Below are 115,343 nucleotides of genomic sequence, written 5' to 3'. Positions count from 1 at the left end.
GTGCCAAGCAATTGGAAAGCCTAATAAAACAAAAAGCCAGCTGATTGGATCTCCAAACCCAGTTACATTTGCGATCATTACTTTTGTTGACATTTCAGCATCAAACTGAACAAAAAAATGGGCTCCTATGAGTGCTCCTCCTATAAGAAATGTTGTGACATAAAGAGTCATTAATGCCTTAATGAAAAAAGAGAAGCGTTTATAACCAAATACGACTAATACCATTACAACCGAAAAAAGCAGCTTTGAAATCGGATGATTGGAATAGGTATGTAAAGGTGTAAATGAAAATAATATGATAAATGAACCAATAAAACCGCCCGCTATTAACCTCCATATCCGAATACGTCTTTTTAGAAAAATAGCTGTTAGATACAGGAGAAGGCTATCAAATAGCAGATTCAGGGCCCAAATAACATCTAAATATATTGACAAGCAACTTCCCCCTTTTAATGTCTCCAGTTACTTAGTAGCTTAATGGATTTTACATTAGGGTGCATTTCCATACTTTTCTATTTCTATTATTCTGTTTACGGAAAAGTATAACCTACTTGAAGGTTTGAAGTGTGTCACTTTCTGTAATCAAAAAAGCAGAAATTTTCACTATAAACAACGTATTTTGTCTAATAAAATTACAACAAAAAAGGCATAGTCCTTTGGGACCATGCCTTTCTAAATTATCTTCTACGGTTTCTGTTACGTAAGAAAGTTGGAATATCTAATGCTTCCTCTTGTGTTACATTGTTGCTGCGAACAGGTTCTTGTGTGACTTCTTCGCGTTTTGGCTCTCTCTTAACTGTACCCATCGTACTCATCTGTGGTTTTGCTTGTCCAAATGCCGGGCGTGTTGATTTAGGCTGCAATACTTCTTCATTAAAGCCTGTTGCAATAACAGTTACAATAATTTCATCTTTATGATTTTCATTAATAACGGAACCAAAAATCATATTTACTTCTGCATCAGACGCTGTTGCGACAATATCAGCTGCTTCCTGAACTTCATATAAACTCAAGTTACTACCGCCTGTGATATTCATTAGAACGCCCTGCGCACCATCAATCGATGTTTCTAACAAAGGAGAACTAATGGCCTTCTTAGCAGCCTCAGTAGCACGATTTTCACCCGTTGCCATACCAATTCCCATTAAAGCAGAACCTTTGTTAGACATAATCGTCTTGACATCTGCAAAGTCTAAGTTAATTAAACCAGGAACAGCAATTAAGTCAGAAATACCCTGAACCCCTTGACGAAGCACATTGTCAGCTTCACGGAATGCTTCAAGCATTGGTGTACTTTTATCTACAATTTCAAGAAGTCTATCGTTTGGAATAACAATTAGAGTGTCCACTGCTTCTTTCATAGCATCAATACCGCCAGCAGCTTGGTTTGAACGTTTTTTCCCTTCGAATGTAAACGGACGAGTTACTACTCCAACTGTTAACGCACCTAGATCCCTTGCAATTTGAGCAATGACTGGAGCAGCACCCGTACCTGTTCCACCACCCATACCAGCCGTTACGAAGACCATGTCGGCGCCGCGTAATGCATCCTCTAATTGCTCTTTACTTTCTTCTGCCGCTTTCTTACCAACCTCGGGGTTAGCTCCGGCTCCGAGACCCCTAGTTAATTTTGACCCAATTTGCATTTTTACTTCTGCTTTTGAAAGGTTCAATGCTTGTGCATCGGTATTAACCGCTATAAATTCAACACCTTGAACTCCATGTTCGATCATTCGATTTACTGCGTTGTTTCCTCCGCCGCCAACCCCTATAACCTTTATTGTTGCAAGAGAATCTAAATTTGTATCAAACTCTAACATGACAAATCCTCCTAATTCGTCGATATTCTTTTTCGTATTTTTCTATTCGAAAAAGAGACCAAGGAATTTTTTTACTTTTGATGACATCTTATCTTCCGGATGTTTTTCTACTTTTGCTTTTGGTTGTTGTTGTTGTTTTTGAACTTTCTTCTCGATTGGTTCAGCTACAGGTGCTGAAGCGACAAAGGTCCCACCTGGTAATCTAGCATTCTTGTAGGCATACTTAATTAAACCAACCGCAGTTGTATACTGAGGCTCTCTTACTCCAATATAATTAGGAACGGCTTTGCGAACTGGGCTTTGGAAAATCGATTGAGCTAGCTCTAATACACCTTGCATATTGGCGGTACCACCTGTAAAGACAAATCCTCCAGGTAAGTCATCGATACCTAATCGTTTTAATTCATGAGCAATTAATTCAAAGATTTCTTCCATACGGGCTTCTATTATTTCGGATACATATAGCTGATTAAATTGTTGATGCTGATCACTTCCGATAATCGGAACACTAAAGAACTCATCTTCTGAAGCATCATCATAAAAAGCATGTCCGTATTTTACTTTAATTTTTTCAGCATCTTCGGTGGAAGTGTGTAACACTTTGGAAAGGTCATTCGTGATTAAATCGCCGCCTACTGGTATTACACTCGTTGCTGCCAAGAATCCTTGTTCAAAATAAGCAATGGTTGTTGATCCACCGCCTAAGTCAACTAAAGCAACACCCAAATTCTTTTCATCTTTTGATAGGGCGTACTCCCCAGCTGCAAGTGGCTGCAGAATAATATCTGTTATTTCCAAACCGGCACGTTCTACACATCGCAATGTATTCGTAATAATCGCATTAGAACCAGTAATAAGTGTCCCTTCTACTTCCAATCGTACACCTATCATTCCACATGGGTTATTTATTTCATCTTTTCCATCTAGGATAAACTGTTTACGGATAACCCCGATAATTTCTCTATCTTGAGGAATTGAAACAACCTGTGCCTCGTCTATAACACGTCTAACATCTTCATTCGTAATTTCACGATTTTGACTAGAAACTCCTACTATTCCACGACAAGGTTCCAAAGCAACCTGATTGCCAGATATTCCAACAATCACTTGTCGTATTTCCATACCAATCATTCTTTCAGCTTCTTCAATTGCACGTTTAATAGAATGAACCGTATCATTGATATCAATGATAGAACCTTTTCGTAAACCCTCCGATTTAACGTTTCCAACACCAATAATATTAATTGAGTCGTTGACAATTTCACCAATGATTACCTTTACACTGGATGTACCGATGTCAAGACTTACATATATTTCATTGCTGTTCATTCTTTGGCACCTCCTTAGCATTCCTTCAGTCGAACAACAATTATTCTTCACAAGATATATAATAAATAGAAAACATACCTATATCTTATAAAATTATTCGTCACAACTAAATAATTCCCTTTAAAAAAATCAATTTTTTTCTAATTTTTCTTTGTTTGTTGACCATTTTGTCAATAATATCCGTCTAATTACTGCAATATTTTGAAATAAACGAACACCAAATGCAAAAACAGCTGCTAGATACAAGTCTACACCAAGATGAACACCTAGAAAAGCTAAACTTGCAGCTAGTAAAATATTAAAAAAGAAACCAGATACGAATACTTTTTCATCATAAATATTTTGCAGATGAGCCCTTATTCCACCAAATAAAGTATCTAGCGCAGCCAAAACTGCAATTGATAGATAATTAGAATATTCGTCAGGAATTCTTATATCTGTTAAAAGACCAAGAAATATTCCCACTATCAACCCTAAAAAAGGGAGCCACATTATGCATTCCCTCCTTCATTCGCTTTTAATGACTCTAAATACCGAATCTGGATAGAATGGTCAAAAGCTGGAATTGTTATTTCAGATTTTGGTTCTGAAATAATAAGCTTTAGGTTTTCGATGAAAAATTCCTCAGTTGCCTTGGAGGCTTTTATCTGATTATATAGTTTTTCAGCTGTTTCTAAATTATCTACGACGACCTTTACATCAATCGGTAAACTGGTTAATGCGTGACCGTCAATTTTTGTTTCATTATTAATATCTCTTATGACAGTTGTATTGATGATACGCTGCTCATCGACAGACACATATTTGGCGTCATACATGTTCAACTCGTTCAATAATCTCTTCAGGAGCTCGGGTGACACTCCACTAAATATAGGTTCCCCAATTTGGATTTCCTCAAGTATTGGTGTAATTCTTAAGGTTAAGCCAGGTCCTTGTATTTCTGTCAGTCCCGCCTCAATCTTCAATTCTTGAATAGTGTCACGTAATGCTTGTTCTTTACTTTGCTTTTGTTTTGACTCATATGCTTGTAACTTTTCTTCAATCGAACGGATTTCACTCAATAACTCAGATTGTAATTCTTTTTCATGAAGTAAAGCTTCACGAAGCTGCCACAAATCACGAGTATCACGTTCAACGGGTTCTTTTACAGTTTGAAATTGAATAGCAATCATAAAACCTATCACGGCTGAGATAACAATAAAGCTAATATTTTTTTTTTGCTTGTCCACTTTTTTCACCCTACCTTATCTATTATCATTACGTGGACATTTTGATTACCTTATGATTTAGCTAAAATTGGATTTAGAATGATTTCGTTCATTTTTTCCAACGAAAAGACAATATTATCGTTAACAAGCTGATCTTTCACACCACCAGTTAGGTTAAGTGCAGAAGTTAATACGTCAGGGTCTCCAATCGCTGTGATGACAAATGGCGCCGGATGTTGAATGCCATCGACAGTGATAACAGGTCCATTACATATTATATATGACTGGCTGGTTAATCTTTGACCATTAATAGCGACCGCAGCCGCACCCGAAATATATAACTCATTAATTACTTTAAAAACATGGAACTCATGAACAAGATAGTTATTAATGTTTTTTTCTTTTGGGTCGTAAGCACCATCTGAAAGCTGAACCTTTACACCTTGCCCCTTTACCTTGACTTTTCCAAGAAACATCCGATATTTTTCAGCGTCTTCAGCAAGAGTGGAATATGCCTCGGCTACTTTTGAAAGGTCCTTTTCATTTTCAAATACCTTATCTTGTTTTTCATTTAATTCCTTCTGCAGCTTTCGGTTTAATTCCTCTGCTTCGATCAGTTGATTTCTAAGATCTAAGGTTTTTTCCCATTGTTTACTTGTCAGATTTGTTTTATTTTGATTAATTTCTTTCTGAGTAAAATGATAGGAAAAAGCAATGATAAACCCAAGAACAAGGCAGACTAGGGATAAAATAACATGCTTACCCTTCACCTTTATCATTCTCAATTTCAGTTTCCTCCGCTTCCAATTCATAGGCCTTAAAATATGAACCTACCTCTAAATCAATAATCCCCTTAATGCTCGGATCTAATTGGCTTATGATCGAAGGATAATGTATCATTTTTTCCGAAAAGCTTCGTAATGTTGCACTAACCTCAAAGCCATCGTTCATAAATAATGAAATATGATATTCATCCGCCTTTTTAGGTGTATGGTGTATTTCTGATATAGCATTTCGAACCTCATCCGGAAGTTCTTCTAATGAAGTGACCATTTCTTTAAGAATTGTACCTTCTTTAAATTTAAAAAGAATGGGTGCATTTACTGGTAATTCAGTAACTTCTCTATCCATTAGAACTTTTCCGTTTTCCATTACTGGATAATAGGATTTATCTGATTTAATATAAGCAATTTTATTACGTTCTTCAATTTCAATGATGACCGAATTAGGCCATTTAATTTTTACATTCGCATTTTTTATGACATTCTTCTGTTCAAGGTCTACAGCAATGATGTTTTTCCTAACACTCCAAATGTTCGTTTCCTTGGAGATTTTTGCGGTTTCAATTACTTCATTTGTTGAAAGCAATTCATTCCCTTTAACGGTTACCTTTTTTACATGACTTAATGGTGACTGTACATAAGCGACAACGGCAATCATGGTAAAGAACAAAAACAGGAGAAAAATAAGCCTTTTGTTGGCTTTGCGCCTTCTTTGCTCTTTTAGTTTCGGAATCCGATCCTCAAGTGCAACAATCTTACCTTTATCCATACACTTCCCTCCATTAAGAATAACGCTTAGCATGTCCTAAAAGAAAACCGTGAATTACCTTTTTGCCTTTACTGCCAAAAAAGCCAAAACAACGGCACGAACAGTCATGCCGTCATTCATTTTCTCAGTTTTTTCCGATATTTATAATGTGTAATTATAACACAAAATTTGTAATTCGTACGACAAATTATTTATTGCCGTCCAACAATTTCTACCTCTGTTTCCATCTTAATCCCATATAAATTTTGAATTGTATCTTTTATATACTGAATTAAATCAAGAACATCCTGAGCTTTTGCATTTCCGGCATTGACAATAAAATTCCCATGCATTTCCGAAATTTTCGCACCGCCAATCTGGTGCCCTTTTAAGCCAGCATCTTCGATCAATCTTCCTGCGTAATTTGGCAGTGGATTTCGGAAGATGCTTCCTGCACAAGGAAAATTCCATGGTTGTGTTTCTTTACGATAATCCTTATTTTTTTGCATTTGCGAAACGATCGCAGACCTATCCCCTTTTGCTAAACTGAATTCTGCTTCCAAAACAATCCCTGGGCGTTTCTTTTGAAGAACAGAGGTTCTGTATGTGAATTCCATTTCGTCCTTGGACAACCACCCAATTTCTCCGTCTTCAAACAAGATGTGGGCTTTTGTTAAAATTTTACTAATATCAGAACCATGTGCACCCGCATTCATATATACTGCGCCGCCCACTGAACCAGGGATTCCACTCGCAAATTCAAGTCCTGATAAACCTTTTTTTGATATTAAGGTAGATAAACTTACTAAGGAATGACCGCCCCCAACCGTAATAGTAGAATCATGAATGGATAGATGGTTCAGCCCAGCGCCTAATTTAATTACCACACCTTCAATTCCCTTATCAGAGACAAGAAGATTTGATCCCCTGCCAATCACCCTCCAAGGAAGTTGATGGTCCTTAATAAAGCTCATAACTTTTTGAATACTTTCTATTGATGATGGTTCAATAAAGATGTCAGCAGGACCGCCAATTTTCATGGTAGTATGATGTGATAATCGTTCATTACTTTTTACTATGCCAATATTTAATTTTTGAATTTCAGTTAATAATTCGTCCATTCCTATCACCCTATCTTTCAAAACAAACGTATAGTTTTAGTTTATGCTAAAAACCTTTATGGGCTACTTTTGTTTTCCTCGTACTAGCTGTTTCATAAGTTTATATAGTCTATCTGCAGAGTCTGGCACGCCCAACTTTTTTGCTTTCATTTTCATAGCATTTAGGTTTTCATCTTCTAACAGAATTTTGTCTATATGCTGAATAAGGCTTTTGCTATTTAAGTCTTTTTCAAGGAGTAATTCTGCTGCACCATGGTCACTAAGGGACCTGGCGTTTTTTTCTTGATGATTATTTGTAACATATGGACTTGGAATGAGTATACTCGGAATACCTAATGAGGTAATCTCAGCCAGTGTTGTAGCACCTGCTCGTGAAACAACTAAATCAATTCCCGCCAAAATCTCAGGCATGTTATGAATAAACGGTTTAATCACTACATTTTCCGGATTCCCAATTAGTTCCACTTCATTCTGGACATCCTTAAAATGGACATCACCAGTGATATAGAGTACTTGATATGGTTTTTCGGCAAATTCGGAAAGTCCTTTAACAACCGCATCATTTATTGGTCTTGCACCCCGGCTGCCACCGAAAATTAGTACCGCTGGCATCGTCGTACTTAAACCTGCGGAAAGTCTTCCTCTAATCCCATCTTTCCCGATGACTTCAGAAGCCCTTGGATTCCCGGTAAACTCCACTTTCCCATTTGGAAAATGTTCTCGAGCCTCCTCGAAACAAATAGCTACCTTGTTTACATATCTGCTTAAGAATTTGTTTGTTAACCCAGGCACACTATTCTGCTCGTGAACAATCGTTGGGATATTTAATTTCGAAGCTGCATAGACAACAGGCCCGCACACATACCCGCCTGTACCGATCACAATATCAGGCTTAAATTCTTTTAACATCTTTTTACTGTCCTTAACACCTTTAAAAAATCTTAAAACCGTTTTAATATTATCCAAGGATAACTTTCTCTTAAAACCGGTAATATGGATTGATTTGAATGGAATCTTCTCCCTTGGTACAATACTGCTTTCCAAGCCGTTCTTTGTCCCTATGTATAGAAATTCTGCGTTTTTATTTTCTTTTTGAATTTCTCTTATTAGTGCAAGAGCTGGATAAATATGTCCGCCAGTCCCCCCGCCGCTTACTACTATTTTCATAATTCCACCCCAAATAAAAACTAAAAGTTCATTTCTTATCCTATCTTACTATAAAATTAACAGAAGGTAATGAATGATAAAAGAATGTTATCTAATTGTAAACTTCAAATGGTAAAAAATAAAAAGAACCCTGCCTCAAAACAGGGTAATTTAGTATCTCGAATAACGGCTAATATTCAAAAGAACACCTATTGCCATTAGCATTAAGGTAAGAGAAGATCCTCCATAACTTAGGAACGGCAATGTAATTCCGGTAACAGGCATTAATCCGGTTACGACACCAATGTTTATCATTACTTGAATGGCAACCATAGAAATTATGCCAACTGCCAGGAAACTTCCATATAAGTCCGGTGCCCCTAAGGCGATGCGGATCCCCCTCCATAATAATAGTGCAAATAAGAGTATGATAAAGGAGCCGCCAATAAACCCAAGTTCTTCAGACAAAATAGCAAAGATAAAATCTGTTTGTGGTTCAGGCAAATAAAAGAACTTCTGCCTGCTTTCACCGAGTCCAAGACCGAATAATCCGCCTGGTCCAATCGCATATAGTGATTGGATGATTTGAAATCCACTTCCTAACGGGTCCTGCCAAGGATCTAAAAATGAGGTTATTCTTTTTATCCTATACGGAGCTGAAGCGACTAAGCCCACAAATCCAGCTAAACCAATTAACCCTAGTAAAGCAAAATGGCCGACTCTTGCACCCGCAATAAAAATCATAACTACACAGGTCCCAATCATAACAGTCCCTGTACCTAAATCCGGTTGGAGCATAATTAAAGCAAATGCGATAAACACTAGACCTAATGAAGGAACCAGCCCTTGCCTAAAGGAGGTTATGAGTTTCTGTCTCTCAGATAGAAACTTAGCTAAAAAGGCAATCATCGCAAGCTTCATGAACTCTGATGGCTGGATGGAAAAAGCACCTACTCCAATCCAGCTTCGTGAGCCATTTCGGACATTTCCCACCCCAGGGATAAGTACAAGTATGAGTAAAACAAAACAAACAATTAATATAACCTTAGACCACTCTCTCCATGTCCAATAATTAATGTTCATAATAAAAAACATTGCTGCTATCCCAACACCAGCAAAAAGGGTTTGTCTCTTAGCAAAGAAGAAGGAGTCATCAAATTTATATTCTGCCCAAATCGCACTGGCACTATAAACCATGATAAGCCCTACTGCCAATAGTGTAAATGTAACTAGTAATAATATGAAATCAGGAGTTGTTCTCTTTGTCGGCACACCTAACACCTCGAGTAGCAAGTTTTAGGGCCTATGCTGCGTAAATTAGGTTTAACCCTAGTTGTACAAGCCCTTACTTAAGCTTATGCACCGCTTCGATAAAAATGTCTCCCCTGACTTCAAAAGTTTTATATTGATCCCAACTTGCACAAGCAGGAGATAACAAAATCACGTCGCCTGGCTCCGAATATTGAAAAGCAACAGGCACGGCCTTTTCAACATTATCGACAGAGGTTATTTGTTTTATTCCTGCCTCTCTTCCTACACGTTGAATTTTAGGCGAGGTTTGGCCAAAGGTTATTAATGCTTTTACATTTTTCAAATATGGCAGTAGTTCATCAAATTCATTTCCACGATCAAGTCCTCCAGCCAGCAGAATGATTGGAGCCTTAAAGGCCTGTAATGCATTAACCGTCGCTAGAATATTTGTTGCCTTTGAATCATTATAAAATTTTCTATCAACCACGTCTGAAACATATTGGAGCCGATGTTTTACACCCGTAAACGTTCTAAGAACAGTCTGAATCGCTTCATTCCTAACTCCGCTTAACTTTGCGGCAGCCATTGCAGATAAGATATTTTCTAAATTATGGACTCCAGGCAGGGCGATTTCGTCCACTGACATTACTTTTTCACCATTAAAACAGATCCAGTCTTCGTTAATATAAGCACCATCACGAAGTACTTGTTTGGTTGAAAATGGAATAAGTGCAGCTTGGGATTGCATTGCAATTTCCAGCACATCCTGCTGATCAGCATTATAAATAAAGTAATCTGCTTCCGTCTGATTTTTGGTAATATTGGCTTTTGCATTAAAATACTCATTCCGGGTTCCGTGATAATCTAAATGGGCATCATAAAGATTTGTAATTACTGCTATTTTAGGTTTAAAGGTGTCAATCCCCATTAATTGAAATGAAGATAATTCAATAACAATATGATTATCTTTAGTCGCCTCTTGGGCTACACCTGAGGCTACAGTCCCAATATTCCCAGCAATTAAAGGATTTTGCTTACCTTCACGCAGCATTTCAAATACAAGTGTTGTCGTGGTTGTTTTGCCGTTTGTCCCTGTTATTCCTATAAAAGGTGCTTCCGAAATTTGATAGGCAAGCTCCACCTCTGTTAATACTGGTATTCCTTTCTTAAGAGCACCTTCAACAATTGGATTTTGATAAGGAATTCCTGGATTTTTAACGATAAGTTCGAAACCTTCATCGAGAAGTTCAACAGGATGTTCGCCACAAATGACCTTTATCCCTTGTTCCAATAACCCTTGAGCTTCAGGATTTTCAGATAATGATTTTTTATCATTTACCGTTACAAATGCACCAAGCTTATGTAATAGTGCTGCTGCTGTTACCCCGCTTTTTGCCAATCCTAGGACTAGAATTTTTTTATGAAGATACGTTTCAATCTGCTTCAATTATAACCACACCTCAATATAGATACCTAGTATCGCTAATAGTAAACCAACGCTCCAAAACGTTACGACAACTTTCCATTCTGACCAGCCAAGTAATTCATAATGGTGATGGAGTGGACTCATTCGAAATATTCTTTTTCCTGTTGTTTTAAACGAAATGACCTGTAATATCACCGACAGTGTTTCTATAACAAAGACTCCACCAATAATCACTAACAATAACTCTAACTTTGTTAGGATGGCAATGGTTGCAATCGCTCCACCAAGAGCTAGTGAGCCGGTATCACCCATAAAAACTTTTGCAGGATGGGCATTGAAAACGAGGAAGCCTAAAACAGCTCCTGCTACAGCAACAGAAAAAATAGCAACTTCCATCTGCGATTGGTTCCAAGCTAAGACTGCATATGCACCAAATGCAATAGCCGCTGTCCCAGAAACTAAACCATCCAGACCATCTGTTAAATTGACTGCATTAGAAAATCCAACCAGCCAAAATACAATAAAAAAGACAAAAAACCAGCCTAATTCTAAAGAGTAACCAGTACCTGGGACTGAAATATCCGTTGGATACCCGTTTTGTTTATAAACAAGATAAAAAATAACCGAAATAATAATCTGCCCTAATAACTTTTGTCTAGATGTTAAACCTAAATTACGTTTTAACGCAACCTTGATGAAATCATCTAAAAAACCAAGTAATCCAAACCCAAAAGTGACAAGAATAAGTAAATATGTTTTAACAGTCGGTTCCGAAAACTTACCTGTCATCACTAGAGTGGTAATAATAATTGAAAATAAAATCATGATTCCGCCCATCGTTGGTGTACCCGTTTTTACTTGATGGGATTTGGGACCTTCCTCCCGAATGCTTTGTCCAAATTTCAACCTTCGCAAGAAGGGAATAAAAAATGGAGAAAGAAGAACCGTGATAAGAAATCCCATTAAAATTGTGAAAAAAATAACTTGCTCCAGCATTTTATCCCCTCCTCTCATCATTGTTATTCGTATTTTTCATTGACAGATTTTCCAACATTACAGCTATATCATATGTTTCTTTATTTTCTTTGAGAAGTTTTTTATTTAAAAATACGAATTTGGTCACATTCATGTCCTTAACTTTATCTCCATCAATTTTTTTAAAGTAAAATCGCAGTAACTCACCTGCTGCATTTAGAGGGGTTTCCGTAAAAAAGATCGGAAAATGATTAGGTGTATACCTAGGTACAGGTTTTTCTTTATCCCAAATAGCTGCAACAGCTCCGTTGGTGATTGCGTCTAATAGTTCACCTGAATCATCACTTAACGGTATAAACAAACCTCGCGGCTGATCTTCAGCCGCACTGTCAGTAACCGTCATATAAAAATGATCCGCCTCTCTTACCCCCTTAAAATCAGAGAGTAATGTTACTAAATCATTAAACATTAAATACATTTCTATCTCCCCTCGATAGCTTCCCGAGCAACCACCCGGTCATCAAAATCATAAACATTATCGCCAATAATCTGGTACGTTTCGTGACCTTTACCTGCAATTAAGATCACATCTCCGGCAGCTGCTTGGTTTATAGCAGTTACAATAGCTTCTTTTCGATCAGGAATGGTAATATAGCTTTTTCCTGCTACGCCGTCTTTCATTTCTTTTAGAATTGCTAATGGATCTTCACTTCTAGGATTATCCGAGGTAAATATTGGATCCGAAGCATACTGGCAAGAAATTGCCGCCATTAAAGGACGTTTGGTTTTATCTCTGTCTCCACCGCAGCCTACAATGACAAAAATCCTTTTAGTAGCAAAACTCTGTATAGTTTTCAATACATTTTCCAAGCTATCTGGTGTGTGGGCGTAATCAACAATTACCGTAAAATCTTGACCAGCATTTACCAATTCAAATCTTCCATCTACTCCTTTAACACTCTCAATAGATTGAATTATTGCTTCCATTGGTATGTTTGAAATAAATGCAGCTGCGACGCTGGCCAACACATTATAAATACTAAACTTTCCGATTAACTGCATATTAATGAAATATCTCTTATCTTTCATTGCTATTTCAAAAGTCGTCCCGGCTGAAGTTATTTGAATATTTCTAGCCTGGAAATCTGCTTCATTGTCAATTCCATAGGTAACAACATGAGCTGCTGTCGATTTCTGATAAAGTTCAGAAGCCGCATCATCAGCATTTAAGACGGCAAACTTAGGTTTATCAGCGTCAAATGTATTTCCTAACTGAGAAAACAATAAGCTTTTTGCATGCCTATAGTCCTCCATGGTTTTATGATAGTCTAAATGATCTTGGGTAAGGTTGGTAAAAACTGCTATATCGTAGTCACAACCATGCACTCTCCCCAAATGCAGAGCATGCGATGAAACCTCCATGATAGCTGTATCAACACCATTTTCAAGCATTTGGTGGAATCTTTTTTGTAGGACCAGGCTCTCTGGAGTTGTATTTTTCGTTTCAATCTTCAAATTGCCGATTTTTGTATACATGGTTCCAATTAACCCTGTAGTTCTGTTTGCATCAGATAATATTTTTTCAATAAGATGACTGGTGGTTGTCTTTCCATTCGTACCGGTTATACCAATTAATTGCAGTTTTTTAGTGGGATGATTATAAAAAGTATTCGCAAGTACTGCCATAGCTCTAGTTGTATCTTTAACGATAATGACTGGCACAGAAAGAGCGAGTGGCTTTTCTGCAAGAACTGCCGCGGCACCATTTTTCACTGCTGAATCAGCAAAATCATGGCCATCAACCGTATATCCTTTTATACAAATAAATAAGCTTCCCACTTGCACCTTACGATTGTCGTTTTCAATCGAAGTAATTTCAGGATTCGCCCCTTGATAAGGAACGAGCAGGTGCAATGGTTGAAGTAATTCCTGTAATTTCATATTCTCAAATCCTCTCTTGCCGTTAAAAAATGACCATTTTTTACATAAAAAAATAACCTCATAAAAGATTCACCTTATTTTACAGCAAATCACAATAGAATGCTATTATCCTTGAAATTCTGCTTCTTTTTTTTTCAAAGAAACAGGCGGCGGAAATTATTCCGGCCGCCTGAATCTAATTCTTTTAACTATTTATTCATCTTTATCAAAATAAAGTCTAATGGTTGAACCTTCTTTTACTTTTGAACCAGCTTCAGGAGACTGTCTTACGACTATATTACCTTCACCACTAGCATCAATTTTAAGATTCAACAGTTGTTCTGTGATTTCTAACTTGGTTAAACCCGTTAAATCAGGCAGTGTAATCAATGGCTTATCAGGCCATTTGATTTCTTTTTCAATTTGATCTTTCCGAGGTTCTACCCCCAATGCCATGAGTCCATCCTTCATAATACTTCCGACAATTGGAGCAGCTACTGTTCCACCGAAAATAAGTCCACCTTTAGGATTATCAACCGCAACATATACTATAATTTGAGGATCATCTGCCGGAGCAAATCCCATAAACGAAACAATAAAGTTATTTTCTAAATATCTGCCGTTTTGAGCTTTTTGAGCTGTTCCTGTTTTTCCCCCGATTCGATAGGAATCAACAAATGCCCTAAACCCTGAACCTTGAGCGACTACAGTCTCAAGCGCATGACGGATTTCTTTCGACGTTTCCTCAGAAATTACTTTTCTTTTTGCAACTGGAGTATTTCTCATCACTACTTCCTTGGTAACTGGGTCAATTAATTCTTGTGCTATATATGGCTTATAAAGTGTCCCGCCATTAACCGCAGCTGCAACTGCTGCAACCTGTTGAATTGGAGTCACTGATACCCCTTGACCAAAAGCAGTGGTTGCTAATTCTACAGGACCAACTCGATCTAAATTAAACAAAATCCCTGAGCCTTCGCCCGCTAAATCAATCCCTGTTTTCTGTCCAAAGCCAAATTCTTTTATATATTTGAACAAGGTATCTTTCCCTAATCTTTGTCCCAATTCCACAAAACCTGGGTTACATGAATTTTGCACGACTTCCAAGAAGGTTTGACTTCCGTGACCGCCTCTTTTCCAGCATTTCAATCTTGCTCCGGCAACTTCTACTGAACCTGAATCATGGAAATGTTCCTTTTCTAAATTAACTTTTCCTTCCTCTAAAGCAGCCGCCAAAGTGATGATTTTAAAAGTCGAACCAGGCTCATAGCTTGACCATACGGGGAGGTTTCTATTGTATACCTCTTGTGGAACGTTTCGAAATTCAGCTGGATCAAAGGTAGGGCGACTGGACATCCCTAATATTTTCCCATTATTCGGATCCATTGCAATTGCTATGATTCCATCAGGATTATAGGTTGCCTGAGCAATATCCAGCTCTCTCTCCATAATGGTTTGAATTCTTGTATCAATCGTAAGCTTTAAATCAAGTCCATCAACTGGATGTTCATAATCGTCAGCCATATCATCCATTCTTTCTCCTTTAGCGTTGGCATAAAACTTAACCGAACCTCTTTCACCGCTCAGTTCTTTATCATAATAAAGTTCTAATCCCATTAAACCCTGGTTGTCTACCCCAGAAAATCCTAGAACATGAGACAGATAGCTGCCGAATGGATAATGCCTTTTTGAGTCTTCGCCGATATATACCCCTTCAAGCCCTAAGGCTCTAATTTCCTTAGCTTTTTCATGAGAAATCTTTCTTCCTTCTTTTATCCTGATAATGGATTGACCTTGGGTAATTTGTCGATAAACATTTTCCTTTGGAGTATTTAATGCCTTAGAAAGTTCCTCGGAAGTTCCAGCAGGATCCTTAATCTGTCTTGGTACAACATATACGGTTGGAGCACTTATATTTGTAGCTAAAGGCACACCATTACGGTCTATTATCTCGCCGCGTTCAGGTTCGAACGGTATATTTCTGCTCCACAAACCCTTAGCTTGACCAGTCAACTTATCACCCAGCACAAACTGTACATAACCAAGTCGGACATCAATAATTAGAAAAACTAAAATTCCAACGAATAGTGCAATCATTAACCTTTTACGGACAGTTACATTTGAAACACGCATAAAATGAACGAGCCTCCTTTATCCTACTCGTTCATTTATATGCTTGTACCTATTTTATTAGAACAGTACAGAGTTAGTTCTAATCCTTACCCACCCAGCGGAACCGTTTCAGTTTCCTCAACAGATTTATCGGTATTTTCTTCGGATTCTATTTGTTCTAATTCCATCTTTCTTCTTTCTTCCGGGGTTTTTAAATCTACAATTAAAAACTTCCCTTTGCTTAAGGCAGATCCTTCTTCAATATTTTGCTTTACAACATAACCACTACCTGTAGAACTTAGTTTGACTCCCGATATTTTTGCCACCTTCATTACGTCTCTTAAGGACCATCCAGTCATATCAGGGGCAATTAAATTACCTTCTGTTTGGATAATTATTTTTTCACCTTCAAGGACATTGGTACCCGCCGCTGGAAGCTGACCCATCACTTTTGATCCATTCCCTAAAACAACTGCCTCTAGTTTTTGCTCCTCAAGTTTTTTTACAGTTTCCGTTACAACTTGATTCGATAAATTAGCTAATTTTGTTGTAGTGGCCTTTTCTTGTTGTGAAGGCTGAATATTTAAATACTGCAGACTATTTTTCATTACAGGATTAAAAACCATTGAAACTGGTATTGACCCCATTGAATAGTGGTCTATCTCTGGCTGTTGAACAGCAACATATACAACTAACTTAGGATCATCTGCAGGAGCCATACCTAAGAATGAGAATATATAATCTTTTTGTCCAACTAAATAACCACCCTTTGGATCAGGAATACTTGCAGTCCCTGTTTTCCCAGCAACACTATATCCATCTATTTGATAGCGGTTCCCTGTGCCCGTTTTTTCGTTAGAGACTACAGTTTCCAGTATATCTAGGACTTGTTTTGCTGTATCCGCTGAAATAGGTGAGGAAACCACCTCTGGTGTAACATCACTAATTACTTCTCCAGTGTCGTGATTGACGATTTTATCGATTACTTGAGGCTTCATCATTTTCCCATTATTTGCAATCGCTGTTGCCGCCTGAATTTGCTGAATGGGTGTTATCGCTGTACCTTGTCCATATGAGGTTGTTGCTTTCTCAATCGGCCAGGTATATTGGATTTTACCAGAGGTTTCATTCGGAAGGTCGATACCGGTCGCTTGATCCAATCCAAATTTTGTTAAATATTCACGGAACTTTTCAAAACCGATTTTTTCATTGGCAAGTTTTGCAAACGCTACGTTGGATGAGCGCTGAACACCCTCAAGATAGGAAATGCTTCCCCAGCCAGATCTATTATGATCATGTATTGCATTATCTTTTGAAGTTACCCTATAGGAGCCAGACTGGAAAAATTCATTGGGGTCAAATTTATTTTCTTCAATCGCTGCTGCAAGGGTAAAAATCTTCATCGTTGAACCAGGTTCAAATGAAGTTTCGATTGCTTCATTATGCCAACTGTTATTTATACCTTCTTTTGTTTTAGGATGAAAGGAAGGTCTTTGACCCATCGCTAATATATCCCCTGTTTTAGGATCAGCCACAATGGCAATGATTTTTTTCGGTTTATATTCCTCAACCACTTTGTTCATGGCGTCTTCTAGGAATGTTTGGATCTTTTTATCTATCGTTAGGTAGACATCATTTCCGTTTTGAGCAGGCGTAACCTTCTGTTCTCCATTCGGAAGCAAATATCCCCATAAATCACTTTCATAATTAATTTTTCCGTCCTTACCTGTCAACTCTTTGTTTAATGTCTTCTCAATTCCCATTTTTCCGACGTAATTATAACTTCCATCCTCCTCATCCACTCTGTCAGCATAACCAACTAGGTGAGAGGCAAAGATTCCATTCGGATAAAATCTTTTTGAATCACGTTTAAACGTAATGCCAGGAAGCTTTAGGGCCTCTATCTCTTTCTTCGTTTGGTGAGATATATCTCTTCCTGCTTTACCGAATTCGACCTGAAACTGATCCTTCGTCAAAATGTCGTAAATCTCGGATTCTTTCATTTCCAGAAACTTTGCTAATTCTTTAGCGGTTTTTTTGATGTCTACCACATGATTAGGCTTTTTGGGATTTGTTGTCATCTTTTTATCAAGGATTGCAATCAGGGTATAAGCGGTTGTATCCTCAGAAATAACTTCCCCTTTTCGGTCATAAATCACACCTCTAGTTGCATCCATCGTCCCTGTCCTGCTATATTTTTGCTCAGCTTTTGCCGCAAGCGGCTGTGATCCGACTTCGCCTGTAATTTGAATTGAAAAGTATCTAAGAAGCAATATAAAAAAGAGCAGGCCGAATACTACAAATAGTCCAGCTGCTCCGAAATTCATATGTGGCTGTTTTTGGCTCATTTCTCGTGCACAACCTTGACGTTATTTTCGTTTATGACAAGCCCCAATTGTTTAGCCTTTTCCCAAATCCGCTCATACGTACTTAGTTCGCTAACTTGTACCTTCAAATCATTGTTTATCTTTTCTTGTTCCTTAATAGTCGTTTGAACTTCCTGTATTTCCTTATTTACCTGGTAAATTTCTGCTTGATTCGAGATGAGGTGGACGGCACCAAAACAAATCAACCCTGTAAATACGATACCTATTATTTTCTCCCCAGGTGTAAGCCAGTGCTTTTTTGTTTTTACAATACTTTGTTCCTGTATTGTCCGTTCTACTTGTTGCTGTTGCTGAAATTTCCTGGCAAGATTGCTCATTCTTTCCCCTCCACATCATTTTTTTGATTTCTATTTATAATTTTTCCGCGATTCTTAGCTTTGCAGACCGAGCACGATTATTATGTTCCAGCTCTTCTTCTGATGGAAGAATAGGCTTTCTAGTAATTAACTTCATAATAGGCTTAAATTCTTCTGGAATAATGGGTAAACCCGGAGGTAAATTTGGTGTTTCACTTGCCTTCTTAAAAGTAGCCTTACATATCCGGTCTTCTAAAGAGTGAAAAGTAATAACGCTAATTCTTCCTTCTGGATTTAGAATATCAATCGCTTTTTGCAATGACTTTTCAAATACTGCTAATTCATCATTCACTGCAATTCTTACCGCTTGAAAGACCCTTTTTGCCGGATGCCCGCCCTTCCTTCTAGCAGGTGCCGGAATTCCTTCTTTGATAAGTTCTACTAGCTCAAATGTTGTTTCAATTGGCTTACTTTCTCTTCTTGCCTCTATTTTGCGTGCAATTTGTTTAGAGAATTTCTCTTCTCCATAGCGAAAAAAGATTCTCACTAAATCTTCGTAGGACCAATGGTTAATAACATCGTAGGCTGAAATATCCGCATCATTGTCCATTCTCATGTCCAGAGGCGCGTCATGATGGTAACTGAAGCCTCTTTCTGGAGTATCTAATTGCGGTGATGAAACACCAAGATCATAAAGGACGCCATCGACTTTTTCGATTCCAAGCTTTTCAAGTTCTTCCTCAAGATATAAGAAATTGCTTTTGATTATTGTAAGTTGCTCACCATAGACGGACAATTTCTCTTTTGCATTGGCAATAGCTATTTCGTCTTGATCGAAGGCAAACAATTTTCCATTTTCAGTAAGTTTTGAAAGTATTAGGGAACTGTGACCAGCACCGCCTAATGTACAATCAACATAAATGCCATCTGGTTTAATATTTAATCCATTAACAGCTTCATCTAATAACACAGTTGTATGTTCAAACATCATTAATCACCTTTTCCAATCGAACGATAAAATATGAGTTATAGTTATAATAGAATAACTTGTCCATTATATATCAAAACCAATCATATTTTCTGCAATTTCAGCAAAAGAATCTTCGGACTCTGAGAAATAGTCTTCCCAAATCTGTTTGCTCCAAATTTCAATTCGATTGGATACTCCTAAAACTACACATTCTTTTTCTAGTTTTGCATACTGAAGTAATGGGGCAGGGATATTGATTCTTCCTTGTTTATCTAGTTCGCTTTCTGTTGCGCCAGAGAAGAAGAATCGGGTAAATGCACGAGCATCTTTTTTTGTCAGAGGAAGACCTTTCAGTTTTTCTTCAATCAGTGCCCACTCTGATAATGGGTAACCAAATAGACATTGATCCAACCCGCGGGTGATGATGAACATCTCTCCAAGATCATCGCGGAATTTGGACGGCACGATCATCCGGCCTTTATTATCAATGCTATGATGGTATTCACCCATAAACATACCCGGTACCCCCACTTTCTATATAAAATGTACCACATTCCCCCACTTTCCTCCACCTATTTTTTAATAATTCTTGTTTACTCCCCCAAATCCTTTTTTATCCAGTAATTTTCTTTTTAAAAAAAGGAAAAACTTCACCCCTGGTGAAGTTCCTCAAAAAAAAAAAAGAAACTTCACCCCTGGTGAAGTTCCTCAAAAAAAAAAAAGAAACTTCACCCCTGGTGAAGTTCCTCAAAAAAAAAAGAAACTTCACCCCTCGTGAAGTTCCTCTATAATTTTATTACTTTGTGTTTGCCATCAAACTCAAATTCAAGTTCCATTAATTCCTTAATAAAACTCGTTCCATACTTATTTAGATAAAGGAAAATATTCCATACGCGTTCTTGTGGAAAACCATCCGGACGTAATGCTAAATCAATACGGTTAAACTTACTTAGAATCACATCAAACCTTGATTGCACGGATAATTCAAGCTTCGTTTCCATGAATCCAATTTGCTTTAGAAGGAAGTTTTCATTTTTCTTCAGAAGTGGCAGTAAACTTCTATCCACTTGATTTGTTTTCACTTCAATATGCTCATATTGATTTTGTATTTGTGACTTAAGTGTAGAAAAAAGCTCAGAAATTTCTCGATCTTTAATAGTTTCAAGATAATGCTCCTTTTCCTTGCCACTTCCCCGGCTCAAAACATCTGAAAGTTCTAATTTCAACTCATTTAGGTCACTATCTATGGCTCTCTCCAACAAGGTTATATTTAATCTCGGTACTATAGGCGGCATTTTAATTTTAAAATGCTCAAACACAAGCTTTAATTCAGCCCAATAAGAAATCTCACCTGGTCCGGCAATAAAAGCAAGTGTCGGGAAAAGCCATTCTTGCATTAATGGCCGAGTCACCACATTGTTACTTAGTTTACCAGGGTCTTGAAAGGCAATTTCAATTAATTCTTCTTTTGAGAAGGAAACAGCTCCACTTTTCCCCACAAAACGATTGCTTTCTAAATCAAATTCAAGCAAAATTCGTTCATTTAACTTTGGATGGTAATAAAACAAGTTTGCTGCCTTCTCATTTGAATCGATTGTAATCGGAAATCCATTCTTCCCTATGACATCTTGCTGTTCTAACAAATAATTCGTAATTTCTTTATGTTGTTCAATTTGATGTGAAAAATTTGCCTTTTGTAAAAGACGGAAATTACGGTCACCTGAATCCACAATTAATAAGCCATAATCTTTGAATAGCTCCATCACCATATGAGCAAAAAAATCAACAAAAGTAGCTGATTTCAAAATTGCATTATCCGCAAAGTTTATTAGCTCTTTGGTATGATTGGTCTCGCCTAAATTTTCAATTAAATTATTCACCCATATCTGACAAACTTCTTTATTAAGGGGAATATCCGACACCATTTTCTTTTGTTTAACCCTTTCTGGGTAAGTCCGTTTGTCAACTTTTTGCTCAATTGGAATAAACACATGATTCACTTCATCATAGTCATGGTCCTCTCCTGCTATCCAAAATACAGGGATGACGGGTACTCCAAGCTGCTTCTCTTTTTCTTCGGCTAATTTAATAATGGATATGATTTTATGTATTGAATAAAGGGGGCCGGTAAGAATACCTGCTTGTTGACCGCCAATGACCACAACACTATTTGATTGCTTTAGCTTAGCTAGTGAATTATGAACTGCTTCTGTTAATGGAAAACGTTCCATATATTTCTCAATATGATCAGCTACTTTTTCACGAGGAAAGTGTCGATTGCTTAATTCATCTAACCTTTTTTGATCTTCGGCAAAGTCATTGAACCGATAATGAAAAAAAGGCAGAATATCTGGAGATTGTTGTAAATAATTTGAAGCAAACCGATTTGTTGCTGATAAAGAGAGATTCAAAATCTCCATTTACGTACTTCCTTTCTAATCAACTTCATTCCATATGAGTATAGCATCAACCCTCCTAATAAAAAAAATCTTTGCTTAAGAAAATGTAAAAGTTAATGCACTTCGAAGTATTCCAAAAATCATCAGCGAAATATAGGTCAAGAAAAAAACTAAGAAATTAAATCTCCAAAATCCTTTAAAAACCTTAGTAAATACAATTTCACCTTTTACTTTCCAATTTATAAGTACAAAAACCATTGCAATGATTATTAATACTAAAAAAATTAACCAAAAAAAAGATTTTTCCCAAATGGTTATCAATAAAAAATGGACAGCAAATATAAATAAAACAGTAGAATAGTCCAGTGCCTTATGAAATGACTTTTTCGTATTCTTTGTAATCAGCTTATATATTATATAAATGATTAAAAAACCGAGTAGAGGAATAGTTAAGAAAATCGTGATGATGGATGAAATAAATGAATTCAATTAACTCTCCTCCTGTGTTCTTTCCCTTTAATCAACAGATAATAAGTTTTAATATTACTCGCATTCTTTTGTTGGATTGCAGCTTCATCTAATAAAAATCCAAGTATTGCATCAATTTCTGTCTTACTTCCTGCCTCAATATCCTTTAGCATCGACGACCGATTAGCAGCTGTTTTTTTACAAATTCTAATCATATCCCTAAACTTTCGAATAGGATTTTGAAGATTAAGTACATAGGAGATTTCAAGAAATAGTTTCTTCACAGCCGCAAAATAATGAGGATTAGAAATTAATTCGCCATTTTCAACTTGCAAGATTGCTGTTAAAGGATTAATGACAGCATTGGCAATTAGTTTATTTATCAACATCTCATAATAATCTTCTTGCATATTTATTTGAAAATTGACGGAAGCACCAGCTTCACTAAACTCTTTTAACCTAAAAGAATCTCCTTTGAATAAGGCTACATTGATAGAGCCTTCACCATTATGACGAACAGTATAAGAATTAATCTTACTGGCTCCATGCTCAACGGAACCAACAAAAATATTGGGTACAGGAATAATATCTAGATATTTTAAGTGTCCCATTCCATTTTGTAAAAATAATAGGTTTTGAGGAAAGGAATCGAATTTATGTAATAGATCCAAAATAGATGGAAGTTGATATTGTTTTACCGCTATTATGGTTAAATCTTCTTTTCCAGTCCACTTTGATATAGGGAATGCCGTAACGTTAACTCTTTTTTCCTTCAATTCTTTTTGGAGAAGAATTCCCTTTTTATTGATCTCTTCTGCTTGTTCAAACGTCCTCGTATAGATCCTTATAGGAAAAGAATTGTTTAAATAAGACGCGAATAATAATCCAACCGATCCGGCTCCGATAATACCAATTTCCATAATATCCACCCATAATTGTCCTTTTTATAGATATTTTAGCAGATACTTTCTCTTGAAAGTTAAATTATTCAAAAAAAATAGAACCCGTTTCACAAATATCGAAACAATAAGTTCTGAGACCCCTCCCAAAATATAAAACGCTTTCTTGCTAATATATAAAGAATTTTTTGTATGTTTGTTATATAATAATATTAATTCATTTTGAATAATTAGAAATTTTTATTCCAATTCATATTATTCAGTATTAAATGAATATATACAGATGATAAGATAATCATTTTTTTAGGGAGGCATATATCGTAATGAAAGTTCAAAGATTAAAAGTAAATTTTAAAACTCTAGAGGAATTTAAAAAATTTAAGGAATATGGAATTCAAGAGCTTTCTATGATTGAGGATTTAGAAGCAAATATGGTTGATAATGATAGTGACTCACCATTTTACGGAATATATTTCGGAGACAAACTAGTAGCACGTATGAGTTTATATCAAACAGAGGCGAAGTTTGATCGTTATTTCTATCCTCCACAGAATTATTTAGAAATATGGAAACTTGAAGTATTACCAGATTACCAAGGCAAAGGATATGGTAAGACGCTTGTGGAATATGCCAAAAGCTTAGGTCTTCCAATTAAAACGAACCCTAGAGTACAATCTAGAAGCTTTTGGGAGAAAATGAACTTTACAAATGTTGAATACGATATGGAACGTGACCGTGGCGAGAACCCGCTTGTTTGGTATCCTGAAGGTGTAGAAGCACAACACAATTAAATCCTGAACAAAGTAAAAGCGGACATAATGTCCGCTTTTTACTATTTCTCTATTCTTTCTAGATTACCGTTTTTATCCATTTGAAATTTTACCTTTTGCTGTCTATCTTCTTCTTGTAAGACAACCATTTTTCGTGCTCTTTCCATAATTTCAATTAAAGAACTGTAATCCTCTTCAATCGCTTTTAAATTTTTTGATAATCTTTCATTTTCTGCTGCAAGCGAATAAGCTTTCTTTTCAAGATCTTTTAATTTTTGAATAGTTTTTTCCTTTGCTTCTTCAATAGCTGTTGCAGCAGAAGCCCTCTGATTAAGGTTTTCTAAAAAGTGAAGAACAGCTTGGAATGTTATTCCTTCACTTGCAGCGGAGTTGACTGCAGGTTCTTCATTTACTAACTCTTCTTTTGGATAATCTCTTTCAGATGGTATACTTTGTTTTTTTAATTCTTTACGCTGTTTTTTGGCCAGATCGATACCTGATTTATATTGCTTCCTAACAAATGAGTTCCAGCGGAATCCGCAGGCCGCAGATGTTCGCGAAAGTTGTTTTCCAACTTCCTCAAATGCTTGCAGCTGTGTCCCACCCTCTCGAATATGTCTTAACACAACTTCAGCAAGCAATAAATCTTCATCTTGGGACCATGCATCTTGGCGAGTTGGCGACATTTACTATCCCTCCTAGTGTTTTTATTCATACATATGCATCTACTAGAAAAGATAGACTGATTACAGTTTGTCTTTTATTCCTTAATCCTGTGTTTTTTTACTAATAAAGCTTTTCACATATTTATGATGTGACTCACTTTCCCATAGTACACTGCAATTCCGGACTTCTTCTTCTATTCTTTCTCTAAGCCGGCTTTCTTCCCACTTTCTAATCCACATCATTTTATATGATTCTAATACCTTTAAATCAATGGTTAATAGCTTCTCCAAATAGTCCTCGCACGCAGCGATTGGGCTGGAGGAATAAATATGATCTATATAACCCACTTCTTGTAAAAATTCAACGGAATGAATTTCAGCTTCCATCAATAGCTTCATGCTGCTTCCAACTGGTAGTTTTTCAGCCAAAATCGTGCCTCCGCCCCAGCCAGTAGTTATAGCCTGTTTCCCTTGTACAAAGCCCGCTTTGATACCTTCTCTTGCCAAACGAAAATCGCAAGCAGCAGCTAGTTCGCACCCACCGCCAACTGTCGTACCATTTATTAGCGCAATGGTGGGTTTCTTTAGTATTAGAAGCGAATAAAGAATTTTTGACATATTGGATAGCATTACATATGCCTCTTCTTTTGTTTCAAGCTGATGAAATACGGTTAAGTCTCCACCCGAACAAAAAGCATTGTCCCCTTCCCCAGTAATTACAAGTGCTTTTACACCAGGGTCCTCTGCCATTGATATAGCCTCCATTAATCCTTCCATTACCTGATAATTAATTGCATTTCTCTTTTCGCTACGAGTTATAGTGAACAATAAATAACCCATATCCTGTTTTTCAATGGTATATGACAAGCGGTTTCCCTCCTATTGGTACTGTATTATGTATTTTTTTTGAAACGACAAAAGCACAAGGGCATGTTGCTCCTTGTGCTTTATCCAAATGGAAATTAGTCGTTAACAACTTCTTTTCCTTTGTAAGTACCGCAAGCTTTACAAACACGGTGGCTAAGTTTCATTTCACCACAGTTTGGGCAACTTACCATACCAGGTACGTTTAGTTTAAAATGTGTACGACGTTTTCTTTTAACAGTTTTAGAAGTCCTTCTAAAAGGTACAGCCATTCTTCCCACCTCCTTAAAGAGTATTAAGAAAGTAATGAAGGCCAGGAATGCTGGGTCTTCACTTTGCTTCTTGTTTTTTGCTGATTATGATTCGGAAGAAGAATTGTTTTTGTCAAAAAACTTTGCAAGACCTGCTAGTCTTGGATCAATCTTCTTAGATTGTTCTTGATCATGAACAACTTCCCAGTCCTTACCGGATTGTGGAGCAGCATCTTCATGATTAACATCATCGCAGAAAACCTGCATTGGAACTTCTAGTAAAAGGATTTCTTTAATGACTGGCATTAAAGAAATTACATCCCCTTTTACTTGATATACTTCCTCGTCAGTTTCATAAACTGAACCTTGTAAAAGGAAAGTTTCAGTTGTTTCGACATTAATCGGAAGTTTTACATCCACTAAAGTACGAGAACAAGGCAGGATTAAATGACCTTCTATTTTCAAATGAAATGTCACTTTCGTTGAATCAATATCTCCCCGACCGGTAATATGCATCGGTGATACGTCACGAATCGTTGGATCCGTTTCTCTAATTTCATCAACTCGAATGGTATCATCTATCAGAAAATCCTTGTTTCGATGTTTTTGTAATTGGCTTAATGTCCATTTCAATTGAATCACCCCAAGGCAACAAAGGTAATTATAGCCTTCGATTAAATTTTTGTCAATGTTTTTTCTTTACACCCAAAATAGTGATTTTTCATTTTGCGATTTTACTAAAAACAGTTTCTTCATGCTAGTTTACCCAGTTAAATCAGATTACAATCGCATTAAAAATGAATCATCAAAATTATCTAATGATGGTAATTTTTGTTATAATACGATTTATTGTAATATTATTCGCTATTCTAACAAATAAGGAGATCGTTTTGATGAAAGCTGTTGGTGTAATTGTCGAATATAACCCTTTCCATAACGGACACGCCTATCATCTACAAGCAGCAAAAGAATCTGCTCAAGCAGATGTAGTTATTGCCGTAATGAGTGGAAATTTCCTGCAACGAGGAGAGCCTGCTCTCGTTTCTAAATGGTATCGAACCAAAATGGCACTCCTAAACGGGGTCGATATTGTTCTTGAACTTCCCTACCAATTTGCTGCACAAAAAGCAGAGACATTTGCAAATGGTGCAGTTGCTATTTTAGAAGCAATTGGGTGTCACTCACTTTGCTTTGGCAGCGAAAGTGGTGATATATCATCCTTCATACAGACCGTTGATTATTTGGATAGGCATAAAGACCGCTTTGACGAAAATATTAAGATGAATATCAAAAAAGGTGTTAGTTTCCCTAAAGCATTATCGTTGTCTTTTGAATCATTGTCAAGTAATGAAAATCTAGTGAGTCTAGATAAACCAAATAATATACTTGGTTTTCATTATGTAAAAGCATTAAAACATCAAAAAAGCCCAATTATTCCTCTAACAGTAAAAAGAAAAAGTGCTGATTATCATGATGAACATTTTGCTGATGAAACGATTGCAAGTGCAACAAGCATTAGAAAAGCAATCTTTGCAGCAGAAGAAAACAATAGCTCTATTGAACAATATATTCCGGATGCCACAAACCGACTCCTTAGAGAGTATCTAGATGTCTATGGGAATTTTCATGAATGGGAAAATTACTGGAGTTATTTGCGTTACAGCCTGCTTCATTGCAGTCCAGAAGAGCTAAGAGAAATTTACGAGGTAGAAGAAGGAATCGAGCACCGTCTGATAGCCGCTGCACTAGATACCTCAAGTTTTAAAGAATTTATGGAAAAAGTTAAAACAAAACGCTATACCTGGACGAGATTGCAAAGAATCTGTGTGCATATCTTGACCAATACAAAAAAAGAGGAAATGATAAGTTCTATCGAAAAGGCCGCATATTTAAGACTGTTAGGGATGACAAAGAGTGGTAAAGAGTACTTAAATAAGTATAAAGCTCAATTTACACTTCCGTTTATTTCCAAACTATCTTCCTATAAGGAAAAAGATATTTTTCTGGATATTAGGGCCTCACGAGTTTATTCTTTTGGTTTAGGAAATCAAACCATGGACAAACTTCTTAAACAAGAATACAACCAACCTCCGATATATATTCAGTAAAAAAGATGATGCCTAGAGGCACCATCTTTTTTTATTTTTCAGGTAATTTCTTTAGATAATTAATTGCATCATCGATACCATCCACTGGAACAATCTTTATTTTTGACTTAATCTCGCGGGCTGTTTTCACAGCAAGGTTATAATTTGAATCTTTGCTGCCTTTTTCATTAGGTGCAAAAAAGATTTCTGCTCCTGCCTTGTCTGCAGCGACAATTTTTTGGTCAATTCCCCCGATGGGGCCAACAGTTCCTTCTGAATCAATGGTACCTGTTCCAGCAATTTTGTACCCTTTAGTAAAATCCTCATCCATTAGCTGATCATAGATTTCTAAAGTAAACATCAAGCCAGCAGATGGTCCCCCGATTTCGTCTGTCTTAACCGTAACTTTCGGGTCAACGGTAATCTCCTTATCATCAACCAAAGAAATCCCGATCCCAACCTTCCTGGGGTCCTCTTTGAAAGGCTGAACAGTTATTTTAACTGATTTGTTTTTCTTATTTCTCTCAACACTTAATTCAATTTGATCTCCCGCCTTTTTCTTGCCAACATAAGCAATAAAGTTTTCTGAGGATGTAAATTTTTGACCATCAACTTTGATAATTCGATCACCTGGCTGAAGTTTTCCCTCTGCTGGCATTTCAGGTACCACCTGGACAACGTAGACGCCTTTGTATTGGTACTCGACTGGATACCCAGCTTTTTTATAAGCTACTTCGATAGCATTCAGCTTTGAGCCTGCCATCATATGAAGCTGTCTGGCATTATATTCATCTTGTGTTTCTGTTTCATGCAGGATTGCCTCCACAGGGTAGAGTTCAACATAATCAAGGAGCTTTGCCTCAACATAGGAATAGATATTTGCCCTTCCCATTCTTACTGTTGTCAACATAAAACTGCCCTTTCCCTCACTGCCATCCTCTACTTGAATGATGGGGCCTAGTTCTTTTGCTATACCTGGCTTCGAAACATAATAAGGTAATGAAAAAAATACTCCCGCGATCATCAATAATGTTATAACAATGGAAGTACCCACAAATATTTTTTTCCTCATCGAACTCTTTACCCCTTCCATCCCTCTATAACATTTTTAATTTGATCTAATTGATTTTTTGCTTCTTCTTCTCCAAGTGCAATAATTTCTTCGATATTTGTGAATGCACGGGAACTATAGACCTCAACATGAGGTCGAATCATGATATCAGAAGCAATTTCACGATTATTAATAATTTCTGTTTGCATGATATCAATACTTTGCATAATAACATCGTATATGGAGGTAATTTCAGCATTTCGTTTTACTCTGGAAACGTCTACTGCGATCACAATATCGGCTCCCATTTCTTTTGCAACAGATACAGGCACCCTATCTGATACGCCGCCATCAACTAAAACTCTCCCATTATATTTTTCAGGTACAAATATCCCTGGAATCGCAATGCTTGCTCTAACAGCCTCAGCAACTGGACCTTGTTTAAAAACAACTTTTTCACCTGTTAGTAAGTCGGTTGCGACGATTCCTAATGGTATGGATAATTCTTCAATATTTTTACCATGAGTAAAAACCCTAATGAAATCCTTCACACGTTTCCCAGCTATAAACCCCATTTTAGGAACAGTAAAGTCCAAAAAATATTTTCTTTTAAAGGCAGTTGATAATTTATATAAACGTTCCATTTCTAGTCCAGCTCCATAAAAACTTCCTACTAGAGCTCCCATACTGCTGCCGGCAATCATATCAATGGGAATACCCGCATCCTTTAGAACTTTTATTACCCCTAGATGGGCAAATCCCCTTGCACCCCCTGAGCCAAGCGCTAAGCCTATTTTAGGCTGCTCCATAGCGTTCCCTCCCTTTTCATAAGCTAAATAGCATTATGACGATAAACCCTATTGTTAGGAGAAATCTTGTTCAATCTTATGGTCTAAATTAGCGTTCTATGAGTATATTTGGATTATATGGGGACAAGTCGAATCAATAAATAAAAATGATAATCCTTATTTTAACATTATTTTTTTATACAGCATAACAAAACCCTCGCGAAGGAGGCCCATTCTTTGTTTCGTTCCAAATTAAAAACAATATTTTTAGCTATATGTTCTATCATTTTAGCTGGATCCTTGATCTCTTTTCCTCAGGAATCTTTAGAGGCTTCTATCCGCGGCTTAAATATGTGGTGGGAAATTGTTTTCCCTTCCTTGTTGCCGTTTTTTATTGTATCAGAAATGTTAATTGGTTTTGGTGTTGTCAAATTTATTGGGGTAATATTGGAGCCATTTATGAGACCTCTATTTAAGGTCCCTGGTGTAGGGGCATTTGTTTGGGCTATGGGAATGGCATCAGGGTTTCCAGCTGGTGCCAAGCTGACAGCAAGAATGCGGCAGGAAGGGCAATTAACGCAAATTGAAGCTGAAAGACTTGTATCCTTTACTAATTCCTCCAATCCATTGTTTATCTTCGGCGCAGTGGCTGTTGGTTTTTTCCATAACCCCCATTTAGGGGTAATATTAGCCTTAGCCCATTATTTAGGAAATATTTGTGTGGGTATTATTATGCGGTTTTATGGGAACGAAACCCCGGATAAAGTAAAGGACAAGCAAGGAACATTTATTTTAAAGAACGCTTTATCCAGCCTGCATCAAACTAGAATAAAAGACAAACGGCCAATTGGCAAACTTCTTGGAGATGCTGTAAATTCATCCATTCAAACACTGCTAATGGTTGGAGGATTTATTATTCTATTTTCCGTTATCAACAAGTTGCTTTTTCACCTACATATTACGGCTGCCCTCGCAAAAGGTTTTGATATCATGCTTTCAGGACTTTCATTTCCTGAAATGCTCAGCATTCCATTTATTTCTGGATTGTTCGAAATAACACTTGGAAGTGATTTAACAAGCTCCGTTCAAGACGCTACACTCCTTCAACAAGCGATTATTACCAGCTTTATTTTAGGCTTCAGCGGTTTTAGTGTTCAAGCACAGGTTGCTAGTATCTTAGCCCAGACAGATATTCGGTTTAAACCTTTCTTCTTTGCCAGGATTGCACAGGGTTTATTCGCCAGTGTGTTTGCTTTAATTTTATGGAAACCAATTTACATCCGTTTTTATCAAACAGAGCAGCCATCTAATGCAGTACCTGTTAGTTTCTTTGAAGAAGGGACATTTCTCCATTCTTATTTTAATAAACTAATGGAAATGGGTCCTCTAATTACTATTTTTACCCTTAGCATATATGTCCTCTTATTATATAATCGATTGCGTAAAAGTCATTAGGTACAAAAAAAGCCTTGAAGATCAAGGCTTTTTCGTTGTTACCGATTAAATTTTTTATTCAATGCCGCTTCAACCATTGGTGGCACCAGCTCTGATATCTTGCCATTGTACTTTGAAACTTCCTTTACAATACTAGAACTTAAGAATGAATACTGACTGTTGGTCATGATAAAGAAGGTTTCTATTTCATCATTCAGCACTCTGTTCATTGAGGTAATTTGCATTTCATATTCAAAATCTGAAACGGCACGCAAGCCGCGAATAATAGCATTAGCCTTAACAGATTTAGCATAGTCCACAAGGAGTCCGGAATGTTCATCAACCGTAACATTCGGAAGATCCTTTGTTACCTCTTTTATCAGATGAATCCGCTCTTCAACACTAAATAGCGGGTTTTTTGATGAATTATTCATAACGCTTACATAAACCTTATCAAATACCTTTGCTCCTCTTCTGATGATATCTAAATGGCCATATGTAATTGGATCAAAACTCCCTGGACAAACGGCAATACTAGCCACGAAAGACTCCCCCTATTCCTCAATCGCACGTGAATAAATTGTTATTGCAATTACTCCATACTTTTCATGCTTTATTTGTGCAAACTCTCCTATCGACATCGGTAATTCTACATCATGACCGTGCTCACAGATAATGTTTCCACTATTTTTTAACAACCTATTTTTAGATATTTCATGCATTAAACTGATTAACTGCTGCTTTTTATACGGAGGGTCTAAAAATATGTAATCAAAACAAATCTCCCTTTTCACTAGTGCTTTTAAAGCTCTTTCTGCATCATTTCGATAAACTTCCGCCTTTTCCTCCATTTTACATGCTTGGATATTCTCATGAATCGTTTGAATTGCCTTTTTTTCCCGATCGACAAAAATGACTTTATCTAAGCCTCTGCTTAACCCTTCAAGTCCTAATCCACCACTGCCGGCAAAGAGATCTAGTCCTGCTCCACCATCAAAATAGGGTCCAATCATATTAAATAAGGCTTCTTTCACTTTATCCGTAGTTGGTCTAGTTGAATTTCCCGGAACCGCTTTTAATGGCCGGCCTTTACAAACACCTGAAACGACTCTCATTAGTTATCACCACAATTTTTCAAAAAACTTTTTAACAACATTATCCTATCATAATTGAATAATCTAGCCAACTTGTCTGTTTATTTTGGAAAAAATATTTTAGATACGTATAAGCTTGATGGTTGTGGAGATAATGTTATTAACAACATCAATTCGAGGATGTTGTTGCCAACCGCGGAGAAGACTTACGTTTCCCCATAAGTTCTTCCTCCGGTTTCTCCTCTCCCTTTGCCTTCTATCCTTAATAAAGGATGTAGAAGGACCCTGCAGATTGATCTGCGGGGTTTTTTTCGTTTGTATGAGCAAAAAATTAAAAAGTATGATAAAGTATGGAATGAATTCTAGGGCAAAGGGGAGTTTTATTTGATTCAACGCTTTATTGAACTAGGTGAAGGTTATTCGGATTTATACGAGTTAATTGAAATAGCAAAAGCCAACCAACACAGACTGTTACATTTGATGGCATTCCATACAGAACTTAATGGGAGACAAGTGACATCTTTAGCGGTGGTTTTGCAACTTACTGATCCTGGTAAATTCCAGGCTTTATATATCTGCCGGGAAGGGATCCCAAATCCAAACTTTAGACCAAATAAAAGGTATGATCTATTTAAGCAAACTGCTGAAGAGCTCGGCAAGGAAATTATTCAACTGTCTGTTAAACCTTCGAACCTCTTTCATGAAAAAGAATTATACTATCAGCATTTAATCGCGATTTTAAGATTAAACCATTATATAAAACCTTTACATTAAAAAAGCTCCAGCGTATAATGCGCTGAAGCTTTTTTAAATACCCATTTTATAATCATATTCTTTTGCTTTATCTGGTGCAGAATTTTCAAATTCCATTTTTAAGAAAGGCTTATATGACGGTTCAACTTTCTTAACAAATGAAAAGGAATTGATTTTTTCCATTATCACTTCAAGCTCGTCTTGATTACAATAAAGTACGACATATTTTAATTTTTTTGAAACATAATGAACATTGCCAAAACGCCTTAACATTTTCGCTTGTTTTAAAGAATAAAGCCAAATAACCAAACCTTGCCTTTGAACGAACATACTTTTTTCCCCTTCAATAAACCATCATTTTAATAAGTCTAGCATATTAAAACACTCTATTTCAATTCAAACTTGCAAAAAAACACCAAAGGTTAATGGTGATTACTATGGATTTAGAGCCAATCTGGCAGAGATTTATAAATCAACTTACCTTAAATGAATGTATTACGAATATCCATTGGAAGAAAATAGCTGGAATCCCGTTTATATATATTACCATAACCCCGCATTTATCTCAGCGCTCTCTAGAGGATACAATTAATAAGTGTTCACAAACCGTTATGAAAGGCAAACCCCTGCACTGCGAAACCATATTCGTACGGAAGGATGAATGGTTATATGTGTATAGGCACAGATTTTATGTACCACAGGATAAAATGTTCTGCTGCGGAAATCTTTGTGTAGACTGCACACGCTTAAAAGGAATAAAAAAACGGCTTAATGATTAATTAAGCCGCTGTTCTTATGCAGAGCATCCACAACTTCCACCGGTACCGCATCCAGCTCCATGAGAACCAGTCTGGAAAAAAGGGTTTCCTGAAGGCACCTTAATATGTTTAGAAACTGCCCCACCGACAAGTAAACTAATTTCATCTAACAAAGTTTGTAAGTCATTTTCCGCTAATTTGAATTCAGCCACATGTGTATCTAAATCCATTTCCCGCTTGGACTCACGGATTTGGCTCATTACCCTTTTATAGTCAGGGTGATATTTACCAAAGCGCTGTACTTCTTCGTAAAGCTCTTTAAGTTCCACAAAGGTGTTAATTTTCCTCTGTGTTTCTTTGTTAGTTTGCATTTTATATAAACAAATCTGATATTGTTCCACGATATCGGATTCTAAGACCATTTGTGCTAATTGCTCAGCGTATTCCAATAGTTCAACTCTTTCTGATGTAGCAATCATTCACGCCCACCTCCATTCACATTTTATCATGAATGATCCTGAATGTGAATAAACCTCACTTAGAGATATTTACCATGAACTCATTGGTTAATCCGTATGGTTTGTTATTTAAGTCTACTACCTCAAGTTTAATCTCATGCCTCCCTGGTGACAGGTCCTTAATGATAAAAGCTGCTGAGTTAACCTCTTGACTTCTTTTCCCATCCAGCCAAACAACAAACTTCCCCACTTTCTGAAATTTTTGATCTGATTCCCGAAAGCTGATTCCAGTTACTATACATTCTACAAATACATTATTGTCCTTTGTTTTAGATTGTACGAATAATGAAGGGCTTTGGTTAGCATATTGATGAAATCCGGACATAATTCCCACTATAAAAAAAGATAGAAGGATAACACTTACGAACCTTTTCAATACAATCACTCCTTTTAATTGTATTGTTTGCCAGGATTATTCTTTTTACTCTCAGCGAAAAAGACCACATCAATGTGGTCTTTAGTTTTGGTCTTTCATGGACTGAAGCATATAAAACATCATAGATGCCATTTGAACATTATTTGTAAATTTCTCTACCCTATGCGGGATTGTCTTCTTAAAATAATGCAGCGATTCAATCTCTAGTGTCTGTACATCATAAGGATTCCTCGATAGCTTTCTATACCAAAGAGGCTGTTCTCGGATAAATTTTTTTAATTCCTTTTGGCTATTAATATAATCAAGTACATCTCTTCTCATGAATTTTTTCCCTTCTGTTAGTCTTTACGAAATGAAAATGGATGTTTTTGTTCAATTTTTGGTGTTTTCTGTTGGGGTTGATTTCCTTGAAATTGGGAAATTACTCCCTGAATGGCTCCTAGCGCTTCACTTAAATTATTAATATAGTGCTGAATTTGGTTCGGGTCCATTTTTTGAACACTTCCAAGGATGGTTGATACCCAATCCCCTTTTTTCTCTTCCTTTGATTCGGAACTTGTAACCTTTTTTGCTCCAATCGTCTCCCAACGATTATCTTCCTCGCCCAGCAGATACCAGTCCTCATATAATTCCTGCCAAGTTGCATTTCCATTTCGTACTTCCTTAATTACCGAAGGGTTATTTTTCACAAACTCTTTAAATTGAATCACAGAAGGATGTAAATTTTTCTGCATCGTACCTCACCCCTGCCCAAATCAAATGCCTATTATACGATATGTGCTAAATAATGAATTGGTGAACATCCTACTGCTGTAAAAATTGTTTTTTTAATGGTAAGATGTCTTCAAAACAGAAATGAGAGGGATTACGGATGAAGGACAGATTGTATCAAATATTAGACCAGTGTATTGAAAAAGGGTCCGAAAGAGATTTAGATGCCATTGCCCACATATTAGAAGGATTTCAAAAAAAAATAGATATAGGATATACGCAATATATCGATGGACTATTTCATATGGAGAGAAAAATTGATAAGGAAAAAATGATTTTTGAAATCACTGTTCCATTAAATGATGTCTGGAATAATTCTTTAGCTATTGTTCATGGCGGGTTTACTGCTACTTTGCTTGATACTGCAATGGGAACAGCAGCAAATGTTATTCTTCCTGAAGGATATGGGGCAGTAACCAATCAATTAAATATTCATTACATCGCACCAGGTACAGGCGATAGCCTGCATTGTAAGGCTGAAATCATTCATCACGGAAGCAAGACTGTCGTAGTTTCAGGAGAAGCTTACCGTTCTGATGGTAAAAAAATTGCATATGCAACAGGGACATTTTTTATCATTCAAAAATAGAGGTGGATGAATAAAATGGTTACAGCTGTTGTTATACCCATAATTTGCGTTTACTTTTACTGGATTACTAGGAAAGAAATGAAAATAAATGATCTCAAATGGCTGGCTTTAGCTGAAGTAAAAAAAGAAGCAGTTGTTATGGGGGAAATTAAAAATATCCGCCATGAGAAACAACGTTTTTATTACCACCGATATATTTTTGTAAATGAACTGCTGCTTCAAACAGAAACAAAATCAATTAGAGCGAAAAAGATAACCCCTATTCGAAACAAAATGATGGTTGACTCCTCCTTTTCCATAGGAGAAGTAATACGTATATATGGAAGTTGGGAAGGGAATCATTTTCATTTTAGTGAATACGAGGTAATAAAAAGAAAAGAAAAAGGTGATTAATTCGTCACCTTTTTCTTAATTTGTTTTTTGTATAAAGTTTTGTGTATAATATTTTTGATAAACCCCTACGCCTAAATGAGTGAATTCTTCATTTAACAGAGCCTCTCGGTGCCCTTTACTATTTAACCATCCCTCTACCACTGCAGGCCCATCTGTATAATTTGCCGCAATATTCTCACCTGCAGACTTATATGCGACTTTTGCTGCTTCTAGTCTATTAGAAAGACTGCCAAATCTCTTAGAAGTATGTGAAAAGTCTTCGCTATCGGACATATCCTTACTATGGCCATAGGCAACTTCTGAGGTCTCTTCGTCCCATAATAGTGTCTTTACATTATGCCTTAACCTCATAATGTTTGTAATATCTAGTATTTCCTTCTCTGTACCTTGTTCAATCAAATTCCACTGTTCTTCATTAGGTTCAGAAGGCTCCATTAATTCCCCGCTATAGACGAGTTCATAAGGACGTTGCTGAATTAAAGTTTCATCATTTAGAAAACGTACGCTTGAAAGACTACCAGTAAATTGATCAATATATAATTGGACATAAACATCACCTAATTTAATTAATGGACGAATATTGAGGTCCATATCATTTAATTCAAAGCGATAAGAGTTCCCATTAAACTCAATATCTATATTTGTTGCGATTAATTGTGAATTAAAGATTTCTTCAATTGGCTGTCCAAGTTTAAATGGCGAGACATCCACATTTTCTCCTATAGCAAATACTGTTACGATTTTATTGTTTTTAACTCCAACCTGAACATAATTCGCGTAATCGGAATTATAAATATACCATTGATAATCATATAAGGATTCATCGATTCTTTGTGGATTCCCTAGTGTCTCTTTTAAATACTCTAGATCTTGTCCTATTAATAATCCCATACCACTGTTCGGAGGATCAGTGGGGGCTTTCTCCTGAATACCTTTTCCCTGATTTTGATATAATGATTCATTCATTTCTAATGAAGGTTCATCCGTTATTAAAACCTTATTATCATCATCTTCATTAACGCTCACATAAAAACCAATTGTAACGAAAATAGACGCTAGGATGAGAATTCTGAAGAGAGTACGCAGATGTATTCACCCTCTCTACTACTTTTTATTTCTGTATATGTATTTTGTATATTAATAATAATTATATCACCATTGTCTTTGTTAGTAACAGAGATAAATGAATTCGTCAAATAAATATATTGCTTAAAAAAAAACAGATACACCATTTGATGTATCCATTTTGATTTATTAAGGGTTATTTATTAATGTTGTACTCCATTATAATTTTGCTCAGAAATTTCGGTGAGTGCTACTTTTGCTTGATCATCGCTCATTTTTCTAATAGCAAAATCCCCAAGAGAAACAATTCCAATGAGTTTATCTCCCTCTACTACTGGCAGTCGCCGGATTTGGTGCTCTGCCATTAAACTAGCAGCTTCCTTAGCAGTCGCATCAGCTGAAATAGTAACAAGCTTACTACTCATGACTTCTTCCACTTTTGTTGACCCAGGGTGCTTTTCAGCAACACCTCGGACAACAATATCACGGTCCGTTATCATACCAACAAGCTTATCACCATCGACAATCGGAATGGCCCCTACATTTAATTCTTTCATTTTCACCGCAACCTCAAAAACATTATCCAACAAAGTACAACATTCAACTTCATCTGTCATTATGTCTCGGATCTTTTCCATTTCTTCGCCCCCAGCATGATAAATATATTCTTCAACATTTTCTTATGGTTACCAAAAGGCAATGAATTATTCGATGATGTATGCATTGCAAGTTTAAACATTTTCAACTATTATTAAATTGAATTAATTTAATTGGGTAAGGCATTGTTTTTAGGAGGGACTATTTATGAAATTTGAAAATACCGGTTTGGAAAAGATGAAAGCTGAAATAAACCGTTTAGATGATGTTATGATTGAATACGGTTTAGTGCGTGCAGAACAGTGGGATTATGAGCGTCTTACATATGACCGTAAGTTTGAGTTAAAAGAAGGGGTATTCTACTTACGTGTCCGCGGTCATGCAGTTGAAGGGGTTGTTGATTCTAATAAAGCAGTTATTCAGTTAATGATACCTTTATTAGGAAAGCACTATTACCCTCATGGAGTGGAATATGGAGAGGGAGAAAACTTTCCAACTTCTCTAGTAAATCAATGCAAAAAAATTCTTGAAGAAGTAAAGACAGAAGTAGAAAAATTCGCATTATAAAGTATAAAACGACGCATATAATCAGCATGCGTCGTTTTTATCTTTAAAAAAAATCATAAAAGAAAGGTTTGCTATGTGGAATTAGTTCTTCCAAAACTGCTATTTCCGATTCATGGCCCTTGATATACCCTAATTCATATAATTCAACAGGTCGTTTATAGCCAAATAATATTGCAGTCAATGAATTAATATCTAACCTAATTCCTCTTAGAGGAGGCTGTATGCAGGTACTTCCAGGCTTATCCTTATAAACCTTCGTTTCTCCATTACCAATTAAATAACTTCCAATATTCCAAGGTGCAAATTCATCCTCAATATGTAAGAAAATCTTATTAGGCAGGTTATTCAACTGGAATTTTTTCAAACATTTCTCTGCATCAACAATTCTAGCCATAAAATATGGAGTTACCTCCATCTTTACTTTTGGCTGTTGCAAGATATATTGTAATAGTTCATGATTGGAAGTCAAAATCGTGACATTTTCCACCATAGAATCATGTTGGCAAATAAAATTCCACAATCCGAACCTAGCCTCTTGTGTTAACGTTACAAACTCCTGAACGTCCATTTTCCGGTCTTTAACTTCATATAAGAGGTATCCTAATGCTTCGTTTGTTTCACTGTAATAAACTGCAATCTGACCGTCACCATAAATACTGTTCTTCCACCAATTTAATTCTCGGACAAGCATTCCCGTATATTTATGACTAAACCGAGAATAGACTTTCTCAATATCAGGATGATGATTTTCTTTTGCAAATCGCTTAACAGTTCCAGGCTGAGTCTCTAAAAATTTCAGATCCTTTTTCTCAATCAGAAGCTTCTTATTTTCTGTAAATACTTCCCACCCAAATTTCCGATAAAAACCGATGTCAAATGGATGTAAGAATGAAACAATTTGTTCCTCCGACCGCATGATCTCGAGTCCATGGAATATTAGTTTTTTTACAAAGCCAGTTCTACGATATTCAGGATAAGCTGCAACACCTGCTAAACCGCCCATTTTCCACTCTTGACCATTTACATAGACTTGGTGAGGAATAATATGGAGTTTTGCTGCAAGATTATTGTCCTTCCAAGCACCTATTAATCTTTGACTCTTTAACATTTCTACTCTTGCTGCCTTGCTCTCTTCAGGTATTTCATATTGAAATGCATACATCGATAGCTTCATTGATTCTACGTAATCTTTTTCAGTTACGTCCCTTATTTCCAAGATGATCACACTCCCCTGCTACTTTATTTCGATTTATGAATATAAATTCCTTTAAAAAACAAAAAAAGTGTCTAGTGAGACACTTTAAAATTTAAAATCCTAAGATAGCTTTAATAACAGAGGTAGTTTCTCCACCGCTAAAGAATACATACAGTAATAAGTAGACAGCAACACCAGTAATTGCGGTAAAAAACCAAATCACACTAGTAATCGGACCCAGTTTCTTATGTCTTGAAAGATTATTCTTATACCCAGTATATAACGTCACAACTCCGAAAATTGCCCCAGTAGTTGCAAGGAAGATATGAAAAACTAAAAACAAAGTGTAATATATTTTAAGTTGATCCGGTCCGCCAAAGGCAGTGTTTCCTATAAAAATTGTTCTCGACATATAAATGATAAAGAAAATAAGTGCAAAAATTGCAGCAACAAACATCGCCTTTTTGTGTGCTTCTATTTTTCTTTGAGTAATCAGCCACCAGCCTATTGCAACAGTTACAGCACTTAAAACGATAAATGTCGTACTAATCGTCGGTAAAATGGGTAGGGAATTCATAATTATCCTCACTTTTTATATATTCTACTATAATTTTAATTTAGTTCATCCATATTTTCAATAAAAAAGAAAATCTCCCAGTGCAATGGGAGATTTATTCAATCAGTGACGGCTTTAAAGTCGTGCTAATTTCCTTATCAGATTCTGCCTGGTCCTTCCGATACCATTCAAAGAAAACATGAGCTAAGAGAACTCCATATACAATTTCTTGAATAATCTTCATTAATACACCGCCAAGCTGCTGATCATGTACCAATGACATCGAACTAAACAATTCAGGTCCACTTATGTCTAAACCCGCAAATGTTGCAGGACCCACACAAAGACTCATTACTTGAGCCCAAACTTCTGGGTCAGAATAGGTGGCATAAATTGATTCAGGAGCAAAAATGATTAATGCACAGGCAGGGGTGATTAATATTCCGTCTGCAAAAATATACCCTACCTTCTTAAGCCCGCTTAACCTTTGCTGTTCCGGTACAGGATTAATAATTGGCCACCACATAAAGATCGCGACAATAAACAAAAGTGTCGAATACCCAGCATGTAACCAGAAGCTTTGCATAACTTGGTCAAAAACCAATGGAACATGATAGAAGGAAAACAATCCATTAAAAACAATTAACGCAATAAGTGGTTTGGTGAAAAAAGTAAATAAAGAATGAATCACTTTAATATTTAAAAGCTTTCTCCAAATCCAAACAGGAATACCAAATATAAAGATTGGTGGAATCACAAGAACTAATAGTGCCATTGAAATCATATGGACATAAAACATTAAATGAGCCATTAAATCCAGTGGAGAGCCTTTAATTGCATAAATCAATGCCATCGAAAACAAAAATAACCCAGCCTGCTTTTTTGTCAGCGGCTCACTATCTGCAAACTTGCTGCGGAATTTAATTGTTATTAAAAAGTATACTGCTATAATTGCTAGTAAACTTAATAGGAAGTACGGGCTCCAAAGTGCTTTAAAGCCAAAGATATCTAATGTAAGCACCGCATATCACCTCTTAATAAATTCTTAATCATAGTTTGATTATATACCTTAGAAAAGTAATCAGCAAAGCAATGACTTCATTATAAAAAGAAAATCGGCATAACGCCGATTTCCTTCAATGATTACCACCAAATAATAGTAGTGAAAGCTAATATCGTAATTAAGCCAACAAGTAATCCAGAATATATAAACATTGTAGGTGCTTCATGTCCCTTATGCTTCATATGCATAAAATAGTATAGCTGGAATACAACTTGAACAACCGCTAATAGGATAATAAACGGAACTATAAACCACGCAGAAGCTTTCATAGCTACAACTGCAAAAGCAATTAACGTTAAGAAGATCATCATGGCAAATGATACCACTTGATGTTTCATTTCTTCTGCGCTTTTTTTCTTACGATATTCAATGTCAACTCTTGGGTTACCTGAATTTAATTGTGAATTTGCCATCAGTTTATCCCACCATCCCCATTAAATATACAACTGTAAAGATGAATACCCATACAACGTCAATAAAATGCCAGTAAAGGCTTGCTGTATAAAACTTCGGTGCAGTGTAAAGGTCCAAGCCGCGTTTTGAATTGCGAATAATTAATGTAAGAATCCACACTAGACCGAAAGCAACGTGCGCTCCATGGAATCCAGTCAAAGTGTAGAAAGCAGATCCAAAAGCACTGCTAGTAAAAGTATGATTGTACTCATGAACATAATGTGAAAACTCATAAACCTCTAATGCAAGGAATGCAGCACCTAATAAAACGGTTATGATTAACCAAGTGTTCATCTTTTTTGCATTAAAGTTTTTCATGTGATGCATTGCATAAACGCTTGTTAAAGAGCTTGTTAATAACAACATGGTAGCAACAAACGTTAGCGGCAAATCGTATAAATCCTTTGCCAATGTATGTGTCGAATCAGGCACTTTATCCTTTAATGCTAAATAGGTAGCAAAGAGAGAGGCAAAAAGCACAGTCTCTCCACCTAGAAAGAACCAGAAGCCTAAAAATTTATTTTTTGCTTCAAGGGTTGATTTTTCAGGCTCAGCAGGCCAAGTTTCTAACGTTAATTTTTCTTCTGCATGCATTATGCCTTAACCCCCTTATCCTCATCATCCATTAATTCTTCTTTATGAATATGGAATCCGTGGTCATCTTTTACTGAACGTATGAACATTGAGCCGAATGTAATCAATAAGCCAAATACAAGAACTGGTATTGACCATGCTTTATCATCCATATTGAATAATGCGCCGAACGCAGCCACAAATAATCCAAATGACATCATAAATGGCAGGAATGAAGAGTTTGGCATATGGATATCACCGAGTGGTTCAGCAGGTGTCATCCCTTTTTTGCCTTCCATTTTTTCTAACCAATAAGCATCCAATCCACGCACTAATGGGAGCTGCTTAAAGTTATAGAAAGGCGGCGGTGATGGAAGCGCCCACTCAAGCGTTCTACCGTCTCCCCAAGGATCATTTCCAACTCGGACATTTTTCACTGAAGTCATAATGATGTTGTATAAAAGAACTAAAACACCTAATGACATAAATACTGCACCGAATGAACTGATTAAGTTAGACATTTCAAATCCTTGACCTGGCAGGAATGTGAATACACGACGCGGCATACCCCAAAGACCTAGGAAATGCTGGATAAAGAACGTCATATGGAAACCGATAAAGAATAACCAGAAAGTGATTTTACCTAATGTTTCATTTAACATTGTTCCGAACATTTTCGGCCAGTATAAATGTGTACCTGCAAGAAGTGCAAATACAACACCACCGACAATTACATAATGGAAATGCGCGACAACGAAATACGTATCATGGTATTGATAGTCAGCCGCTGCAACTGCAAGCATAACCCCTGTTACCCCACCGGCAACGAATGATGGAATGAATGCTACAGCATAATGCATTGGAGTCGTAAATTTAACACTTCCACCCCACATGGTTAATAACCAGTTAAAGATTTTAATACCGGTTGGTACTGCAATCGCCATAGTAGCAACAGCAAAAATCGCATTTGCAACTGGTCCTAAACCAGTTGTGAACATATGGTGAGCCCAAACCATGAATCCTAGGAAACCGATTAATACGGTTGCAAATACCATGGATGAGTATCCGAAAAGGCGTTTTCTTGAAAACATAGGCATGATTTCTGAAAAAATACCAAAAGCAGGAAGTATTAAAATATATACTTCTGGGTGTCCGAAAATCCAGAATAAATGTTCCCAAATTACTGTATTCCCACCCATGGTGGTAACAAAGAAATTAGAACCAAACATACGGTCAAACATCATCAAAACTAGACCCACAGTTAACGGCGGGAATGCAAATAAAATAAGTGCTGAAGTAACGAAAGTTGTCCATGTAAACAATGGCATTCTCATATAAGTCATTCCAGGTGCACGCATATTGATAATCGTTACTAAGAAGTTAATACCACCAATTAGTGTCCCTAAACCTGATATCTGTAATCCCAGTACATAGAAATCAACCCCATGACCTTTTGAGGCCATTGCGAGTGACGCGTATGAAGTCCACCCAGCGTCAGGTGCACCATCAAAAAACCAAGAAAGATTTAAGAATACTCCTCCGAAAAAGAATAACCAAAAACCTAAAGCATTAAGAAATGGAAACGCAACGTCACGCGCACCAATTTGTAACGGCATTACCGCATTCATAAATGCAAAGACAAGCGGCATAGCTGCAAGGAATATCATCGTCGTTCCATGCATCGTGATAATTTCATTAAATAAACCTGCACTAACAAAATCATTATTTGGTACTGCAAGCTGAATGCGGATAAAAACTGCTTCAAGTCCGCCAATTACAAAGAAAAATCCACCTGCAATAAGATATAGGATAGCGATTTTTTTATGGTCAACTGTTGTTAAAAAGTCCCATAAAGTTGCGCCAAATCCCTTTTTTTGAGCGTAGGTACTCACAATTTTACCTCCCTTTCAACCAATTCCCCTTTTATTCCTGGACTTTTAATCCCATTAAATATGCTGTTAAAGCGTCAAGCTGTTCTTCACTTAATTGTGGATATTTATCAGTCATTAAATTTCCTGGCTTGTATTTTTCAGGAGTACGAAGCCAATTCTTAAGCTCTTCTTCGTTATGATCCAATACACCTGCAATACGAGAGCGTTCACCAAAGTTTGTTAAGTTTGGTGCTAACCTTGCTTCTGGAGGTGTTGTATTTCCTGGTGTTACAGCGTGACAGCTTAAACAACTCTTATTAAAGAGATCTTGACCTTGCTGCGCTAAAGCTGTATCTGCTTTGGCAGGTTCTTTAACAACCTTCATATCAGCCACCCAGTTATCAAAGTCAGCACGGCTCATGGTTTTAACTTTAAAGTCCATTAAAGCATGAGATGGTCCACAAAGTTCAGCACATTTACCGTAAAATAAATCTCCAGCTTCTTTAGCCCTCTCACTATCAAACTCCAGCCAAAATTTATTAACGTTTTCGGTGTTGGTATCAAGCTTTCCACCTACTGCAGGTACCCAAAATGAGTGTTTTACATCGGAGGAAATTAAATTAAAATAAACCTTTTCATCTGTTGGTACAACTAAATCCTGTCCTGTCACAATTCCTTCGCCAGGATATTCAAATTCCCACCAATATAAGTTGGAGCGTACATTGATAACCAACGCGTCGGAATCTTCTTTCTCCATTGGTGAAACATCAGCCAATTTAAAAGTGGCAGAAACGGTAGGAACAGCTAAAATCAAAAGTAATAAAATAGGTACAACTGTCCAAATAATTTCTAGTTTGTGGCTTCCTTCTACTTGTTTTGGTATCCTATCATCTTTTCTTCTAAACTTAAACAAGACAATAAAAAAGATTACCATTACAACTACAATTACCCCTACCATTATCAATGTGCTTAGTTTCATCAGATCATATTGAATGTCTGCAACTTCACCAGCTGGCCTTAATGCCGATACGAATGGTTCGCCACATCCTGAAAGGATAAGCGAAAGAATCGCAAATATCGAAATTAACCGCCATTTCGCAAGCCTTTTCATAGCTTAATCAAACCCCTCTTTCGCCAATTAAATTCTTTAATTTTATGTGATCAAAAATGTATGTAGAAATATTCCTCCTTAAATATTTAAAACATGGAGGCAGCTGGTCAAATTGCCTCCATATTTTTTTGTAAGAATAATTTTATATTCCCCTTTTTTAAGAAAGAACATCCCAGCTAGACTAACGTAACTATAACCATTGCGACAAAAATAATCGTTAAATATTGCAACGAATATACAAACATTAGCTTTGCCCACTTAATATCATCTTTGATCTTATATCCATAAATCCCTAATACAAGCCAACCGATATTTAATACGGTTGCCAAAATTAGAAATGGGATTCCTAAAGAAGTAAGTAATATGGGGGTCGGCAGTAAAGCTGCTACCCATATTATGATGTGTTTCTTAGTAGTTTTAAAACCCTTCACCACAGGAAGCATAGGGATTCCAGCAGCTCTATATTCCTCTACTCTTCTCATTGCTAGTGCATAAAAATGTGGAGGCTGCCAAATAAACATTAGAATAAATAAGGACCAAGCGATAATATCTAGGTTTCCATCGACAGCAGCCCAACCGATTAACGGTGGAACCGCACCAGAAATGCTGCCTATAATTGTATTTGAAACCAATTGACGCTTAGACCATAAGGAGTACAAGACTACATAACTAAAAACCCCAAGCAGTCCAATTACTGTTGCAGTCATGGTAGTAAACATGAGAAAAATTGTACCTAGCGTGATTAAGACTAACCCAAGCCACAATACCTTTGAAGGAACTATTTTTCCAGTAACCGTTGGTCTTGCTTTGGTTCTTTCCATTAAATGATCAATATCACGGTCAATGTAATTATTTATACTGCATGAACCCGCAATAATAAGGGAGGAACCGATAACCGTAAATAAAACGATATCTAAGTTATTTAAAAAACTTTGACCGCTAAAATGTAAAGCAAGCCATATTCCTGTAAAAGTTGTGATTAAATTTGAATTGACAATACCAATCTTAATAAGTGCGGTAAAATCTTTCCACATCGAGGCTTTTTCTATTTGTGAATTAAGACTGGCTGTACCAGTTTCGATCGTTGCTTCACCGTATGCCTTTGAATTTGGCATCTTTCCCCCTCCTAAGTATGTTGTAATTATTATTATAAACGCGATAGATAACTTTTCCAAATTATAATAGTTATTTAAAAGCTATTATTATTTTATAATATTGTTATTTAAGGAACACTTTCTCTGTATATTAAATCACACTTTGGAGTACTTTTGTGAATTTTTTTCGAATAATTTATGTCTAAATTGTGTCCGTCACTAATTATAATACATTATACTATAAATTAGAATGTTTAGATAATAAAATACACTTTAATTTAAATAAGAATTTAATCATTTCCTAGTGTTGTACAGTAGAGTCCTTTTTAAAATGTTGTTATATAGAAGTATAAAGGACTTATTCAATTTTACCAATTAGTTTTAACCCTATTCAACGATAGTTTTCACTATAATAATAGTGAAAACGTAAAGTTATTCATTTTTTTTAATGTAATCTAAAAATCTAAGTTTTTAATCTGTTCTTTTTCTCATGTATTCGTTATGATATATAGGTACTTTTATCTGGTTCATTCACATTTATTATATTGACATTAATATCCAACAGCAAATTAATAAATAAATACTTAAGAAGGTGATCTTTTGCGACGTTCTTTAAAGTGGTTAGCCGTTGCCACTACTATTGGAATGATCCTAGTTTTACTAGGCGGAGCACTTGTAACAAAAACGGAATCTGGAATGGGCTGCGGGAGATCCTGGCCGCTTTGTAATGGTGAATTTGTACCAACAGACATAACTCCAGAATTAATTATTGAACTTGCTCACAGGCTTGTGTCTGGTGCTGTCGGTTTTATGGTGCTAATCTTATCCATTTGGACTTGGAAAGCAATTGGGCATATTAGGGAGACCAAATTCCTATCTTTTCTTTCTTTTTTCTTTTTAGTTTTACAAGGATTAATTGGGGCAGCTGCTGTAATATGGGAACAATCCGACTTTATTCTTGCACTTCACTTTGGAATATCTTTAATTTCTTTCGCAGCTGTCTTTTTACTTACTTTACTAATCTTTGAAATCGATAAAAAGTTTGATGCAGATAAACTCATCATTGATAAAAGAATGGGCTTTCATATTATCTCTATATCCATTTATAGCTACTTTGTTATTTATACTGGTGCTTTAGTACGTCATACCAAATCAAGCTTAGTTTGCCGTGATTGGCCGTTATGTATTAATGATAGCCCAGCGCTTCCAACTAATCTATATGAATGGGTTCAAATGGGGCACCGCGCAGCTGCAGGTATTATATTTATTTGGATATGTTACGCTGCATACTTATCTATAAAAAAGTATCGAAATCAAAAAGTGATTTATTGGGGCTGGATAAGTGCGTTTGCACTCGTATCCCTTCAAGTTTTATCGGGAGCTTTAGTTATCTTTACCCGGCTAAATCTATACATCGCTTTACTGCATGCTCTATTTATTACCTGCTTATTTGGTGTACTAAGTTATTTTCTTTTATTATTATCCCGATCACGAAAAAACAAATAAAAAAAGTTGCCAGCTGATGGCAACTTTTTTATTTGTTTATTTTTCTAATTCAAGTAGTAAATCTCCTGTTTGAATGGCATCATCATTTTTTACATAAATATCTTTTATTACTCCTGAAAAAGGTGCCTGTACAGTCGTTTCCATTTTCATAGCCTCAGTAATCAAGAGATGGTCGCCTCGTTCTACCATTTCCCCTTTTTCTACCAATAGTTTTACAACAGTCCCAGGCATCGTTGCAGAAATATGCATTTCATTCTTAGGGTCTGCTTTTAGTCTAGAAACAACTGTTGATTTAATACTTTCATCTTTAATATTTACCTCACGCGGTTGTCCATTGAGTTCAAAATAAACAATACGTGTTCCATCTGACTGTGGCTGGCCAATTGAGACAAGTTTTACAATAAGTGTTTTTCCTGTTTCAATTTCTACTTCTATTTCTTCACCAAGCCGCAGACCATAAAGGAATGTTGGAGTATCTAGGAATGAAATATTTCCATATAGATTTACCGTATTCATATATTCTTTGTAAACCTTTGGATAAAGTGCATATGAAATAATATCAGTATCCGAAATGTCTTCTCCGAATTCATTCACTAACTCTTCCTTTAATTGCTTGAAAGAAACTTTTGGAAGCATTTCTCCCGGACGGACCTCCAATGGTTTTTTTCCTTTTAAAATAACACTTTGCAATTTTTCTGGGAAACCTTGATGAGGTTGACCAAGATACCCTTGAAATAATTCAACTACGGAATCAGGAAAATCTAATGCGTCCCCACTATTTAGAACATCTTCTTCCGTTAAATTATTTTGCACCATAAACAGCGCCATATCACCAACCACCTTTGAAGACGGTGTGACCTTAACGATGTCTCCAAACATATGATTTACTCGTGTATACATTTGTTTGACTTCATCCCACTGCTCACCAAGACCAACTCCCTTGGCTTGCTGCTGAAGATTACTATATTGCCCTCCAGGCATTTCATGCTGATATACCTCTGAATGCGGTGCTATCATTCCACTTTCAAAATCATGATAATATTTCCGTACATCCTCCCAATAGTAGGAAAGCTGTTCCAAAGCATCTATATTTACATTTGCTCTCCTATCTTTTCCCTCTAATGCATAATAAAGAGAGTTTGCACTGGGTTGTGAGGTAAGCCCTGCCATCGTACCCAATGCGGTGTCTACAATATCCACTCCGCCATCAATGGCGCGTGCATAAGTGAAAATTCCATTTCCACTTGTATCATGCGTATGAAGATGAATTGGAATATCAATCGTTTCTTTTAATTCAGATATCAATCTATACGCTGCTTCTGGCTTAAGTAAGCCCGCCATATCCTTTATTCCTAATATATGTGCGCCTTGGTTTTCTAGTTCTTTTGCTAGGGCTTTATAGTAGTTCAAATTATACTTCACTCTAGTCTGGTCAAGAATATCCCCTGTATAGCAAATGGCTGCTTCCGCAATCTTTCCGCTATCCCGTACTGCCTCAATGGCAATTTCCATACCAGGTACCCAGTTTAAACTATCAAATACTCTAAAAACATCTATCCCTTCTTCGGCAGATTTACTAACGAATTCACGGATAAGATTGTCAGGATAATTTGTATAACCAACTGCGTTAGAGCCACGGATTAACATTTGAAACAGAACATTAGGGATTTTCTCACGAAGCAGCCTCAACCGCTCCCATGGATCCTCTTTCAGGAATCGATACGCCACGTCAAACGTTGCACCTCCCCACATTTCAAAAGAAAACAGGTTAGGCAGCAGCTTGGCTGTCGGCTCTGCGATATGGAGAATATCTGTTGTTCTAACCCTTGTGGCCAACAAGGACTGATGAGCATCCCTAAAGGTGGTATCGGTTAATAATACTTTGTTTTGATTCTTAATCCATTGAACAAGACCTTCTGCACCACTATGGTCAAGAATCTGTTTCGTACCGTCTTGATAAGGAAAATCATACCTTAATTTAGGAATACGAGGCTTTGTAAAAACAGGTCTTTTCTTCTTTTCTATTCCCGGAAAACCATTCACGGTTACATTTCCGATATAGGAAAGCATTTTGGTTCCACGGTCTTTACTTACTGGGAAAACAAATAACTCAGGGGTTGAATCGATAAATGAAGTATCGTATTCTCCTCGTCTAAACTTCTCATGTCTTACAACATTTTCAAGGAACGGAATATTGGTTTTAATTCCTCGAATTCTAAACTCCCTTAGGTTCCGTACCATTTTGGACGCAGCCTGCTCAAAAGTTAATGCCCATGTTGAAAGCTTCACAAGCAAAGAGTCATAATAGGGTGTTATTACCGCACCTTGAAAACCATTTCCCGCATCTAGACGAACACCAAATCCACCGCCGGAGCGATACGCCATAATTTTTCCAGTATCAGGCATAAAGTTATTTAAAGGGTCTTCTGTTGTAACACGAGACTGAATAGCATAACCGTTAACCCTGATTTCATCCTGAGGAGGTATTCCAACAATTGGACTGTGTAAATCCTGACCTTCAGCTATTAAAATCTGGGTATGTACAATATCAATCCCAGTTACCATTTCGGTTACTGTGTGTTCAACCTGTATCCTTGGATTTACTTCAATAAAATAAAAGTCCTCGCCTGAAACAAGAAATTCAACCGTCCCTGCGTTTAAATAACCTACATTTTTCATTAATTTAACGGCTGCTGTACAAATTTTCTCACGCAATGAATTGGAAATGGAGACGCTCGGGGCAACTTCCACCACTTTTTGATGACGGCGCTGTACAGAACAATCCCGGTCATATAAATGGACGATATTACCGTTTCTATCCCCAAATATTTGCACTTCTATATGTTTTGGTTTCTCAATTAATTTTTCCAAGTAAACTTCATCACTGCCGAAAGCTGCCTTCGCTTCTGATCTAGCTCGGTCGAAAGCTTCTTGCATTTCCTCTACTTTATTAACAATCCTCATACCACGGCCGCCGCCGCCAAGGGCTGCTTTAATGATAATCGGGAAACCATGATTTTGAGTAAATTCTTGCACATCAATCAGGCTGCTAACTGGACCTTCACTGCCTGGAATGACTGGTATCCCGGCCAATTCTGCTTGTTTCCTTGCCTTGACCTTGTCACCAAACATATCTAGATGATCGGAGGTTGGACCAATAAAAATAATCCCTTCTTCTTCACAGCGTCTAGCAAAATGGATGTTCTCCGATAGAAAACCATAACCTGGATGGATTGCATTGGCACCACTAAACTTTGCGATTTCAATAATTCCATCAATATCTAGATAGGCATCAATTGGTTTTTTCCCTTCGCCGATTAAATAAGCCTCATCGGCTTTGTAGCGGTGATAGGCACCACTATCTTCCTTGGAATAAATCGCCACCGTGTTAATATTTAATTCGGAACATGCCCGAAAAACTCGAATCGCGATTTCCCCTCTGTTTGCGACTAACACTTTATTGACTTGTCTTGACAATGTAAGCACCTCTTTTTCCCTTTATTATATTAATGCGCAGGGAACTATATTTTACCCTAGCGCTATGTTCGAAATTGATATACATTTCCATCTTGTTGTTTGACTGTTTCCCCTTTTTCTGCTTGCTTCTTTTTATATTTACTTTCATATTTCACAAACATCGAAACATTTACAAGAATACCAGCAGCAATTGATAATTGTAATAATGAAGATCCCCCATAGCTTACGAATGGTAATGGTACACCTGTCAGCGGCATAACACCTGAGATACCGGCTAAATTAATAAATGACTGTATCCCAATCATACTTGAAATACCTATGGCCAATAAACTGCCAAAAGGGTCTTTACAACGAAGTCCGAGATAAATACCACGTAAAACAATATAGGCTAGTGTAATAATGACGAAGCCAACACCCCATACACCTAATTCCTCTGCAATAACTGCCATAATAAAGTCAGTATGAGATTCAGGCAAATATCCCAATTTCTGAACACTTTTACCTAAGCCTAGACCATTTACACCGCCTGAGCCTATCGCAATATATGAGTTTGCCAGGTGGAATCCTGAATCCAATTCATCTTGAAATGGGTCACTCAAGACTTGAAATCGTTCCATACGTTTTTCTGAGAATATTTCATCTTGTAATACTAAAAAAACAGGTGAAATTAGAATCATAACAAGCAAAAGCAGTTTAGTAATATTTTTGAAATTCATACCTGAAGAGATAATAATCGTACTAGCAATTAAACCAATAATAAGTGCAGTACCAAAGTCTGGTTGAAAGGCAATTAATCCCAGAACAATTACTAGGTAAGCCAGTGGTGGCAAAACCCCGTGATTGAATTTGTTAATATATGCCTGTTTTTTTGCATATACAGCTGACAAATAAATGATTAATGATATTTTTACGAACTCTGCCGGCTGAATACTGATAAAGCCAAAATCATACCAGCTTTGCGCATTTCCTCTAACTTGTCCAAATGCGAAAAGGCCCATAAGACTCAGAATAGATAATCCAACCATCGGGAGTAAAAATTTAGTATTCTGCATAATTTTATATGGAAATAAAGCAATAAACAAAAAGATAACACCCGAGGCAATTAAATACAGCTTTTGTTTTTGATAAAAGTAATCACTTGGAACGTGATATCTTTGTACTGCCGATGCCATACTGGCACTATAAACCATCACTAATCCAAATAAAGCCAATAAGATAATTGCAATAATTAATGAGTAATCATAGGATTTTAAAATTTTTTTTAACATGTGATAACTTCCTCGTTTTTAAAATTGTAGTTATAGCTATTATAATAGAAAACGATACGAATTAGGTGAGGAAAAGTTACATTACTCCAATCTTTTGAATAGGAATATTCTGATAATGGAAATAGTTAATAAAAAACTCAAACAATTCTTCACCATTGTTTGAGTTCTTTAGCTATTTTCTAATGGATGCATCATGAAGCGCAGATAATTCTCTTTCTAATTTATCTAGAATCGCTTTACCATCCTTGACATCAATTAAGCCTAATCTAACAGCAAATTCTATTTCTCTTGATAAACCGAACATTTGCGTATCCAATACCTCTTCATATAGCGGGCATTGAGGCATCGTGAGATTTTCCATTTGCACCTTAATAAGCTTTAATATTTTTTCAGCGTCTGCCTGTAATAAGGCATAAGCTTTTTCCTGATGATTTACAATCATTTCAGACGCCAACATTGATCCCCCCATTCAGAGCGATAACCCAACTTATCTATAAATTTTACCTTTTACTACAGAAAAATGCAAGAACAATAACGAGCGGGGTTATGGTTTCAGCATATTCCTTATATGACATCCACTCTATTTCACGTTATACTTTAATAGACATGAACTGGAGGAATGAATGGATGGAAAACATAATAATACTATCAGGTAAGGTTAAATATACGATTACTCTTGATCCTACTGTTTGGATTTTTGACGATCGGAAAATTGATTTGAATACTTACTTCTCTACAACTAATGAAAAATCAGATGAACTTGAGAAATATACAAAATCGATTTCAAAACACTGGGACCGTGAAATAATGGAAGGTGCGATCTACCCGCCAACCTTAAAAACGGAGAAGAAATACGAGAAAGAAAAGATGTTAACTGGAAGTTTCGGTATTCCATTTCAGCCATTTATAAAAAATGCAGAACCGGACGAAAATGCTTCTAGTTTAATCATTAGAACAGCTTCATCAGAACATGAAATATCACTTGATATCGCAAAGGATCTAATTCTTGGTTTTTCAGTATCCGGGAAACCACTTTCTGAAGACGGACCTGTCCACGTTTATTATGGAGATGGTTCTAACCAACAAAACCCAATTAAATCTGTTAGAGAATTTATTATTAAATAAGGCTCTTTTCTTATACTTTGTTGCTTATATTAATAAAATTTAATGATTGTGCTAATTTTCTGCAGAAAATTCCATAAATATAATAAGAAAAGAGCCTGCAATCTAAATTCTAATACGCAAAATATCTAATTCACGTTAAAATCGGCTTTAGATTTTAACAACAATCATTATTACAAACACAACCTTAAATAGGAAACAACGGGTGCCAGTATGGTACCCGTTTCTGCGTATTATCTTATATAGGATCATCCTCGGTTTACAGTAAGTCTGCAGCTAACCTTGCTAAACCAGACCGCTCCCCTTTTAAAAGCTTAACATGTCCTGAAATAACTTGGTCCTTAAAACGTTCGACTACATAGGTTAAACCATTATTGTAGGCGTCTAGGTATGGATGATCGATTTGTTCTGGGTCCCCCATTAAAACAATCTTACTTCCCTCGCCTACCCGAGTTAAAATTGTCTTTACCTCATGTTTAGTTAAATTTTGCGCTTCATCAATAATGATAAATTGCTTTGGCAAACTTCTTCCGCGAATATAGGTTAGTGCTTCTACCTCTATTGATCCCATCCCCGCTAGGATTGCGTCTAATTCACCAGGTTTTTTTGTATTAAAAAGATATTCAAGATTATCAAAAATAGGCTGCATCCATGGTCTTAGTTTTTCCTGTTTCTCACCAGGCAAATACCCTAAATCCTTACCGACAGGTACAATCGGTCTTGCTACTAACAACTTTTTAAACTCTCTGAAGTCTTCTGTTTGCATTAAACCAGCTGCCAAAGCAAGAAGGGTTTTACCTGTTCCAGCTTTACCTATTAAGGTTATTAGTGGTATGTCCTTCCGCAGTAATAACTCAATTGCCATAGTCTGCTGGACATTTCTTGGGTGAATCCCCCAGACATGATCCTGATTAATCGCAAGTTTTTTTACAATTTTCCTACCTTTATCCACCATTCCTAATGCTGAAGCTGAACCTCCCAGCGCATCTTTCATAATTAGAAATTGATTTGGATAGAAAGAATATTTTCCAATTTCAGTTAAAGGCAATTCGCCTTTTTCATAAAAAGCCCCTAGCAGCTCACCAGTTAAATATACTTCCAAAAAGCCGGTGTAAATATGGTCAATTTCAACCACCCTGTCGCTCAAAAAATCCTCTGCTGTTAACCCTATTGCGTCAGCCTTTACTCTGACCAATGCATCCTTGCTAACAAGGATTACAGGCTTTCCATTTTCCTTCAGTTGTTCTTCTGTTGATAAATTTTTTGCTACTGCAAGAATTCGATTATCATTTGTTTTCTCAACAAAAATTTCCTGCAATTCATGAAATGCACGATGATTAAGCTCAATTCTAACCGTTCCACCATTTTCTAGAGGAATCTTTTCATGAAGCTTTCCTGCTGCTCTTAATCCATCAATTAATCTTGATACATGGCGTGCATTTCTTCCTATTTCATCCATGTACCTCTTCTTTGAGTCCACTTCTTCAAGGACAACTGCAGGAATGACTACTTCATTATCTTCGAAAGAAAATATGGAATACGGGTCTTGTAATAAGACATTTGTATCTAACACGTATATTTTACTCAAAGCGACGCCTCCACTTTTTCTAGTTGATTAGGTTAGTTAATGGGGTTGGACTAACACATTGCTAGATAGGACTTTGGTAAAATATATGTTTGTTCGAATAAAGATAGAAGGATTTCCGCACAATAATTGTAAGTTGAATATAGCTAACGTATAAATCGCTCAGACAACTCTTTTTGGAGGTGGATCTTTAAATGAAAAAGCTTTTGATATTTACAACCTTAGTATTAGTCTTAACAGCTTGTAACAACACAAACAATGCTCAAAACAATGAGAAGCAATCATTAGTTAAAGTTAAGAACAGTAATATTGAGAATGTCGACCGGAAAACTGGTCAGGAAATTTCCAAACGCTTGGTTGAGATTGCCACCAGTATTCCAAATGTTAATGATGCAACAGCTGTAGTAATAGGAAGGTATGCGATAGTTGGAATTGATGTAAATTCAAAGATTGAACGTTCTCAAGTCGGAACCATAAAGTATTCAGTAGCTGAAAGTCTAAAAGAAGACCCGTATGGAGCGCGAGCCATTGTCGTAGCTGATGCAGATACAAATCAGCGATTAAAAGAAATTTCAGCAGACATCCAAAAAGGAAGACCGATACAAGGAATTATGGAGGAACTCGCGGACGTTGCAGGCAGATTAATGCCCGAAATACCAGGGGATATCATAGACCCAAATCCTAAGAATGCTCCAGAAGAACCAAAGAAAGAACTACCTAATGACCAAAAGAAAAGCCTAGAGAAAGACCAGGAAGACCAATCGAACCATTATAAATAAAAGCCTAGTCCATCATGGACTAAGCTTTTTTCATTGATTCCATTACTTGCTTATCTAACCTGGCAGCTGCATTTTTATCATAGGTTTTGTCATACTGGGGCTCAGTAACAATTTTAGAACCATAGAACATTACGTCCCTAACCTCACCGATTTTTATTTCTACTAATGCCAGCTTTAAAGGAACATCTTGAAGTCTTTCTTCTTTTAAAGTCGCATTTCCCTGTATGGAATATGTAGATTCATTTGCAATTAAATTGATTACCACATTACTATTTTGTGTAATATTTTGAATAATTCTTGATTTATTATCAACAGCAAAATAGATGGTTTCTTCATCTTTCGCTAATACCCAAGAGATTGCACTTACATTCGGACCACCAGTTTCAAAATCCACTGTTGCTAATGTTACAAACCTTTCTTTTTGTAACTCATCAAATAATGGCTTAATGAGTTTTGGTTCTACTTGATTCGCCATCTTTACATCCCCTTCATTCTATTCCTGTTAAAAAACAGATATTCTCATAGTACTATTATCTGTTTTTTTCAGCAACTTAATCAGATTGATTTAACAGTATCTATATTTGCATGATATACTAGGTATAATAAAGCAAGACTAGAATTGACTGGGGTGCATTATGAAAGTAAAATGCGTTATCTGTGATAAAATTGAATCGATAGAAGATGAATCGTTTATAGCAAAACGTCTTCGAAATCGTCCTATCCATACATATATGTGCCAAGACTGCAGCAGTAGAATTTCCGAAAAGACCAAAGCGAGAATTGAAACAGGAAACTTTAGATTATATCGAACGCAGTCTGAAAAGGATGAATGGTAAAAAAACAACATGCCGATGGGCATGTTGTTTTTTAATCTTCAAATGGAAAGTTACAATATTTATCTGGCTCTTGATTAATTTGGTTGAGCATAACCTCGATAAGTTCACGGGGAAACCGTGTCTTCTTCGATTCCCCTTCGTGAATATAGTAGACATAATACATCACTTCATCAGTAGTAACTTTAATGTTTGTAAGATGATGTTCATCCTTAATGATCTCATCAAAAAGGTCTAATGTCTCTCTAGCGGCCGTATCCTCAGGTCGAGCGTCACAAACAATCTTAATCGAAAGCCAATTATAGAGTGTATCCTGTATCGATCGCATGTTTATTATCCCCCGTTACTTCGCTTCAGTTTGCTGCTTTTTCGACTGATGCAGGCGAATTTTGTAAATAATCAAAATTAATGCCGCCACGACAAGTCCTTCTGTTATTGGTAAAAAAATCCCCAGAGCAGTTAAGATCGTACATCCTGCCGCTAAAAAGATATAGATCATAATGGATTTTCCAATTGGCAGCTTCTGAGCAAAGCCAAGTTTATAAACCAATATGGATAGAGCTACAATCGTTAAATATAGCAGCCACATTCCCATTTTTGGATTTTCGGTTACGTTGTAAAGAGCTGGAAAAAAAGAAAGCCGGTCCGCCACATTCACTCCTATTACCTCCCCCGAAAAAAAAATTTAGCTTAATTCTGCAACTTTTTTCTTTTTAGCCATTCTTTCTCGTTCATTTTTATCTAAGATTTTCTTACGTAAGCGGATAGACTCCGGTGTAACTTCACAATATTCATCTTCGTTTAAATACTCCAGAGCTTCCTCTAATGTCATGATTCTTGGTTTTTTAATAACGGAAGTTTGGTCTTTGTTCGCTGAACGAACGTTTGTTGCTTGCTTTACCTTTGTGATATTGACGGTAATATCATTTTCACGGGTGTGTTCGCCAACAATCATTCCTTCATAAATTTCAGTCCCAGGTTCGACGAAAATTGTTCCACGATCCTCAACATTCATAATACCATAAGTAGAAGCTTTTCCTGATTCCATTGATACTAGCACACCTTGACGTCTTCCTCCTACTTGGCCTTGAACCATTGGCTGGTAGCTGTCAAATGTGTGATTAATAATTCCATAACCACGAGTCATTGTTAAGAATTCTGTGGTGTAGCCTATTAGTCCACGTGCTGGGACATTAAAGATTAATCTTACTTGTCCAGAGCCATTATTAATCATATCAATCATTTCACCTTTTCGTGCACCAATTGATTCCATTATGGAACCTGTATGCTCTTCAGGTACATCAATTTGAACCCTTTCAATTGGCTCACAACGGACACCATCAATTTCTTTAACAATAACTTCAGGCTTAGAAACTTGAAGCTCATAGCCTTCACGGCGCATGTTTTCAATTAAAATGGATAAATGAAGCTCACCACGTCCTGAAACAATCCATGCATCCGGAGAATCAGTATTTTCAACACGTAAGCTTACATCTGTTTGCAGTTGAGCGAGCAGTCTTTCCTCAATTTTTCTAGAAGTTAAGTACTTACCTTCTCTACCTGCAAATGGGCTGTTATTTACAACAAAGGTCATTTGTAATGTTGGTTCATCAATTCTTAGGATTGGCAATGCTTCCTGATGTTCAATTGGACAAACTGTTTCACCAACATTAATATCTTCCATCCCTGAAACAGCAATTAAATCACCAGCAACTGCTTCTTGAATTTCCTGACGTTTTAATCCAAAGAAACCAAAGATTTTTGTTACACGGAATTGTTTTACAGAACCATCTATTTTCATTAATGAAACCTGCTGTCCAACATGCATTTTCCCGCGAAATACGCGACCAATTCCGATTCTGCCTACGTAATCATTATAATCAAGAAGTGCTACTTGAAATTGAAGAGGCTCATCGCGATTGTCAATTGGTGCTGGTATGTTTTCTACGATAGAATCATACAGACATTGCATGTTTTCTTCTTGTTTTTCTGGATCAGTACTAGCTGTCCCATTAATTCCTGAGGCATAAATAACTGGGAATTCAAGCTGTTCTTCATTCGCATCAAGCTCAATAAATAAATCAATTACTTCATCAACTACTTCTAATGGACGAGCAAAGTCACGGTCAATTTTATTAACAACCACTATTGGAGTTAAATTTTGCTCTAATGCCTTTTTTAGCACAAAACGGGTTTGTGGCATTGTTCCTTCATATGCATCAACAACGAGTAAAACACCATCAACCATTTTCATGATACGTTCAACCTCGCCGCCAAAATCAGCATGTCCAGGTGTATCTAATATATTGATTCGTTTATCCTTATATTGAATCGCTGTATTTTTAGCGAGAATCGTTATTCCGCGTTCTCTTTCAATATCGCCTGAATCCATTGCACGTTCCTCAACGTGTTCGTTTGTACGAAATGTTCCAGACTGCTTTAATAATTGGTCAACCAAAGTCGTTTTCCCGTGGTCAACGTGTGCGATGATCGCTATGTTACGAATATCTTCTCTAATTTTCAAGTAATTCACTCCTGCCTCTATTTCAAAAATTTAAGCTATTTATAGTTTCCCATATACGGCTAAAGTATTATACCACATTAATGATGGAAAACTAAACGCATTTTATGTAGAATAAAACTATAAAAAATATTACCATAACGATTACTCTATTTAAAAAACAAAGGGGACAGAGCAAAATGAAGCAAATTAAATGGATTTTTGTCGTTTACGCGATACTAGCAGCATTCAGCATTATGGGCATAGGGGTCGCCATTGGAGAAGAAAGTATTTTAGGGATAGTTGGCTGCATTATTGCAGTAATGGCAGTAATGGGATTAGGATTTAAAACAAAAGCAAAGCTACGTGCAAAAGGTGAGATGTAAAAAAGAAGCCTCGTTTTGGCTTCTTTTTTTACCATTTTCCTTCTTTAAGATAATCGTTTAATATGGTTTGATGCAATCCTGGCTTGGCTGTAAGCAATGAATCTTGTGATAGAAAGTCAAGCTTCTCTCCTCTTAAATTCGTTACCACACCACCTAATTCATTAATTATTACTGCACCTGCAGCTACATCCCAAGGCGACAACCTCATAGAAATATAAGCATCTACTCTGCCAGTTGCCACAAATACCATTTCAAGTGCAGCTGTACCATATGACCTTGTCCCTCTCGCGTCTCTGACTAGGGGGATAATGAGGTTATGGTCAATTCGGCGATTTTCCATTACCCAAGTAGCATTTAAAGCTATGATTGATTCCTTAACAGTCTTCTTGCTCAAAGAAGGCAGCTGCATGTCGTTCATAAAAGCACCTTTGCCATCAATGGCATGATATAGTTCGCCATGAACAACATCATAAATAATTCCAATTTTCCCTATTCCCTTTTCATAAACTGCAAGGGATATGGCAAAATTTCTTTGTTGGTGAATAAAATTCATCGTTCCATCTATGGGGTCAATGATCCATACTACACCGTCAAGATCACTAACTGCATCGCCAAACCCCTCTTCACCTAAAATTCTATGATTTGAAAAAGTTCCTCTGATTTTACCTATAAAAAATTGTTCAATTTCTTTGTCAATATTCGTTACCAAATCGTTAGGATCGGATTTGGTTTGAATATTTAATGTTTTATTGAAAGAATCTCGGATTTTATCTCCAGCTTCCATTACCCATTGCTTGGCATGAAGATCAATGTATTCCCAGTCCATGTCTTCCCTCCAAATTCTTATCTATGTTCATTATATGTAAAAGATTAGCCAACTATCTCAAGCTTAAACAAATAAATGATAGCCATCAACTTTTAGACAACCCTTTTACCGTTTTTCTTATAAGAATGGCTTACTGTCGGGCAAAACAATAAACGAACTCTCTACATCCTCACAGAGTTCGTTTTATAATTTCAATTTACTTTTCTGTATTTTCATTCTATATAGAATCCCCTTTGAAAGAAATTTATCAAAGAGCCTTTAGTTTTACTAACTCTTGGCGGATTTTTTCTAATTTTTGTTTACATTCCTTCATTTTCTTCTCATTTTTTTCCTCAATGGCTTCAAATAGCGTTGCAAGCTCATAATCCATTTCTAAACGTAAATAAGCAGTTCTTTCTTTCTCTCCAACTTTTTTTAGTGAAGTATTCATTAGTTGTTTCATTTCAGCTTTCTCCTTTCATTTGTTATTTAATTTTTCTGACTATTTTTAGTAATATAATATGAACCAGCATGTAAGGTTGCAACAAATTTGTGCGTTAACCTATATAAGCATGTTGTTTCTTGATCGTTTGCTTGTATGCTACAATTAATGACAAATGCTGCAATTGGGGGAAGTAGAAATGGAGTTTAACGGCTTTGAAAATGGAGATTTCAATGTTTTTAAAATAGATGGTTTAGAGGCAAGGATGGAAGCTTTGATTGATAATATCCGACCTAAATTAGATATTCTAGGACAATATTTTACACCGGCATTAACAACATTAACTGGTGATGAAATGTTTGCTCATGTGGCAAAACACGCAAGAAGAACGATCAACCCGCCAAAAGATACTTGGGTTGCCTTTGCAAATAATCCCCGTGGGTATAAAATGCTTCCACATTTTCAAATAGGACTTTGGGAAACCCATTTATTTATATGGTTTGCAGTCATTTATGAGGCACCAAAAAAACAGGAAATGGCTGCAAGATTTACAAAAAAAATAACCAAAATTTATAAAGAAATCCCGAAAGAATTCGTTTGGTCAGTGGATCATATGAAGCCCAATTCCGTACAGCATGGAGACCTATCTAAAGAAGAATTAAAAAACATGTTTGAACGATTGGGAACGGTAAAGAAAGCCGAATTATTATGTGGATATGAAATTGACAGGGAAACAGTAACAAAAATGGATCCAGAGGAGTTCCTGCAGCTAGTAGATCATGTATTTAAAAAAGTTGCACCTTTATATAAAATTGCACAAAATAGTAAATAAAAAACTCTGAACAAAAGTTCGGAGTTTTTTATTGTTTCATCATGATTTTATCTCCAGACGAAAGGTCTTTCGCTTTTTTTATCACCCTGTATGATGAATAGCCACTTATGTCTTCAAACTCACCACAAAGGGTTTTCTCTTCCGCTTTACTCGGAACGATTTCCTTAAAACGGCGATAAATGGTCAAGAGTTCGTCACGCTCTATTCCTTTTTCATAAGCCCTTTCAATTGCCTCATAGAATTTAATAACGTCGACAATTTCATCTGTTGTCCAATGATAATCTATCGGGTATTGATATTCCAAATTTTCACCTGCTTATTTTAGTTACTTAACGGCTCTTTTCTTAAACTTTCCTACTTTTTTGAACAAAATTTAATAAGAAAAGAGCCTGCAAACTGTATTCTTAAGAGCAAAATATATTTTGGCACGTTAAAATCGGCTTTAAGATTTTAACAACAATCTTTTTAAAACAGCCTGCTATATGTATAATACCCTTATTTTGCCCATTTTTCACGAATTTGTTCTGCATCACTAATCATTCGATGAAATAACTGAGAAACTGTAGGTACATCTTTAATTAGTCCCATTACCTGTCCTGCCCACGCAAAACCTTCGTCTTCTATTCCATCATAAATATATCGCTTATTTGCGATTCCGCTGATGTATTCCTTCAACTGTTCGTAATTCCCATTTTCTTTTTCAATTTCAAGAATATTTTCTGTCCATTTATTTGCAATAGCACGAGCCGGACTCCCTAGTGTACGTTTAATTACTACTGTATTTAATTCGGAGCCTTCAACTAATCTTTTTTTATATAATTTACTCGCATGGACACACTCTCTAGTTGCAATAAATCGTGTCCCCATTTCAATTCCCTCTGCTCCTAGACAAAGTGCTGCCATTAACCCTCGGCCATCTCCAATACCACCTGAAGCTATTACCGGTATAGAAACTGCATCAACTACCTGTGGGATTAATACCATGGTTCCAATATCATCCCTTCCTAAGTGTCCACCACCTTCTTGTCCTACAACCATAACTGCATCAGCACCAAGCTCTTCCGCCTTCTCAGCTTGCCTCCTAGCAGCTACAAGAACTAATTTTTTTATTGAGGTACCTTTTAACTGTTCAAAGATTGCTGCAGGATTCCCTCCTGTCATTGATACTACAGGGACATCTTCATCAATTGCTACTTGAAGCATTTCTTCAAAGGGTCTGTTATGCTGTCCAATTGCGTAATTAACACCAAATGGTTTATTTGTCAGCATTTTAACTTTTCTTATTTCCTCTCGAAGCTGAGACGGATTATCAAGGGACATGGCTGTAATCTGACCAAGGCCGCCAGCATTGGATACAGCTGCAGCAAGCTCAGAATAAGCTAGATAAGCTAACCCTCCCTGAATAATTGGATACTTTATATTAAGTACTTCAGTTACTCTCGTCTGCCAATTCAACAAAACCCCTCCTAAATTATTGTTACCATCTTATTTCTCCACCAAAGGTTAAATTTCCTGTTTTAAAGGGAAACTAACATAACATGTTAAAAGCTGGTTCACCAAAGATAAAAAATTCTATGCAAGCAAAATAATTAGTGCTATAATTCATTTGTTTTGAATTTATATAAATGCATTTTGTAAATAAAGAGGTGTGGAAATAAATTGTCTCAAAATCAAACACCGTTATTCAGCGGTTTATTAGAACATGCGAAGAAAAATCCAGTACAATTTCATATTCCTGGTCATAAAAAAGGAGTTGGAATTGACCCTGATTTTCGAAATTTTATTGGTGATAATGCATTATCGATTGATTTAATTAATATTGGTCCGCTTGACGATCTCCATCAGCCCAAAGGCATCATTAAACAAGCACAGGATTTAGCAGCTGAGGCATTTGGTGCAGATAGAACCTTCTTTTCTGTTCAAGGAACAAGTGGAGCTATTATTGCAATGATTATGGCCGTGTGTGGACCTGAAGACAAAATCATTGTCCCTAGAAATGTTCATAAATCTATTATGTCAGCCATTGTCTTCTCAGGGGCCATCCCGGTTTTCATTCATCCGGAAATAGATAAGGATTTAGGTATTTCACATGGTATTACGATTGATTCAGTTGAAAAAGCTCTTACACAGCATCCTGATGCAAAAGCAATCTTAGTGATAAACCCTACCTATTTCGGAATTTCCGCTGATTTAAAAAAGATTGTAGAACTAGCGCATTCCCATAATGTCCCTGTATTAGTGGATGAAGCCCATGGAGTTCATATTCATTTTCATGATGAACTGCCGCTCTCAGCCATGCAGGCAGGTGCGGATATGGCTGCCACCAGCGTTCATAAGCTTGGCGGCTCAATGACACAAAGCTCTATTCTAAATGTAAAAGAGGGTCTAGTCTCTGCCAAACACGTTCAAGCCATTCTAAGTATGCTGACTACCACCTCAACCTCCTATTTATTACTTGCTTCCCTAGATGTTGCGAGAAAACAATTAGCAACAAAAGGGAAAGAATTAATTGATAAAACAATAAATCTGGCGCAAATGATTCGTAAAAGAATTAATGAAATCGATCATTTATATTGCGTTGGAGAAGAGATTCTAGGTTCAAAGGCAACATTCGATTATGATCCAACAAAATTGATTATTTCAGTTAAGGAATTAGGTTTAACTGGATATGAAGTCGAAAAATGGTTAAGAGAAAGACATAATATTGAAGTAGAAATGTCTGACTTATACAACATACTTTGTATCGTAACAATTGGTGATACAGATCGAGAAGCAGAATTATTAGTTAATGCCTTAAAGGAACTTGCGGAGGAGCAAGAACACCGGGAAGAAAAAATCGAACCGATTCAAGTTTTATTACCAGAAATCCCTATTCTTGCATTAACACCAAGAGACGCATTCTATGCTGAAACAGAAGTGATCCCTTTTGATGAATCTGAGGGTAGGATTATTGCAGAGTTTATTATGGTATACCCGCCTGGAATACCGATATTTATACCTGGTGAAATTATCACAAAAGAAAACCTTCATTATATTAAAGAAAATGTTGAGGCCGGATTGCCTGTTCAGGGACCAGAAGATGAAGAAATCAAAAACATCCGGGTAATTAAGGAATATAAGGCTATAAAATAAAAATACAGGATTCCCTTGAGGAATCCTGTTTCTATTTAGAAAAATTTTTTATACTTCTTCTTCGGAATGATGACCATCGCAGCAATTACATCTTGAATAGAGAACTGTTACTTTTTCATCTTCAAAATGATCAATTGTTGAGTCACAGGCTTGGCAAACGATTGTACCCATCTTTTCAATCCCCTTTTCATTATGAAATGTGCATTACTTTGAAAGCGTATTATTGTTGTTAATTTAATAATAATATAACACATTATATAATTCAAGCCTAAATTGTATGTCACATTTAATTATTTTTCACACATTAAAGATCTTATTAGCTAAAACCTCATCTGTATATCTAATTGTTGTCAAATATGATTTTACAATGCTAGAATAAGAGAGATAATAAATGTAACGAATAGGGGGGCTAATGATGGCTGAAAACGCATTCATTAAACTAGTTCCTTCATCTGCAAAACAAACGATTACTGTGGACGAAGTAAAGGAACTCTTTTATTATTATAAAGATATTACTGGAAAAACAGGTAATCAAGTGGATTGGGAATATGGTGAAAATGCATTTCCATATGAAATCATGGAAAAGAATGAAGCAAAAGGAAAATGGTTTTATTTGAGTTCCACTAACAATAGGTATTTTGCTATTTTAATCGGTGTCGATAAGGAAAAGGTACGTGATGAAGATGGTACTGAAAGAATTCAAACATACATACAGGTTACCCTTCCAGAACAGTCAACGTTTGGGGATAAAGGGAAAGCAAATGAATTCTGTAAATTTCTAGCTAAGAAGCTGCAAGGTGAACTTCATCTTTTCAACGAACGTATCATGTATTATTATCCAAGGAAATAATATCTTCTGACTCCCATCCTGGGAGTTTTTTTAATGGGTAATTAGAACAAGTGTATAATGAATCGACGTATAGATCACAAGACTTAAGGAGGTTATAAAAAGTGTTTTCCCCGTTGAGTTGGTGATTTTGTTACAAAGTACAAAGGCTAAATAGAAAAAGACAAAAAACATTATTACTTTGTATAATAGTTGGTCATGCTTTGATAACCATTCAATTAGAGTAAAAGCACTCCAAATGATTAATTGCAATATTATAATAATGTATACCCGCATTATTCATCACCACTTAAGAACATTTTTGAAATTAATAACTAGCATTGTTTTAAATATATGAATAAAATGGGTAGATATATTATTTTTTTAAAAAAAGGCTGTGTTTAAACTTGGCTGTTGATTTGCCTTAACCCAGCATCAAAAAAAGTCCTTTCCAATTAAGTACGGAAAGGACTTTTTTTTCTATTTCAATACATGGATAGGAGTACCAAGTGCCACTTCAGCAGCCTCCATGGTAATTTCTCCTAATGTTGGATGAGCATGGATAGTCAATGCTAAATCTTCGACTGTCATTCCAGCTTCAATTGCCAACCCTAGTTCAGCAATCATATCAGATGCGCTTGCACCAGCAATTTGGGCACCGATTATGACTCCATCTTCTTTACGTGAAACTAATTTAACAAAACCATCTGCGCTGTCAAGTGAAAGAGCACGTCCATTTGCTGCAAATGGGAATTTTGCGGAACTAGCATCAATTCCTTCTTCTTTTGCTTGCGCTTCAGTATAACCAACGCTCGCAAGTTCTGGATCTGAGAATACTACTGCAGGAATACCTAGGTAGTCGATAGCAGCATTATGACCTGCAATCGCCTCCGCAGCGATTTTCCCTTCATACGATGCTTTGTGAGCTAATTGAGGACCTGCCACAACATCACCGATCGCATAAATATTCGAAACACTAGTACGACACTGCTTGTCAATCTCGATAATTCCACGATCTGTAAGCTTTACACCAACTTGTTCAAGACCCATTTCGTCTGTATTTGGCCGGCGTCCAACCATAACAAATACGTAATCAGCCTCAATTTTCTTTTCTTCGCCTTTAACTTCAAATGTGACAACAACACCATTTTCAGTTTCTTCTACACCTTTAGCCATAGCCTTTGTATAGAATTCAGCGCCTTTTTTCTTCATGGTTTTCTTAACAAGTGCAGCCATTTGCTTTTCAAATACGCCAAGACCCAAGATCTCATCTGCACCTTCAAGAATCGTTACTTGTGTACCAAAGTTTGCATAGGCACCGCCAAGCTCGATTCCGATAACACCGCCGCCAATAACAACGATTTTTTCAGGAAGTTCTTGTAAATTTAGGGCGCCAGTTGAATTAAGAATTCGTTTTGAGTATTTAAAAGTTGGCAGCTCGATTGGCCGAGAACCTGAAGCAATAATCGCATGTTTGAAATTGTATGTTTGTGCAGAGTTTTCACCGATTACTCGTAATGAATTCCCGTCCACAAAGTATGCTTCACCACGAACGATTTCTACCTTATTTCCTTTTAATAAGCCTTCTACGCCACCAGTTAACTTTTTCACGATTCCAGCTTTCCATTCTTGAACCTTTGAGAAATCAACTGTTACATTTTCAGCTTTAATTCCGAATGAATCGGAGTGTTTTGCTACTTCGTAACGATGACCAGCAGCAATTACAGCCTTTGACGGGATACAACCTACATTCAAACAAACGCCGCCAATATATTCTTTTTCTACAATCGTCACCTTTTGACCTAACTGGGCTGCACGAATTGCAGCCACGTAACCGCCAGGACCAGCACCGATGACTATAGTATCTGTATCAATTGCAAAATCTCCTACTACCATTTGTTACGCCTCCATTAACAATAGTTCTGGATCGTTCAATAATCTCTTAATGTGATTTAATGCATTTTGAGCTGTCGCTCCATCAATCATTCTGTGGTCAAAACTTAATGACAATGCTAATACAGGAGCTGCAACAATTTCACCATCACGTACGATTGGTTTTTCTGCAATTCTTCCTACACCAAGTATTGCTACTTCTGGATGGTTAATAACAGGTGTAAACCATTGGCCGCCAGCTGAACCAATATTTGAAATCGTGCAAGACGCACCCTTCATTTCATTAGGAGCAAGCTTGCCATCACGTGCTTTTCCAGCTAATTCATTGATTTCATTTGAAATTGAGAATACTGATTTGCGATCAGCATCTTTAACAACCGGAACCAATAAGCCTTTTTCCGTGTCAGCTGCAATTCCAATATTATAGTAATGCTTATGGATAATTTCACTTGTAGCGTCATCAAGTGATGTATTTAGCGCAGGGAACTCGCGTAATGCACTTGTTAATGCTTTTACGATATATGGTAAGAATGTTAACTTAATGCCCTTAGCTGCAGCCACTTCTTTGAATTTTTTACGGTGTGTAACAAGTTTGGTTACATCCACTTCATCCATGAGCGTTACGTGTGGTGCAGTATGTTTTGAATTAACCATTGCTTTTGCAATTGCTTTTCGAATTCCACTCATTTTTTCTCGCGTTTCAGGATATTCTCCTTGTGGAATTTGGGCAGTTGCAGGTGCTGCTTCTTCCGCTTGTGCCGCTGGAGCTGCTGTTGCTTGTGGTGCCGTAACTGCAGCACCGCCGCTTAAGAATGCATCAATATCGTTTTTCACGATCCGTCCATTTTTACCAGAACCTGGAACTTGTGTGATTTCCACACCTTTATCACGAGCATATTTACGAACAGATGGCATCGCAATAATTTTACGGTTAGGGTCTACTACTCCTTGTCCTTGTGGTTCTGTGACGCCGATTCCATATGCAGGTGGAGCTGGCGGTGGTGTGGCTGGAGTTTCTTGAGCTGCTGGTGCAGGTGCAGCTGGAGCTTCTTGCTTCGGTGCTTCCTCAGCATGGTCGTCACCTTTGAATTGCAGGTTTTCATAACCTGGAGCATCAAATGTTACTAGTACCTGTCCAACTGTTGCAACTGTTCCTTCTGCTACTAAAACTTCTGTTACTGTACCTTCAACAGGTGAAGGAATCTCTACAACTGCTTTGTCATTTTGTATTTCGCAAAGTACGTCATCTTCCTGGACTTTATCGCCTGGCTTAATGAACCATTTAACAATCTCGCCTTCATGAATACCTTCACCAATGTCAGGCATTTTAAATTGGAATGTGGTTGCTGTTGCGCTCACTGGGATTCATCCTCCTATTTTTGCATAAATTTCTACCGATCTAGATAAGAAATAAGAGGGAAACAGTCCTACTATTTCCCAACTTATATTAGAATGTTAATACTTTTTTCGCTGTTTCAATAATGTCTTTATAGTTTGGAAGCCATACCGCTTCAGCCTGTGGGAATGGGTAAATCGTATCAGGTGCTGCTACACGAAGAACCGGTGCTTCTAAGCTTAAAATAGCGCGATCGCTAATTTCAGCAACAACATTAGCACCTACACCCGCTTGCTTTTGTGCTTCTTGAACAACAATCGCACGGCCTGTTTTTTCAACAGAAGCAATAATCGTTTCGATGTCAATCGGACTCACAGTACGTAAATCGATAACTTCAGCAGAGAATCCTTCCTTTTCCAGCTCTTCAGCAGCTTTTAAGGACTCATGAACCATTGCACCGTAAGTGATGATGGAAATATCTGTACCTTCACGTTTTACATCAGCTTTCCCAAGTGGAATCGTATATTCACCTTCAGGAACTTCTTGACGGAAAGAACGGTATAATTTCATATGCTCAAGGAAAATAACTGGATCATTATCACGAATAGATGAGATAAGCAGACCTTTGGCATCGTATGGTGTTGATGGTATAACCACCTTTAAACCTGGCTGTTGTGCCATTAAGCCTTCTAAGCTGTCAGCGTGCATATCTGGTGTATGTACGCCTCCTCCGAATGGTGAACGGAATGTGATCGGAGCACTGAATTTCCCGCCCGTACGGTAACGAAGACGAGCTGCTTGTCCGGAAATAGAATCCATTACTTCATAAACGAACCCAAAGAATTGGATTTCTGGAACGGGACGGAAGCCTTGCAGGGCTAGACCTATCGCCAAACCACCGATTCCTGATTCTGCTAAAGGTGTATCAAATACACGATCCTCGCCAAATTCATTTTGCAATCCTTCAGTTGCACGGAAAACACCGCCGTTAACACCAACATCTTCACCAAAAACTAAAACATTGGGATCATTTTTTAATTCCACACGCATTGCATCTGTAATTGCTTGAATCATTGTCATTTGAGCCATGACTTACTTCGACTCCTTTGCTGAATAAATTTCATATTGCTCTTTTAAGCTGTCTGGCATGTCGGTATACGTAATGTTCATTAGATCCGTTACCTTTTGCTTAGGAGCAGCATCTGCCTTTTTAAGCGCCTCTTTAATTTCTTCTTTTGCTTGTTCGATCACTTCGTTTTCTTTTTCCTCATTCCATAAGCCTTTCTTTTCAAGGAATTTACGGAAACGTACAAGCGGATCTTTCTTTTCCCATTCGTTATCCAGCTCAGCTGTACGATAACGTGTAGGATCATCTCCAGCCATCGTATGTGGGCCATATCTATATGTTAAAGTTTCTATAAATGTTGGTCCTTCACCGTTAATTGCACGCTCACGAGCATCTTTAACTGCTGCATACACTGCTAATGGATCCATACCATCTACCTGGATACCAGGGATACCGGCAGCCACTGCTTTTTGAGCAAGTGTTTTAGCAGCAGTTTGCTTATCAACAGGGGTTGAAATGGCAAAACGATTGTTTTGAGCAATAAAGATTGCTGGTGCTTTGTATGCACCTGCAAAGTTCATACCTTCATAGAAATCACCTTGAGAAGTTCCGCCATCACCTGTATATGTAAGCGCAACAGCCTTAACTCCACGTTTTTTAAATCCTAGCGCAACACCAGCTGTTTGAACGTACTGTGCACCAATAATAATTTGTGGAATAGCCACATTAACTCCCTCAGGAATTTGTCCGCCTTCAAAATGTCCTCTGGACCATAAAAACGCTTGGTATAAAGGAAGACCATGCCAGACAATCGGTGGCACATCACGATATCCAGGTAAAATGAAGTCTTCTTTTTCAAGAGCAAATTGAGAAGCTAACTGAGAAGCTTCCTGCCCTGCTGTTGGTGCATAGAAACCAAGACGTCCTTGACGATTTAACGAAATAGAACGTTGGTCTAGAATACGTGTATAAACCATACGGCGCATTAATTCCTGCAGTTGGTCATCACTTATGTTTGGCATAGCTGCTTCATTTACAACTTCGCCTTCTTCATTTAAAATTTGAAGCGTTGTAAATTGATCTTCTACTACTTCAAGTACTTTCTTAGCATCGACTTGAGCGTTCTGAGTTTTAGAAGCCATTCGTCACATCTTCCTTTCTTCCATTACAAAAATGTAAAATAAATTCCTCATATTAGATTACCCAAAACCCTAAAACAACATGAAGGATAAAATTCCCTTTTAGTCTGTTGTTCTGTACCATTTTTTCTAAAAAAATTAATAGTACAATAAATAATTCCATATTGAGTTTACATCAACAACATTAACTCGTCAAATACTATGTTTTATTATTTTACAACATGAATATATAATTAACTTATCATCAATAAATCATTTCTGTATCACTACCCACTCTCCTCTGTTATATTAAAATACCTTTGATTTTCTGCAAAAAAAACCAGCCATTGCAGGCCGATTTTTACTATCATTTTTCTAGTTTAAGTCCTGCCTCTTCATAATACTCTAGTTTCAACTTATTATATTGTGTAGTTAGTTTATTAAATTCTTCATTGGCCTCAGAAACATCTTTATACGTAGTATTTAATTCCGTTACCTGAGATTCAAGATTCTCAAAAGTTATATTTTTATCTTTTAACATTATATATAATTCTTTATCTAGTTCTAAAGCATGGGTATATTCTTGAGAAAGTTGGTTATGAACTTTGTATCGAAGGGTCATAATTTCAAATAATTCTTCAGCTTTTCTCTTTTGTTGAGTATCTTTTATTTTACTCTTTATTTCTTCTGCTTCTTTAAATTCCGTTTTTGAAGCTTGAATACTATCGACTTCTTTTTGTAAATGTTCTCGTCTTTTTTCATTTATTAAAAGTGCTTCTTCAGAAAGCTTCACAATTTCATCATGCTGTTTTAAACCGATAGACATGATCTGATTATACATTTCCTTTTCTTGCTTTTCTAAAGCTGCAAGTGGCTGTTGCTGCTCTTCAAATTCCTTCTCTGCTTCGACAACTTTTTCTAAAACTTGATACATTTCTTCAGCTGGCCTCTCCTTTTTAACACAGCCAGTTAACAAGGAAACACCTGCAAAAACGGATAAAACGATGAGACTAATTCTACTAATAGACAAGTGGCAACCCCCTAACTGATTACAATTCTTACTATATCTATACTTTATATTCTTGACAATAACTGTTTGAAATTATCTTTAAACAACTGTGAAGAATGATTATTCTCCAATTAACTTTTCTGGAATAGTCTGATAGACTATTGAGTATCAATATCTTTAGTTTATAAACAGGAGTGAATGGAATCATGTTAATGATGGATGATATCATTCGAGACGGCCATCCGACACTTAGAAAAGTAGCAGCAGAAGTATCAATGCCGCCATCGGAAGAAGATAGAGAAATCCTAAAAAGTCTTTTAGAATATGTACAAAATAGCCAAGACCCTGAACTTTCCTCAAAATATAAATTACGTCCTGGAATCGGGTTAGCTGCACCACAAATTAATGTTTCAAAGCGGATGATTGCTGTTCACCTCCTTGATGACAAAGGTAACTTAATTAGCTACGCATTATATAATCCAAAAATTGTCAGTCATTCTATTGAAAAAGCTTACCTTGTTTCAGGAGAAGGCTGTCTTTCAGTGGATGAAAATTTCCCAGGATTCGTGGAACGATTTGCTCGAATTACAGTAAAAGGCATTTCCTTGGAAGGAGAAGAAGTTAAACTCCGATTAAAAGGACTTCCAGCAATTTGTTTTCAACATGAAATTGATCATTTAAACGGAATTATGTTTTATGATCATATTAACAAACAAGATCCGTTCAAACCAATTGAAGGTGCAATCGCAATAGAGCGATAGAAATAGCGGTAGAGCTCTTAAGCTCTACCGCTATTTTCATTAGATTAACTGTAATTCTTTTAACCCATTCCAAATTCCATTTTGGGAAACATCAGAAGTAACTAAATCAGCAAGTGCTTTTGCCTCAGAAACCGCATTGCCCATTGCAACACCTGTTCCAACGGCTTTCAGCATTTCTAAATCATTCATGCCATCACCGAATGCATAAACGTCCTTCAAATCAAACCCCAGCCTATCAATCATTTGCTTTATTCCCTCCGCTTTTGAACCACCTTTTGGTAATACATCGACGGAATAGGGATGCCATCTAATAAAATCAAATTCAGGAAATTTCTCAAAATATTGTTTTTCTTCATCTTGGCTGCAGAAAAGTAAGGACTGATATATTTCCTTATCGATATAAAAAGATGCATCTTCCTCCGGATGGGGAAATAAAAGGCTCCCCAAACTTGTTTCAATATAAGAATGGTATTCAGTCGTCGCCTTCATCGTGGATTCGTTCATAAATATTAAGGGATGATCATTAGCATTCGTAACATGGAGGAATTTGTTTAACTCTGATTGATTTAACGGATTTCTATAAATCGCTTCATTTTCGAATACTACATATTGACCATTAAAACTTACAAAAGAATCAACATCTAATTCTTTCTTCAAATTTAAGAACATGAAAGGTGCTCTTCCAGTTGCAATTGCGACGAACACACCATTCTCCTTTAATATACGAATTGCCTTTTTTGTACTTGCTGGGAGTTGTTTTTCATGGTCAAGCAAAGTTCCATCTATATCAAAAAAAACTATTTTCTTCATAATAATTCTAACTCCTCTTTACGGTTTTATCATTTATTTCACTATTCAATAATTTTCTCAAATAAACACTAACATAACAGGAATAAATGTCAATTTATTAAACTTTCACACTTCTTCCATGTTTATCCATGATAGAATTCTTGTTTATACCATATAATATCAGTATAAAAAGCTTATTTTTAAAAAAATCTTTAATAAATCTACATGGCTTGCTTTACATTGGACAAGGATCGTTTAAAATAGTAAGTAAGGAGATGATCCACTATGTTAAAGAAGCTAAGAAAGAAGCTTTTAAAACAGTGGAAAGATTTATTACGAAAAAAATCGATTGCCTAACAACACTTTTTTCGAGCCCTTCAAACTTGCGAAGGGCTCCTTCCTTATTGTAAATTGATTATCAGTGTATTTTTTACATATTTTTTCTATAGTTCCAAGTGTTTACTTTCTAGGTGAAAAGTGAATTTAAATGAAAAAAATGTAATTATTTTATATAATAGAAAAAGTCATGATCGATTAAGGAGCGAATGAATTATGGTATTTAAAGTTTATTTTCAGGAAACAAACAAGGAAGTTCCTGTAAGAGAAAAAACAAAGGTTCTTTTTGTGGAAGGAGAATCTGTAAGGGATGTTAGAAAAAAAATAAATGACCGTGGCTATAACGTTGAATTTGTACAAGCAGTAACAGGAGCATATTTAGAATACGAGCAACAAAATGAAGATTATAAAGTATTGGAGATTTGATAATTTATGAAATTTGTAAAAAATGACCAAACGGCAGTTTTTGCTTTAGGCGGTTTGGGTGAAATTGGTAAAAACACATATGCTGTGCAATTTCAGGATGAAATTATTCTGATTGACGCAGGAATAAAATTCCCAGAGGATGAGCTCCTAGGGATTGATTACGTTATCCCTGATTACACCTATTTAGTAAAAAATGAAGATAAAATTAAGGGATTGTTTATTACCCATGGACATGAGGACCATATTGGCGGTATTCCTTATTTGCTAAGAGAAGTAAATATTCCTATCTATGGCGGAAAACTTGCTTTAGGACTTATAAAAAATAAACTTGAAGAGCACGGCTTACTAAGAAACGCAAAGCTTATTCCGATCCAAGAAGATGATGTGATTAAATTCCGTAAGACATCTGTTACCTTTTTCCGTACCACCCATAGTATTCCAGATTCATACGGTATTGTTGTTAAGACCCCACCAGGACAAATCGTCCATACGGGCGACTTCAAATTTGATTTTACTCCAGTAGGCGAACCTGCCAATTTAACCAAGATGGCTGAAATTGGAAAAGAAGGCGTATTGTGTTTACTATCTGATAGTACAAATAGCGAAATCCCTGAGTTTACGATGTCCGAGCGGTTGGTTGGTGAGAGCATTGATGATATCTTCCGGAAGGTTACTGGCCGTCTCATCTTTGCGACCTTTGCCTCTAATATTTATCGATTGCAGCAAGTAGTTGAGGCAGCAGTAGCGAATGGTAGAAAAGTAGCTGTTTTTGGCAGAAGCATGGAATCGGCGATTACGATTGGTCAGGAACTTGGCTACATTAATGCACCAAAAGAAACATTTATCGAAGCGAATCAAATTAATCGACTGCCTGCTGACAAGGTTACCATTTTATGTACAGGTAGTCAGGGTGAGTCAATGGCTGCTTTATCTAGAATTGCGAATGGTACCCATAGACAAATTCAAATTATCCCTGGTGATACAGTAGTCTTCTCCTCTTCACCAATACCTGGGAACACCATTAGTGTTAATCGAACAATCAATAGTTTATTCAGAGCGGGTGCTGAAGTTATTCACGGTAAACTTAGTAACATCCACACATCTGGACACGGTGGTCAAGAAGAACAAAAATTAATGCTTCGTTTAATAAAACCAAAATTCTTTATGCCAATACATGGTGAATATAGAATGCAAAGAATGCATGCTAAACTAGCAGTGGATTGTGGCGTTAACGAAGAAAATTGTTTTATCATGGATAATGGTGAAGTTTTAGCGCTATCTGATAACAGTGCGCAAGTGGCCGGCAAAATCCCTTCAGGCTCAGTTTATATTGACGGAAGCGGAATTGGCGACATCGGAAATATTGTTTTACGCGATCGAAGGATTCTTTCAGAAGAGGGATTAGTCGTTGTTGTCGTAAGCATTAACATGAAAGATTTCAAAATTGCTTCTGGACCTGATCTTATCTCAAGAGGATTCGTCTACATGAGAGAATCTGGAGATTTAATAAACGACGCTCAAAATTTAATAACTAAACACTTAAATAAAGTTATGGAACGTAAAACGAGCCAATGGTCAGAAATAAAAAATGAAATAACCGATACATTATCACCTTTCCTTTACGAAAAAACAAAACGCAGACCCATGATCTTACCTATCATTATGGAAGTATAGTAAAGAAGAAGCGCCTTTATGGGGCGCTTCTTCTTTATTGTCAAGCTTTAACGCTATAGACATAGGCTAAGATATTTCCTATTGCATTACTTTCCGCTCAAATCGATCAATGTCTTCATCTGCACCAATTACGATCAATACATCGTTTGCACGAATATCTTCATTTGCTTTTGGAGAAACGATAATATCCATTCCTCTTTTTATCGCAACAATATTTAGCCCATATTTTTTTCGAATGTCTAAATCAAGTATGGTATGACCACTTATCCTACTATTTGCGAAAATTTCAACGATACTATGTTCATCAGATAGTTCCAGGTAATCCAATACGCTGCTTGAGGACATATTATGAGCAATTCTTCTTCCCATATCTCGTTCCGGATGGACAACTTTATCTGCGCCGATTTTCATAAGAACTTTTTCGTGATAATCATTTTGGGCTTTTACCGTGATATGATTTACACCAAGCTCCTTTAGAATTAAAGTTGTTAGAATACTGGATTGAATATCCTCACCTATTGCAACGATTACATGATCGAAATTTCGAATGCCGAGACTTTTAAGTACTGCCTCATCGGTGGTATCACCAACAGCTGCATGTGAGGCAATCATGGCGTATGAGTTTACTCTTTCTTCGTTTTTATCAATCGCAAGTACTTCAAAACCTTCATCGGAAAGAGTACGACAAATACTCCCGCCGAACCTGCCTAAACCGATTACTGCAAAATTTTTCTTCACTATTACTCCCCCAGCAAAAGTCATTAATCAATTTTATCATAGCATATCCAAAATAGTTGAATATACAAGTTTTACTCCTTGTCTTTTCTTTTGATTACTTTCTTTACATTAAAATAAATGATAACAGCAATTACACCAATCATCCCTAAGATAGGTAGATTACCTAACAGGAAAACAATGAAACCTGAAATAGCTGTTAACAATAGGTTTGTACTTTTCATGAATTGTTTTTTCGTTTTATCCCAAGTTTTAAGGTCTTCATCTTCTAAATTTGGAACAATCACTTTATTTTCATAAAGAGATATATGGACGGTTGACAGTGAAGTTTGATTTTCTAAATATTTCATTCGCCCTTGTATGGTTTCAATTTCCTCCTGAACTGCAGCAAGATCAGCTGAAATCTTCAAAAGGTCTTCTGTTTTCTGCGCAGCTTCCATAAAAGACGTTAATCGTTCTTCCACGACCCTTTTAGATTTTAATCTAGACTCAAGATCCACATATTCTTCGGTTACATCAGTGCCAGAAATGTTTCTTTGTAAAACCTCTGCAGCCAGACCTTCGGCGTCATGCAAAAATGACTGGAAGTTCTGCTGGGGAATGCGAACACTGATTCTCCCGCTTACTTGTTCTACTCCATCCTTAGATACACTAGATTCAGCGATATAACCACCATATTTCTCTACCTGTGCTTCAAGACTTTCCAACGTTTTTTCAAACTTCTTCACACGTAGTTGTAAATCGGCTTGATAGATCACCATTTGATTAGGGACGTCTATCTCTGCTGATAAAGTTTGGTCTTGTGCTGCGTTATTATCCAACGCTAATGATTCTGACTTTTCCACTTTATTATCCTGTACCGAATCAAATTCTGCAGTATTGTCACTACTTATCTTCGCCTCATCACTCTTACTGCTTGAACTGCAGGCAGCCAGGGAAAGAGTCAGCATAATCGGAATAAAAAAAAGTAGTACTTTTTTCATAAAGCAAACCCCCTTTTTGTCTATTATTAATACCGACGGTAATAATTTCAGATGGTTACAAAAAAGAATAAAAAGTCTGTTTCTTGCCAAAGGTTTAGAAAGAGCCATTAAAAAAGACTGCTCGTGATGAACGAACAATCTCGTAAAATCTGCCTAAAAAGTCTTTTCTAATTCTTCTAATATGCGGTTTACTCTTTTATCCAGCATATTCAACCCTCTGGCGCCCGCTTGGAAATGCCTGAGTTTTCCAGCGTGATCAAATAGATAATAAGCAGGAACGTATTGGTTGTCAAATACCGCTGCTAATTTATGTTCACTATCAACAAAAATAGGCTGATTTATACCATGTTCCGCAGCAACAGCTTTGATTTGAGCGATATCTAAGTCTTCTTCGGATCTTGGCATATGAACGGCAACCACATTTAATTCATCTTTATAATGGTCACGGAACTGGTTAACCTGTGCCATGGCTACTTTACACAAGTAACAGCTGACTGACCAGAAATGAATAAGAGTCGGTTTATCACCAACTAAATCCTCTCTTTTAACTTCTCCATTTAACCATTTCTCTGCACCAGTTAAATCTGGCATTGGCTCAAGTAGTTCCATCTTTTAACCCCCTTTTTTTAAAAATTAACGATTACCTTGATATGTTATATAACTAGACAGAATGTCGATGGCAACTTTAATCGCGTCTTCATTCGGATTTAACTTTGAATGGTGAAGTCCGTATTTCGAATCTACTCCAAGCCAAAACATTAAGCCTGGAATCTCCTTCAGCATGTATCCGAAATCCTCTCCAGTCATTGCTTCCTTGCATTCAATCACATTAACAGATGTATTTTTTTTGATGTAATGAATGAAATCCCGCGTAATTTCCTCATTATTGTATACCTGGTGATACATCGCACCGTAATCAATTACCGCCTCACATTCAAAGCCTGTCTCAATCCCTTTTACCACAGCATCAATTCGATGTTTAACATGATCCATTGCCTCATCGGAAAGAGTTCGAATAGTTCCTTCGAGCCTAGCCTTTTCAGCAATAATATTTTGAACAGTCCCACTAGCGATTTTGCCAATGGTAATGACCGCACTGTCTAATGGATTTATATTACGAGATATGATCGTTTGCAGCTGACTCACAAGCGAACAGGCAGCTATCACCATATCATTCGTTAGATGTGGATAGGCTGCATGGCCCCCTTTTCCTTTCAAATCGATAAACAGTTCTGAGGTATTCGCAAATAATAGCCCTTCTCTTAATGCAATCGATCCTACAGGGTATTCAGGTGCGATGTGTAGAGCAAAAATAACATCCGGCTTCCATTCCTGCATGGTATCAGATTTCAGCATTGGCTCAGCACCACCTGGTCCCTCCTCAGCTGGTTGAAAAATAAACAAAATGTCATCTTCAATTGGGTTTTGAACAAAATAGGTTAGTACTCCCAGCGCGATACTCATATGAAAGTCGTGTCCACAGGCATGCATTTGGTCCATATGAGTGGAAGAGAATTCCAATCCTGTTTCTTCAACAATGGGTAGACCATCAATATCTGCTCGATAGCCGATTGTTTTCCTTGGATTTGTACCATGAACTTTTACAAATAGTCCTGTTCTCCATTTTCTAATAGCTATTCTCTCTTGTGATAAGGTTTCTATGTAGGATAATAAATAAGCTTGGGTTTTATATTCTTGAAATCCTAATTCTGGGATAAGATGCAAATCACGTCTGATTTTTATAAAAGGGTTCACATTTTTCACTCCTTAATTAGAAATCGCAAGCGCCCTGGTCAGCGGCGTATTGCCTAGAGCGCTCCAACTGAGATAAAGGAAACACGAAGAGCCAAGCCGCTACTTGAATTACTTCATTGCAGCTTTGCGACGAGCTGAACAGCCGCTACTCTGAATTTGCTATGGCGCAGGAGCAGATTTGGCGCATTCGATGTTGACTTATCGTAGGTAGGTAAAAATCCTGAAGGGATTTTTACTCGCGGAGAGCGAAGGACACTAGCCGCTAGGGCGCTCCTCATAAAAGCTAACGCTTTTCTTTCGTGCGAAGTAACGCTTCCGAAGTTTACTCTAGTGGAGCTGGACAGTACTAGAAAGAAAGCGTGGAAAAATTCCACGCTCTCTAATTGTTTATTGTTTAGTTCTATAGTTGGCGAAGTTCTTGCATAATTTCTGTTTTTGATTTTGTTTTTTCATCAATATCTTTAATTTTTTTCGCCGGGGTTCCCGCTACCACTGTATACGGCGCTACATCTTTAGTAACAACCGCACCTGCAGCAACTACAGAACCTTTCCCTACTCTAACACCCTCTAGCACCACGGCATTTGCACCAATTAAAACATCATCTTCGATAATGACAGGCTGTGCGGATGGTGGTTCAATAACACCAGCCAAAACTGTACCGGCACCAATATGACAATTCTTACCTACAGTCGCTCTGCCGCCAAGAACAACCCCCATATCAATCATTGTTTTTTCACCAATAACTGCTCCAATATTAATAACAGCACCCATCATGATAACAGCATTATCACCAATTTCTACTTGGTCACGAATTGTAACACCTGGCTCAATACGGGCATTAATATTTTTCGTATTTAATAATGGAATCGCAGAATTTCGACGATCATTTTCAACTACATAATCTTCAATTTTTGCTTGGTTTGATTCTAAGGCTGGATTAATGTCAGACCATTCTCCAAACACGACACCGGTATTACCGTTTATAAATGTTTTAGAATTGCTTCCAAAATTGATACCTTCCAAATCTCCTTTTACATACACCTTTACTGGCGTTGATTTCTTGCTGTTTTGAATAAAAGAAATAATTTCATTGGCATCCATCATTTTCATGGTAAAACCCCCAAATATAATTAAAATTACTTTACCAAACAAAAGTATTGAAAACAAGAAAAATAAACATAATCATTTGCCGCTTTGACCGCAATATTCTTTAATTAAATCCACAAAAGCCTGCACCTGTTTTAGTTGAAAAGAAGATTCATACGCTAATAACCATGTATCACGTTTGAGTGATTCACCATTTTCATCAAGTAAAGGAACTTTATAAATTTCCTTTTCAGTGCTATTTAAAGTTATTCCAGGCAAGATAGAATACCCTAAACCATTAAAGGTTAATTGTTTACATGTTTCAATTTGATCGACAACGATTGTTCTTTTAGGTGAAGCTTTGAATTGCCGCATCCACCAATCTTGAATTTCCTGATAATAATTTGAATCACTCTTAAATTGGATAAAAGGCCTATCAGTTTCTAATAACTGTTCAGGTCTGGTGATGTCTCGATCAACCAAATAAAGTGGATCACTGAATAGTTTAATTTTTACCCCTTTCCAATCTGGCATTCCCCTTATAATACCGATATGTACTTGATCTTCATATAGACTTTTCAGTATTTCACTGCTCCAACCAGTAATTAATGAAATTTTTGCTTGAGGATAAGTATTACTATACTTTTTTAACACTGGCGGCAGCCAATTTTGACCTACTATTGAAGCGACAGCTATTTTTAATGTACCAAATACACCGGATTGTAATGAGTTAATCGTTTCACGTACCTTTTCTTCCTTAACCAGTACCTCATTAACAAATTGGATGACATGCTCTCCAGCGGGAGTAAGTGATAATCCTTTTTGAGAGCGGATAAATAATTTCGTTCCCCACTCCTTCTCTATTGTTTGTAAGCGCTGAGACAGCGCAGGCTGTGAAACAAATAGCCTCTCTGAAGCTTTACGCATATTCATTTCTTGAGCCAAAACGGATAATAATTGATATTCAGATATTGAGGACAAAACCATCCACCTTTTATTCTTTAGTAAGATGCCGCGCTTTACTATTATATATAGAAAATTAAATCATTTCATTAAAAAGCTAAACTTATAATAAAAAATAGCCCTGCAGCTTAAGCTGCAGAGCCTGGTTTTCTTTTAGGGATAAAGCTTATCAAAAGTAAACTAATAAGTGCAAAGAATAATACCACATAATATACCCAATGCAAGGATTGAGTAAGCCCTTCCTGAAGGAGTTCCCGCGCTGATTCTGATAAATTTGACTGCTCATTTTCTTTTAATAAAAGAGTTGCAGAATCAACAGTTAATGGTTCTTCTGATTTATTTGCATGCTCCCTTAGAAAGATACCTAATCGATTATTAAGAATTCCTCCAAGCAAAGCTGCTCCTATTGTATTTCCTAGATTTCTCATGAACATATTGGCAGCAGTTGCGATTCCCCTTTGCTGCCAGCTTACCGTACTCTGTATGGAAACGATAAAAGCAGTAGACGTTAATCCCATCCCTATACCAACAATAAAGGAGCCTAAGGCTGCCCACAATGGGCCTGAAGAGGCATTCATGGTTACAAATACAAAGCTTCCAATGAGTAAGGCTGCTCCTCCAATCAAAGAAGTTTTACGATATCCAATAGAGTTTAGCATTTTCCCAGAAAATGTTGACGCTATCGGCCAGCCAATGGACATGGCTGTTAATGTAAATCCTGCAACTATTGGGGTTTGTTCCATTACCCCTTGCACAAAAGTAGGAAGAAAGCTTGAAATCCCGATTAACATTATTCCAGTCGTTAACGATGTCACATTGGCAACAAATATAGATCGTTCCTTCCAGATTTCAAATGGCATAACAGGTTCTTTGGCTCGCCCTTCATGAAAAACAAACAAAGTAATTGTCACTAAAAACAGGACAATCAAGCCTAATACCTGCCAAGAGAACCATGACCATCTGCCTCCGCCTTCAACTAGCAAGAACATTAAAGTGGAAACCGATACCATTATTAAAAATGCCCCTATGTAATCAATCTCATGTTTTTTCTTTTCAACATTTTCATGCAGGAATAATCCTAAAGCAATGAGAGAAAGAATTCCAAGTGGAATGTTAATCCAAAAAACATAATGCCAGCTTACGTACTGAACGAGTAATCCACCAACTGCTGGTCCCGTAACAGCGGAAATCCCCCATACACTTGCAAGATACCCTTGAACTTTTGCTCTTTCCTCAGCGGTGTAGATATCGCCCACAATAGTGGTAGCAATTGGCGTAACTGCTCCAGCACCAAACCCCTGGATTAAACGAAAGATAATTAGGGCTTCCATCGATGTTGCAAAGCCGCAAAGAATAGATCCAATTAGAAAGACGATAATCCCAAAAAAAAGAATAGGTTTTCTGCCAAATAAGTCAGATAATTTACCATAAATAAGGACTGTTACCGCGTTCATTAAAAGGTACGCAGAAAAAACCCAACTGTAAAGAGTAAATCCTCCTAAGTCAGCAACAATGGCAGGCATTGCGGTAGAAACAATTGTGGCTTCAATTGCTCCCATAAACATAGCGAGCATTACTGCTGCTAACACAAGGGGTCTTTTTGTCTTCCCTCTTTTTGATTTGGAAATTGGATCACCCATTTTTACACCTCAAATAGAAAATAATACAGCCCCCTTCTGGGAGCCTATTTATCACTCTTATTCATCTTGTTTACGTCTAAATTTAACTGCATTAACACTGTACTTCTTGGTAATATCCCTTCAAAATACCCTTCCTCTGTATCAACACATAGAAAAGGGTGATTTACTAAGAGCCTAAGACAAGTTCTTATGGAAGCCGTTACCTTTACTCGTGGAACAGAAACCATCATTACCTCTTCTACTCTTTTTTTTTCAAGTTGTTCGAATTCGATTCTTTCAAGTCCGAGTATGGAATCCATAATAATTGGAGTACTAATTAAACCATGTAATTTATAATTCGGATCTAGTACGGGTATGGCTGTATAGCCACTTTTTGTTAAGACCAATAATGCATGTTCAAGATTATTTCCAACTTGTACATGAGCAACTCGCTCGGATGGAATCATTAATTTTCGAATATCTATCTCTAAAAATTCTCCACTGTGAAGACTTATCATCGCCGAAAACTCCTCAATGTTTGTTATACCACATGTATATTCTACCATAGTTTTCGGAAAACTGGGTTTTTTTATGAAAACGTTAAAATGCGGCCTTTTAAAACAACAGAAAAAAGATAGGAACCGTTGCCGGCCCCTATTGAATTAGATCAAATATTTCAATGGTAATCATGTCTACATTATCAAATTGATAACGCTTTGGTTTTTCCTTTTCATTATATATTTCTAATTCAAATGTTTCTGTTTTCGGATGAAATGTTACCTGACACTTTCTTTCGCCATTTACTTCGAAATAGCGTTGTGCCGGTTCACCTCCACTAGACTGTTCCTGAAGGTTTTTTAACCGGGTTAGTATTCCTTGAAGCTGTGACATATGCTCCGTCTCCTTTCAAACACAAGCAAACTTTCTACTGTTATGTTTCTCTTTTAGCATATTTCTATCCTGATGGATTTTTTCCAGAATATTATCCGCAGGTTTTTATGCCAATAGTAAAAGAATAAAATAACAGACAGCATTTGTCCAAATAAAAATGAAAAAAATGGGTCTTTTTTTTTCAAATCGCTCAAAATGCTTTCTCCAAGACAGAATCAGGAATATTATTATATAAAAATTGGTCCACTTTCCACCCACCGTTAACCTTGTTTAATAATACCCCCTCAAAATGTTCGTCATAACCAACAGGACCATCTGTCGACGCAGGGAAAAATTCAAAAACATAAATACGGTCAGAAGAAATGACTACTTTAGTTTTATTTGAATATTGAAAAAAGGGAATATAATATTGTGCAAAATCCGAGCCATATGTAACAAATTCCCCTTCTTCTTCAAAAATATTTTCATTCCAAAATAATTCTTGATAGACTTTTGAAAAATAAGGATCTAATAATTCGATTATTTCTTTTTTTGTCCTAGTCTTTTCACTTAAAGAAATCTGAGTTTCAAATGCTTCCTGTAACAGGCTGAACACCTCAGTTTTCGTGTTTAGTTTCATATTTGCATTTGGAGACAAGGGTATTAATAATAGAACTACGAATAGTAAAAATAACATTTTCTTCATTTCCTTTTTCCCCCTATTCAGTAAAAAGCATTCGTTCTATTCATTTTATCAACAAATATTCTTAAAAATCTTAAAAATAAATCGCAAAAAACCACCAGCAATAGACATAAAACCCCAAATTCCTTATATGCCTTTTTGCGTGTTTCTAAGAAAATTGTATAAAAAATAGACCTCAATTGAGGCCTATCGTAAAAAAGTCATAGCAACAAAAAGAATGATGAATAGAAGCAATGCAAAAAATATACCCCAAGCCAAAAAAATCGGATTGCCTAAATAAACATGTTTTTGTACTGGTTTAGGGATCTGTGTATCTATTTCTCCTTCAACAGCCTTTTGTTGTCTTCCAACAGATAATGTATAGATAAGCGAACCCGCAAGAATTCCAACAATAGCAATCGAAAGTGCATTAACAAATAGATTCATGAGCGATTTTCTCCTTTAATAAGGTTATTATTAAATTCCCACTCAATGACCTTTCCTATACTCTATTCGTTATAACAATTGATCATTGTCAAATAAATATTGATACGAGATGTCGATAAACAAATAGTCATTTCCACTTATAGGAATGGAGAATGTCCGAATCGTCTCCCCTGTTTCAATATCGCTATATAGATCAGACAATATTCCTTTACGATCATTTCTCATTTTAATAATATTTTCTAAAAAGTATGGACGCCAGCTCCAATTCTTTTGAATATATTCCTGTTGGGAGTACCAGCCGCTTTCCCCTTTAAAAATATTTGAGGATATTTGAAAGCCATCCTCATCACAAACATACATCCGGAATGCAATTTGATCCATTTCTTTTACAATCAAAGATATTAACTCTTCATACTTTGCCTTTTTATTCCTCACTAAAATATCTTGAATCTTATCTTGAAAATATTCTGCTGCCGAATAAAGTGCTTCGAGCTTCTTTTTCTCATACGTGATAAATTCATGGAATTTTCCCTTAAGACGCTCTTTAAGTATGTCACGCTCGATAAACATCTCTGCAGGAGGGTGGAGATAGTACCCCTGGTAATATCTCCCTCCATTTTTCCAAGCGAATTGAAGCTGATAACTCATTTCTATATTTTCAAAAAGTAATGTCGCTCCAACCTTTCTTGCTAATAATGACAGAGAAAATAATAAATCCGTAAAGCTTGCAGCCGCTGCATTTGATTTTAATGGCTGTAAATTAATTTTTATAATTTCAGGATTAAGCTGACCAATTCGTTCAAAATAATTGGTATCACTATCAATACTTGCAATGGCAATTTTTATACCATATGTCCGGTAGTATTGTAATAAGTGATCCAATTGACCAAAATCACCTTTATAATTTCCTTCAGAAATTTCTAGGACAATCCTCTTTAAATTCAATCCTCTTTTTTCAAAAGCCAAAAGTTCTTGTAAAAATGGCTCTCCATGCCCGTACATGAGTAAATCGGCATCTCGATTCAAAAAGATACTAATATCATCTTCAAGCTTTAATACAAGTTCTAAAGCCTTTTGAACGAGCAAAAGATCAACCTCATACTTATATTCCTCTGGAATTTGATCATCAAGAAAAAAATTGCCTAAGCTGACGATGTTACCTTCTGACTGATATCTGCCTAAAACCTCATACCCAATGACACGCTGCTCATCTGCACTAAAAATTGGTTGAAAATAAGGAATGACATTTTCAAGATCCGTTAGGATATCCAATGCATCCATTCAAGTACCCTCCAGCAAAAGATTTTCCTCATTATACCATACCCTTATATACAATACGCTTAACTCGGATAACTTGTTCTTTTCCAAAATGATACCATTATAGACCTATTCAAACATTCAAAGGATAAATACCAAGTCCATTTGAAATGGAGGGATTCCGTTTGAAAAAACTTTACCTATTGGTTTCCATTCTTCCACTGTTTGGATGGAACAATACGGATGAGAGTGTTACACCGCATGCTGATAAACAGAACTATACACAAATATACGAGCAAGTACCGAGTCCTGCTATTAAGAAAACCGCAAACCCATCCAGCTCCACTACAGAAGTAAACCAAAAGCCAGCCAAAAAGGAATCTGTGTTGCTGGATGTTGTATTAATTAATCAGCTGCCTGAGTTAAGATATGGATGCGAAGTAACAAGCCTGGCGATGGTATTAAATCATGCAGGTGTGAAAACTGACAAAATGGAGCTATATCGCTCGATTAAAAAAGATCCTGACCCCATCACTAGGGCTCCAAACGGGGATATAATAAGTTGGGGAAACCCAGATGAAGGGTTCGTTGGAGAGATGACGGGTAAACAGGCGGGTTATGCGGTCTTTGATAAACCGATGGAAGCTCTCGTCAACCAAAAGCTGCCAGGCAGTGCTGTAAATTTAACAAATCAGCCATTTGAAAAAGTACTGGACCATGTTTCTGCTGGTTATCCCGTAGTGGTTTGGACTACAGGAGATTATCGCTTACCAGATCGTTGGGAGCAATGGAATCATGGGCAGCAAGTAATAAAAACACCACTTGACCTGCATGCTGTTGTACTTGTAGGGTATAATGCAAACTATGTATATTTAAATGACCCTCTGTCTGGAAAAAAACAAGTAAGAGTAGGAATAGATCAATTTATTGAATCCTGGAAAGCATTGCAAAGCCGTGCAATTAGTTATCGATAGAAAACTAATGACACCGAGCCCCTAGGCGCTGGAGCTAGACACATAAAAATTAGGAAGCAGCCAAAAGGCTGCTTTTATGAATTTTTTTGACATTTTTGAATATGAACTAATGTAGATCTTTTTTGCTGCAGGATTTTCCGACATATTACTTGCAAAATTGACCATTATTAAAGAAAATACAAGTTGACTCGTTTTTAATAAAGAGAAAACAATGGAGATAGGTTGGTAATTCATTATGCCCCAAAAATTGAAAAGGAGAACCTTCCTGAAACGCATATTTGGCACATTTCTCACCGTTCTCGGTCTTGGTTCAGGCGGTTACTTTTATGCAAAACGAATCGAACCTTCACTTCTTGAAATAAATAAATTGGAGATTAAACATTCTTTAATACCCAATAGTTTTAATGGGATTAAAATTGTCCAATTTAGCGATACTCATTTAGGTTTTCATTATAATTTGAACCAACTAAAAAATTTGGTTAAAAAAATTAATCATTTACAGCCTGACATAATTATTTTTACTGGCGACTTATTGGACGAGCCTAATAAATATAAGGAAATTAATAAAGTAGCTCCTATTTTACAGCAGCTAAAGGCGAATATGGGGAAATATTGTATTTACGGAAATCATGACCACGGTGGTTATGGTTCTGAAATCTATAAAAATCTAATGGAACTATCGAACTTTACTGTTTTACTAAATGAATCCCTTAGGATCAAACAAAATGATGGAAGCTTCATTTCACTGCTAGGTATAGATGATCAGATGTTGGGGAAACCTGATTTGTCACTAGCTATGAAGCAGGTAACAGAGGATTCGTTTAAACTTTTATTATCTCATGCACCGGATATTGCAGATGAAGCCTCCACTTATCAAATCCATTGGCAGTTAAGCGGTCACAGTCATGGGGGTCAGGTAAAAATACCTTTTATCGGTGCACTCGTTATTCCCCCTTTTGCAAAAAATTATCCCGAAGGTTTTTATTCAATTGGTACCAGTAATCCTTTATCCTTGTATGTAAATCGAGGAATTGGAACTACCCGGCTTCCTTTTCGTTTCATGGCAAAGCCCGAAATAACTGTATTTACATTGGTCTCAGCAAAAACAGATTAAAAATTATCCCTTTACCATGTTGGATAGGGATTTTTTAATTTGGTGGATATAAGTCTTTATTTTCCACAATAATGTTTTTACATTCTTGAATTTCTGTTTTACAATTAAATAATAATAAAAGAATGACCTGATATCAAACTTGGCTTTACGAAACGTAAGCTAGGAAGGAGAACATATTTTGACTTATGTTAGAAAACACCCCTATACAAAAGAAATGCTAACCATTGATCACCTCTCACAAGCTCTCTTTATTGTTAATCGCCATGCTAAGACCGCTCCAAACCCCAAATTCTTATACAAATTAAAGCATGAAACATTAAAGAAACTAATAGAAGATGGAAAAGCAAAGAAAATAGGACTTCATTTTTCTGAAAATCCTCGCAATAGTAAACAGCAATCTGATGTTCTCGTCGAATGTGGTCTTTATACTTTTCATATACCACCTTCAAAGACAGATTTTACAGAGCTTCCCCATTTAGGGAAATTGGACGGCAGTGTTAGAAATCCCAGAACCTCGCTTTCGCTTACCCAAGCAAAAACCATATTACAAACATACACCGGGATAACAGAAGTGGAACCACCGCCCTCCAATCCACGGAAAAACCGACCATATCAAAAACCAATTTTTAAAAAGCTAGGAGAAAGATATACGTAAAGAAACCAGGTTATCCGGCTTCTTTTACGTATATCTTTGTAAGATTTTTGCTACAGTTTTGTGAAAATAATTTTAAACTCTTTCACTAGACATAGACCACGCTGTTTTTTTACTTTGTTTCTAGGCATGCTTGCCATTAATTAATAATTATTCTATAAATCAGAGTATTCATGAAAGCAACGGAAGGATGAACAAAGGGTGGAGCATTTAATTAATAACAAGGTTCAAAATATAGAGGTATCAGGGATAAGGAAATTTTATAATATGGTTTCACACATTGACGATGTTATTTCATTAACGATTGGGCAGCCAGATTTCCAAACACCCGAACATGTTAAGAAGGCTGGACTCCTTGCTATAGAGGAAAATTTCACTTCTTATACTCATAACGCTGGTATCATCGAGCTTCGAATGGCTGCTTGTAATTTCGTTGCCAAGAAATATGACCTTACCTATCAACCAGAGTCTGAAGTAATCGTAACAATGGGGGCAAGTGAAGCAATTGATATTGCCTTTAGAACGATCCTTACGGAAGGCTCAGAGGTTATCCTGCCTGGACCAATTTATCCTGGATATGAACCTATCATTACTATGTGTGGCGCAGTTCCGATTCATGTCGATATAAGGAATAATCAATTCCGATTTAATTTAGAAATGATAAAAACTTATATTACCGATAAAACTCGCTGTATTGTGCTCCCTTATCCTTCTAATCCAACCGGGGTAAGTCTAACAGATGTCGAGTTAAAAGAAATTGCAGATTATCTGCGGGACCGAGATATTTTTGTACTTGCTGATGAAATTTACAGCGAGTTAGTCTATGATCAGCCCCATACTTCAATTGCTTCTTTTCTAAAAGAAAAAACGATTGTCATTAATGGTTTATCAAAATCTCATGCGATGACTGGCTGGCGTATTGGCTTCTTATTTGCACCTGAATACATCACCAAGCACGTGTTAAAGGTTCATCAATACAATGTATCCTGTGCAAACTCAATTGCTCAGAAAGCAGCTTTAGCTGCCTTAACAGAAGGAATTGATGATGCACTTCCAATGAAGAAGGAATATAGCAAAAGACGTGACTATGTTTATAACCGTTTAACCGCGATGGGTCTAAATGTAGTCAAACCGGATGGGGCCTTTTATTTCTTTGTAAAAGTACCAGTTTCAAATCCATTAAATAGTTTTGACTTTGCACTTGAAATGGTTCATCAAGCAAAGGTAGCTGTGGTTCCTGGGAGTGCCTTCTCAGAATATGGTGAAGGTTACTTTCGACTATCCTTTGCCTGTTCACTAGAAACTTTAGAAAAAGGGTTAGACCGAATGGAACAATACCTAAAAAATAAAAACCCTCACTCCTAAAGTGAGGGTTTTTCATCTTTATTATCCTTTATATTGGCCGTTATTTTTAGATGCTTTTTCTTTTTTTGCTTTATCCTTATGGATTTTATTAGTTGCTGCAGAGCCCATCTCATGAGCAAATTCTTCATTTAAGACTGCAGAGTCAAATCCCTTTTTATTTTTTTGCTGCGGGTCATTCTTTTTTGTTCGTTTAGCCATCAAGATTCCTCCTAATTTTACTTCTATCCTAGTTTTTGATAGCTGGAGGAATTTATACGAGTGGTATTAAGACTTCCAATATTTATAAAGAGCCTGGGTTCCACTATTTTCTTCGCCCTTTTCGGCGAGCTGGCTATAAAGTGATTTTGCCAGTGCTAGACCTGGAACCTTCATTTCCATTTGCTGGGCTTCATCTAAAGCAATTTTCATATCCTTAATAAAGTGTTTTATGTAAAATCCTGGTTCAAAATTTCCGTTTAGCATACGTGGAGCGAGGTTACTTAAGGACCAGCTTCCGGCAGCTCCGGTTGTAATACTTTTTAATACAGCTTCAGGGTTTAACCCTGCCTTTTCAGCATAAATGATGGCCTCACAGACACCTATCATGTTTGAGGCAATCGCAATTTGATTGCACATTTTTGTGTGCTGTCCTGCGCCGGCTGTTCCTTGATATACGATATTAGTTCCGAGCAGGTTTAGTAATGGCTTTATTGCTTCAAAATCTTCTTCATGTCCACCAACCATGATCGACAGCTTCGCTTCCTTTGCACCTACATCACCTCCAGAAACAGGGGCATCAATCGTATGAATGCCTTTTTCCTTAGCAGCTTTATATATTTTCAACGCGAGAGATGGTGCTGAGGTCGTCATATCGATCAAAAAGTTTCCTGCCTTACCATTCTTTACAAGTCCATTTTCTCCTAAATAAATCTCCTCTACATCAGTTGGATAGCCAACCATAGTAAAGATAACATCAGCTTTTTGAGCCATTTCCTTTGGTGTATCCACCCAAACAGCGCCTTTTTCTACTAGCTCTCCTGCTTTTTCCTTGGTCCTTGAATATACGATTAGTTGAAAACCAGCTGATAATAAATGTCCTGCCATACTTTTTCCCATAACACCGGTACCAATAAATCCAACCACTGTATTTTCTGTTGTAAACAAATGCATCAATCCCCCACTCTTTTATTTTCTCGTCTTAATTATATAATTGATAACGTAAAAAAACCGGAACTAAGTACTTTCCGGTTCTCGTGCTCAATCTCCAAATTTATGCACAAATATAGTTTCTCCTAGATAAAATCGTAATAAACTATATTCTAAAGCTCTGACGAAAAATTTGTTAAGAAAACACGGCCAAAAACTTCTTGATTATTGTATATTTCGATTGAAACTGCATTATTTTTTTCAATCATTTGCTGCAATTCATGAATGTGTAAGTCCTCTTTTAAAGGAAGCGGATCCATGAAAATATATTTTTCACTTTTTCCCTTTACTTCTAAATATTCTCCATTTAAAACCTGATCCTCACCATAGATGATTTCACGTTTACCTATTGCCGCAGCTAATTGATCATCGTGAATCGTTACTTTGACTTTATATAATTCTTGTCTATCTAAAATTTCATTATTAATCCTAAATCGAAATTGAAGTTCATTGTTTTTTGTTAATAAGGCATCCGCGTAACGGTTTACAATTAATTCTTTAGAAAGCGGAAGCCCGCATCCTGCAATCGTGGTTCCTATTACTAGAATACTGATCAACAAAAACACCATTTTTATACTTCTCCGCATCTTTAAACACTCCTTTATGTTTTTACCTTAACCATAAATTATTGGTAATAAACGTAAAATGAGGTCGATCAGTGAAGAATAACAGAGAGGTTAAATCGCTTTAATCATGCCCCCATCAACTAAAAACGAACTTCCGGTCATATAAGTATTGGCATCAGAAAGGAGGAAGGCTGCAACATTCGCAAATTCTTCCGGAGTTCCATATCTCTTAAGAGGAATGCCTGCTTTCATGGTCAATTCAACTGTTTCGAGATCGATCCCCTGTTTATCTGCATTTATTTGATCTAAATGCTTAACACGATCTGTTGCAATTCGTCCAGGTGCAATTGTATTAATTAGGATATTATACTGAGCTAATTCAGAAGCTAATGTCTTGGAGAGACCAACAATTCCTGTACGAAAGGTATTGGAAAGGATTAACCCTGGTATAGGCTCTTTAATCGAAGAAGAAGCGATATTAAGAATTTTTCCTCCTTGCTGTTTTAAAAAAGGTAATGCCTCACGAATAATACGCACATAGGATAATAAATTTAGTTCAAATGAGTTCTGCCAATCATCATCTGTCAAGTCTTCAAAAGTCCCTGCTGGCGGGCCGCCTGCATTATTGACAAGTAAATGAAGATTTCCAAATACTTCGATGGTGTTTGCTACGAGACGTTTAATATCTTCCGTATTTGTTATATCTGTTCTTTGGAAAGCAACCTTTCCTTTGCCAATTGATTCAAGTTCAGCCGCCTTCTTATTGAGTTTTTCCTCATCACGTCCTGAAATCATTACATTGGTTCCTTCTTTTACCAACGTTTGAGCAATAGCAAATCCCAAACCTTGGCTCGAAGCTATTACAAGTGCTGTTTTCCCGCTAAGATTCAAATCCATCCTTACATCCCCCTTTAATCTGTCTATTACTATTATACTAAAAATTTCCTATAAAAAAGAGACAGATTGTCCTGTCTCTCTAAATAATCTTATTTTGTAGCAGCGTTCACGGCTTCAATTACTTGATCAGTTGTTTGCATATTTAAAACTTGCTTGGCTAGGTTCTCCATTTCGGCTTTGCTCAACTTCTTAATTTGGGAACGTGCTTTTAAAATCGATGTTGCGCTCATTGAAAATTCGTCTAATCCAAGACCAAGAAGAAGAGGAATCGCCGTTTCGTCTCCAGCCATTTCACCACACATACCTGCCCATTTTCCTTCAGCATGTGCAGCATCAATAACCATCTTCACCAATCGAAGAATCGATGGGCTATACGGCTGGTACAGATAGGAAACACGCTGATTCATCCGATCTGCAGCCATAGTATATTGAATTAAATCATTTGTGCCAATACTAAAGAAATCAACTTCTTTTGCAAATTGGTCAGCTAGAACTGCTGTTGATGGGATTTCGACCATTATTCCCAGTTCAATATTATCTGAGACCTTTTGCCCGGAGGCAATAAGTTTTTGTTTTTCATCATCAAGAATACTCTTTGCTTCACGGAATTCATCCAATGTTGCAATCATTGGAAACATAATCTTTAGATTTCCGTAACTGCTTGCTCTTAGAAGCGCCTTAAGCTGGGTACGGAAAATATCCTGTTCTTCTAAACATAAACGAATTGCTCGGAAACCTAAAAATGGATTAAGTTCTTTTGGTAATTGAAGATACGGAAGCTCTTTATCACCGCCGATGTCTAATGTACGAACAACAACCGGCTTCCCCTTCATACCTTCTAATACCGCTTTGTAAGCTTCAAATTGTTCTTCCTCGGTAGGAAGCTGATCTCTTCCCATATAAAGAAATTCAGTTCGGTATAGACCTACGCCTTCACCGCCGTTTTCCACTACTCCCTTTAAATCATTGGGTGTACCAATATTAGCTGCCAATTCAACTTGATGGCCGTCTGCAGATATCGTTTTTTCATTCACTAGCTTTGCCCATTCCATCTTTTGAGCTTCATATTGTTGATGGATGGTACGGTATTCCTCCACTAGTTCAGGAGCAGGGTTAATATGTACTTCACCTTTTAGACCATCGACAATAACTAAATCACCATTTTTAATTTCTTCTGTTGCCGTTTTTGTACCTACTACCGCGGGAATTTCCATAGATCGAGCCATGATAGCAGAATGGGAAGTACGTCCACCAATGTCAGTCGTAAAACCTAAAACGTATTGACGGTTTAATTGGGCTGTGTCAGAAGGAGTTAAATCCTCTGCCACAATAATTACTTCTTCAGCAATCATACTTGGATTTACTAAATGAACACCTAGTAAATGTGAGAGTACCCGTTTTGTAACATCTCGAATATCTGCTGCACGCTCTTTCATATACTCATTTTCCATTTGCTCGAACATCATTACAAACATGTCTGCAGTTTCCTTTAATGCAGCTTCTGCATTCACATTTTCGGACTTAATCTTATCTTCAATCGGACCGTTTAATTCTGGGTCAGTCAGAACCAGTAAATGTGCTTCAAAGATAGCAGCTTTATCTGCACCTAACTCGATTTGGGCACGATCTCGAATGGCTTCCAATTCTACTTTAGTTTTCTCAATTGCTGCCTTATAACGATTTACCTCAGATGTTATGTCTTCTACTGAGTGTTTCTTAAAGGATAAATCTGGTTCAACTAACCGATATGCCTTTGCTATGGCAATGCCATTTGAAGCAGCAATCCCCTGTAGTAATGTCATTACTCAGCCAATCCTTCTTTGTTCAATAATTCTTCTAGACTTCTAAGAGCTTCTTCACTGTCACTTCCATCCGCAGTGATTGAAATATCTGCACCTTTTCCAATACCTAATGACATAACGCCCATAATTGATTTTAAGTTAACTTTTTTTCCTTTATATTCTAAATTGATTTCTGAATCAAATCTGCTTGCCGTTTGTACGAGTAAAGTTGCGGGTCTAGCGTGAATTCCAGTATCAGCTGTTACTTTAAATTGTTTTTCTGCCATGTTAAATCAAACTCCTTCTCATATAGTAAAAAAATATAAAATGGTGCTGGCTAATTACATAAATAACAGATCTAGTCAGGTCAATACTACTGAACTAATTGTTATATTTTCTCCAAAAGGATAGGAAGTATGTAAGCTAGAGCCTCATTTTATTATTGAAATCATACAATTGCTAGGATAACATTTCCATTCTTTACAGACAACCAATAACCATTAAAAAATTGACATTTGGCATTTTAATAGGATCCACCATTTGAAACCACTTTTTATATGATCAAATTTAGCTTCTAGGTTCTTCTAGGTATTGATACAGTACATCCCCGCCACGTTGACCAATACCCCGAAAATGTTTAAAGTCCTCTCTTTTGACCAGGACTTCACGAAATATCATAAAATCTTCCTTTTTTACATAAAACTCTGTTAGCTCGCCAGATTTTAATTTTTCTAAAACATCTATAACAAATTGATCATTCATACTTCTGCACCACCTTATTCATATTTTATAATAACCTATATCGTAGTCAAACATTGAACTCTTTTGTAACCGATTCCATTTTTCTTTTAAATTTTTAAGAAATTAACAAAATTGTCAAATAAAATCCTTTACGAATCATAAAAAGTAGTGCAAACTGTTAGATAAATGAATATATATAGTTTGTCAAGTAAAGGAGAGAGGGATAATTGAGAAAAGCTGAAGTAGGGAATATCATCGAATTCCGCGGCGGGCTAAAAGGGATAGTGGAAAAGGTAAATGAAAATTCTGTAATTGTCGATCTAACTTTAATGGATAATTATCGAGATTTGGAATTGGATCAGCGGACTGTAGTTAACCATAAAAATTATAAAATTGTAAAAGAAAGCGCTTATTAAATTAATAGCTTCATAGAAAAGGCAGCGATTTGCTGCCTTTTCTTATTATTCCTATTTAAAATTTATCTTCCTTTACCAGCTTCTTTTGAAAGCTGTTTAAATGATTTTACTTTTCCGTGCGGGTTTTGGTCTTGTTTACGAACGGTCCATTCACGTTCATGCTGACTTTGGGATTTACTCATTTATTATCCTCCTTCCTTTCTCATTACTATTTTTTTCGATTTTCTTTTGAATTATGATAAAAATCGATCAAAATTGGATTGTAAACATTTCCTTTCATAAATCATTTTTGCTAAAATAAGTTCTATTGCAAGAAAAGCAGAAGCGACCGTTTAGCGGCGTATGGACTGGAGCACTTTGACTGAGATAAAGGAAACACGGAGAACGGAGTGATCCGATGTTGACTTATCGTAGGGAAAAGGGCGAAGTACACTAGCCGCTGGGCGCTGGAGCTAGACAGTTAGAAAGGAGCTTATTAATAAATGAAGAATCGCTTCTTTGACTTGAGGCTTATTATTGGGTACGTTCTTGCCCATGCTCTTATGTATTTTACTTTCTACGATAGAGCGATATTCTGGTATATCTTTACAGGTTCTCTTCTGGTTTTAATCACTTTTGCGATGTTCCAAGAAGATGTTGAAGATCAAGCGTCATTTTTTGTATATATTTCTATAGGTGCTTTTTCTGGAATCCTTCTCTATTTTATATTCTGGCTGGGTGTACAAGGTTTCGACCTCTTAAATCTGCCATTTGAAAAAAGCATTAAGAAGCTCTACCGTTGGTTCGCGCCATCATTATTTTGGCAATATCTTGCACTCATTTTAGTGGCAGCACCTGGTGAAGAACTTTTTTGGCGAGGATTCGTTCAGAAGAGACTCCTGCGTTTTTTTCGTCCATTTGTAAGTATTGTTTTTGGGGCCCTTCTCTATGCCTCAGTCCATATTTATTCAGGAACCTTTACTTTAATGCTGGCAGCATTCCTTTCCGGCCTTATGTGGGGTGCACTATATTTGTGGAAAAAAAGTATGCCCCTGGTGATTGTTTCCCATATTGTTTTTGACATCATGATTTTTATTATACTGCCATTAAAATAGAAAAAGCATCAGTCTATAAATTGGACGATGCTTTTTCTATTTATGGTGTTTTTTTATTATTTAATGGCTTCATCCATAAGAGGACGAAAAAGATAAGACTAATATAGCCAAACAATGGATACAGATTAGACAATAGTTTACTATAGTTAACTAGGCTTATGATATAAGAAACGATGAAAATGGCTGATATGGTAATAGTAGTAGGGACCGTAACGAATTGTTTTAACTGTCGGTCAAGTCCAAATACGTTTCCAATGACAGATGTGAAAATTTCACCATAAATCACTAGGACAAATATCCAATAAAAAAAAGGTGCTACTTGCTTCATAATAATTGCCATCGGTATCTCATAAATCTCTAGATTTGGAAGCATGATTAAGGTTAAATGGCTTGATATTAAGATAAGTGTTAAAGCGGCCCCACCTAATATTCCTCCCCATTTAATCGTCCAATCATCCTTAATTTCATTTGCAATCGGAACTAAGACAGCTTGTGCTAACGCAAGATTTAATGCTGTATATGAAAATGGTGCTAGTATACTTTTCCATCCATCCTCAGCATAAGGAATAAATAATAAGTGATGAATAAAATCTTGCTGTTTAATGGAAAGTACCATTAGCATTAGACTAAAACAAACCATTATAGGAACAACAAATGAATTAACTGCAAATATACCCTTTGTACCTACTAGCATTACTAAAAAGGATAAAATTATCGTGATAAAAACGCCTAAATTCTTCGATAGTCCTAATTGCTCTTCAAATACTGCTCCGGCACCAGCAAGCATAACGGCACATACTCCAAGAAGCATAAATAGCATAATTATATTAATACCCCTGCCTGCCCATTTCCCAAACAAGTGTACATTAAATTCCTGGTACGATACTGCATTTATTTGAGCAGCAATTCTCATCAACTTTGAACCTAATACAATAAGGAGATAGCCGCTCAGTAATATGCTCAAAAACCCAATGAAGCCAAATCGTGAGAAAAACTCAACAATCTCTCTTCCTGTAGCAAATCCCGCACCCACAACTGTACCCACGTAAACTGCGGCGATTTGAAAAGCTGCTGACCAATTCTTTTTCAACTCATCTCCCCCTCAAATACAATATATGAGCAAGGGGACAAACAAAGACGAGCTTTTTTTAATTACGAGCCTTTTTGCAACAGAAAAAATTACCATAGGCATACGACTTGAAAGTCAAAGAAGGTCAAAGTATACTATGTTCATAAGGTCAAATATAGTCAAAGTCAAATAAATATAATTAGGAGGTTTTATATGATGCTGTGTCAATTGTGTAAAGAAAACCAGGCTAATGTTCAACTAAATTTAAATATTAATGGACAACACAGCAATATGAAGCTGTGCCATAAATGTTATACAAACAATAAAAACACTATTCATTCAGGAATGGATCCAAAGATGAACTCCTTTTCTGGTTTTCCATTTAATGATTTATTTTTTAATATGAAGGGCACTGAAAATAACCATTTTAATGGCCAGGCACCCTCTCCACAAAATGGTCTGAATGGAATGGGAGGTTTTATTGATCAATTTGGACGAAATTTAACTCAATTGGCCAAAGCTGGTCTCATTGATCCTGTGATTGGCCGTAATGAAGAGGTTAAAAGAGTCGTTGAAATATTAAATCGTCGTAATAAAAACAATCCGGTCTTAATTGGTGAACCAGGTGTCGGGAAAACCGCTATCGCTGAAGGCCTAGCGATGAAAATTGTTGAAGGAAAGGTACCTGGTAAATTAAGAAATAAAGAAGTTTATTTACTAGATGTTGCTTCCTTGGTCGCGAACACAGGTATACGCGGGCAGTTTGAAGAAAGAATGAAGCAGCTGATAGCAGAATTACAAGATCGTAAAAATATCATTCTTTTCATTGACGAAATACATCTCCTAGTTGGAGCAGGTTCTGCTGAAGGTTCTATGGATGCAGGAAATATATTAAAACCAGCACTTGCACGCGGTGAACTTCAACTTGTCGGTGCAACAACTCTGAAAGAGTACCGTCAAATCGAAAAAGATTCGGCACTAGAACGTCGATTCCAGCCTGTTCAAGTAGCAGAACCTACACCTGAAGAGGCCATTGAAATCCTAACAGGAATTAAGAATAAATATGAGGATTATCATGAAGTAACCTATTCTGAAGCTGCGATTAAAGCATGTGTACAGTTGTCACACCGCTATATCCAGGATCGATTCTTACCTGATAAGGCGATTGACTTACTAGACGAGGCTGGATCTAAATTAAATCTTACTTCAGATGGAAATAGCGTCGAACAGGTGAAGAACCGTTTAAAGGAAATCACAATTCAAAAAGACAGTGCACTTAAAGCCGAAAATTATGAGCTTGCAGCAGCACTTCGGGATGAAGAAACTGAGCTTGAAAAATCCTTAAATGAATCTTCAGAAACCAACAGACCCGTTGTAGATATTTCACATATTCAAGAGATTATTGAACAAAAGACTGGTATACCTGTTGGTAAATTACAAGAGGATGAGCAGCATAAACTTAAGCACTTAGAAGAGAACTTAGCTAAAAAAGTTATTGGTCAGAAGAAAGCTGTCGAGAAGGTCGCTAAGGCTATACGTCGAAGCCGCGCTGGCTTAAAACCAAAGAATCGTCCGATAGGATCATTCCTATTTGTCGGTCCAACTGGGGTCGGTAAAACCGAGCTTACAAAAACACTTGCAGAAGAACTGTTTGGTTCAACTGAGTCAATGATTCGCCTTGATATGAGTGAATATATGGAAAAACACAGTGTTTCAAAATTAATTGGATCACCACCAGGATATGTTGGTCATGACGAAGCAGGACAACTGACTGAAAAGGTCCGCAGAAATCCATATTGCATTATATTATTGGATGAAATTGAAAAAGCGCATCCTGATGTGCAGCATATGTTTTTACAGATTCTTGAGGATGGACGTCTTACAGACAGTCAAGGAAGAACAGTAAGCTTTAAGGATTCTGTTATCATTATGACAAGCAATGCCGGGGTAGGACACAAAACCATTCATGTTGGCTTCGGGACAAATGAAGCAATCGAAGAAGCTTCTATCCTAGATTCTTTGGGCAGCTTTTTCAAGCCAGAGTTTTTAAACCGTTTTGATAGTATTATTGAATTTAACACACTTGAAAAAGAACATATCATGCAAATTGTAGAGTTAATGGTGATTGATCTACAAGAAACCTTAAAAGAACAAAATCTCGAATTTACGATTCACCTAGATGCAAAAGAGAAACTGGCTGAGTTAGGCTATCATCCAGCTTTTGGAGCACGTCCGCTCCGCAGAGTGATTCAAGAGCAATTAGAAGATAAGATTGCGGACTTTATACTGGAGCAGCCAGACGCAAATCGATTATCAGCAATCTTAGAAGACAATGTTTTGAAGGTAATAACAACAGAGACTGCCAACGTATGATAATGAATGAAAAAAGCGAAGCCGCTTAGCTTCGCTTTTCTTTATGATTATAACTTCTGATCTTCAACTGAATTTAACCAGGCTTCAATTTCACCAACAACAGATTGTACACAGCCATCCTCAAAAGGAGAAATTAAATTCGCTTCTTTCACCAGCTTTGTAAATGACATGCTGCCGCCAAGCTTACAAAGACTTACATAATCGTCCCATGCCTCTTCTTGGTTTTCTCTAGAACGCTTCCAGAATTGGAAGGCACAGATTTGAGCTAACGTATAATCAATATAATAGAATGGTGAATTGAAGATGTGGCCTTGGCGCTGCCAGAATCCGCCATTCTCTAAATACGTATTCCCGTCATATTCTTTATGAGGCAAGTACTTTTTCTCTATTTCTCTCCACTGCTGCTTCCGCTCTTTAGGGGTTGCTTCGTAATTTTCATACACCCAATGCTGGAATTCATCAACGGAAACTCCATATGGTAGAAATAATAAAGCATCACTCAAATGTGAGAATTTATATTTATCGGTATCTTCCTTAAAGAAAAGCTGCATCCATGGCCAAGTGAAAAATTCCATACTCATCGAATGAATCTCACACGCCTCATATGTTGGCCAATAATATTCAGGGATTTCAAAATTCCTGCTTGAATAAACCTGGAATGCATGCCCTGCCTCATGTGTCAGCACATCAATATCCCCGGAGGTTCCATTGAAATTAGAAAAAATAAATGGTGCTTTGTAGTTTTCAATATAGGTACAATAGCCGCCGCCAGCTTTTCCCTTCTTCGCGACAAGATCCATTAAGTGGTTATCTTGCATGAATTTGAAAAACTCTCCTGTTTCCTTAGAAAGTTCTTCATACATCTGTTGACCATTTTCAATAATCCATTCAGGGGTCCCTTTTGGTACAGCATTACCTGTTTTATAGTTAAATCCTTCATCAAAATATTTTAGTTGTTCAACCCCAATACGTTCCTGCTGCCGTGCTTTTAATTTGGTCGCTATTGGAACAATAAAGTCCTTAACCTGCTGACGGAAGTTTGCCACCATTTCCGAATTATAGTCAGTTCTCATCATTCGATAATAACCTAGTTCAACAAAGTTTTTATAGCCTAACGTATGAGCAATTTCAGTTCTCACCTTAACAAGGTCATCATAGATTGTGTCAAGCTCTGCTTCATGCTCAGCAAAAAAGCCAAACTTTGCCTCAGATGCCAGTTTTCTAGTTTCTCTGTCTGTAGATTGGGTAAAGGGCTCTAATTGTGCAAGTGTTCTTTCTTCCCCTTCGAAAGGTATCTTTGCTGAAGCAATTAGTTTTGTATACTCTGTTGACAATCGATTTTCCCTTTGAAGCAAAGGTACTATTTCAGGTTTAAAGGTCTTTAATTGTCCTTCAGCAAGCGCGAATAATTGTTTGCCAAATTTAATCTCCAATTCATTGCGGAATTTAGAATTTACAAAAGCCTGATAATATTTCGTCACAAGCCCTTCTATTTCAGGCTGCAGTTCATCCATATAATCCTGTTCGGTTTTATAAAACTCATCGTTTGTATCAACAGAATGGCGAATATAGCACAGATTAAACATCGTTCCAATATCATTTCTTACCTGATTCACTTCGTTCATTGCCAAGATTTGTTCTTCTACTGAAGGTGCACTTGTAAACTTTTGAAGTGCTGATTCAATTCTAGCTTTTACTTCGTCAAGGTTCGGACGGGTATATGTATACTCTTCAAATCTCATTCAAAACATCCCCTTTAAATCAAACTTTTCCACCTATTTCTTTCAACACTAACCATTAATATTCCTTTATGTAAAGGCTCTTTTCTTAACTTTGCAATTTTTTGCAACAAAATTTAATGATTTTGATAAAATTCTGAGAAAACAGCAAAATTTAATAAGAAAAGAGCCAGCAAACTAAAATCTAAAGCGCAAAATTTCTGTTTGCACGTTAAAATCGGCTTTAAGATTTTAACAACATATTTTAAAAATAAGCCTAAATAAAAAAATACGGCAGATGCCGTATTAAAATTTCCCTGCAGGCAACCCAAGTTTTTTTAATAGTTCAATCGCATCCTGTTTTTCAGAATCGGTCAAACTAGACATCAGTGAATGGATCTGCTGGGCATGCTCAGGGAAAATTTCTTGAATAAATTCTTTCCCTTTATCCGTAATTTGGGCATATGTTACCCTTCTATCGTTTGGGCAGGCGATTCTCACTAACAGCCCTTTTTGTTCCAGCTTATCCACCACATAGGTGATACTGCCGCTAGCAAGTAATATTTTGCCGCCAATTTGCTGCATAGGCTGATCACCTTTGTGATATAGAAGCTCTAATACTGCAAATTCTGTTGGGTTTAATCCACTTGCTTGAATAACTTTATTCACATGATCATTAATCGCTTTAAAAGCCCTTGATAGAACAATAAAAAGCTTCAACGATTGTGATACAGAATCATTTTCCATACGAATCATCCTTTTTTATTAAATCTGAAATTTTCCAGCTCCAGCGCCAAAGAAAAATCGAACTGCATTATACAAGATCAAGGCGCTCACACTTTTCTATTTATCTCGACTTCAAGATTATTATAAGAAATTTTTCAAAGCCTGTCAATTTAGCTCCAAAAATTGAGCTTAAAGATTCGGCAATTTCACAAAGCTATTCCTACTTTGACCATGTCACTTTTCACCTTTATTATAATAAAAAATGGAGATAAAGCAATCCAGTTCTCATTTACTAAAAAATTATGTAAGATAGGTTTATTGAAAGATTTATATTTTAAAAACGAGGTGTAATGATGAGTCAACCTGCTGCTGTGTCTGCAAAATCACCGAAAACTACCGATTCGACCATGTTTAATATTCTTTTTATTATCGGGATTTGTCATTTACTCAACGATTCCATTCAGGCAGTTATCCCAGCCATGTTTCCAATTTTAGAAAAATCTATGGGTTTATCGTTTACCCAGCTAGGCATTATCGCATTTTCTTTAAACATGGTGTCTTCTGTACTGCAGCCAGTGGTTGGAGTCATTACAGATAAGAAACCAATGCCTTTTGCTTTGCCCATTGGACTTTCATTAACGCTATGTGGTGTTCTTGGATTAGCTTTTGCTCCTTCCTTTGGTTTAATTGTGATCTCTGTTATATTTATTGGTCTTGGCTCCGCAGTATTTCATCCCGAAGGATCAAGGGTAGCCTATATGGCTGCAGGAAACCGCAGAGGTTTGGCACAATCTATTTATCAAGTAGGCGGGAATACAGGGCAGGCGCTGGCACCTCTTATCACAGCACTTATTCTTGTTCCCCTTGGCCAAAGAGGTGCTTCTTGGTTTACCATTGTTGCAGCAATCGCAGTTTTGTTATTAATCTATATCGCTAATTGGTATAAAAATAGATTAATTGAAAACATTCCTTTATTGAAAAAGAAAAATACAATGTCCACAAAAAACAGTGGTATTTCAAAAAAGGTAAAACAGTCACTATTATTAATTCTTCTGCTCATTTTTGCACGATCATGGTATATTTCGGGTATGACTAATTTTTACGCTTTCTTTGCAATTGAAGAATACTCTTTATCAATTAAGGAATCACAATTTTTCTTATTTGCCTTTTTAATTGCCGGAGCATTTGGCACCTTTTTTGGCGGCCCGCTAGCTGACAGGTTCGGAAAGAAAAAATTAATCTCTGTCTCTATGTTACTGACTATTCCTTTTTCCATACTAATTCCCTTCGTACCATCAGTTATTGCATTTATCTTTCTTACGCTCACAGGTTTTATCTTAATGACCAATTTTTCAGTTACAGTCGTTTTTGCACAAGAGCTTGTACCTGGAAAAATTGGAACTATGTCAGGATTAACCGTGGGGCTGGCATTTGGAATGGGGGCTATCGGCTCAGTGGGACTTGGATATATTGCAGATTTATTTAGTATGTCCGCCATGGTATCTTCGATTGGATTCTTGCCATTACTAGGCTTACTTGCATTCTTACTTCCTAGTGATGAATTAGTCAGAAAGTGGAATCAAGAAGGTTAGAAAGAGGATGGGCATTGCCCATCCTCTTTTTAACGAATGTTAAATTTTCGAAAAGTTTTAACATTTTTACTCAAATAATCTTGAAAACTATCATATAATATAGTTAGAACATAAAAGGGAGGGCTAGAATAATGAAAACCCCAAATTATCATGATTTTTATCAAAAGGCTTTAATCCCAATTGGTTTTAATGATTTACTAGCACTTAACGAAATTAAATCATTTGAGGTTGGTGCACCTGCTACTCACTGGCTCATTGCAGTTGAAGGAGTCCAGCTCTCTCAGGCTAAAATATACTTCCATTGGAAAGTAAGTGTTTACCCGTCCAATTGCAATGGTGATTTTAACTGGAAGAAACCATTTTATTGTTCTCCAATCATGGAATCGATGGACAGTGCTCATGATATTGCTTGCTCTATCGTTGCACTGAGTAAACAAGATCAACTTTCTGCCTTTAACCTTGAAGAGAAAATATCTTAATCCACAAAAAAATTATCCCCTTTTGCTTCACCTTCTTTTTACCCTCACTTGTGAAAAAACCTACATATAGTAAAAATCAAACACAGTTACCTATTTATTCTTATAAAAACGATCTCTAACCCTTTTCAACCTTGCATGATAGTTTAGGATGTCAAGTCTAGCCTTTTCCGCTTCTGGTGCAATCGGTCTTAATTTTTCCAGCTCCCAATAATCCACAATCACATCTAAAACTTGATCAAAATATTCCAATGGACCATAGTTTGCTTCTTTTGCAATAATTGCCATTCGATCTTCGAAATCAGGCATAACTGTTCCTGGCATTTGGAAGTTCTTAATAACATGTCCTAAATGATAACAGTAATTAGGCTCTAATTGGAGATGAAATTTAATGACATCCCGATAAAAGGCATAATGCAGCGTTTCATCCTTCGCCAACCGACGAAGAAGACTTGCTAAATCCTTATCATACGGACCAGCCGTTTTAGCAACGTTATAGTAAAAGACCATGGTCGCTAGTTCTTGTAATGAAGTATAAACCATGGTTTCAAAAGGTGTATGATAATCAGGATTCCAGCCATTCTCAACCGTTTGTTTGTGTAATTGATGAAGACGCTTAGGATCCACATTCCGCGTGAGTAATAGATACGTTTCAAGCAGGTTAGAATGCTGATCTTCTTCTGAAGTCCAAGTATGGACAAAATCTTTAATAACTGTTAATGATCCCTTAAACGTTTGATCTAAATGAGAGGTAAACCATGGCAGATTGACTTCAGTTAAAAGGGCTGTTTCAACAGCAGTAATAATGGCTGGAGGCAGTGTGACCTGACTTTCATCCCAAGGGACGCGCCTGAAATCTTTCCCCTTATCCCACGGTAAGAAATCATGATAACCCCAATCTATTTTTTCAGACCGCTTCTTATGTTCTTCATATAACTCTATTAGTTTAGGCTCTAATCGAAAGTCCAAATCATTTGTTAACATCTATATCCTCCATTATTGTAAAAATTCGGCATTAACTTGGAAAATTGAATTAAATTTATGTCAGGTATTAATACCAAATACTAAGTGGATTATATCACAACTATTCAGAATTAAACTAACAAAAGAATTTTACAAAAAAAGGCAGCACAACCGATTCAACGGTGAAGTGCTGCCTCTGTTCTATCAAACTCAGTTAATTTTACCGTTTTTGTAACCACAACTTCTTTATGCTAATCTAAAAACTATTCCATGCCCGCCTTTTGGATATTCCCACTTGATGTTTTGATGCGGGCAGCCTATTCGGCAGCTGCCGCATTCGTGGCAGCCTTCATACCCGACCTGCATCCGTAATCCTTCCCATTTGTACACTTCAGCAGGGCAGAAAATCGTGCAAATCTTATCCGGGCATTTTGTCATACAAATATCGTTGTCCATAACTGTAAGATGTGACTTCGTATCAGCTTTAAAACGAAGAAGGTACTGTTTTTCTTCGATATTCTTAGTTGACATTATTTCACCGCCTTCCAAGCACGATAAATATCTTGTATAACTTTAATCGTTCCTCTTTCTGCTGTTACACTCTTCATAATCTCCTTTTGTTTCTCTCTCTTAGGAGTTCCATCAACGGTGAAGAATTTGCTCATCGCTTTGTTCATCATTGGTACATATTCTTTGAAATATTGTGGATTATTCTCAAACGTATGTGTTGCGTCTTTGTATTTCTCTAAATCTTTGATTATGAAGCTATCATAAAGCTTTTGACGGTAAAGATTTAAACCAGATTCCGAAAAGTCTCCACGGTGCTTCGCCTCAATAACCGTTTCAGCAGCAAGCAGGCCAGAGTGCATTGCCATGTTTGAACCTTCACGATGAATCGCATTGACTAGCTGTGCAGCGTCTCCAACTACCACTACACCGTTCCCAGCTACTTTTGGTACCGAACGATAACCTCCCTCTGGAATTAAGTGGGCTAGATACTCAGCTGATTCACCACCAGCCAGCATCGGTTTAACCATAGGATGAGTTTTTAAATAGTCTAGAAGATCATAAGGCTTCATTTTTGATTTGATCATACTAGACAGAGTGGTGCCTACTCCGATGTTCAAACTATCTTTATTCGTATATAAAAATGCAGTTCCTAGGTTTCCTTTTGTTGAATCACCGAATATTTCAATCGTACATCCTTGATTATCCTCTAGATTAAAACGATCATTAATTTTTTCTTTAGGTAAATTTATAACTTCCATAACGGTTAAGGCTACCTCATCCGGCCGGAATTCTTTATGGAAACCTAGCTGTTTGGAGAGAAGTGAGTTTACCCCATCTGCAAGAACAACTACATCTGCATATACTTCGCCGTTTGGGCGGTCAGTCCGAATACCTATAACCTTTCCGTTTTCAACAATACACTCTGTTACAACTGTTTCATTTATCAGAAGCGCACCTGCTTCAACTGCTTTTTTGGCAAACCATTGATCAAATTGCGCCCTTAGGACAGTAAAGTTATTATAGGGTTCAACACCCCATTCAAGACCTTTGTAACCAAATTGAACAACGGATTCCTTATCCATCATCCAAAAACGCTGTTCTATTACCGGCCTTTCGAGTGGAGCTTCTTTCCAAAATTCAGGAATTAGCTCTTCCATTTGCTTTCGATATAACACTCCGCCCATTACGTTTTTACTTCCAGGATATTCTCCTCTTTCAATTAGCAACACGTTTAAACCGTTTTGGGCACAAACAAGTGCACAAGATGTTCCTGCTGGTCCTGCCCCAACAACAATCACATCAAATTTTTCTGGCATAGCTCACTTCACCGCCTTTTTCATTTCGCTGCTGTTTAAATTGCTGAATTAATTTAGGTACAATTTCCAATGCATCTCCTACAATTCCGTATGTGGCTACATCAAAAATTGGTGCATTGGGATCCTTATTAATAGCGATGATTAAATCTGAATTTTTCATACCCACTACGTGCTGGATAGCGCCAGATAGAGCAATAGCAAAGTAAATTTTTGGGGTTACAGTTTCACCTGTCTGGCCGATTTGCAGCTCATGCGGCAGCCAGCCTGCTTCTACCACATCTCTGGTACCGCCAACGGTTGCTCCAATTGTATCTGCAAGCTCATAAAGAATTTGGAAGTTTTGAACATCCCCCATTCCTTTACCGCCACAAACAATCACATGTGCATCAGCTAAATTTGCCTTTTTTGTTACGTCATTCACAATTTGCAGTACTTTGGTGCGCATATCTTCTTCTCTAAGCGTAATGCTTTCTTCAATAATTCTACCTGTTCTTCCTGTATCTGGCTCTAGGGCTTTCATTACTTTTGGCCTTACAGTTGCCATTTGCGGCCGGTGCTTTTTACAGAGAATCGTAGCCATAATATTACCGCCAAATGCAGGTCGGCTCGCCTCCAGCAAACGGTTACTCACATCAACATCGAGCATCGTTGTATCAGCTGTTAAACCCGTTACTAAATCCGTTGCTACAGCACTTGCTAAATCTTTTCCATTTGGAGTTGCGCCGTATAGAATGATCTCAGGCTTGTATTTTGGAACAAGCTGCATAACACCCTTCATGTACGATTCTGTCCGATAATCTTTTAATACCGGGTGATCAACAAGATATACTTCATCTGCACCATAAGCGATTAATTGATTAGCCAATGGTTTGATTCCGCTCCCAAGTAAAAAACCGGCTAATGGAACTTCTAATTTGTCCGCAAGCTTTCGACCTGCTCCCAGAAGCTCGAGTGAAACGCCTTCAATTTTACCGCCATTTTGTTCAATAAATATCCAAACGCCACGGTATTCATCAAAATTCATATAAACCCCTCCCTGCACCAAAAAAATAATCTTATTGTTTAGATGACTGTAATGTTAAAACGTCTTTTTGCTCGAGTAAGATATCCATGAGCTGTTTAACCTGCTCATCCGGGGAACCATCAATTCTCTTTCCGCCTTCAGGACGTGGAGGAGTAAACATTTTTCCAACTATTGTTGGTGAACCTTTAAGACCGAGCTGCACACGGTCAACATTTTCTAGATCACTAACAGCCCAAATGATTGGTTCATATCTTGCAGCTTTAATCATATTTGGCATTGGTGAGTATTCAATCTGGTTTATTTCTTTTTCAACGGTAAGAAGACATGGCAATTCTGATTGAATTAATTCATAGCCGCTAGATAATTTTCTTTTGATTAAGACGGTTTTTTCTTCTAAGTTGACCTCAGGTACTTCAATTACATTGGTTACTGGTGGAATGTCCAACCTTCTGGCAATACCAGGCCCCACCTGACCAGTGTCTCCATCAATGGCATGTTTACCGCAAATAATCATATCAACAGGAATTTCCTTATTGATTTTTTCTAATGCCTTGAATAAGGCATAACTGGTTGCCAATGTATCTGCCCCAGCAAAGGCACGGTCGGTGATTAAATATCCTCGGTCTGCACCAATTTCAATACTTTTTTTAATAACAGCAGTTGCTTGCGGCGGTCCCATCGACAATACTGAGATTGTACCCCCAGTCTTTTCCCTAATGCTTACAGCCTCTTGAACAGCATGAGCATCGTAAGGATTTAAAATGGCTGGTGCGCTGCGGCGGTCGAGTGTGTTTGTTTTTGGATTGATTTTTATGATTTTTGTATCTGGAACTTGTTTGACACATACGACAATGTGCATGTAGGAAATACCCTCCCCCATATTTGCTATGTTTGTTGTGAAAGCGCTTGCCTTCATTGGTTATTAAAAATGCCATATTACGATATATGAATCGCAACACAAGCATAGTACCAATCTTTGATAGATTTCTTTTTAAAATAGATAAATTTATGGATTATGGTAAATTCTAGAAGTATGAAGTTGGAGCATTTCGTGATGTGAGTGGTTATGATAAAAAAATAGGGTTAATTTAACTATAAAAAATATTCAAATATAAACAATGATAAAAATCACAGTTTCTGTCAAATTGTGTAGATAATTTTATTTTTACCGATGAAAGGTTGAGGATGATATGGTAGAAGTAGTAGTAGGGAGTGTTCTTTCTGCTTTATCTACTGGCGCAGGTGCCCTAATTATTCTTTTTATTCATCAATCGGTTACACACCGGTGGATGGATATACTTTTAGCCTTTAGTGCAGGGATTATGATGGCTGCCTCAACCATTGGGCTTATTCCTGAGGCAATGAAACTTGGAGGTTTTTTATCACTTGCTATTGGAGTGTTCTGTGGGGTTTTGGCACTAACAACCCTTGAAAAAAAAATTCCACATATTGATCTAGAACACAATAAGGTAGGGATACAATTTGACGAAAAAGCTTTGCTCTTTATTGCAGCAATCACTCTTCATAATATTCCGGAGGGCTTATCAGTGGGGGTTAGTTATGCTTCACATACCGAAGAAACGGGGAATTTAATCGCGTTAGCCATTGGATTTCAAAATGCTCCGGAAGGCCTTCTTGTTGCCTTATTTTTAGTCAATCAAAAAATCAGCAAATTTAAGGCCTTCGTACTCGCGACTTTAACTGGAGCCATTGAAATTGTCACTGCATTCATTGGGTTTTATTTAACTTCATTTGTTCAGGGGCTTGTCCCATATGGTCTTTCTTTTGCAGCAGGTGCTATGTTGTTTATCATTTATAAAGAGTTAATCCCAGAAAGCCACGGGGATGGGAATGAGAGGGTTTCTACGTATGCATTTATTATTGGTCTCTTATTAATGGTCTTCCTGATTGATATTTTTTAAAGATGGAATCTTTTTCACTAAATGCATACCTTCGGATATATCATAATCATTTGCTTAAACGCAAATCTAACTTCTTCCTTTGAACCTGAAAATTGCTGGGAGGCTTTTTGATACTCGTTAATTAAAATATCAAGCTCCTGGCTGTATTTTATTGTTTCCTCACTTGTATAACCTTTTGTGTTTGCACAATTTATCATCATTTCGCGTTTTACTTTTATCGCATCAAGCATCTCAGAAGGGTTATTACCATCCATGTACAATTTTCTCCACCTACTCCTTACTCTTTTAAACTAAAATGCTAATTAATTTGTTTACCTGATGAATTATATCTAAGATTTCAGATAAAAGTAAACACTTTCGCAAAAGTAGACAAAATAAGCATTTTTCGACATAATTTGCATGTTTTTTATAGTTTTTGCGACAATCATTCTCCATATCTACGGATTGTTTCAAAAAAGAAAAACTGACTGCAGCTGCAGCCAGTACTTAACTTTTGAAAATTCCTAGCTTACTTATTCTTCTAACTACTTCATTCAGGCGATCTTCTGATGTGAGCAAGCCAACACGAACATAGCCTTCTCCAAGCTCGCCAAAGGCTACTCCTGGCGCGACTGCAATATGAGCTTTATCTAGTAAGATATCAGCAAATTCAGTCGAAGTCAGCCCTTCAGGAACTTTTAGCCAGGCAAAAAATGAACCCTTTGGCGCCGTCACATTCCAGCCTAATGAACGAAGACCAGTTATCAAAACATTTCTCCTCCGCTCATAAAGCTTATTTAATTCTCGTACACAATCTTGTGGTCCTGTTAATGCTTCGGCTGCTGCTTCCTGTATTCCTCCGAATAAGCTGCAATACAGGTGATCTTGTAAAAGCTCAATAGCAGAAATAACACTGCTATTCCCCACAGCGAAACCGACACGCCACCCCGCCATATTGTAGGTTTTTGATAGCGTATAAATTTCTACACCAACTTCTTTAGCCCCTTTTGTTTGCAGAAAGCTTATCGCCTGATTTCCATCAAAACCCAATGCACCATAAGCAAAGTCGTGGACAACACATATATCATGTTGGCTTGCAAGTTTGACGGTTTTTTCAAAAAACTCTTTTGTTGCAATAGCACCAGTTGGATTGTTAGGATAATTAAGAAACATTAATTTTGCTTTTTTAATCAACTCTGCAGGGATTTCATTATAATCTGGAAGAAAGTTATTTTGTTCCCGTAATGGCATTATGACCATTTCTGCTTGTGCCAGTTCCACCCCAGACAGGTAATCTGGATATCCTGGATCAGGAACAAGAATGGTATCTCCTGGATTTAATAAGCATTGCGGTATTTCTACCAATCCAGCCTTACCGCCAAACAAAATAGCCACTTCTTTTTCCGGATCAATTTTCACATTATATTCACTTTGATAATAATCAGCAGCTGCCTGCTTTAAATAGCGATGTCCCTGAAAGGGAGAATACTTATGGTTCGCTGGGTTCGCTGCGGCTTCTTGCATTTTTTTTACTATATGCTCAGGAGTAGCCTGATCTGGATTCCCCTGCCCTAAATTAATGACATCATAGCCTTGATCAATGTATTTTCCTACCTTTTTAACCAATGAAGCAAAGAACTGTTTGGGAAGATTATTTAATCTCTGCGATGTTGGAAATTGTTTCATTATGTCACCTGCTTTATTTATTTCTCATAATTGTTGAATTCTAGTCACAAATGATATAACTTTTAATACATCTTGTAAAGCAAAAAATTCTGAAATTTTAAATGAGGTGAAGTTTGGTGAAAGTTAAAATATCTTGTCTGCAAATGGATATTGCCTTTGGAGATCCAAATAAGAACTATCAAAATGCAGAAAAACTAATTAAAGAAGCGATGAAAGAAAAACCAGATATTATTGTCCTTCCAGAGTTGTGGACAACCGGCTATGACTTAACTCGACTTGATACCATTGCCGATAAAGGATCAGCCAAGACGATTGATTTTTTGAAAAATGCTGCAAAGAAATATAAAGTACACTTTGTCGGGGGATCAGTCGCAAATCAGAGTGATAATGGAGTTAAAAATACTCTTATTATCATCGATAATAACGGCCAGCTAGTTCACTCTTATAGTAAACTACATCTTTTCAAATTAATGCATGAACACCTGTATCTAAAAGCAGGAGATGAAAAAGGACTATTTCAATTAGATAATCGTAACTTTGCAGGAGTCATCTGCTACGATATTCGCTTTCCAGAATGGATTCGTGCACATACATCTGAAGGCGCGGAAGTACTATTTGTGGTTGCTGAATGGCCTTCTCCTCGTTTATCGCACTGGCGGTCATTGCTCATTGCAAGAGCAATAGAAAACCAGTGTTTCGTCATTGCCTGCAACCGCTCAGGTCATGATCCAAATAATGAATTTGCTGGACATTCCATGTTGATAGACCCATGGGGAGCCGTAATTGCAGAAGCCGGAGCAAAAGAAGAAATATTGTCAGCTGTTATCGAATTAGATCTTGTAAAAGATATTCGTAAGCAAATTCCAATATTTGAAGATAGAAGACCAGATTTCTATTAACCAATTATTAACCAATAAAAAACCACTACTAATTAAATAGTCAGTGGTTTTTCTACTTATGATTCATGTCTATATGGTAAAACAATCTTAAATATCGTTCCTATTCCTTCTTCACTTTCAACGTGAATATACCCATTATGTTCCTCTATAATTCTATAACTAACCATTAAACCAAGTCCATTACCTGTTTCTTTCGTCGTATAAAATGGTTCTCCAAGCTTGTTTAACTTTTCCTTTGGAATTCCTATTCCCGTATCTCGGATCGAGATTTGTATAAATTGATCATCAAATTGATTTATTTTGATGGTAATAGTTCCACCGCTAGGCATTACTTCAATCGCATTTTTGATTAGATTAATAAAAACCTTCTTAAGTTGATTAGGTTCACAAAAAATGGATGGCAGAAAGTCTTCATAAAAAGTACTGAATTGAACATTATAAAGAACTGCTTGGGCACTAAGTAAATCAACGGTTTCGCGCATAATTTGACAAATATCTTTCTCTGTGAATCTAATTTCTTGTGGTTTTGCAAGTATTAAAAACTCATTAATAATAGAATCAATTCTTGCTAACTCTGATGTAATGACATCGTAATACATCGAATGCTCCGCTCTGATACTCGGCTCTAGTAATTGGATAAACCCTTTCAAAGCCGTCATTGGATTTCTTATTTCATGAGCAATACCCGCTGCAAGTTCACCAATAATATTCAGCCGCTCTGATTTCCTCAGTTGTTCCTGCATATCAGCCTTTTCGGTAACATCAATAATAACTGTAAGATTTAGTCCCTCTAGAATCCCACGCTTAGTGGAGTAATCAAAGTGCCTCAATCTCCCGTCATTCCATTTGATGACAATTGTTGAATATTGTTCACCGTTTTTTGTTACCTGCTCTATATGATTAATTATTTCCTGTTTTTTCTCTCCTACCTGATTAAATAAATCAAGCAATGACTGACCGAGCAGCCTATCTTTTGGAAGACCGAATATTTTTTCTGCTGAACCATTGATATCCACAATTTGATTGGCTTCATTCCATAGAATCAGTCCTTCAATAGAATTATCAAATATTATTCTGAATTTTTGTTCGTCTTCTCTTAAGTTCTGGTTCTGTTTCATTATTTTTTCCAGATTCTATCACCCGCCCCAAGAACCCCAAAATAAGGTAAAATCATTAATCCTATATTCTACATTATAATATAAATTCCTTTTTACTTGACTAAAAAAAAGAAATATGTTGGTTATATGGCTTGGGAAATTATTAAAAAACCCAGCAAGGAAACCGATCACCTAGCTGGGCTCAACAAATTTACTTTTATTCATTTAAGGCCCGAAAAACCGCTTTAAGATGCGATACGCAGGATAAGAATTCCTACAAAAGCCATAGAAAGGCCGGTTATTTCACGTTTGGTCCAATTTTCCTTCAAATAAAAGCGGGCATAT

Annotated in this window: 125 protein-coding genes (2 of these 125 running past the window's edge); 29 read left to right on the top strand and 96 right to left on the bottom strand. The window is 36.7% G+C overall.

Annotated elements, in window-relative coordinates:
* The 22 genes from spoIIGA to AC2TFD_RS08910 form a co-directional block, all read right to left on the bottom strand.
* A protein-coding gene (gene spoIIGA, locus AC2TFD_RS09015; RefSeq protein ID WP_484675468.1) for a sigma-E processing peptidase SpoIIGA crosses the window boundary here: on the bottom strand, positions 1-435 show its 5' end (the start). It extends 504 nt beyond the left edge of the window; 435 of the gene's 939 nt are visible here — the first part of the coding sequence; it begins with the start codon at positions 433-435; its stop codon lies off the left edge, out of view.
* A 242-nt stretch (positions 436-677) separates the two neighbouring features.
* Positions 678-1,820, bottom strand: coding sequence for a cell division protein FtsZ (ftsZ, locus tag AC2TFD_RS09010; protein WP_484675467.1), 1,143 nt, complete (start codon positions 1,818-1,820; stop codon positions 678-680).
* Positions 1,821-1,862: 42 nt separating this feature from the next.
* The gene (gene ftsA, locus AC2TFD_RS09005; RefSeq protein WP_335510217.1) at positions 1,863-3,149 is read right to left on the bottom strand and encodes a cell division protein FtsA; all 1,287 of its coding nucleotides are present in this window, start codon (positions 3,147-3,149) and stop codon (positions 1,863-1,865) included.
* Between the two features lie 129 nt (positions 3,150-3,278).
* The gene (locus AC2TFD_RS09000; RefSeq protein ID WP_335510215.1) at positions 3,279-3,641 is read right to left on the bottom strand and encodes a small basic family protein; all 363 of its coding nucleotides are present in this window, start codon (positions 3,639-3,641) and stop codon (positions 3,279-3,281) included.
* Positions 3,641-4,378 (bottom strand): DUF881 domain-containing protein, encoded by a 738-nt coding sequence (locus AC2TFD_RS08995; RefSeq protein ID WP_484675466.1) that lies wholly within the window; start codon positions 4,376-4,378, stop codon positions 3,641-3,643. Before AC2TFD_RS08995 ends, AC2TFD_RS09000 begins: the two co-directional genes overlap by 1 nt.
* Before the next feature lie 50 nt (positions 4,379-4,428).
* A complete protein-coding gene (locus tag AC2TFD_RS08990; RefSeq protein WP_335510239.1) occupies positions 4,429-5,136 on the bottom strand; it encodes a DUF881 domain-containing protein in 708 nt (235 codons plus the stop codon).
* The gene (locus tag AC2TFD_RS08985; protein WP_484675465.1) at positions 5,117-5,908 is read right to left on the bottom strand and encodes a cell division protein FtsQ/DivIB; all 792 of its coding nucleotides are present in this window, start codon (positions 5,906-5,908) and stop codon (positions 5,117-5,119) included. The genes AC2TFD_RS08990 and AC2TFD_RS08985 overlap by 20 nt, the downstream gene beginning before the upstream one ends.
* Positions 5,909-6,099: 191 nt before the next feature.
* Positions 6,100-7,008 carry a UDP-N-acetylmuramate dehydrogenase gene (murB, locus tag AC2TFD_RS08980; protein ID WP_484675464.1) on the bottom strand — a complete coding sequence of 303 codons (909 nt, stop codon included), beginning with the start codon at positions 7,006-7,008 and terminating at the stop codon, positions 6,100-6,102.
* Positions 7,009-7,071: 63 nt separating this feature from the next.
* Entirely contained in the window at positions 7,072-8,175 is a 1,104-nt protein-coding gene (gene murG, locus AC2TFD_RS08975) for an undecaprenyldiphospho-muramoylpentapeptide beta-N-acetylglucosaminyltransferase (RefSeq protein WP_335519204.1), read from the bottom strand.
* A gap of 150 nt (positions 8,176-8,325) precedes the next feature.
* A complete protein-coding gene (spoVE, locus tag AC2TFD_RS08970; protein ID WP_335567494.1) occupies positions 8,326-9,426 on the bottom strand; it encodes a stage V sporulation protein E in 1,101 nt (366 codons plus the stop codon).
* Between the two features lie 73 nt (positions 9,427-9,499).
* Positions 9,500-10,852 (bottom strand): UDP-N-acetylmuramoyl-L-alanine--D-glutamate ligase, encoded by a 1,353-nt coding sequence (murD, locus tag AC2TFD_RS08965; protein ID WP_335513441.1) that lies wholly within the window; start codon positions 10,850-10,852, stop codon positions 9,500-9,502.
* Positions 10,853-11,827, bottom strand: a complete 975-nt coding sequence (gene mraY / locus AC2TFD_RS08960; RefSeq protein WP_335513439.1) for a phospho-N-acetylmuramoyl-pentapeptide-transferase — start codon at positions 11,825-11,827, stop codon at positions 10,853-10,855.
* Position 11,828: 1 nt separating this feature from the next.
* Positions 11,829-12,284 carry a hypothetical protein gene (locus tag AC2TFD_RS08955; protein WP_484675463.1) on the bottom strand — a complete coding sequence of 152 codons (456 nt, stop codon included), beginning with the start codon at positions 12,282-12,284 and terminating at the stop codon, positions 11,829-11,831.
* 2 nt (positions 12,285-12,286) lie between these two features.
* Positions 12,287-13,747: a UDP-N-acetylmuramoyl-L-alanyl-D-glutamate--2,6-diaminopimelate ligase gene (locus AC2TFD_RS08950; RefSeq protein WP_335567496.1), complete on the bottom strand. Its 1,461-nt coding sequence runs from the start codon at positions 13,745-13,747 to the stop codon at positions 12,287-12,289.
* A gap of 192 nt (positions 13,748-13,939) precedes the next feature.
* Positions 13,940-15,859, bottom strand: coding sequence for a stage V sporulation protein D (locus tag AC2TFD_RS08945; RefSeq protein ID WP_335567497.1), 1,920 nt, complete (start codon positions 15,857-15,859; stop codon positions 13,940-13,942).
* 86 nt (positions 15,860-15,945) lie between these two features.
* On the bottom strand, positions 15,946-18,186 hold the full coding sequence (locus AC2TFD_RS08940; protein WP_335513433.1) for a penicillin-binding protein: 2,241 nt from the start codon (positions 18,184-18,186) through the stop codon (positions 15,946-15,948).
* Entirely contained in the window at positions 18,183-18,542 is a 360-nt protein-coding gene (gene ftsL, locus AC2TFD_RS08935) for a cell division protein FtsL (protein WP_335513431.1), read from the bottom strand. The genes AC2TFD_RS08940 and ftsL overlap by 4 nt, the downstream gene beginning before the upstream one ends.
* Positions 18,543-18,576: 34 nt before the next feature.
* Positions 18,577-19,509, bottom strand: coding sequence for a 16S rRNA (cytosine(1402)-N(4))-methyltransferase RsmH (gene rsmH, locus AC2TFD_RS08930; protein ID WP_335513428.1), 933 nt, complete (start codon positions 19,507-19,509; stop codon positions 18,577-18,579).
* A 66-nt stretch (positions 19,510-19,575) separates the two neighbouring features.
* Positions 19,576-20,007 carry a division/cell wall cluster transcriptional repressor MraZ gene (mraZ, locus tag AC2TFD_RS08925; protein WP_132085910.1) on the bottom strand — a complete coding sequence of 144 codons (432 nt, stop codon included), beginning with the start codon at positions 20,005-20,007 and terminating at the stop codon, positions 19,576-19,578.
* A gap of 269 nt (positions 20,008-20,276) precedes the next feature.
* Positions 20,277-21,911, bottom strand: coding sequence for a bacillithiol biosynthesis cysteine-adding enzyme BshC (gene bshC / locus AC2TFD_RS08920; RefSeq protein ID WP_335567498.1), 1,635 nt, complete (start codon positions 21,909-21,911; stop codon positions 20,277-20,279).
* Between the two features lie 75 nt (positions 21,912-21,986).
* Positions 21,987-22,379 carry a DUF3397 domain-containing protein gene (locus AC2TFD_RS08915; RefSeq protein ID WP_484675462.1) on the bottom strand — a complete coding sequence of 131 codons (393 nt, stop codon included), beginning with the start codon at positions 22,377-22,379 and terminating at the stop codon, positions 21,987-21,989.
* The gene (locus AC2TFD_RS08910) at positions 22,376-23,278 is read right to left on the bottom strand and encodes a 2-dehydropantoate 2-reductase (protein WP_484675461.1); all 903 of its coding nucleotides are present in this window, start codon (positions 23,276-23,278) and stop codon (positions 22,376-22,378) included. Before AC2TFD_RS08910 ends, AC2TFD_RS08915 begins: the two co-directional genes overlap by 4 nt.
* 302 nt (positions 23,279-23,580) lie before the next feature.
* Between AC2TFD_RS08910 and AC2TFD_RS08905 the strand changes: the two genes are divergently transcribed.
* Positions 23,581-24,048 carry an N-acetyltransferase gene (locus AC2TFD_RS08905; protein WP_420489083.1) on the top strand — a complete coding sequence of 156 codons (468 nt, stop codon included), beginning with the start codon at positions 23,581-23,583 and terminating at the stop codon, positions 24,046-24,048.
* A 41-nt stretch (positions 24,049-24,089) separates the two neighbouring features.
* Here the strand turns inward: AC2TFD_RS08905 and AC2TFD_RS08900 are convergent, their stop codons facing one another.
* From AC2TFD_RS08900 to AC2TFD_RS08885, 4 genes are all read right to left on the bottom strand, one after another.
* Positions 24,090-24,713 (bottom strand): RsfA family transcriptional regulator, encoded by a 624-nt coding sequence (locus tag AC2TFD_RS08900; RefSeq protein WP_484675460.1) that lies wholly within the window; start codon positions 24,711-24,713, stop codon positions 24,090-24,092.
* Positions 24,714-24,794: 81 nt separating this feature from the next.
* The gene (locus AC2TFD_RS08895) at positions 24,795-25,559 is read right to left on the bottom strand and encodes an enoyl-CoA hydratase/isomerase family protein (RefSeq protein WP_335567501.1); all 765 of its coding nucleotides are present in this window, start codon (positions 25,557-25,559) and stop codon (positions 24,795-24,797) included.
* 95 nt (positions 25,560-25,654) lie between these two features.
* The gene (rpmF, locus tag AC2TFD_RS08890) at positions 25,655-25,828 is read right to left on the bottom strand and encodes a 50S ribosomal protein L32 (protein WP_132085898.1); all 174 of its coding nucleotides are present in this window, start codon (positions 25,826-25,828) and stop codon (positions 25,655-25,657) included.
* An 84-nt stretch (positions 25,829-25,912) separates the two neighbouring features.
* Entirely contained in the window at positions 25,913-26,440 is a 528-nt protein-coding gene (locus AC2TFD_RS08885) for a YceD family protein (protein WP_484675459.1), read from the bottom strand.
* 260 nt (positions 26,441-26,700) lie between these two features.
* On the opposite strand from AC2TFD_RS08885, the gene AC2TFD_RS08880 reads away from it, so the two are divergent.
* A complete protein-coding gene (locus AC2TFD_RS08880) occupies positions 26,701-27,915 on the top strand; it encodes a nucleotidyltransferase (protein WP_335516204.1) in 1,215 nt (404 codons plus the stop codon).
* A gap of 31 nt (positions 27,916-27,946) precedes the next feature.
* On the opposite strand, the gene AC2TFD_RS08875 is transcribed toward AC2TFD_RS08880, so the two are convergent.
* Both AC2TFD_RS08875 and AC2TFD_RS08870 read right to left on the bottom strand, forming a co-directional pair.
* The gene (locus AC2TFD_RS08875) at positions 27,947-28,966 is read right to left on the bottom strand and encodes a SepM family pheromone-processing serine protease (protein ID WP_484675458.1); all 1,020 of its coding nucleotides are present in this window, start codon (positions 28,964-28,966) and stop codon (positions 27,947-27,949) included.
* A gap of 8 nt (positions 28,967-28,974) precedes the next feature.
* Entirely contained in the window at positions 28,975-29,754 is a 780-nt protein-coding gene (locus tag AC2TFD_RS08870; RefSeq protein ID WP_335519142.1) for a patatin-like phospholipase family protein, read from the bottom strand.
* A gap of 216 nt (positions 29,755-29,970) precedes the next feature.
* On the opposite strand from AC2TFD_RS08870, the gene ylbJ reads away from it, so the two are divergent.
* Positions 29,971-31,188, top strand: coding sequence for a sporulation integral membrane protein YlbJ (gene ylbJ, locus AC2TFD_RS08865; RefSeq protein ID WP_484675457.1), 1,218 nt, complete (start codon positions 29,971-29,973; stop codon positions 31,186-31,188).
* Between the two features lie 38 nt (positions 31,189-31,226).
* On the opposite strand, the gene coaD is transcribed toward ylbJ, so the two are convergent.
* Both coaD and rsmD read right to left on the bottom strand, forming a co-directional pair.
* Positions 31,227-31,709 (bottom strand): pantetheine-phosphate adenylyltransferase, encoded by a 483-nt coding sequence (gene coaD / locus AC2TFD_RS08860; RefSeq protein WP_484675456.1) that lies wholly within the window; start codon positions 31,707-31,709, stop codon positions 31,227-31,229.
* A 12-nt stretch (positions 31,710-31,721) separates the two neighbouring features.
* Positions 31,722-32,282 carry a 16S rRNA (guanine(966)-N(2))-methyltransferase RsmD gene (gene rsmD, locus AC2TFD_RS08855; protein ID WP_484675455.1) on the bottom strand — a complete coding sequence of 187 codons (561 nt, stop codon included), beginning with the start codon at positions 32,280-32,282 and terminating at the stop codon, positions 31,722-31,724.
* 363 nt (positions 32,283-32,645) lie between these two features.
* On the opposite strand from rsmD, the gene AC2TFD_RS08850 reads away from it, so the two are divergent.
* The gene (locus tag AC2TFD_RS08850) at positions 32,646-33,035 is read left to right on the top strand and encodes a DUF7147 family protein (protein ID WP_335519129.1); all 390 of its coding nucleotides are present in this window, start codon (positions 32,646-32,648) and stop codon (positions 33,033-33,035) included.
* A 33-nt stretch (positions 33,036-33,068) separates the two neighbouring features.
* On the opposite strand, the gene AC2TFD_RS08845 is transcribed toward AC2TFD_RS08850, so the two are convergent.
* The 5 genes from AC2TFD_RS08845 to AC2TFD_RS08825 all read right to left on the bottom strand — a co-directional run bounded on the left by AC2TFD_RS08845 (position 33,069) and on the right by AC2TFD_RS08825 (position 35,400).
* The gene (locus tag AC2TFD_RS08845) at positions 33,069-33,344 is read right to left on the bottom strand and encodes a YlbG family protein (protein ID WP_335567504.1); all 276 of its coding nucleotides are present in this window, start codon (positions 33,342-33,344) and stop codon (positions 33,069-33,071) included.
* A 463-nt stretch (positions 33,345-33,807) separates the two neighbouring features.
* On the bottom strand, positions 33,808-34,251 hold the full coding sequence (locus AC2TFD_RS08840; protein ID WP_335519123.1) for a YlbF/YmcA family competence regulator: 444 nt from the start codon (positions 34,249-34,251) through the stop codon (positions 33,808-33,810).
* Between the two features lie 55 nt (positions 34,252-34,306).
* Positions 34,307-34,666, bottom strand: a complete 360-nt coding sequence (locus AC2TFD_RS08835) for a hypothetical protein (RefSeq protein ID WP_335519120.1) — start codon at positions 34,664-34,666, stop codon at positions 34,307-34,309.
* 81 nt (positions 34,667-34,747) lie between these two features.
* Positions 34,748-34,987, bottom strand: a complete 240-nt coding sequence (locus AC2TFD_RS08830; RefSeq protein WP_335519117.1) for a YlbE-like family protein — start codon at positions 34,985-34,987, stop codon at positions 34,748-34,750.
* A gap of 17 nt (positions 34,988-35,004) precedes the next feature.
* Entirely contained in the window at positions 35,005-35,400 is a 396-nt protein-coding gene (locus tag AC2TFD_RS08825) for a YlbD family protein (protein WP_335519114.1), read from the bottom strand.
* Positions 35,401-35,537: 137 nt separating this feature from the next.
* On the opposite strand from AC2TFD_RS08825, the gene AC2TFD_RS08820 reads away from it, so the two are divergent.
* On the top strand, positions 35,538-36,026 hold the full coding sequence (locus AC2TFD_RS08820; RefSeq protein ID WP_335519112.1) for a PaaI family thioesterase: 489 nt from the start codon (positions 35,538-35,540) through the stop codon (positions 36,024-36,026).
* 15 nt (positions 36,027-36,041) lie between these two features.
* Entirely contained in the window at positions 36,042-36,419 is a 378-nt protein-coding gene (locus tag AC2TFD_RS08815; RefSeq protein WP_335519110.1) for a hypothetical protein, read from the top strand.
* A gap of 15 nt (positions 36,420-36,434) precedes the next feature.
* Here AC2TFD_RS08815 and AC2TFD_RS08810 read toward each other — a convergent pair whose 3' ends face one another.
* On the bottom strand, positions 36,435-37,445 hold the full coding sequence (locus AC2TFD_RS08810; protein ID WP_335519108.1) for a CAP domain-containing protein: 1,011 nt from the start codon (positions 37,443-37,445) through the stop codon (positions 36,435-36,437).
* Between the two features lie 242 nt (positions 37,446-37,687).
* The gene (locus AC2TFD_RS08805; RefSeq protein ID WP_484675454.1) at positions 37,688-38,122 is read right to left on the bottom strand and encodes a CBS domain-containing protein; all 435 of its coding nucleotides are present in this window, start codon (positions 38,120-38,122) and stop codon (positions 37,688-37,690) included.
* 166 nt (positions 38,123-38,288) lie between these two features.
* On the opposite strand from AC2TFD_RS08805, the gene AC2TFD_RS08800 reads away from it, so the two are divergent.
* On the top strand, positions 38,289-38,648 hold the full coding sequence (locus AC2TFD_RS08800) for a YugN family protein (RefSeq protein WP_484675453.1): 360 nt from the start codon (positions 38,289-38,291) through the stop codon (positions 38,646-38,648).
* Between the two features lie 43 nt (positions 38,649-38,691).
* Here the strand turns inward: AC2TFD_RS08800 and AC2TFD_RS08795 are convergent, their stop codons facing one another.
* The 8 genes from AC2TFD_RS08795 to cyoE all read right to left on the bottom strand — a co-directional run bounded on the left by AC2TFD_RS08795 (position 38,692) and on the right by cyoE (position 46,585).
* Positions 38,692-39,873 (bottom strand): GNAT family N-acetyltransferase, encoded by a 1,182-nt coding sequence (locus AC2TFD_RS08795; RefSeq protein WP_484675452.1) that lies wholly within the window; start codon positions 39,871-39,873, stop codon positions 38,692-38,694.
* 82 nt (positions 39,874-39,955) lie between these two features.
* Positions 39,956-40,420: a DUF420 domain-containing protein gene (locus AC2TFD_RS08790; RefSeq protein ID WP_335519097.1), complete on the bottom strand. Its 465-nt coding sequence runs from the start codon at positions 40,418-40,420 to the stop codon at positions 39,956-39,958.
* A gap of 94 nt (positions 40,421-40,514) precedes the next feature.
* The gene (gene ctaG, locus AC2TFD_RS08785; protein WP_484675451.1) at positions 40,515-41,420 is read right to left on the bottom strand and encodes a cytochrome c oxidase assembly factor CtaG; all 906 of its coding nucleotides are present in this window, start codon (positions 41,418-41,420) and stop codon (positions 40,515-40,517) included.
* Between the two features lie 122 nt (positions 41,421-41,542).
* Positions 41,543-41,875 carry a cytochrome c oxidase subunit IVB gene (gene ctaF / locus AC2TFD_RS08780; RefSeq protein ID WP_335520497.1) on the bottom strand — a complete coding sequence of 111 codons (333 nt, stop codon included), beginning with the start codon at positions 41,873-41,875 and terminating at the stop codon, positions 41,543-41,545.
* Between the two features lie 4 nt (positions 41,876-41,879).
* Positions 41,880-42,509, bottom strand: coding sequence for a cytochrome (ubi)quinol oxidase subunit III (locus AC2TFD_RS08775; RefSeq protein WP_335520499.1), 630 nt, complete (start codon positions 42,507-42,509; stop codon positions 41,880-41,882).
* Positions 42,509-44,380: a cytochrome c oxidase subunit I gene (gene ctaD / locus AC2TFD_RS08770; RefSeq protein WP_335520501.1), complete on the bottom strand. Its 1,872-nt coding sequence runs from the start codon at positions 44,378-44,380 to the stop codon at positions 42,509-42,511. The genes AC2TFD_RS08775 and ctaD overlap by 1 nt, the downstream gene beginning before the upstream one ends.
* A gap of 31 nt (positions 44,381-44,411) precedes the next feature.
* Positions 44,412-45,470, bottom strand: a complete 1,059-nt coding sequence (coxB, locus tag AC2TFD_RS08765) for a cytochrome c oxidase subunit II (protein ID WP_335520503.1) — start codon at positions 45,468-45,470, stop codon at positions 44,412-44,414.
* Positions 45,471-45,646: 176 nt separating this feature from the next.
* Positions 45,647-46,585 (bottom strand): heme o synthase, encoded by a 939-nt coding sequence (gene cyoE, locus AC2TFD_RS08760; RefSeq protein ID WP_335567507.1) that lies wholly within the window; start codon positions 46,583-46,585, stop codon positions 45,647-45,649.
* A gap of 579 nt (positions 46,586-47,164) precedes the next feature.
* Between cyoE and AC2TFD_RS08755 the strand changes: the two genes are divergently transcribed.
* Positions 47,165-48,070: a COX15/CtaA family protein gene (locus tag AC2TFD_RS08755; protein ID WP_335519059.1), complete on the top strand. Its 906-nt coding sequence runs from the start codon at positions 47,165-47,167 to the stop codon at positions 48,068-48,070.
* A 36-nt stretch (positions 48,071-48,106) separates the two neighbouring features.
* Here the strand turns inward: AC2TFD_RS08755 and pyc are convergent, their stop codons facing one another.
* The 3 genes from pyc to AC2TFD_RS08740 form a co-directional block, all read right to left on the bottom strand.
* Positions 48,107-51,547: a pyruvate carboxylase gene (pyc, locus tag AC2TFD_RS08750; RefSeq protein ID WP_335567508.1), complete on the bottom strand. Its 3,441-nt coding sequence runs from the start codon at positions 51,545-51,547 to the stop codon at positions 48,107-48,109.
* A 62-nt stretch (positions 51,548-51,609) separates the two neighbouring features.
* Positions 51,610-52,815, bottom strand: a complete 1,206-nt coding sequence (locus tag AC2TFD_RS08745) for an FtsW/RodA/SpoVE family cell cycle protein (protein ID WP_335567509.1) — start codon at positions 52,813-52,815, stop codon at positions 51,610-51,612.
* Positions 52,816-52,987: 172 nt separating this feature from the next.
* Positions 52,988-53,269 (bottom strand): Fpa/YlaN family protein, encoded by a 282-nt coding sequence (locus AC2TFD_RS08740; protein WP_289340470.1) that lies wholly within the window; start codon positions 53,267-53,269, stop codon positions 52,988-52,990.
* Positions 53,270-53,442: 173 nt separating this feature from the next.
* Between AC2TFD_RS08740 and AC2TFD_RS08735 the strand changes: the two genes are divergently transcribed.
* Positions 53,443-53,940: a peptidyl-prolyl cis-trans isomerase gene (locus tag AC2TFD_RS08735; protein WP_335510167.1), complete on the top strand. Its 498-nt coding sequence runs from the start codon at positions 53,443-53,445 to the stop codon at positions 53,938-53,940.
* Between the two features lie 256 nt (positions 53,941-54,196).
* Here AC2TFD_RS08735 and AC2TFD_RS08730 read toward each other — a convergent pair whose 3' ends face one another.
* Entirely contained in the window at positions 54,197-55,525 is a 1,329-nt protein-coding gene (locus tag AC2TFD_RS08730) for a PhoH family protein (protein WP_335510165.1), read from the bottom strand.
* 191 nt (positions 55,526-55,716) lie between these two features.
* On the opposite strand from AC2TFD_RS08730, the gene AC2TFD_RS08725 reads away from it, so the two are divergent.
* Positions 55,717-56,301 (top strand): YhcN/YlaJ family sporulation lipoprotein, encoded by a 585-nt coding sequence (locus tag AC2TFD_RS08725; RefSeq protein ID WP_484675450.1) that lies wholly within the window; start codon positions 55,717-55,719, stop codon positions 56,299-56,301.
* Between the two features lie 19 nt (positions 56,302-56,320).
* Here the strand turns inward: AC2TFD_RS08725 and AC2TFD_RS08720 are convergent, their stop codons facing one another.
* Positions 56,321-56,776, bottom strand: a complete 456-nt coding sequence (locus AC2TFD_RS08720; RefSeq protein ID WP_335510162.1) for a pyridoxamine 5'-phosphate oxidase family protein — start codon at positions 56,774-56,776, stop codon at positions 56,321-56,323.
* A 160-nt stretch (positions 56,777-56,936) separates the two neighbouring features.
* On the opposite strand from AC2TFD_RS08720, the gene AC2TFD_RS08715 reads away from it, so the two are divergent.
* The gene (locus AC2TFD_RS08715; RefSeq protein WP_484675449.1) at positions 56,937-57,137 is read left to right on the top strand and encodes a YlaI family protein; all 201 of its coding nucleotides are present in this window, start codon (positions 56,937-56,939) and stop codon (positions 57,135-57,137) included.
* A gap of 31 nt (positions 57,138-57,168) precedes the next feature.
* On the opposite strand, the gene AC2TFD_RS08710 is transcribed toward AC2TFD_RS08715, so the two are convergent.
* From AC2TFD_RS08710 to typA, 3 genes are read right to left on the bottom strand one after another with little or no spacing between them, the layout of a single operon-like run.
* Positions 57,169-57,462, bottom strand: coding sequence for a hypothetical protein (locus tag AC2TFD_RS08710; RefSeq protein ID WP_484675448.1), 294 nt, complete (start codon positions 57,460-57,462; stop codon positions 57,169-57,171).
* Between the two features lie 15 nt (positions 57,463-57,477).
* Complete coding sequence (locus AC2TFD_RS08705; protein WP_484675447.1) at positions 57,478-57,792, bottom strand: YlaH-like family protein; 315 nt, start codon at positions 57,790-57,792, stop codon at positions 57,478-57,480.
* A gap of 27 nt (positions 57,793-57,819) precedes the next feature.
* Positions 57,820-59,658 carry a translational GTPase TypA gene (typA, locus tag AC2TFD_RS08700; protein ID WP_484675446.1) on the bottom strand — a complete coding sequence of 613 codons (1,839 nt, stop codon included), beginning with the start codon at positions 59,656-59,658 and terminating at the stop codon, positions 57,820-57,822.
* A 176-nt stretch (positions 59,659-59,834) separates the two neighbouring features.
* Here typA and AC2TFD_RS08695 point away from each other — a divergent pair, with 176 nt between their 5' ends.
* Positions 59,835-60,020, top strand: coding sequence for a YlaF family protein (locus AC2TFD_RS08695; protein ID WP_335510151.1), 186 nt, complete (start codon positions 59,835-59,837; stop codon positions 60,018-60,020).
* A 28-nt stretch (positions 60,021-60,048) separates the two neighbouring features.
* Here AC2TFD_RS08695 and AC2TFD_RS08690 read toward each other — a convergent pair whose 3' ends face one another.
* Positions 60,049-60,846, bottom strand: a complete 798-nt coding sequence (locus AC2TFD_RS08690) for an inositol monophosphatase family protein (RefSeq protein ID WP_335510149.1) — start codon at positions 60,844-60,846, stop codon at positions 60,049-60,051.
* A gap of 247 nt (positions 60,847-61,093) precedes the next feature.
* Positions 61,094-61,288, bottom strand: a complete 195-nt coding sequence (locus tag AC2TFD_RS08685; protein WP_335567510.1) for a hypothetical protein — start codon at positions 61,286-61,288, stop codon at positions 61,094-61,096.
* Positions 61,289-61,466: 178 nt separating this feature from the next.
* Between AC2TFD_RS08685 and AC2TFD_RS08680 the strand changes: the two genes are divergently transcribed.
* Entirely contained in the window at positions 61,467-62,099 is a 633-nt protein-coding gene (locus AC2TFD_RS08680; protein ID WP_335567511.1) for a YktB family protein, read from the top strand.
* Between the two features lie 28 nt (positions 62,100-62,127).
* Here AC2TFD_RS08680 and AC2TFD_RS08675 read toward each other — a convergent pair whose 3' ends face one another.
* Together AC2TFD_RS08675 and AC2TFD_RS08670 are read right to left on the bottom strand one after the other, a co-directional pair.
* Entirely contained in the window at positions 62,128-62,403 is a 276-nt protein-coding gene (locus AC2TFD_RS08675; RefSeq protein WP_484675445.1) for a UPF0223 family protein, read from the bottom strand.
* 191 nt (positions 62,404-62,594) lie between these two features.
* Positions 62,595-63,554, bottom strand: a complete 960-nt coding sequence (locus AC2TFD_RS08670; protein ID WP_335510143.1) for an NAD(P)H-dependent flavin oxidoreductase — start codon at positions 63,552-63,554, stop codon at positions 62,595-62,597.
* 204 nt (positions 63,555-63,758) lie between these two features.
* Between AC2TFD_RS08670 and AC2TFD_RS08665 the strand changes: the two genes are divergently transcribed.
* The gene (locus AC2TFD_RS08665) at positions 63,759-65,231 is read left to right on the top strand and encodes an aminotransferase class I/II-fold pyridoxal phosphate-dependent enzyme (protein ID WP_335510141.1); all 1,473 of its coding nucleotides are present in this window, start codon (positions 63,759-63,761) and stop codon (positions 65,229-65,231) included.
* Positions 65,232-65,279: 48 nt separating this feature from the next.
* Here AC2TFD_RS08665 and AC2TFD_RS08660 read toward each other — a convergent pair whose 3' ends face one another.
* Positions 65,280-65,402: a GapA-binding peptide SR1P gene (locus AC2TFD_RS08660; protein ID WP_335510139.1), complete on the bottom strand. Its 123-nt coding sequence runs from the start codon at positions 65,400-65,402 to the stop codon at positions 65,280-65,282.
* A 244-nt stretch (positions 65,403-65,646) separates the two neighbouring features.
* On the opposite strand from AC2TFD_RS08660, the gene AC2TFD_RS08655 reads away from it, so the two are divergent.
* Complete coding sequence (locus AC2TFD_RS08655) at positions 65,647-66,081, top strand: DUF1885 family protein (protein WP_484675444.1); 435 nt, start codon at positions 65,647-65,649, stop codon at positions 66,079-66,081.
* A gap of 456 nt (positions 66,082-66,537) precedes the next feature.
* On the opposite strand, the gene lpdA is transcribed toward AC2TFD_RS08655, so the two are convergent.
* The 5 genes from lpdA to AC2TFD_RS08630 all read right to left on the bottom strand — a co-directional run bounded on the left by lpdA (position 66,538) and on the right by AC2TFD_RS08630 (position 72,500).
* Positions 66,538-67,953, bottom strand: a complete 1,416-nt coding sequence (gene lpdA, locus AC2TFD_RS08650; protein ID WP_335510135.1) for a dihydrolipoyl dehydrogenase — start codon at positions 67,951-67,953, stop codon at positions 66,538-66,540.
* 3 nt (positions 67,954-67,956) lie between these two features.
* Positions 67,957-69,276, bottom strand: a complete 1,320-nt coding sequence (locus AC2TFD_RS08645) for a dihydrolipoamide acetyltransferase family protein (protein ID WP_484676285.1) — start codon at positions 69,274-69,276, stop codon at positions 67,957-67,959.
* A 121-nt stretch (positions 69,277-69,397) separates the two neighbouring features.
* Entirely contained in the window at positions 69,398-70,375 is a 978-nt protein-coding gene (locus tag AC2TFD_RS08640) for an alpha-ketoacid dehydrogenase subunit beta (RefSeq protein ID WP_484675443.1), read from the bottom strand.
* 3 nt (positions 70,376-70,378) lie between these two features.
* On the bottom strand, positions 70,379-71,494 hold the full coding sequence (gene pdhA / locus AC2TFD_RS08635; RefSeq protein ID WP_335510131.1) for a pyruvate dehydrogenase (acetyl-transferring) E1 component subunit alpha: 1,116 nt from the start codon (positions 71,492-71,494) through the stop codon (positions 70,379-70,381).
* A 343-nt stretch (positions 71,495-71,837) separates the two neighbouring features.
* A complete protein-coding gene (locus AC2TFD_RS08630; protein WP_484675442.1) occupies positions 71,838-72,500 on the bottom strand; it encodes a YkyA family protein in 663 nt (220 codons plus the stop codon).
* Positions 72,501-72,685: 185 nt separating this feature from the next.
* Between AC2TFD_RS08630 and def the strand changes: the two genes are divergently transcribed.
* Positions 72,686-73,240, top strand: coding sequence for a peptide deformylase (gene def / locus AC2TFD_RS08625; RefSeq protein ID WP_484675441.1), 555 nt, complete (start codon positions 72,686-72,688; stop codon positions 73,238-73,240).
* Between the two features lie 39 nt (positions 73,241-73,279).
* On the opposite strand, the gene AC2TFD_RS08620 is transcribed toward def, so the two are convergent.
* Positions 73,280-74,050 carry a Cof-type HAD-IIB family hydrolase gene (locus tag AC2TFD_RS08620; RefSeq protein WP_335567514.1) on the bottom strand — a complete coding sequence of 257 codons (771 nt, stop codon included), beginning with the start codon at positions 74,048-74,050 and terminating at the stop codon, positions 73,280-73,282.
* Between the two features lie 531 nt (positions 74,051-74,581).
* Between AC2TFD_RS08620 and AC2TFD_RS08615 the strand changes: the two genes are divergently transcribed.
* A complete protein-coding gene (locus tag AC2TFD_RS08615; protein WP_335510250.1) occupies positions 74,582-74,791 on the top strand; it encodes a DNA-dependent RNA polymerase subunit epsilon in 210 nt (69 codons plus the stop codon).
* Between the two features lie 6 nt (positions 74,792-74,797).
* Positions 74,798-76,465, top strand: a complete 1,668-nt coding sequence (rnjA, locus tag AC2TFD_RS08610) for a ribonuclease J1 (RefSeq protein WP_335510248.1) — start codon at positions 74,798-74,800, stop codon at positions 76,463-76,465.
* Positions 76,466-76,543: 78 nt separating this feature from the next.
* On the opposite strand, the gene AC2TFD_RS08605 is transcribed toward rnjA, so the two are convergent.
* The 12 genes from AC2TFD_RS08605 to AC2TFD_RS08550 form a co-directional block, all read right to left on the bottom strand.
* Positions 76,544-77,203, bottom strand: coding sequence for a potassium channel family protein (locus AC2TFD_RS08605; protein ID WP_335510247.1), 660 nt, complete (start codon positions 77,201-77,203; stop codon positions 76,544-76,546).
* 71 nt (positions 77,204-77,274) lie between these two features.
* Positions 77,275-78,183, bottom strand: coding sequence for a DUF4349 domain-containing protein (locus AC2TFD_RS08600; protein WP_335567515.1), 909 nt, complete (start codon positions 78,181-78,183; stop codon positions 77,275-77,277).
* Between the two features lie 153 nt (positions 78,184-78,336).
* Positions 78,337-78,792, bottom strand: a complete 456-nt coding sequence (locus AC2TFD_RS08595) for a TlpA disulfide reductase family protein (protein ID WP_484675440.1) — start codon at positions 78,790-78,792, stop codon at positions 78,337-78,339.
* A gap of 24 nt (positions 78,793-78,816) precedes the next feature.
* Positions 78,817-79,947, bottom strand: coding sequence for an N-acetyldiaminopimelate deacetylase (locus tag AC2TFD_RS08590; protein WP_335510241.1), 1,131 nt, complete (start codon positions 79,945-79,947; stop codon positions 78,817-78,819).
* A 391-nt stretch (positions 79,948-80,338) separates the two neighbouring features.
* Positions 80,339-81,049, bottom strand: coding sequence for a 2,3,4,5-tetrahydropyridine-2,6-dicarboxylate N-acetyltransferase (gene dapD, locus AC2TFD_RS08585; protein ID WP_335518828.1), 711 nt, complete (start codon positions 81,047-81,049; stop codon positions 80,339-80,341).
* A 72-nt stretch (positions 81,050-81,121) separates the two neighbouring features.
* A complete protein-coding gene (gene ccpC, locus AC2TFD_RS08580) occupies positions 81,122-82,006 on the bottom strand; it encodes a transcriptional regulator CcpC (protein ID WP_335518829.1) in 885 nt (294 codons plus the stop codon).
* A gap of 110 nt (positions 82,007-82,116) precedes the next feature.
* The gene (locus tag AC2TFD_RS08575; RefSeq protein WP_484675439.1) at positions 82,117-83,628 is read right to left on the bottom strand and encodes an MDR family MFS transporter; all 1,512 of its coding nucleotides are present in this window, start codon (positions 83,626-83,628) and stop codon (positions 82,117-82,119) included.
* Between the two features lie 44 nt (positions 83,629-83,672).
* Positions 83,673-84,125: a cyclic-di-AMP-binding protein CbpB gene (gene cbpB / locus AC2TFD_RS08570; protein WP_484675438.1), complete on the bottom strand. Its 453-nt coding sequence runs from the start codon at positions 84,123-84,125 to the stop codon at positions 83,673-83,675.
* A 136-nt stretch (positions 84,126-84,261) separates the two neighbouring features.
* Positions 84,262-84,498, bottom strand: a complete 237-nt coding sequence (locus AC2TFD_RS08565; protein WP_263328189.1) for a YkuJ family protein — start codon at positions 84,496-84,498, stop codon at positions 84,262-84,264.
* A 190-nt stretch (positions 84,499-84,688) separates the two neighbouring features.
* Positions 84,689-85,183, bottom strand: a complete 495-nt coding sequence (locus AC2TFD_RS08560; protein WP_484675437.1) for a DUF3993 domain-containing protein — start codon at positions 85,181-85,183, stop codon at positions 84,689-84,691.
* Between the two features lie 183 nt (positions 85,184-85,366).
* Positions 85,367-85,606, bottom strand: a complete 240-nt coding sequence (locus tag AC2TFD_RS08555) for a hypothetical protein (RefSeq protein WP_335518858.1) — start codon at positions 85,604-85,606, stop codon at positions 85,367-85,369.
* A gap of 69 nt (positions 85,607-85,675) precedes the next feature.
* Positions 85,676-86,887 carry an EAL domain-containing protein gene (locus AC2TFD_RS08550; RefSeq protein WP_335518855.1) on the bottom strand — a complete coding sequence of 404 codons (1,212 nt, stop codon included), beginning with the start codon at positions 86,885-86,887 and terminating at the stop codon, positions 85,676-85,678.
* Between the two features lie 161 nt (positions 86,888-87,048).
* Here AC2TFD_RS08550 and AC2TFD_RS08545 point away from each other — a divergent pair, with 161 nt between their 5' ends.
* The 4 genes from AC2TFD_RS08545 to AC2TFD_RS08530 all read left to right on the top strand — a co-directional run bounded on the left by AC2TFD_RS08545 (position 87,049) and on the right by AC2TFD_RS08530 (position 90,968).
* Positions 87,049-87,837: a C39 family peptidase gene (locus AC2TFD_RS08545; protein WP_335518853.1), complete on the top strand. Its 789-nt coding sequence runs from the start codon at positions 87,049-87,051 to the stop codon at positions 87,835-87,837.
* Between the two features lie 235 nt (positions 87,838-88,072).
* The gene (locus tag AC2TFD_RS08540) at positions 88,073-88,951 is read left to right on the top strand and encodes a metallophosphoesterase (protein ID WP_484675436.1); all 879 of its coding nucleotides are present in this window, start codon (positions 88,073-88,075) and stop codon (positions 88,949-88,951) included.
* Between the two features lie 214 nt (positions 88,952-89,165).
* Positions 89,166-89,606, top strand: a complete 441-nt coding sequence (locus AC2TFD_RS08535) for a YkyB family protein (RefSeq protein ID WP_335567579.1) — start codon at positions 89,166-89,168, stop codon at positions 89,604-89,606.
* Positions 89,607-89,804: 198 nt separating this feature from the next.
* The gene (locus tag AC2TFD_RS08530; RefSeq protein ID WP_335567519.1) at positions 89,805-90,968 is read left to right on the top strand and encodes an aminotransferase A; all 1,164 of its coding nucleotides are present in this window, start codon (positions 89,805-89,807) and stop codon (positions 90,966-90,968) included.
* 21 nt (positions 90,969-90,989) lie between these two features.
* Here AC2TFD_RS08530 and AC2TFD_RS08525 read toward each other — a convergent pair whose 3' ends face one another.
* The 7 genes from AC2TFD_RS08525 to AC2TFD_RS08495 all read right to left on the bottom strand — a co-directional run bounded on the left by AC2TFD_RS08525 (position 90,990) and on the right by AC2TFD_RS08495 (position 96,159).
* The gene (locus tag AC2TFD_RS08525) at positions 90,990-91,166 is read right to left on the bottom strand and encodes a hypothetical protein (RefSeq protein WP_335518845.1); all 177 of its coding nucleotides are present in this window, start codon (positions 91,164-91,166) and stop codon (positions 90,990-90,992) included.
* A 66-nt stretch (positions 91,167-91,232) separates the two neighbouring features.
* Complete coding sequence (locus tag AC2TFD_RS08520) at positions 91,233-92,111, bottom strand: NAD(P)-dependent oxidoreductase (protein WP_484675435.1); 879 nt, start codon at positions 92,109-92,111, stop codon at positions 91,233-91,235.
* A 155-nt stretch (positions 92,112-92,266) separates the two neighbouring features.
* Positions 92,267-92,740, bottom strand: a complete 474-nt coding sequence (locus AC2TFD_RS08515; RefSeq protein ID WP_335518840.1) for a hypothetical protein — start codon at positions 92,738-92,740, stop codon at positions 92,267-92,269.
* A gap of 90 nt (positions 92,741-92,830) precedes the next feature.
* Complete coding sequence (locus tag AC2TFD_RS08510) at positions 92,831-93,616, bottom strand: SDR family oxidoreductase (RefSeq protein ID WP_335518838.1); 786 nt, start codon at positions 93,614-93,616, stop codon at positions 92,831-92,833.
* 89 nt (positions 93,617-93,705) lie between these two features.
* Entirely contained in the window at positions 93,706-95,418 is a 1,713-nt protein-coding gene (ptsP, locus tag AC2TFD_RS08505) for a phosphoenolpyruvate--protein phosphotransferase (protein ID WP_335567520.1), read from the bottom strand.
* Positions 95,418-95,684, bottom strand: a complete 267-nt coding sequence (locus AC2TFD_RS08500; RefSeq protein ID WP_335567521.1) for a phosphocarrier protein HPr — start codon at positions 95,682-95,684, stop codon at positions 95,418-95,420. The genes ptsP and AC2TFD_RS08500 overlap by 1 nt, the downstream gene beginning before the upstream one ends.
* 280 nt (positions 95,685-95,964) lie before the next feature.
* On the bottom strand, positions 95,965-96,159 hold the full coding sequence (locus AC2TFD_RS08495) for a hypothetical protein (protein ID WP_335518834.1): 195 nt from the start codon (positions 96,157-96,159) through the stop codon (positions 95,965-95,967).
* Between the two features lie 206 nt (positions 96,160-96,365).
* On the opposite strand from AC2TFD_RS08495, the gene AC2TFD_RS08490 reads away from it, so the two are divergent.
* Positions 96,366-96,554, top strand: a complete 189-nt coding sequence (locus AC2TFD_RS08490; RefSeq protein ID WP_335515877.1) for a YkvS family protein — start codon at positions 96,366-96,368, stop codon at positions 96,552-96,554.
* Positions 96,555-96,616: 62 nt separating this feature from the next.
* On the opposite strand, the gene AC2TFD_RS08485 is transcribed toward AC2TFD_RS08490, so the two are convergent.
* Positions 96,617-96,736, bottom strand: a complete 120-nt coding sequence (locus AC2TFD_RS08485) for a DUF6254 family protein (RefSeq protein WP_310192387.1) — start codon at positions 96,734-96,736, stop codon at positions 96,617-96,619.
* Positions 96,737-97,036: 300 nt separating this feature from the next.
* Here AC2TFD_RS08485 and AC2TFD_RS08480 point away from each other — a divergent pair, with 300 nt between their 5' ends.
* Positions 97,037-97,648 carry a CPBP family intramembrane glutamic endopeptidase gene (locus AC2TFD_RS08480; RefSeq protein WP_335515871.1) on the top strand — a complete coding sequence of 204 codons (612 nt, stop codon included), beginning with the start codon at positions 97,037-97,039 and terminating at the stop codon, positions 97,646-97,648.
* Positions 97,649-97,688: 40 nt separating this feature from the next.
* On the opposite strand, the gene AC2TFD_RS08475 is transcribed toward AC2TFD_RS08480, so the two are convergent.
* The gene (locus tag AC2TFD_RS08475; RefSeq protein WP_335567522.1) at positions 97,689-98,738 is read right to left on the bottom strand and encodes a YkvI family membrane protein; all 1,050 of its coding nucleotides are present in this window, start codon (positions 98,736-98,738) and stop codon (positions 97,689-97,691) included.
* 195 nt (positions 98,739-98,933) lie between these two features.
* Between AC2TFD_RS08475 and AC2TFD_RS08470 the strand changes: the two genes are divergently transcribed.
* Entirely contained in the window at positions 98,934-101,090 is a 2,157-nt protein-coding gene (locus AC2TFD_RS08470) for an ATP-dependent Clp protease ATP-binding subunit (RefSeq protein WP_335567523.1), read from the top strand.
* Between the two features lie 47 nt (positions 101,091-101,137).
* Here the strand turns inward: AC2TFD_RS08470 and AC2TFD_RS08465 are convergent, their stop codons facing one another.
* Entirely contained in the window at positions 101,138-102,832 is a 1,695-nt protein-coding gene (locus AC2TFD_RS08465; protein WP_484675434.1) for a M3 family oligoendopeptidase, read from the bottom strand.
* A gap of 282 nt (positions 102,833-103,114) precedes the next feature.
* The gene (locus AC2TFD_RS08460; RefSeq protein ID WP_484675433.1) at positions 103,115-103,555 is read right to left on the bottom strand and encodes a MarR family winged helix-turn-helix transcriptional regulator; all 441 of its coding nucleotides are present in this window, start codon (positions 103,553-103,555) and stop codon (positions 103,115-103,117) included.
* Positions 103,556-103,887: 332 nt separating this feature from the next.
* Between AC2TFD_RS08460 and AC2TFD_RS08455 the strand changes: the two genes are divergently transcribed.
* Together AC2TFD_RS08455 and AC2TFD_RS08450 are read left to right on the top strand one after the other, a co-directional pair.
* Entirely contained in the window at positions 103,888-105,126 is a 1,239-nt protein-coding gene (locus tag AC2TFD_RS08455) for an MFS transporter (protein WP_484675432.1), read from the top strand.
* Between the two features lie 131 nt (positions 105,127-105,257).
* The gene (locus AC2TFD_RS08450; protein ID WP_484675431.1) at positions 105,258-105,605 is read left to right on the top strand and encodes a hypothetical protein; all 348 of its coding nucleotides are present in this window, start codon (positions 105,258-105,260) and stop codon (positions 105,603-105,605) included.
* A 90-nt stretch (positions 105,606-105,695) separates the two neighbouring features.
* Here the strand turns inward: AC2TFD_RS08450 and AC2TFD_RS08445 are convergent, their stop codons facing one another.
* The 5 genes from AC2TFD_RS08445 to AC2TFD_RS08425 form a co-directional block, all read right to left on the bottom strand.
* Complete coding sequence (locus AC2TFD_RS08445) at positions 105,696-106,586, bottom strand: acyl-ACP desaturase (protein ID WP_335516756.1); 891 nt, start codon at positions 106,584-106,586, stop codon at positions 105,696-105,698.
* A gap of 225 nt (positions 106,587-106,811) precedes the next feature.
* Positions 106,812-107,096, bottom strand: coding sequence for a 4Fe-4S dicluster domain-containing protein (locus AC2TFD_RS08440; RefSeq protein ID WP_132085730.1), 285 nt, complete (start codon positions 107,094-107,096; stop codon positions 106,812-106,814).
* Entirely contained in the window at positions 107,096-108,391 is a 1,296-nt protein-coding gene (locus AC2TFD_RS08435; RefSeq protein ID WP_335516753.1) for an FAD-dependent oxidoreductase, read from the bottom strand. Before AC2TFD_RS08435 ends, AC2TFD_RS08440 begins: the two co-directional genes overlap by 1 nt.
* A complete protein-coding gene (locus tag AC2TFD_RS08430) occupies positions 108,375-109,415 on the bottom strand; it encodes an electron transfer flavoprotein subunit alpha/FixB family protein (protein ID WP_335516750.1) in 1,041 nt (346 codons plus the stop codon). Before AC2TFD_RS08430 ends, AC2TFD_RS08435 begins: the two co-directional genes overlap by 17 nt.
* 31 nt (positions 109,416-109,446) lie before the next feature.
* Complete coding sequence (locus AC2TFD_RS08425; protein WP_484675430.1) at positions 109,447-110,274, bottom strand: electron transfer flavoprotein subunit beta/FixA family protein; 828 nt, start codon at positions 110,272-110,274, stop codon at positions 109,447-109,449.
* A gap of 331 nt (positions 110,275-110,605) precedes the next feature.
* Between AC2TFD_RS08425 and AC2TFD_RS08420 the strand changes: the two genes are divergently transcribed.
* Positions 110,606-111,337 carry a ZIP family metal transporter gene (locus tag AC2TFD_RS08420; protein ID WP_484675429.1) on the top strand — a complete coding sequence of 244 codons (732 nt, stop codon included), beginning with the start codon at positions 110,606-110,608 and terminating at the stop codon, positions 111,335-111,337.
* A 17-nt stretch (positions 111,338-111,354) separates the two neighbouring features.
* On the opposite strand, the gene AC2TFD_RS08415 is transcribed toward AC2TFD_RS08420, so the two are convergent.
* On the bottom strand, positions 111,355-111,591 hold the full coding sequence (locus AC2TFD_RS08415) for an aspartyl-phosphate phosphatase Spo0E family protein (RefSeq protein ID WP_335516741.1): 237 nt from the start codon (positions 111,589-111,591) through the stop codon (positions 111,355-111,357).
* Between the two features lie 232 nt (positions 111,592-111,823).
* Positions 111,824-113,002 carry a pyridoxal phosphate-dependent aminotransferase gene (locus AC2TFD_RS08410; protein ID WP_335516738.1) on the bottom strand — a complete coding sequence of 393 codons (1,179 nt, stop codon included), beginning with the start codon at positions 113,000-113,002 and terminating at the stop codon, positions 111,824-111,826.
* Positions 113,003-113,118: 116 nt separating this feature from the next.
* Between AC2TFD_RS08410 and AC2TFD_RS08405 the strand changes: the two genes are divergently transcribed.
* Positions 113,119-113,901: a carbon-nitrogen family hydrolase gene (locus AC2TFD_RS08405; RefSeq protein WP_335516735.1), complete on the top strand. Its 783-nt coding sequence runs from the start codon at positions 113,119-113,121 to the stop codon at positions 113,899-113,901.
* Between the two features lie 56 nt (positions 113,902-113,957).
* Here AC2TFD_RS08405 and AC2TFD_RS08400 read toward each other — a convergent pair whose 3' ends face one another.
* Together AC2TFD_RS08400 and AC2TFD_RS08395 are read right to left on the bottom strand one after the other, a co-directional pair.
* Positions 113,958-115,019, bottom strand: coding sequence for an ATP-binding protein (locus AC2TFD_RS08400; RefSeq protein ID WP_335516732.1), 1,062 nt, complete (start codon positions 115,017-115,019; stop codon positions 113,958-113,960).
* 224 nt (positions 115,020-115,243) lie between these two features.
* Positions 115,244-115,343 carry the 3' portion of an EamA family transporter gene (locus tag AC2TFD_RS08395; protein ID WP_335516729.1) on the bottom strand. The gene runs 773 nt beyond the window's last position, so only the last 100 of its 873 coding nucleotides appear in the window; the start codon falls outside the window, past its right edge; the stop codon is at positions 115,244-115,246.

It is taken from the genome of Neobacillus sp. plas4 (assembly GCF_057221695.1).
This window is presented reverse-complemented; position numbering and strand designations above follow the sequence as displayed.

Coding starts and splice junctions, on each gene's coding strand:
- ftsZ (WP_484675467.1), bottom strand. CDS start 1,820: ATGTTAGAGTTTGATACAAATTTAGATTCTCTTGCAACAATAAAGGTT.
- ftsA (WP_335510217.1), bottom strand. CDS start 3,149: ATGAACAGCAATGAAATATATGTAAGTCTTGACATCGGTACATCCAGT.
- AC2TFD_RS09000 (WP_335510215.1), bottom strand. CDS start 3,641: ATGTGGCTCCCTTTTTTAGGGTTGATAGTGGGAATATTTCTTGGTCTT.
- AC2TFD_RS08990 (WP_335510239.1), bottom strand. CDS start 5,136: ATGATAAAGGTGAAGGGTAAGCATGTTATTTTATCCCTAGTCTGCCTT.
- AC2TFD_RS08985 (WP_484675465.1), bottom strand. CDS start 5,908: ATGGATAAAGGTAAGATTGTTGCACTTGAGGATCGGATTCCGAAACTA.
- murB (WP_484675464.1), bottom strand. CDS start 7,008: ATGGACGAATTATTAACTGAAATTCAAAAATTAAATATTGGCATAGTA.
- murG (WP_335519204.1), bottom strand. CDS start 8,175: ATGAAAATAGTAGTAAGCGGCGGGGGGACTGGCGGACATATTTATCCA.
- mraY (WP_335513439.1), bottom strand. CDS start 11,827: ATGCTGGAGCAAGTTATTTTTTTCACAATTTTAATGGGATTTCTTATC.
- AC2TFD_RS08955 (WP_484675463.1), bottom strand. CDS start 12,284: ATGTATTTAATGTTTAATGATTTAGTAACATTACTCTCTGATTTTAAG.
- AC2TFD_RS08950 (WP_335567496.1), bottom strand. CDS start 13,747: ATGAAATTACAGGAATTACTTCAACCATTGCACCTGCTCGTTCCTTAT.
- AC2TFD_RS08945 (WP_335567497.1), bottom strand. CDS start 15,859: ATGCGTGTTTCAAATGTAACTGTCCGTAAAAGGTTAATGATTGCACTA.
- AC2TFD_RS08940 (WP_335513433.1), bottom strand. CDS start 18,186: ATGAGCCAAAAACAGCCACATATGAATTTCGGAGCAGCTGGACTATTT.
- ftsL (WP_335513431.1), bottom strand. CDS start 18,542: ATGAGCAATCTTGCCAGGAAATTTCAGCAACAGCAACAAGTAGAACGG.
- rsmH (WP_335513428.1), bottom strand. CDS start 19,509: ATGTTTGAACATACAACTGTGTTATTAGATGAAGCTGTTAATGGATTA.
- mraZ (WP_132085910.1), bottom strand. CDS start 20,007: ATGTTTATGGGTGAATACCATCATAGCATTGATAATAAAGGCCGGATG.
- bshC (WP_335567498.1), bottom strand. CDS start 21,911: ATGGAGATTTTGAATCTCTCTTTATCAGCAACAAATCGGTTTGCTTCA.
- AC2TFD_RS08910 (WP_484675461.1), bottom strand. CDS start 23,278: ATGGAAATTGGTATTATCGGAGCCGGATCGGTTGGATTATTATTCGCG.
- AC2TFD_RS08905 (WP_420489083.1), top strand. CDS start 23,581: ATGAAAGTTCAAAGATTAAAAGTAAATTTTAAAACTCTAGAGGAATTT.
- AC2TFD_RS08900 (WP_484675460.1), bottom strand. CDS start 24,713: ATGTCGCCAACTCGCCAAGATGCATGGTCCCAAGATGAAGATTTATTG.
- rpmF (WP_132085898.1), bottom strand. CDS start 25,828: ATGGCTGTACCTTTTAGAAGGACTTCTAAAACTGTTAAAAGAAAACGT.
- AC2TFD_RS08880 (WP_335516204.1), top strand. CDS start 26,701: ATGAAAGCTGTTGGTGTAATTGTCGAATATAACCCTTTCCATAACGGA.
- AC2TFD_RS08875 (WP_484675458.1), bottom strand. CDS start 28,966: ATGAGGAAAAAAATATTTGTGGGTACTTCCATTGTTATAACATTATTG.
- AC2TFD_RS08870 (WP_335519142.1), bottom strand. CDS start 29,754: ATGGAGCAGCCTAAAATAGGCTTAGCGCTTGGCTCAGGGGGTGCAAGG.
- rsmD (WP_484675455.1), bottom strand. CDS start 32,282: ATGAGAGTCGTTTCAGGTGTTTGTAAAGGCCGGCCATTAAAAGCGGTT.
- AC2TFD_RS08845 (WP_335567504.1), bottom strand. CDS start 33,344: ATGTTCGTTCAAAGGCAAGGTTTGGTTATTTGGCTTTATTCTTTAAAA.
- AC2TFD_RS08840 (WP_335519123.1), bottom strand. CDS start 34,251: ATGATTGCTACATCAGAAAGAGTTGAACTATTGGAATACGCTGAGCAA.
- AC2TFD_RS08830 (WP_335519117.1), bottom strand. CDS start 34,987: ATGAGAAGAGATGTACTTGATTATATTAATAGCCAAAAGGAATTAAAA.
- AC2TFD_RS08825 (WP_335519114.1), bottom strand. CDS start 35,400: ATGCAGAAAAATTTACATCCTTCTGTGATTCAATTTAAAGAGTTTGTG.
- AC2TFD_RS08820 (WP_335519112.1), top strand. CDS start 35,538: ATGAAGGACAGATTGTATCAAATATTAGACCAGTGTATTGAAAAAGGG.
- AC2TFD_RS08815 (WP_335519110.1), top strand. CDS start 36,042: ATGGTTACAGCTGTTGTTATACCCATAATTTGCGTTTACTTTTACTGG.
- AC2TFD_RS08805 (WP_484675454.1), bottom strand. CDS start 38,122: ATGGAAAAGATCCGAGACATAATGACAGATGAAGTTGAATGTTGTACT.
- AC2TFD_RS08800 (WP_484675453.1), top strand. CDS start 38,289: ATGAAATTTGAAAATACCGGTTTGGAAAAGATGAAAGCTGAAATAAAC.
- AC2TFD_RS08790 (WP_335519097.1), bottom strand. CDS start 40,420: ATGAATTCCCTACCCATTTTACCGACGATTAGTACGACATTTATCGTT.
- ctaF (WP_335520497.1), bottom strand. CDS start 41,875: ATGGCAAATTCACAATTAAATTCAGGTAACCCAAGAGTTGACATTGAA.
- AC2TFD_RS08775 (WP_335520499.1), bottom strand. CDS start 42,509: ATGCATGCAGAAGAAAAATTAACGTTAGAAACTTGGCCTGCTGAGCCT.
- coxB (WP_335520503.1), bottom strand. CDS start 45,470: ATGAAAAGGCTTGCGAAATGGCGGTTAATTTCGATATTTGCGATTCTT.
- cyoE (WP_335567507.1), bottom strand. CDS start 46,585: ATGCCAAATTCAAAGGCATACGGTGAAGCAACGATCGAAACTGGTACA.
- AC2TFD_RS08745 (WP_335567509.1), bottom strand. CDS start 52,815: ATGTTAAAAAAAATTTTAAAATCCTATGATTACTCATTAATTATTGCA.
- AC2TFD_RS08735 (WP_335510167.1), top strand. CDS start 53,443: ATGGAAAACATAATAATACTATCAGGTAAGGTTAAATATACGATTACT.
- AC2TFD_RS08725 (WP_484675450.1), top strand. CDS start 55,717: ATGAAAAAGCTTTTGATATTTACAACCTTAGTATTAGTCTTAACAGCT.
- AC2TFD_RS08720 (WP_335510162.1), bottom strand. CDS start 56,776: ATGGCGAATCAAGTAGAACCAAAACTCATTAAGCCATTATTTGATGAG.
- AC2TFD_RS08715 (WP_484675449.1), top strand. CDS start 56,937: ATGAAAGTAAAATGCGTTATCTGTGATAAAATTGAATCGATAGAAGAT.
- AC2TFD_RS08710 (WP_484675448.1), bottom strand. CDS start 57,462: ATGCGATCGATACAGGATACACTCTATAATTGGCTTTCGATTAAGATT.
- AC2TFD_RS08695 (WP_335510151.1), top strand. CDS start 59,835: ATGAAGCAAATTAAATGGATTTTTGTCGTTTACGCGATACTAGCAGCA.
- AC2TFD_RS08690 (WP_335510149.1), bottom strand. CDS start 60,846: ATGGACTGGGAATACATTGATCTTCATGCCAAGCAATGGGTAATGGAA.
- AC2TFD_RS08685 (WP_335567510.1), bottom strand. CDS start 61,288: ATGAAACAACTAATGAATACTTCACTAAAAAAAGTTGGAGAGAAAGAA.
- AC2TFD_RS08680 (WP_335567511.1), top strand. CDS start 61,467: ATGGAGTTTAACGGCTTTGAAAATGGAGATTTCAATGTTTTTAAAATA.
- AC2TFD_RS08660 (WP_335510139.1), bottom strand. CDS start 65,402: ATGGGTACAATCGTTTGCCAAGCCTGTGACTCAACAATTGATCATTTT.
- AC2TFD_RS08655 (WP_484675444.1), top strand. CDS start 65,647: ATGGCTGAAAACGCATTCATTAAACTAGTTCCTTCATCTGCAAAACAA.
- lpdA (WP_335510135.1), bottom strand. CDS start 67,953: ATGGTAGTAGGAGATTTTGCAATTGATACAGATACTATAGTCATCGGT.
- AC2TFD_RS08645 (WP_484676285.1), bottom strand. CDS start 69,276: ATGCCTGACATTGGTGAAGGTATTCATGAAGGCGAGATTGTTAAATGG.
- AC2TFD_RS08640 (WP_484675443.1), bottom strand. CDS start 70,375: ATGGCTCAAATGACAATGATTCAAGCAATTACAGATGCAATGCGTGTG.
- pdhA (WP_335510131.1), bottom strand. CDS start 71,494: ATGGCTTCTAAAACTCAGAACGCTCAAGTCGATGCTAAGAAAGTACTT.
- def (WP_484675441.1), top strand. CDS start 72,686: ATGTTAATGATGGATGATATCATTCGAGACGGCCATCCGACACTTAGA.
- AC2TFD_RS08620 (WP_335567514.1), bottom strand. CDS start 74,050: ATGAAGAAAATAGTTTTTTTTGATATAGATGGAACTTTGCTTGACCAT.
- AC2TFD_RS08615 (WP_335510250.1), top strand. CDS start 74,582: ATGGTATTTAAAGTTTATTTTCAGGAAACAAACAAGGAAGTTCCTGTA.
- rnjA (WP_335510248.1), top strand. CDS start 74,798: ATGAAATTTGTAAAAAATGACCAAACGGCAGTTTTTGCTTTAGGCGGT.
- AC2TFD_RS08600 (WP_335567515.1), bottom strand. CDS start 78,183: ATGAAAAAAGTACTACTTTTTTTTATTCCGATTATGCTGACTCTTTCC.
- AC2TFD_RS08595 (WP_484675440.1), bottom strand. CDS start 78,792: ATGGAACTACTTGAGCCAATGCCAGATTTAACTGGTGCAGAGAAATGG.
- dapD (WP_335518828.1), bottom strand. CDS start 81,049: ATGAAAATGATGGATGCCAATGAAATTATTTCTTTTATTCAAAACAGC.
- AC2TFD_RS08575 (WP_484675439.1), bottom strand. CDS start 83,628: ATGGGTGATCCAATTTCCAAATCAAAAAGAGGGAAGACAAAAAGACCC.
- cbpB (WP_484675438.1), bottom strand. CDS start 84,125: ATGATAAGTCTTCACAGTGGAGAATTTTTAGAGATAGATATTCGAAAA.
- AC2TFD_RS08565 (WP_263328189.1), bottom strand. CDS start 84,498: ATGTCACAGCTTCAAGGAATACTAACCCGGTTAAAAAACCTTCAGGAA.
- AC2TFD_RS08560 (WP_484675437.1), bottom strand. CDS start 85,183: ATGAAGAAAATGTTATTTTTACTATTCGTAGTTCTATTATTAATACCC.
- AC2TFD_RS08555 (WP_335518858.1), bottom strand. CDS start 85,606: ATGAATCTATTTGTTAATGCACTTTCGATTGCTATTGTTGGAATTCTT.
- AC2TFD_RS08550 (WP_335518855.1), bottom strand. CDS start 86,887: ATGGATGCATTGGATATCCTAACGGATCTTGAAAATGTCATTCCTTAT.
- AC2TFD_RS08540 (WP_484675436.1), top strand. CDS start 88,073: ATGCCCCAAAAATTGAAAAGGAGAACCTTCCTGAAACGCATATTTGGC.
- AC2TFD_RS08535 (WP_335567579.1), top strand. CDS start 89,166: ATGCTAACCATTGATCACCTCTCACAAGCTCTCTTTATTGTTAATCGC.
- AC2TFD_RS08525 (WP_335518845.1), bottom strand. CDS start 91,166: ATGGCTAAACGAACAAAAAAGAATGACCCGCAGCAAAAAAATAAAAAG.
- AC2TFD_RS08515 (WP_335518840.1), bottom strand. CDS start 92,740: ATGCGGAGAAGTATAAAAATGGTGTTTTTGTTGATCAGTATTCTAGTA.
- AC2TFD_RS08510 (WP_335518838.1), bottom strand. CDS start 93,616: ATGGATTTGAATCTTAGCGGGAAAACAGCACTTGTAATAGCTTCGAGC.
- ptsP (WP_335567520.1), bottom strand. CDS start 95,418: ATGACATTACTACAGGGGATTGCTGCTTCAAATGGCATTGCCATAGCA.
- AC2TFD_RS08500 (WP_335567521.1), bottom strand. CDS start 95,684: ATGGCAGAAAAACAATTTAAAGTAACAGCTGATACTGGAATTCACGCT.
- AC2TFD_RS08495 (WP_335518834.1), bottom strand. CDS start 96,159: ATGAATGATCAATTTGTTATAGATGTTTTAGAAAAATTAAAATCTGGC.
- AC2TFD_RS08485 (WP_310192387.1), bottom strand. CDS start 96,736: ATGAGTAAATCCCAAAGTCAGCATGAACGTGAATGGACCGTTCGTAAA.
- AC2TFD_RS08480 (WP_335515871.1), top strand. CDS start 97,037: ATGAAGAATCGCTTCTTTGACTTGAGGCTTATTATTGGGTACGTTCTT.
- AC2TFD_RS08470 (WP_335567523.1), top strand. CDS start 98,934: ATGCTGTGTCAATTGTGTAAAGAAAACCAGGCTAATGTTCAACTAAAT.
- AC2TFD_RS08465 (WP_484675434.1), bottom strand. CDS start 102,832: ATGAGATTTGAAGAGTATACATATACCCGTCCGAACCTTGACGAAGTA.
- AC2TFD_RS08460 (WP_484675433.1), bottom strand. CDS start 103,555: ATGGAAAATGATTCTGTATCACAATCGTTGAAGCTTTTTATTGTTCTA.
- AC2TFD_RS08455 (WP_484675432.1), top strand. CDS start 103,888: ATGAGTCAACCTGCTGCTGTGTCTGCAAAATCACCGAAAACTACCGAT.
- AC2TFD_RS08450 (WP_484675431.1), top strand. CDS start 105,258: ATGAAAACCCCAAATTATCATGATTTTTATCAAAAGGCTTTAATCCCA.
- AC2TFD_RS08445 (WP_335516756.1), bottom strand. CDS start 106,586: ATGTTAACAAATGATTTGGACTTTCGATTAGAGCCTAAACTAATAGAG.
- AC2TFD_RS08440 (WP_132085730.1), bottom strand. CDS start 107,096: ATGTCAACTAAGAATATCGAAGAAAAACAGTACCTTCTTCGTTTTAAA.
- AC2TFD_RS08435 (WP_335516753.1), bottom strand. CDS start 108,391: ATGCCAGAAAAATTTGATGTGATTGTTGTTGGGGCAGGACCAGCAGGA.
- AC2TFD_RS08430 (WP_335516750.1), bottom strand. CDS start 109,415: ATGAATTTTGATGAATACCGTGGCGTTTGGATATTTATTGAACAAAAT.
- AC2TFD_RS08425 (WP_484675430.1), bottom strand. CDS start 110,274: ATGCACATTGTCGTATGTGTCAAACAAGTTCCAGATACAAAAATCATA.
- AC2TFD_RS08420 (WP_484675429.1), top strand. CDS start 110,606: ATGGTAGAAGTAGTAGTAGGGAGTGTTCTTTCTGCTTTATCTACTGGC.
- AC2TFD_RS08415 (WP_335516741.1), bottom strand. CDS start 111,591: ATGGATGGTAATAACCCTTCTGAGATGCTTGATGCGATAAAAGTAAAA.
- AC2TFD_RS08410 (WP_335516738.1), bottom strand. CDS start 113,002: ATGAAACAATTTCCAACATCGCAGAGATTAAATAATCTTCCCAAACAG.
- AC2TFD_RS08400 (WP_335516732.1), bottom strand. CDS start 115,019: ATGAAACAGAACCAGAACTTAAGAGAAGACGAACAAAAATTCAGAATA.